Genomic DNA, 111,815 nt, shown 5'->3' with positions numbered 1-111,815 from the left:
CCTTCTCGATACGGGGCGACCTACACCGGGTCGTTGCGGGTCAGCAGCTCGTCAGGCAGGTGCACTATCCAGTCCTCCTGCTGCGGCGGCATCTGCAGGTGATAACCCTGGCCCTGCAGATTCGCCAGTACCGTGTGGATGTCCTCGCGGGCCAGCTTGCGCTCCTCGCTGAGCACCAGGTCCATCGCGTGCTCGGGCTTGCCGAACAGTTCCAGCAACGGTGCCGGCACTTCCGATACACCCTTCTCCCTTGGCACATAGAGATACATGCCGGGTTTGCGTGGGCTGCGAAAGATGGAACACAGCAGTTTCATGTACTTTCTCCCGTGGTGGAAAACCCGTTGGCCAGAGCGAGCATCTCCTCGCCCATCAGTTCCCGTCGCCATCCGGTCAATTCATCAGGCAAACGATAAGGCCCGCAGGGATAGCCGGTGCGGACCATGGCTTCAAGCACCTTCTTGCGCAGCATCAGCTCCGAGGCCATGCCCAGGCGTTCGGCGTGGCGCACACCGATCTTGCGCAGCGCCTTCAGCAAGCGGTTGGCGTCCGCCGGCAGCGGCTCGGGCAAGGGTTCCGGCCATTGTTCCTCGGGCATTTCCCGACCCTGGCGGATCAGCTCGAGTATGGTTTCGCCGTCCTGGCGCACGGTGCGAGGATGCAGGTCTTCCAGTCGCGACAGCTGGGACAGGGTTTCCGGCTGGCGCTGTACCAGGGGGCACAGCACCGCCTCGCGCAGCAGCCGGTTGCGGGCGACATCCCGCTGGCGGGAGGCCCGTTCGCGCCAGTCACACAGTTTCTGCAGTATGGCCAGCTCTGCGGGCGTCAGGCGCCAGGCCTGCTTGATCCGCCGATAGGCCTGCTCCGGCTCCGGCAGCTGGCGTGCATTGGCCACCAGCTCGGCGGTATCTTCAAGCAGCCACCCCGTGAGACCGGCCGCCTCGATACGCGGGGCCATCAATTCGTAGATCTGTGCCAGGTGCAGCGTGTCATCCACCGCGTATTGCAACTGCTGGGGCGTGAGCGGGCGCTGCAACCAGTCCGAACGGGTCTGCTCCTTGGGCAGATCGATCCCGAGCAGGCTGCTCACCAGCCGTGAATAGGACATGGAAAAGTCCATACCGAGATAGGCTGCAGCGATCTGGGTATCGAACAGCGGTGCGGGCAGCGCCCCACACAGGTGCTGGAACACTTCCAGATCCTCGCTGCAGGCGTGCAGGACCTTTACCACCGACGGTTCTTCCAGCACCTGCACCAGGGCGGACCAGTCGGTAATCTGCAGGGGGTCGATCAGGTACGCGTGCCGGCCATCGCCGACCTGAATCAGGCCGGCGATCGGAAAATAGGTTTCAGTACGAACGAACTCGGTATCAATGGCGACGTAGGGCAGCGTCAGCCACTGCTGGCAATGCGCTGCCAGCGCCGAATTGTCATTGATGATGTAAGGGACAGCCCCGGTTGACGTCATGAGTTATGGTTCCTTGACTGGGCCAGACAGCCCTGGCGCGCAGTATACCCGAGCAGCCCGCCCCGAGGACCGCTACTTGTTTCCAATGTGTAACGGTCCGCGCCTGTGCATCGATATATTCGATCCGGGGTCAAGATTGTCCCGGGTCAACCGATACAGGGACTGAGACCTTATAATCCGCGTTGCCGCAATACCCCGATCAGGAGTCCAAATGGATTTTTTTCAGCACCTGCAGCTCAGGTACAAGTTCTGGGCCGTCAACAGCGTTACCTTCATCAGCACCATGCTTCTGGTACTGGTCGCACTCTGGGTAGAACAGGATCGCATCCATCTGGAACGCCAGCAGATGGCGGAAGATCTGGTTCTGCTGGTCGGTGCCGACCGGGCGCCGATGGGCCTGCGCTGGCTGGATGGCAGTGGACGCCGGCTGGGTAGTACACCCACCTGGATCCCCGCAGCGGAGCTGGGGCAGCCGGCGGGAGCCGGGTTCCATGGCGCATGGGGCGTACAGCAGGATGGCGAGCCACGCCTGCTGGCAGTGGAGCGTCAGGATTATCTCGCGTTGCTGATCGAACGGGCCCCGCTCTACGCCCTTACCGTGTTCATACTGATGCTCGGTGTGCTGATGGTGTCGCAGATCCTGATCTCCTTCATCACCAGCAATATCCGTGCTCTGCGCGATGTGATGCTGACCGTGCAGGAGACCGGCGACCTGACCCTGCGGGCCGATGTCACCTCCCGCGACGAGGTCGGTGCCATGGCCCAGGCCTTCAATGCCATGCAGAGCGCACAGCAGGAGGTGGTCAGCGCCGTCAGGCAGGCAGCCGACCAGCTGGAACAGGGCACCGACGAAATGGCGCGACTGATGACCGGCGTCAAGGATGGCATGGTGACCCAGCAGGGCGAGACCGACATGGTCGCTGCGGCGGTCAACGAAATGAGCGCGACGGTGCAGGACATTGCCGGCAATACGGCCAGTACCCGCGACGAGTCCGCTCAGACCGACACACTGGCCCGCGAAGGCCGCGACCAGGTAGCCCGCGTCAGCCGTACCATCGCCGGGCTCGCCACCAGCATCGAGCGCTGCACCCTGCACATGCAGAAGCTGGAAGGGCACAGCCAGGAAATCAGCGGTGTGGTGCGAGTGATCCGCGACATCGCCGAACAGACCAACCTGCTGGCGCTCAACGCCGCCATCGAAGCTGCCCGCGCCGGCGAGTCCGGCAGGGGGTTCGCGGTAGTGGCCGATGAGGTAAGAGCACTCGCCCAGCGGGTCCAGAATTCGACGGACGAGATTCAGCGCATGATCGAGGCACTGCAGGGCGGCACCCACGCGGCAGTAACGGACATGCAGGACAGTTCGCGATTGACCCGGGAATCGGTTGAACAGGTCGAGCAGGCCGGTCATTCGCTGGCGGAAATCACCGCATCGGTAAGTCAGATAAGCAATGGCAACAGCGAGATCGCCTCGGCGGTAGAGCAGCAGAGCATTGCTGCCGAGTCCATCACCCAGAGCGTGATCCAGATTCGCGACGTCACCGAACAGACAGTCATGCAGACAGTGCAGAGTGCAGCCACCAGCGAGCAACTGGCCACCCTGGCACACCAGCTCAATGCGGCGGTCGGGCGGCTGCGCACCTGAGCACGACGCCCCTTCCCGCAGACACGGGAAGGGGCAGCAGGTTACTGCAGGGCGATGCGGGTACGGTTCTTTTCGATGGTCGCCGGGCCGATGCCCTTGACCATTTCCAGCTGCTCGACTGACTCGAACGCACCGTTCTCCTCACGGTAGCTGACGATTGCCTCGGCCTTGGCGAGGCCGATACCGCTCAGGGTCTCGGCAATCTCCGCTGCACTGGCATCATTGATGTTGACGCTCACCAGTGGTGCGGCATCGACTTCGGCATAACCGGGCAGTGCAAAGCACACCGACAGACACAGCATTACCACGGCAATGAATGATTTCATGGCTCTTCCTCAATGGGGGTTGGTATTGACCGCAACTGAGGGAGAAAACCTGAAGCGATCAATCGTCGTGAAACTGAGCTTCCCTGCGGCAGGCACACGCTAACCCCAACTGGCGTTATGCAGTAGTGTTACAGCCCGATTCTGTGAAATATATCGCACATCCCGTCGGGCTTTGCTGTCGGTGCTATGGCATATGCCGCGTCTTGATGTCATTATGCCGTCATCCAACCCCGTTCGAAGGAGCTTACGTGGCCACTGCGATTCCTCTGCTGATCTGTGACGATTCCAGCATGGCCCGCAAGCAGCTGATGCGCTCCCTGCCCGCTAACTGGCCGTTCCGGGTAAGCCAGGCCGACAACGGCCTCGACGGCCTGGACGCCATCCGCGCCGGCCGCGGCGAAATAGTACTCCTTGACCTGACCATGCCGCGGCTCGACGGCTTCGGTGTGTTGACGCGCATGCGCGAGGAGGGACTGCAGGCGGACGTCATCGTGGTGTCCGGCGATATCCAGCAGGAAGCGATCCGCCGCGCACTGGCGCTCGGTGCCCGCAGCTTCATTCGCAAGCCGGCCGACCCCGCTGACCTCGAAGCCGCGCTGTTGGCGCTGGGCAGGCCCTTGCCGACCGATGCCGCTGCCCTGCTCCGCTCCGACATGAGTCTGCCCGCCGTCGGCTTCCGCGATGCCTTCCGCGAAGTGGCCAACATCGCCATGGGCCGCGCCGCCGAACTGCTGGCGAGGGTGCTGGGCGTGTTCATCCGTCTGCCGGTCCCCAATGTGAACATACTCGAGGTCGGCGAACTGCACATGGCGTTGCTTGATGCCCAGGGCAGTCAGCAGGTATCGGCCATCTGTCAGGGCTACATCGGCAGCGGAATTGCCGGCGAGGCCCTGCTGATCTTCCACGACTCGGAGATTGATGATGTCGCGCGGCTGCTGAATCATCAGGCCAGCTCTTCTCCGCTGGAGCTGCAGCTGGATCTGGCGGCGATCGTCATCGGGGCCTGTCTCAACGGCCTATCCGAACAGCTGGGGATGCAGCTGTCATCCGGGCACCCATTGGTGCTTGGGCAACACTGCACCATCGGCGAGCTGATCCGGCTCAACCGGGGCCGCTGGAAGCGTACCCTGGCGGTGGAGATCAGCTACAGCCTGGAAGACCATGACATCAAGTTCGATCTGATGCTGCTGTTTACCGAAGATTCGGTGCCGGTACTGCAGAAGAAGATCGATTTTCTGATCAACTGAGCGCGCCGCGCACGATGAAGCAGCATGTCCAATCTACTTGATATCAGCGAGCTGCACTGGCTGCTGGATATTGTCCAGAGCATAGACGTTGGCGTTGTGGTGCTGGATCGCGATTACCGCATCCAGGTCTGGAACAGCTTCATGGAGAATCACTCCGGACAATCCGCCCGCCAGGTCAGCCAGCGATCCCTGCTCGACCTGTTCCCCGAAATCGACCGCACCTGGTTCACCCAGAAGATCGAAACCGCCGCCATGCTCGGCACCCGGGTGTTCACCATCTGGGAACAACGGCCCTACCTGGTCCGATTCAGAAGCTACCAGCCGATCACCGGGCTGGTCGATCACATGTACCAGAACGTCACCATCCTGCCGCTGCGTACGGTCAACGGCAGCACCGATCATGTGTGTCTGATCATCTACGATGTCACCAATGTCGCGATCAACAAGTTGCAGCTGGAAGCAGCCAATACCCAGCTGCAGGAGCTTGCCCTGCACGATGACCTTACCGGTCTGCTGAATCGGCGCCACTGGGAGAACTGCCTGGAGCACGAGTTCGCCAGGCACAACCGCTACAGCAGCGAGGCCAGTCTGGTGATCTTCGACATCGATCATTTCAAGCAGTTGAATGATACCTACGGCCACCAGGCCGGCGACGAGGTAATCCGCCAGGTGGCCGAGGTGACACAGGGCATGATCAGGGATACCGATTACGCCGGTCGCTACGGTGGCGAGGAGTTTGTGGTATTGCTGTCTGACACGCCGCTGGAGGGTGCTGTGCTGTTCGCCGAGCGGCTGTGCCAGGCCGTCGCCCAGCGCCGCATTCTTCATGGCGAGCAGCAACTGCAGTGTTCGGTAAGCATCGGCGTTGCCTGCATCCACCCCGGCATGGCCGACCACCGGATGCTGATCGAGGAAGCCGACAAGGCCCTTTACCAGGCCAAGTCGGGCGGCCGCAACCGGGTGGTGGCGGCCGGGCAGACATCCATCGGCTAGCCGCCGGCAGCGTCCAGCCCCCGCTGCAGGTCAGCGCGCAGGTCTTCCAGATCCTCAAGCCCCACCGCCAGCCTGATCAGTCCGTCGTGGATGCCCGCGGCTTCGCGGGTGTCGGCGGGCAGCCGACCATGGGTGGTCGTTGCCGGGTGGGTGATGGTGGTCTTCGCGTCGCCGAGGTTGGCAGTAATCGAGACCAGTCGCGTAGCATCAATGAAGCGCCAGGCAGCTTCCCGCCCGCCGTGTACCTCGAAGCTGACCACTGCTCCGAAGGCCGACTGCTGGGCCTTCGCCAGCGCATGCTGGGGATGGCTGGGCAAGCCTGCGTAATAGACCTTTGCCACCTCCGGCTGCTGTTCCAGCCAGCGGGCCAGCTCCAGCGCCGACGCGCAATGGGCGGTCATGCGCAGACGCAGGGTTTCCAGCCCCTTGAGAAATACCCAGGCATTGAACGGGCTCAGTGATGGCCCCGCCGTGCGCAGGAAGCCAACCACCTCCTGCATGTGCTCTCGTCGGCCGGCAACCACGCCGCCGAGGCAGCGGCCCTGGCCATCGATATACTTGGTGGCCGAGTGAATGACGATATGCGCACCCAGCTCCAGCGGCTTCTGCAGCGCCGGGGTGCAGAAACAGTTGTCCACTGCCAGCAGCGCGCCCTGCTCGTCCGCAACAGCCGCCAGCGCGCGGATGTCCACCAGCTCGGCCAGCGGATTGGAGGGGGGCTCGACAAAGAACATCCGGGTATTCGGCTTGCATGCCGCGCGCCAACCGTCGATGTCGGACAGGTCCACATAGTCGACCTGCACGCCGAAGCGGCTGAAATATTTGTCGAACAGACTGACCGTTGCGCCGAACACGCTGCGCGACACCAGGATGTGGTCACCCGCGCCGCACAGGCTCATTACCGTGGCCAGGATGGCGGCCATGCCGGAGGCCGTGGCGACCGCCTGCTCGGCGCCCTCGAGCGCCGCGATGCGCTCCTCGAAGTTGCGCACCGTCGGGTTCATGTAGCGTGAATAGACGTTGCCCTGCTGCTCGCCGGCAAAGCAGGCCGCTGCCTCGGCAGCGCTGCGAAAGACATAACTGGAGGTCAGGAACAGGGCCTCGCCGTGCTCGCCCTCCGGCCCGCGGCGTTGCCCGGCGCGTACCGCCAGGGTGTCGAAACCGGCTTCGTCCAGTTCGCTGTCCAGCCGCCCTGCGTCCCATTCGCTGTTCATCGGGCCTCCCCGGCATCGTTGTGCAGCCCCATTACCGCGTTATCCACGTCAACCACCCTGGCCGCGTCGTTGCGCGACTGCTCGATCCGTCCCAGATAGGACTCGTTGATATCACCGGTGACATACCTGCCATCGAATACCGAGCAGTCGAAGTCAGTGATCTGCGGATTGCCTTCGCGCACCGCGTCGACCAGATCCTCCAGATCCTGATAGACCAGCCAGTCTGCACCGATCAGTTCGGCCACCTCGTCGCAGCTGCGGTTGTGGGCGATCAGCTCCTGCGCAGACGGCATGTCGATGCCGTAGACGTTGGGATAGCGCACCTCGGGGGCAGCGGAACAGAAATACACCTTCCTGGCTCCGGCATCACGGGCCATCTGGATGATCTCCCGGCAGGTGGTACCGCGCACGATGGAGTCGTCCACCAGCAGGACGTTCTTGCCGCGGAACTCCAGCTCGATGGCGTTGAGCTTCTGGCGCACCGACTTCTTGCGGGCGGCCTGGCCGGGCATGATGAAGGTGCGGCCGATATAGCGATTCTTGACGAAGCCCTCGCGGAACTTCACCCCCAGCCGGTTCGCCAGTTCCACCGCCGAGGTGCGGCTGGTGTCCGGTATCGGGATCACCACGTCGATGCCGTGGTCGGGCCGCTCCCGGAGGATCTTTTCCGCCAGCTTCTCGCCCATGCGCAGCCGCGCCTTGTACACCAGGATACCGTCGATGATCGAATCCGGACGCGCCAGATAGACGTGCTCGAAGATGCACGGCGCATGGTGGGGGTTATCGGCACACTGACGCGTGAAGATCTCGCCCTCGACGGTGATGTAGATCGCTTCGCCCGGTGCGAGATCGCGCACCAGCTCGAAGCCCAGGGTATTCAGCGCCACGCTCTCGGACGCCACCATGTATTCGACTCCGTCCTCCGTCTCGCGCTTGCCGTAGACGATGGGACGGATACCATTGGGGTCGCGGAAACCGACCAGGCCGTAGCCGGTGACCATGGCCAGTGCAGCGTAACCGCCGCGGCAGCGCTGGTGCACGGCACGGACCGCCTGGAAGATGTCTTCCTCGGTGGGACGCAGCTTGCGGTCCCGGGCCAGCTCGTGGGCGAACACGTTCAGCAGCACTTCCGAATCCGAGCTGGTGTTCACATGGCGCAGGTCTGACTCGTACAGCTCCTTGGACAGCTGCTCGACGTTGGTCAGGTTACCGTTGTGCGCCAGGGTGATGCCGTATGGCGAGTTGACATAGAACGGCTGCGCCTCGGCGGAAGTCGACGAGCCGGCGGTGGGATAGCGCACGTGACCCAGACCCATGTTGCCGATCAGCCGCTGCATGTGCCGCTGGTGAAACACGTCCCGGACAAGGCCGTTTTCCTTGCGCAGGAACAGGCGGTCGTTATCACAGGTCACGATGCCGGCGGCGTCCTGGCCGCGGTGCTGCAGGACGGTCAGAGCGTCGTAGAGCGCCTGGTTGACGTTCGACTTGCCCACTATGCCAACAATGCCACACATGGCTAAATACCTTCTTTCGTTGAAATTGGACACTCTGCAGACATTGCACCACCTGCAGAATCAGCGACCGAAGAGCCCGAGAATAAAATTCTTTGACCAATCCGCCACAAGCAGAAAATGGGGAATGAGCGTCGATTCGCGCCACCAGGCATCCCCCTCGACCGGAGCCAGACTGAGCAGCCCCACCGCTACCACGACCAGTAACGCGCCCCGGGCGGCACCGAACACCATGCCCAGAAAACGGTCGGTTCCGGTCAGGCCGGTGACCAGCACCAGCTGACCGATCAGATAGTTGATCAGCCCACCGAGAATCAGCGTCAGTACGAAGAGAATACCGCAGGCAGTGATCACCCGGATCGAAGGCGTGGATATGTAATCGACCAGCAGATCCGCCAGCGCCCCGCCGAACAGCCAGGCAACCAGACCGGCGATGATCCAGGTCAGCAGGGATAACGCTTCCTTGACGAATCCGCGGGCCAGACTGATCAGGGCGGAGAGCACTATTACGGCCAGTATGGCCCAGTCAATGCCGACTAATGTCACGATCAGACACCCGAAAACGAAAAGCGCATTCTAGCAGAGCAGCTCCCTCGACCGAAACAGGCAATCTGCCCTGCCGTGCTGTCACCGGTGCGCCGTATCAGGGTGCGCGGGTGGCATCATCGTACGCCACGACCATGCCCTTGCTCTGGTGTCTTCTTTCCAGCTCGTCGCGCACGCGGGTGGCCGCTTCGCGGCTCGTCAGAGGCCCGACGTATACTCTGACGATGGTCTTGCCGTCCACCTCGGCTGATCGCACATAGGCGTTGTAACCCTGACCGGCGAGGGTCTGGCGGAAGTTATCGGCATTGGTCTGGCTGGAGAAGCTGGCTTGCTGGACTACCCAGCCGCCCTCGGCCGTCGGCGCCGGCTGGGTTGGCGCTGCGGTTTGCGCGGCAGCTTCGCCGCCTGGAGCGACCGGCTCGGCTGCAGGCTCGGTAGCGGACTGGGCCGGCGGGGGCTCGATGACCGCCAACTCCTGCACCGGCTCCGGTTCAGTGGCGGGCGTTTCGGCAGGAACCGGAATCTCGGGCACCGGTGTCGGCTCGGGCAGGGTCGGAGGCGGCGCCACCGCGATATCGCGGTCGTCCATCACCGGCGGCTCCGGCACATCCACTTCCACCCGCTCGGTTTCATCCTGCCCCGACAGCAGCATGGGAAGGAAGATGACCGCAGCTACCACCAATACCACAGCGCCGATGATGCGCTGCTTGAGCCCGGATTCCATCATGTAGCCTCGCAAGATTGTCTGTTCAGCCAGAGTATGGCTTCGGCAACGCAGAAAAACGACCCGAAGATGACAATTTTTGTGCCCGCAGGTGTATTATCCAGCTGCCCGGCAATGGCGGCACCGATGGAATCGAAGCCCGTAGCGATCTCTCCTGCCCGCTCCAGGCCGGCAACCAGCTCAGCCGGAGGGCGACTGCGCGGGGTCGGCAGCGGAGCGACTGCCCAGCTGGCAAAGCGGCCCCGCAGCGGCGCCAGGATGCCGTCGAGGTCCTTGTCCGACAGCAGACCGAATACCGCAACACAATTGCCGTCGCCGTTTCCGGCAAGATGACCGGCGAGATATTCCGCCGCCTGTGGGTTGTGCCCCACATCCAGCAGCAGCTGGCGCGTCTCGCCCCGCCAGTCGAGGGTGCGCAGATCGAGACGGCCGGGTACGCTGGTGCCGGCGAGCGCCATCACCAGGCGCTCGTCGGGCATATCCAGCCCGGCGGCCCAGAAGGCCTGCAGCGCGGTGCTCAGATTATCCCGCGGCAGGGTGACCGGCGGCAGGAGCAGGCTTGCTTCATTGCCATCACGCCCGGCACAGAGCTCCCATCGGCCATCGCCGGCCTCCTGCCAGCGGTACTCTTCGCCCCGCTGCCATACCTTGACCCTCAGCTTTTCCATCTGCTCGACAAAACGTGGCGGCAGATCGGTTTCGGAACACACCAGCCGACCGCCCTGCCGCAGGATGCCGGCCTTCTCGTAGCCCACCGAGTCGCGGGTATCGCCCAGATAATCCGGATGGTCCAGCCCGATGCTGGTCACCACTGCGATATCCGCGTCCACAATGTTCACCGCATCCAGGCGACCGCCCAGCCCTACTTCAAGCACCACGGCGTCCAGCCCGGCGCGCTGGAACAGCAACAGCGCGGCAAGGGTGCCGAATTCGAAATAGGTGAGGGAGATGTCGCCGCGTGCCTGCTCGATGTCGGCAAAGGCCTGGCAGAGGGAGGCATCATCGACCGGCTCGCCGTCGATGGTCACCCGCTCGTTGTAGCGCACCAGATGCGGTGAGGTATAACAGCCGCTGCGACGTCCCGAATGCCGCAGCAGACTGTCCAGCGCGGCGCAGGTCGAGCCCTTGCCATTGGTACCGGTCACCGTGAATACCAGGGGGGCGGGACGCTGCACGCCCAGCCGCGAGGCCACCTCTGCGACCCGCGCCAGGCCCATGTCGATTTCCGAGGGATGCAGACTTTCCAGCCGCCTGAGCCAGGCGGCCAGATCCGTCGGAGCCAGCTGGCTCATTCGGCAGGTGCCACCGGAGCCGCTTCTACCGGGCCGCTGGCAGCCGGCGACGGCTGGTTGGTAAGAATCGCCAGGATGCTGGCCAGACGGTCACGCATCTCGCTGCGGGCAATGATCATGTCCAGTGCACCATGCTCAAGCAGAAATTCGCTGCGCTGGAAGCCGGCCGGCAGCTTCTCGCGTACGGTCTGCTCGATCACCCGCGGACCGGCGAAGCCGATCAGCGCATTGGGCTCGGCCACGTTCAGATCACCAAGCATTGCCAGGCTCGCCGATACACCGCCATAGACAGGATCCGTCATCACCGAGATGAACGGGATACCCTCTTCCTTCAGCCTGGCCAGCACGGCACTGGTCTTGGCCATCTGCATCAGCGAGAACAGTGCCTCCTGCATGCGCGCGCCGCCGGAGGCGGGAAAGCATACATAAGGAATCCGTTCGGCCAGTGCGACCTCGGCGCCACGCACGAAGCGCGCGCCCACCACACTGCCCATCGAGCCGCCCATGAAATTGAACTCGAAGGCGCTGGCTACCAGTGGCATACCCTTCAGGTAACCCTGCATCACCACCAGCGCGTCCTTCTCGCCGGTCTCCTTCTGGGCAGCGGTCAGGCGGTCCTTGTATTTCTTCGAATCCCGGAACTTGAGCCGGTCCACCGGTTCCAGCTCGGCGGCAATCTCACTGCGCCCTTCGGCGTCGAGAAAGATGTCCAGTCGGCGGCGGGCATTGATGCGCAGGTGGTGGCTGCATTTCGGGCAGACATCCAGATTCTTTTCCAGCTCGGGGCGGTACAGGACGGCGTCACAGGACGGGCACTTGCGCCACAATCCTTCCGGCACGCTGCTCTTCTGTGCCTCGGAACGCACGATGGAGGGAATCAGTTTGTCCACCAGCCAGTTGCTCATTACCTATCCTTTCAATTGTCTGTATTGATCAGCGGCAGCCTCACGGATCGCTCAGCGATCCATGGCGGCCCGCATGTCGCGAATGATGGCAGTGATGGCGGCCCGGGCCTGCTCCGGCTCGCCGAGGTGCGCGGCAATCTGACTGACCAGCACCGAGCCCACCACCACACCATCAGCCACGCTGGCAACGGCGGCGGCGGAGGCGCCATCGCGGATGCCGAAACCGACACCGATCGGCAGATCGGTGACCGTGCGCAGCTGCTGAAGTTTTTCTGCTACCTCGGTGACGTTCAATGCAGCCGACCCGGTCACACCCTTGAGGGAAACATAATAGACATAACCGCTGGCATGCTGACAGATCCTGCGCGCCCGCTCCAGGGTGGTGGTGGGGGCGAGCAGGAAGATGCTGTCCACTCCATGCTCGCGGAACAGCGGTGCTACCGTCTCGGCTTCTTCCGGGGGCAGGTCCACCAGCAGCACACCGTCCACCCCGGCCTCTGCCGCTTCCCGGGCGAAGTTTTCATAGCCCATGTACTCGACCGGGTTGAGATAACCCATCAGTGCCACCGGTGTGGTCTGGTTGGTCTTGCGGAATTCGCGCACCATGCCCAGCACATCACGCAGCCCCACCTTGTGGGCCAGCGCGCGCTCCATGGCCAGCTGGATTACCGGACCATCGGCCATCGGGTCGGAAAACGGCACACCCAGCTCGATGACATCGACTCCGGCCTCGACCAGCTCGTGCATCAGCGGCAACATCATTGAAGGGTCGGGATCACCGGCGGTGATATAGGGAATCAGTGCCTTGCGGCCTTCGGCGCGCAGGGCTTCGAAACACTGCTTGATACGACTCATGTCTGGTCCTTTAAATGCTGATGCCGTCGATGCCGGCGACGGTATGGATATCCTTGTCGCCGCGACCTGACAGGTTGACCACGATGATCTGGTCCGGGCGCATGGTGGCCGCCAGCTTCATGGCGTAGGCCACGGCATGGCTGGACTCCAGGGCGGGCATGATGCCTTCTACCCGGGTCAGCTCGCGGAACGCGGCCAGTGCTTCCTGGTCCGTGGCATCCATGTAATGGACCCGTCCGATATCCTTCAGCCAGCTGTGCTCCGGCCCTACTCCGGGGTAGTCCAGACCCGCCGAGACAGAATGGGTCTCGATGATCTGGCCGTTCTCGTCGGCCATCAGATAGGTACGGTTACCATGCAGCACGCCCGGCTTGCCCCGATTCAGGGGAGCCGCATGCCGGCCGCTGTCCAGTCCGTCACCGGAGGCCTCGACGCCGTACATGGCCACCGACTCGTCACCGAGGAAGGGGTGGAACAGGCCGATGGCATTGGAGCCTCCGCCGACACAGGCCACCAGCGCATCGGGCAGGCGGCCGGCCTGCTTCAGGCATTGCTCGCGGGCCTCGCGCCCGATAACGCACTGGAAATCGCGGACCAGCTGCGGATAGGGATGCGGACCGGCCACCGTGCCGATGATGTAGAAGGTATCGTCGATGTTGGTCACCCAGTCGCGCATGGCCTCGTTCATGGCGTCCTTGAGGGTCTGCGATCCGGACGTCACCGAGATCACGTCGGCACCGAGCAGTTTCATCCGGTACACGTTCAGCGCCTGGCGCTTGACGTCCTCGGCGCCCATGTAGACCTGGCACTTCAGGCCCAGACGGGCAGCCACGGTAGCGGTGGCCACGCCGTGCTGGCCTGCCCCGGTCTCGGCAATGACCCGCGGTTTGCCCATGTGCTTGGCCAGCAGAGCCTGACCGATGGTGTTGTTAACCTTGTGCGCGCCCGTGTGATTCAGGTCCTCGCGCTTGAGCCAGATCTGCGCCCCGCCGATCTTCGCGGTCAGGCGCTCGGCGAAATACAGCGGCGAGGGGCGACCGACATAATGTGCCAGATCCCGATCGAATTCGGCCTGGAATTCGGGGTCCTTCCACAGGCGCTGATAGAGGGTATCCAGCTCGTCCAGCGCATCCATCAGCGTCTCGGATACGAAGCGACCACCGTAGGGGCCGAAATGACCGCGCTGATCAGGCACGTTTGCATAATCGATCGTATTTGATTCAGACACGCTTCACCTCTCGAATAAAAGCGTTGATTTTCGCGCCATCCTTTATGCCCCGGCTGGCTTCGACACCGCCGCTGACATCGACTGCCCAGGGAGCCGTCATTTCTATCGCCTGCCGCACATTATCCGCAGTCAGGCCGCCGGCCAGCACCAGTCGCCAGTCCCGCTCGGCGGGGATCACGCGCCAGTCGAAGGTCTCCCCGGTGCCCCCCGGAACGCCCGGCTTGTAGCTGTCCAGCAGAATCCCGGCAGCGCCCGGCCAGCGCGCAGCAAGTGCATCGAGATCATCGCCGGGGCGCACCCGCACGGCCTTGAGGTAAGGCCGGCCGAAACGCCGGCAGAACGCATCGGGTTCGTCGCCATGGAACTGCAGCAGGTCCAGCGGCACACTGCTCAGCACCTCGTTGATGCGCCGTTCATCGGCATCGACAAAGAGCCCGACACTGGTGATGAAAGGCGGCAGGGCACGGACGATGGCAGCGGCCCGGGCGGTATCGACTGCCCTGGGACTGGCGTCATGGAACACCAGCCCTATGGCATCCGCACCCGCTTGCGCGGCTGCCAGTGCATCCTCGATTCGGGTAATGCCGCAGATCTTGATACGTACCATGTGCTGACCGGGAGACTCCGAGGGGGAAAGCATTCGATAGTAGCAGATCCGCCGCCAGCCCGTCAGTCCAGCTCGTTGAGTGCGGACAGAAAGTGCGGACCGATATACCGCCTGGGCAACTCGAAGTGGTCAGCGTAGGTGACGTCCACCAGATACAGGCCGAACGCCGGCGCGGTCAGCCCGCCGGTATGGCGGTTGCGAGCCTGGAGAATCTCCCCGGCCCATTCGACCGGACGCTCCCCGCAGCCGATCTGCATCAGCACTCCGGCGATATTGCGCACCATATGGTGGAGGAAGGCGTTGGCCCGGATGTCCAGCACGATGAACTTGCCAAAGCGGATCAGTTCGAGATGGTGGATGGTCTTGATCGGAGACTTGGCCTGGCAGGCTGTTGCGCGGAACGAGGTGAAGTCGTGTTCGCCGATCAGTACCTGAGCCGCCTCCTGCATCCGCTCCACATCCAGCGGCCGATAGTTCCAGGTGACTTCACGCCCCAGCTGGGCCGGGCGCACCGGATCATTGTAGATCACGTAACGGTAGCGGCGGGCGATGGCGGAGAACCGCGCATGAAAATCCATGCCCACCGGCTTGGCCCAGACCAGACTGATGTCATGCGGCAGATTGGCGTTGGCCCCGTGGAACCAGTTTCCCGGATCGCGCCTGGCACTGCTGTCGAAGTGGATGATCTGGCAGGATGCATGGACGCCGGCATCGGTACGCCCGGCGCAGAACAGCTGGATCGGGTGGTTGGCCACCCGCGACAGGGCCTTCTCCACTTCTTCCTGGACGCTGCGCACCCCCGGCTGCTGGCGCTGCCAGCCACGGTAGCCGGTACCGCTGTATTCGACGCAGGCAGCGACCCTTGAAACAGCAGCGGCCGCCCCGGGGGCGGCCGCTTCTTCCTTTGAACTACTCATCTATCAGCCAAGTTGCTCCATCATCTCCCGAGCGTCCTGTTGCTGTTGATCATTCCCTTCTTCAACCACTTCGGCGAGGATATCCCGCGCGCCTTCCTCGTCGCCCATATCGATATAGGCGCGAGCCAGATCCAGCTTGGTAGCGCATTCGTCGGTATCCGAGAGGAAATCAAAGTCCTCATCCAGCCCTTCGCTCATCAGGTCTCCACTGCTGGCCTGATCTGTGGCCGCGCTGTCAATCCGCTGTTCCGTGACGGAGATGTCTTCCCCCGCCTCGCCCTGCATGGCCGACTGCAGCTGGGCTTCGAAACCGGCCAGTTCCTCGTCGGTCAGGCTGAAGCTGTCGTCACCGACATCATCCGTCTGACCGGTCGTTGCACTGCCACTGTCCAGCGCTTCGAACTCGGCGAGCAGGTTATCCGCCTGCAGCTCTTCGTCCAGGTTCAGATCGAAGTCATCAGCCGCAGGTTCGGCTACCGGCGATTCGAATTCGAACTCATCGGTCTGCAGCACGTCGATATCGGCAGCGACCGGTTGCGCCGAGGTAGAAGCGGCGGCGCTGTCGTCCAGGTCGAAATCCAGATCGAAGCCGATGTCCTCCTCCCCCGTGCTGGAAGCCAGCGACGAAGCGGCCTCCTCTTCCAGACCGAAATCGGCGAGATCGAACTCGGTGGTTTCAGCGTCCGGCAGCTCGGGCTCCAGCTCACGCTCGTCGTCCAGTATCGGCTGGGCCTGCAGCCCGGTGTCTGCATCCTCGACCAGCGAATCTGTCAGCTGAACATCCTCGTCTACCTGATACTCACCGAAATCCTGCTCATCGCTGAGGGCGACCGTCTGCGGCTGTTCTTCCACTTTCACGTGGTCAACCTGCTCCGGAACTTCCGCCTGGGCCACTGCAACGTTGAAATCATCTCCCTCGTCGGCTGCCATCGCAGCACTGGCGGCCGCACCGCCTGCCAGCAGCGGTCCGGAATTGTCCATCAGCTCCGCCTCACGACGGGCATTGCGACGGGCGATGGACATCAGGATCAGCAGCAGGACCAGCAGCGCGACGGCACCGGTGCCCAGCAACAGGGTCTGGTTCTGCATCAGCCGCTGCAGCATGGCCTCGGGGGCGGCGGCCTGACTCGGCGCGGGCGCCGCCGCAGGCTCGGGGGCCGGGGGCGTGGCGGCAGGCTTGCCACCGTTCGGGCCGGGGCCGGTTTCACTGGCTGGTGCTACCGCCGGGGTAAGGGCGAGCTGCTCGCCCTCTTCTTCCTTTTCGGGGTTGCCGCCCTCCTGCTGTTCTTCCTCAGCTGCGGGCTCGCCGGCCACTGGCGCCTCACCCGCCGGCGTGGCGGGCGGCTCCACCGGGGCCAGCGCATCCAGCTGCTCGAGGGCGGTCAGGTCAGTGGTCAGTTCTTCTTCGGGTACCGGCAGGATGTCCGGCGGGGAGTCCTCACCTGCCAGCTCCCGCTGCAGGGCGGCCAGCTGCGCGTCCTTCAGGGTCAGCAGACGCTGCAGTGTTTCCAGTTGGCCTTCGACATCAGCCAGGCGATCCGCCAGCTCGGCCTTGGCCTGCTCTGCGGAGTCCAGCTGCTCCCGGGTCTGGTCCAGCGTGTCACGCAGATCGCCGTTGCCACCGGAGGAAGAGGCCTGGTCTTCAGGAGTCTCAGCGGAGCCGGCCACCAGGCGAAGCGAGTCTTCGCCGCTGGTCTGGGAAGGTGCATCCGCCGCAACGGTACGCTCACGGGCGTCCAGCTGGCGCTGGGCAGGCTCGGCGGCGGGCTGGCGATTCTGCCAGGCAACCGTCTGCGCACCCACCTCGGCAATGGCCTCCGAGCGGCTGCGAACGGCGGCCTGCTCGGCGGTCGGCAGTGTCAGTGTCTGCCCTGCCTTGAGGTTGTTGATATTGTTACCGATGAAGGCGTTGGGGTTCAGGTCCTGGATCGCCAGCATGGTCTGATGGACACTGCTTCCCTCGGGCCTCACCTGCAGGGCGATCCCCCAGAGGGTATCGTCACGGGTGGTGCGGTGCGTGCCGTCACCACTTGCCGCCGCAGCTGCGGTACCGGGGCGTGCCGGGGCGCTGGACGCCGCACTGGCCGGGGTCTTGTCAGCCGGAGCCCGCACCGTGCCGGTACTGGAGGCGGCAGCAGGACTGACCGCAGCCGCCATGGAAACGGGGGTGGGATCATACAGCGGCGGATCAAGCAGCAGGGTGAACTCCCTCAGCACCCGACCCGAGGGCCAGCGCACCTCCATCAGGAAGTTCAGATAGGGCTCCCTTACCGGGCGCGACGAGGTGACCTTTATATAGGCCTTGCCATTGGGCTGGACAACCGGGGTAAAGGTCAGGTCGGTAAGAAAGAAGGACCGGTCGATGCCCGCCCGGCCAAAGTCGTCCGGCGACGCCAGGACAGAGCGGATTTCCGCGCTGCTCAGATCGCGGACCTGCAGCAGCTCAATTTCGGCGTCCAGCGGCTGATTCAGTGCCGACCGCAGGTTGATATCCCCTACTCCCAGCGCCTGCGCCATACCGGAAGACATCAGAGCACTAGCTGCGGCGACAGCCAAAACCAGTTTGCGAACCATAGCTAAGATCCTTTGCTTTTCTCGTTTTTACACGCGTCCATGAAAACCATCACCGCACCACCGGCCTGTCAAGCCGCACCGGCAACCGGCAACCTGAAATCACTTGAGCCGATAATCAGTGTTGTCAGGGCATGACCCGAACCGATTGTAACAAACCAGCAGCAAGTATCGATTACAAATAGTCTTTTATCAATAACTGTGCAACAGCAAGACTGTTAAGTGCGACACCTTTCCGGAGATTATCAGACACGACCCACATGCCGATACCGGACGGGTCCTGCTGATCCTGCCGCAGCCGTCCGACCCACACCTGATCACTGCCGGTAGCATCGGTGACCGGCGTCGGATATCCACCAGCGCTGGCGCGGTCCAGCAGCTTGATCCCGGCCGCCCTGCGCAGCAGCGTTGCCGCACGCCCGGCGGGCAGTACGCGCTCGGTGCGCAGCTGCATCACCTGGGCACTGCCAAAGAAGGTCGGCACCAGCACGCAGGTGGCCATCACCGGCAGGGTGGGCAGGTTCAGGATGCGTCTTACATCCGCCACCAGATGCTGCTCCAGCTGACTGTTGCCGGACTCGTCGAGCTCGCCGATCCGTGGTATGAGGTTGAAGGCAGCCTGCTTGTCGAACGCGCCTTTTTCCGGCGGCTGGCCATTGAGCAGCCGGCCGGTCTGCAGCGCCAGGGCCTCGACTTCCTCGCTGCCGACCGTAGACATGGACTGATAGGTGGCGATATTCAGCGACTGCAGCCCGCCTTCGGCCACCAGAGGATGAACGGCAAGCAGCGTCTGCACCACCTGGGCATCAGGACAGGACACGATGCGGCGAGCGCCCAGATCGGCGAGCGCCTCGGGGTTGATCTCGGCAACCACCAGCGGCACATCGGTCCGATGACGGAAGGCGCCACAGGCGTCGACCACGACACAACCCGCTGCGACCACCCTGTCAGCCCAATCGGATGCCAGCCAGGCATCCGCAAACAGCACCAGCGCCACCTGAGAGAAATCGAAGCGCTCCAGCACCTCCACCCGCTGGCTCTCGCCCTTGATCATGAGCCGCCCGCCGGCCTGCTCTTCGGTATCCAGCAGATGGAGTTCGAAATCGAAGTCGTGATCATCCAGCACATTGATCAGGGTCTCGCCGGTCAGGCCGCTTACGCCGACCAAGGCAACAGCACGGGTCTTGCTCATAGGGGGTATTTCCGGATTTTCGTTTCTACAAAAGAAAGGGCATCCCCGCCCGGCGGGAATGCCCCCATTACTCACAGCGGGATACGGCTCAGCCTTCGAGCAGAATCCGCAGCATGCGGCGCAGCGGCTCCGCAGCGCCCCACAGCAGCTGGTCGCCCACGGTAAAGGCGGACAGGTACTGCGAACCCATGTTCAGCTTGCGCAGACGGCCAACCGGCACCTTGAGCGTACCGGTAACGGCGGTGGGGGTCAGCTCGCGGACGGTCAGTTCGCGGTCATTGGGCACCACCTTGGCCCAGGGATTGTGCGCAGCCAGCATCGCCTCGATGTCGGCCAGCGGCACATCCTTGTTCAGCTTGATGGTCAGCGCCTGGCTGTGGCAACGCATGGCGCCGATGCGCACGCAGATGCCGTCCACCGGAATCGGTCGACCGCTGCGGCCGATGATCTTGTTGGTCTCGGCCTGAGCCTTCCACTCCTCCCGGCTCTGGCCGCTGGGCAGCTGCTTGTCGATCCAGGGGATCAGGCTGCCGGCCAGGGGCACACCGAAATTGTCCGCCGGGAAGGACTCGTCGCGCAGGGTCGCTGCCACCTGACGGTCAATGTCCAGAATGGCAGAAGCGGGATCCTTCAGCTGATCGGCCACGCTGGCGTGGATGGTGCCCATCTGGCTGATAAGCTCGCGCATGTTCTGCGCCCCGGCACCACTGGCCGCCTGGTAGGTCATGGCGCTCATCCACTCCACCAGGCCGTGTTCGAACAGGCCACCGAGGCCCATCAGCATCAGGCTCACGGTGCAGTTGCCGCCGACGAAGGTCTTCAGACCATCACGCAGGGCCTGGTCGATCGCCCGCCGGTTGACCGGGTCGAGCACGATGACCGACTCGTCTTCCATGCGCAGCGCGGAAGCCGCGTCGATCCAGAAACCTTTCCAGCCCTCGGCGCGCAGCTTCGGATAGACCTCGTTGGTATAGTCGCCACCCTGACAGGTGATGATGATATCCATTGGCTTGAGGGCTTCGAGGTCGTATGCGTCCTTCAGCGCGGGAATGTCCCTGCCGATATCGGGGCCAGCGCCGCCCACGTTCGAAGTGGTGAAGAACACCGGATCGATGGAAGCAAAGTCATTTTCTTCGCGCATGCGTTGCATGAGCACCGAGCCCACCATACCGCGCCAGCCAATCAAACCAACTAGTTTCATAACAGCAGAACCCCCATGGGGTGAAAATTCTCGACAACTGTACCCGGCGCTCGCCGGGTACAAATGGGAAACGCAACAGACTACAGGTTTTTCAGCGCCGCTACCACGGCATCACCCATTTCCGCGGTGCTGACCTTCTGGCATCCCGCAGCCATGATATCACCCGTACGCAGCCCCTGATCCAGCACCCGACTGACAGCCTGCTCGATGGCATCGGCCGCTGCGGCTTCGGAGAAGGTGTAGCGCAGCATCATCGATGCCGACAGGATGGTCGCCAGCGGGTTGGCGATGCCCTGCCCGGCGATATCGGGCGCACTGCCGTGGGAAGGCTCGTACATCCCCTGGTTGCGCTGGTTGAGCGATGCAGAGGGCAGCATGCCGATGGAGCCGGTCAGCATCGAGGCCTGATCCGAGAGGATATCGCCGAACATGTTGTCGGTGATGATCACGTCGAATTGCTTGGGCGCGCGGACCAGCTGCATGGCAGCGTTGTCGACATACATGTGCGACAGCTCCACGTCCGGGTAGTCCTTCGCCACTTCCTCGACCACTTCGCGCCACAGCTGACTGGAGGCCAGTACGTTGGCCTTGTCCACCGAGCAGACCTTGCGGTTGCGCAGGCGCGCCAGATCGAAGCCGACCACCGCAATGCGGCGGATCTCGCTCTCGCTGTAGGGCAGCGTGTCGTAGGCCTGACGCTCGCCATTGTCCAGAACCCGGCGCTCCCGCGGCTGGCCGAAATAGATGCCACCGGTCAGTTCGCGTACGATCAGGATATCCAGACCCGCAACCACCTCCGGCTTGAGGGTGGAAGCTTCAGCCAGCTGCGGATACAGCAGCGCCGGCCGCAGGTTGGCAAACAGCTCCAGCTGGGAGCGGATCTTCAGCAGGCCGCGCTCGGGGCGCAGCGCCGGATCGATGGTGTCCCATTTCGGGCCGCCGACCGCGCCCAGCAGCACGGCATCGGCCCTGCGCGCCCGCTCCAGGGTTTCGTCGGCGAGCGGCGTGCCATATTTGTCATAGGCGGCACCGCCCAGCTCGTCGTACTCCAGCTCGACCTTCAGATCATATTTCTCGCTGGCTGCCTGCAGTACCTTGACCGCTTCGGCGATGATTTCCGGACCGATACCATCGCCCGGGAGTACCAGAATCTGCTTGCTCATTTACCTTCCTCGGTAAGCATTACTTGATTGCGTCAAACAGCCAGGGCTGGGCCTGACGGTGCTTTTCTTCAAAGGCGCGGATCGCATCCGCATCCTGCAGGGTCAGGCCGATGTCATCCAGGCCGTTGAGCAGACAATGCTTGCGAAAGTCATCCACCTCAAAGCTGTAGCTCCTGCCGTCCGGACGGGTAACAGTCTGCGCCTGCAGATCAACGGTCAGCTGGCAACCTTCCTGCGCTTCGGTTTCGGCAAACAGCTCATCAATCTCTTCTTCTTTCAGAACAATGGGTAACAAGCCATTCTTGAAGCTGTTATTGAAGAAGATGTCTGCGAAGCTGGGCGCCAGCACAGCGCGGAAACCGTATTCGTCCAGGGCCCAGGGCGCGTGTTCACGGCTCGATCCACAACCGAAGTTCTCCCGCGCCAGCAACACGCTGGCGCCCTGGTAGCGCGGCTGGTTCAACACGAAATCGGGGTTGAGCGGACGCGCACTGTTGTCCTGCCCCGGATAGCCCTCATCCAGATAGCGCCACTCATCAAACAGGTTGGCACCGAAGCCGGTTCGCTTGATCGATTTCAGAAACTGCTTTGGAATGATCTGGTCGGTATCCACATTGGCGCGATCCAGCGGCGCCACCAGGCCGGTATGGGTAGTAAAGGCTTTCATGCGGTCGCCTCCTCGCTCAGCATTTCTCTTACATCAACAAAGTGGCCCGCTACTGCTGCGGCCGCGGCCATGGCCGGACTTACCAGATGGGTACGCCCGCCGTTGCCCTGACGGCCCTCGAAGTTGCGGTTCGAGGTAGAAGCGCAGTGCTCACCGGGCTGCAACCGGTCGGGGTTCATCGCCAGGCACATCGAGCAGCCCGGGTCACGCCATTCGAAACCGGCTGCCTTGAAGATCAGATCCAGACCCTCGCGCTCGGCCTGCTCCTTGACCAGGCCGGAACCCGGCACCACCATCGCCTGCTTGATGTTGGCCGCTACCTTGCGCCCCTTGGCCACGGCGGCGGCGGCACGCAGATCCTCGATCCGCGAGTTGGTGCAGGAACCGATGAATACCCGATCCAGCCTGATCGATGTAATCGGCTGGCTGGCCTGCAGCCCCATGTACTGCAGCGCGCGCTGATAGCCGCTGCGCTTGACCGGGTCCTGCTGCTGCGCAGGATCGGGCACCAGCTCATCGACTGCTACTACCATCTCCGGAGAGGTGCCCCAGGACACCTGCGGCCGAATACTGGCTGCATCCAGCTCGACGACGGTGTCAAAATGCGCGCCCTCGTCGGACACGAGGTCCTGCCAGGCCTCGACGGCGCGGTCCCAGTCCTCGCCGCGCGGCGCGTACGGCCGATCCTTTACGTAGGCGATGGTCTTCTCGTCGCAGGCGACCAGGCCGACCCGGGCCCCGGCCTCGATGGCCATGTTGCATACGGTCATGCGACCTTCCATGGACAGGCTGCGGATGGCCGAACCGGCAAACTCGATGGCATGGCCGTTGCCCCCTGCGGTGCCGATCTTGCCGATCACCGCCAGCACGATGTCCTTGGCGGTGACACCGAAGCCCAGCTGGCCCTCGACCCGGACCAGCATGTTCTTCATCTTCTTCGCCACCAGACACTGGGTGGCCAGCACATGCTCGACTTCCGAGGTACCGATACCATGGGCCAGCGCGGCGAAGGCGCCGTGAGTAGCGGTATGCGAGTCACCGCAGACGATGGTCATGCCCGGCAGCGTGGCACCCTGCTCCGGTCCGACTACATGCACGATGCCCTGACGGCGGTCGGTCATCTTGAACTCGAGAATACCGAAGTCATCGCAGTTCTCGTCCAGGGTAACCACCTGCAGCCGCGAAACCTCGTCCTCGATGCCAGCCACGCCGGCGGCGCGGTTGTCGGTCGGGACGTTGTGGTCCGGCGTCGCCAGGTTGGCGTCGATGCGCCAGGGTTTGCGTCCGGCCAGACGCAGCCCTTCAAAGGCCTGCGGCGAGGTCACTTCATGCAACAGGTGGCGGTCGATGTACAGCAGAGCCGACCCGTCGTCCCGTTGTTTGACCAGATGGGTATCCCAGAGCTTGTCATAAAGCGTCTTGGCGGACATGTCTGTCTCCTGAATCAGGCTGGTGGCAATTTGAATCACGAATCGATACTAAAAGCTGGATAACAATAAAACAAATTCATTATATTCATACATTGGATAACCATAAGGAATCCATAATGGATACAGCCAACCTTGAGGCCTTCCTCGCCGTGGCGGGCACCCGTTCGTTCTCCCGTGCGGCGGAACAGTTGCACCTGACCCAGCCGGCGGTCAGCAAGCGTATCGCCAGCCTGGAGCAGCAACTGAACGTGAGACTGTTCGATCGCATCGGCAAGCATGTGCATCTGACCGAGGCCGGCATGGCACTGAAGCCCAGGGCCGAACTCATCATCAATACGCTCAACGACACCGCGCGGGCGCTGGGTAACCTGGCCGGCACCGTTCGCGGTCGGCTGCGCCTGGCAACCAGCCACCACATCGGGCTGCACCGCCTGCCCGCCGTGCTGCGGCGCTTCATCAAGGCCTACCCGGGCGTGGTACTGGATATCCAGTTCCTCGACTCCGAAGTAGCCTATGAAAAAGTACTGCAGGGCGAGATCGAACTGGCCATCATTACGCTCGCACCCGACGTCAAGCCCCCGATCATTGCCACAGAACTGTGGCTGGACCCGCTGGAATTCGTGGTATCGCCCGAACACCCGCTGGCCAGCGCCGGCCAGCTGCGCTTGAGCCAGCTGGCGCCCCACCCGGCGGTCTTTCCGGGCCTCAACACCTTTACCCATCAGGTGGTCAGCAGGCTGTTCGAACAGCACGGGCTGAGGCCGCAGATAAGCATGAGCATCAATTACATGGAAACGATCAAGATGCTGGTCTCCATCGGCCTGGCCTGGAGCGTGCTGCCCACAACGATGATCGACTCCCAGGTGCGCGTGCTGCAGTTGCCCGGCGTACGGCTGCAACGCCAGCTGGGCTGCATCCACCACAGCGGCCGCACCCTGTCCAACGCCGGTCAGGCGTTGATGGGGCTGCTGAGGGAGTCCGCCAACCTGACGGTCGAACTAGAATGAAGTACCGTTGTCTGATGCTGCAACAATGGGGGTAACTCCCCTGCGTCATCATCAGATCGAGATCAGGGAATTCATATGAACAAGTCAATGTTGTCAGGTATCGTCATCGGCGCCGTAGTGGCCACTGCGGGTGGAGCCATTGCCGGTTACAACGCGCTATCGGACAAGACACCCACCCACGCCGACGTGCTCAATGTAGTGGAGCTCAAGGAAAACGAGCGGATTCCCCGTGAGGTCTGCAGGGATGTTACCGTGACCCGCCAGAAGCCGGTACAGGACCAGCACCAGGTTCTGGGCAGCGTGGCCGGTGCCGTGGTCGGCGGTGTAGTCGGCAATCAGGTGGGCGGCGGCACGGGCAAGAAGATTGCTACGGTAGCCGGGGCCGCAGCTGGCGGTTATGCCGGCAACAAGGCTCAGGAGCGGATGCAGCAGAACAACACCTATACCACTACCGAGCGCCGTTGCGACACACACTACGATGAGAAGGAAAAGGTAGTCGGCTATCAGGTCGAATACAGGATCGGCGACCGCACCGGCAGCGTGCGCATGGATCGTCATCCGGGCGAACGCATTCCCCTGCAGGACGGTGAACTGGTGCTTGCCGCCCAGTAACCCCCTCCTTCTTCTGGAGTCGCTGGCGCAAAGTACGGCGACTCTAGAGGGAGCCCCCCTCGCGTTCGACGCCTTCGTCATTCTCCCTGCACAACTCCAGCCACCTGCGCATCCCTGCGCTGATGAACTTGTTGCGGTGGCGCACGAAGTACAGACCGCGCTTGAAATCCCTGTGCGGCACCGGCAGCGGCACCAGCGTGCCACGGCGAAACGCATCGCCCAGGGTGATGGCCGACAGGCAGCCTACACCCAGTCCCGCTTCAACCGCGCGCTTGATGGCTTCGGTGTGCTGCAGTTCGAGCTTGATGTTGAGCTGCGGCAGCAGTCCGTGGAGCGCCCACTCAAAGTTCTGCCGGGTACCTGACCCCTGTTCCCGGACTATCCACTCCGCCTGCACCAGATCTCCATCGGTCAGCCAGGGCTTGCCGGCAAGCTCGTGATCCGGGGCGCAGAACACCACCAGCTCGTCTTCCCGCCAGTAAAGCATCTTCAGATCAGGGTGCAGGGTTTCCCCTTCGATCATCCCCAGATCAAGTTCGAAATTGAGCAGTTTGCGGACGATATTCGAAGTGTTACCGACTTCCAGCTCCACCCGGGCGCCCGGTTGCTCCAGCATGTACCGGGTCATGATGCCGACTGCAATATAGTTGCCCACACTCATGGTCGCCCCGACGCGCAGATGGCCGATCTCTTCGTCGCCGGCGAGGGCTGCCTCGAGCCCGCTCGCCTGCTCGAGCAGCGCCTGGGCCTTGGGTCGGATGCTGCGCCCCAGTTCGTTCAGCTGCAAACGCTTGCCGACCCGGTCAAACAGCTGCACGTCGAACTGGCCTTCCAGATCACGCAGGGCACTGCTGGCCGCCGACTGCGACATGGCCAGGCTCTCCGCGGCGCGGGTCAGGTTCTCATGGTGTGCCGTGGCGAGAAAAACCTCCAGCTGCCGCAGGGTATATCTCATTATCGGTTTTTCCGGATAGGCAAATTAAAATAAGTCATTTAAGCGGTAGATTAGCCTGCGGATACAATTGCCGCAACGAAACACAACCCAAACCATCCCAGCGGAGACTTACCTGGATGTCCAAGTTCAAAACCGAAACTGTCCTCAGCGTGCATCACTGGACCGACACCCTGTTCAGCTTCAAGACCACCCGTGATCCCGGGCTGCGGTTCAAGAACGGGCACTTCATCATGATCGGTCTGGAAGTGGAAGGTCGTCCGCTGATGCGTGCCTACAGTATCGCCAGCCCGAACTATGAAGACACCATGGAGTTCTACAGCATCAAGGTGCCGGATGGCCCGCTGACCTCGCGTCTGCAGCACATCAAGGAAGGCGACAACATCATCGTCAGCAGCAAGCCCACCGGCACGCTGGTGCTGGACAACGTGCTGTCCGGCCGCAACCTGTACCTGCTGAGCACCGGCACCGGTCTGGCACCCTTTATCAGTATCATCCAGGACCCGGAAACCTACGAGCGTTTCGACAGGGTCATCCTGACCCATGGCTGCCGCTGGGTGCGGGAACTGGCCTATCAGAAGCTGATCACCGAGGACCTGCCGAACCACGAATATTTCGGCGAGCAGGTGCGCGAGCAGCTGATCTACTACCCCACTGTTACCCGCGAGCCCTATCGCAACGAGGGCCGCCTGTCTGACCTGATGACCAGCGGCAAGCTGTTCGAGGACATCGGCCTGCCCAGGCCGAATCTGGAAGATGACCGCTTCATGCTGTGCGGCAGCCCGGCGATGCTCAAGGACCTGACCGCCATCCTTGATGGCTGGGGCTTCGAGGAATCCCGCCAGGGCATTCAGGCCCACTACGCCATCGAACGGGCCTTCGTCGAGAAGTGATCTGCAGCGGGTCGGCATTACGCCGACCCGCCCCCTCGTATTATTCCCGGTAGATCATCTGCCGGCTCATTCCCCCATCGGCGACCATGTTCTGGCCGGTGATGAAGCCCGCCGCCGGACTCAGCAGAAAGGCCACCAGCTCGCCTATGTCTTCCGGCTGCCCTACCCGACCGACCGCGTGCTGTTCATGGTCGACCTGCCGCAGCGGGTCACTGTCCTGAACTGCGTCCGGGCGCGTATCTATCCAGCCGGGGCTGACCGCATTGACCCGGATATTCGGACCGAGACTCACCGCCATGGCGTGGGTGAGCGCCACCAGGCCGCCCTTGCTGGCCGCGTAGGCCTCGGTGTTGACCTCCGACTGCAACGAGCGGGTCGAGGCGATGTTGACGATGGCGCCGCCTTCGCGCAGCAGTGGCAGGCACTGTCGGGACACCAGAAAGGCCCCGGTCAGATTCACTGCCAGCAGGCGGTTCCACCTCTCCAGACTCAGTTGCTCCAGCGGCCCGGTGTCCGGATCGGCAAGACCGGCGTTGTTCACCAGGCCATCAAGCCGGCCGAAATCCCCCTCCAGTTGCTCCACTGCAGCCTGCACGCTGGCCTCATCGGCCACATCCATCACCAGGAACTCCACCGTACCCAGCCGAGCCAGTTCCTGGGCTGCCTCCTGCCCTTCCAGCTCATCGATGTCCGTCAGCACCACCGTCCAGCCGGCGCGCAGCAGACTTGCCGCGACACCCTTGCCGATGCCGCGGGCCGCACCGGTGATCAGCGCCACTCTCTGTTCGTGAGCCGCTGTCATGCGCGTCTGGGCCCCTTGAACCACCAGAATGCCCAACCGAGCAATGGCAGCAGTGCGACAATCAGTACCCAGCGGGCTTTCTCGCCACGGGAAGCCCCGCTCTCGGCCACACTGGAAATCGCCGCCAGCGACATCAGCAGCAGGGCCAGCCCGCCCATGACAATAAAGAATCGGATATTCATGCTTTCTCCCTCCGTGCCTGCCCACTATAGTCCATCAGGCGATCAGCCCGGCAGTCGACGCCCCAGCAGCACAGCCGCCACGCCGGCAGCGATGCCCGCCAGCGTGAACGTCCAGCCTGCGCCCAGAGCAGCCCAGCTGTAACCAGCGTACAGTGCGCCCAGCGCCCCGCCGCAACCGGAAAGGGTGGCGTACATCGCCTGCCCCTGCCCCTGCAGCCGCTCGCTGAAATGACGCTGAACGAAATGCACCGCAGCCACGTGGAAGCAGCCGAACGTCGCGGCATGCATCAGTTGCGCCGGTATCAGCAGCCAGAGCTCCCCGGCGCCCCAGCCAAGCAGCAGCCAGCGCAGCGCCGCCAGCACAAAGCTGCCGATAAGCAGCTGCCTGAGGTCGAAACGTCGCAAAAGCCGACCCATGATCAGAAACAGCAGGATCTCCGCTATCACACCCAGTGCCCACATGGCGCCGATCAACCCGCGACCGTAGCCCAGCGCCTCGAGATGAAGAGTGAGAAAGGTGTAATAGGGTCCGTGTGACAGTTGCATGAGCGCTGCGCAGAGGAAGAACACCATCACCCCGGGCCGGCGCAGCTGCTGCACAAAGCCGGCGCTGGCAGCAGTATCGCCGCGAACCGCCACCGGTACCGGCGGCACCAGCAGGCTGCAGACGAAGATGCCCAGCATGATGCCGAGCATGGCTGCAGGATAGGTATCCAGCCCGCGCCGGTCGAGCAGCAGCCCGAGTCCCACCACCGCGACGATGAAGCCGACCGAGCCCCACAATCGGATCTGGCTGTAGCGGGCGGATCGCGCGCCCAGATGACTCAGAGTAATGGTTTCGAACTGCGGCAGGATCGCGTGCCAGAAGAAGCTGTGCAGCGCCATCACCAGTGCCAGCCACAGGTAATCCTGACGCCAGAGGATGGCGCTGAAGGTGATCGCAGTAAACAGCGCACCCAGGCGCACGATCAGCAGCCGCTGACCGCTGCGATCACCCAGCCAGCCCCACAGATTGGGTGCCACACAGCGCATCAGCATGGGGATGGCCACCAGCTCGCCGATACGTGCTGCAGAAAACCCGAGGTGGTGGAAATACAGCGAGAGGAAGGGTGCCACTCCGCCCAGCAGGGCGAAGTAGCAGAAATAGAAGCCGGACAGCCGCCAGTACGGAAGCATCTCAGCGGGCCCGCCGGATTGTCACCCGGGCCATCCCGCCCCTGGTCAGAGCTGGCCCAGTACCGGGGTCTGCACCTCAACGCCCGCGTTCTGCGCCCGGTGGCGCAGCAGGTGATCCATCAGCACCAGCGCCATCATCGCCTCGGCGATGGGCGTGGCGCGGATGCCGACGCAGGGGTCATGGCGACCCTTGGTCACCACCTCCACCGGCTTGCCATCCACATCGATCGAGCGCCCCGGAGTGGTGATGCTGGAGGTGGGCTTCAGCGCCAGGTGAGCGACGATGGGCTGGCCCGAGGAAATCCCGCCGAGCACGCCACCGGCATTGTTGCTCAGGAAGCCTTCCGGGGTAAGTTCGTCCCGATGCTCAGTGCCGCGCTGGGCCACCGAGGCAAAACCGGCACCGATCTCGACCCCCTTGACCGCGTTGATGCTCATCAGGGCATAGGCCAGCTCCGCGTCCAGACGGTCGAACACCGGCTCGCCAAGGCCCGGCGGCACCCCCTCGGCAATGACGGTAATCTTCGCACCCACCGAATCCTGATCCCGGCGCAGCTGGTCCATGTAGGCTTCCAGCTCCGGCACCTTGTCCGGATCGGGGCTGAAGAACGCATTTTCACTCACCGCATCCCAGCTCCTGAACGGGATGTCGATCGGCCCCAGCTGGCTCATGTAACCGCGCACGGTGATGCCCTGGCTCGCCAGATACTTGCGCGCGATGGCACCGGCCGCCACCCGCATGGCGGTCTCCCGGGCGGAGGAGCGCCCGCCGCCACGGTAATCGCGCAGGCCATACTTGTGGTGATAGCTGTAATCGGCATGGGCCGGACGGAACAGGTCCTTGATGGCTGAATAGTCCTTGGATTTCTGGTCGGTGTTGCGGATCAGCAGGCCGATCGGGCAGCCGGTGGTGCGACCTTCGAACACGCCGGAGAGGATCTCCACCTCATCCGGCTCCCGGCGCTGGGTGGTATGGCGGCTGGTGCCGGGCTTGCGGCGATCCAGGTCCACCTGCAGGTCGGCGGCGCTCAGCTCGAGCCCCGGCGGGCAGCCGTCAACAATGGCGACCAGTGCCGGCCCATGACTTTCGCCAGCGGTGGTGACGGTGAAGAGAGTGCCCAGGGTGTTTCCGGCCATGCGTGCCATCCATCTCGAATCAGTGAAACGCGAAGTATAGCGGCCCGGCCGCATCGGTGACAGCCCGGGCTGCGCCAACGCCGACAGGTCCTTTACAATGCCCCCGAACACTCCGGAGCTTCCGACCACCGATGTCCGCCCTGCTCGATCTGCTCATACCCGCTGGCATCTCGCCGCTGGCTACCTTGATGCTGGTAGCAATGTCTGCCGTGACATCAGCGATAACCGCATCGCTCGGCATCGGTGGCGGTGTGCTGTTGCTGGCGATCATGGCGGTCGTCATGCCACCAGCTGCGATCATTCCGGTCCATGGCATGGTGCAGCTGGGCTCCAATTTCAGCCGGGCGAGCATGACCCTGCGGCATATCAATCTGCGCCTTATTCTCTGGTTCGCCCCCGGCGCGCTGCTCGGTGCCTGGCTGGGCAGCCTGTTTCTGGTGGAGTTGCCGCTGGCGCTGATCCAGCTTTGCATCGCCCTGTTCATTCTGCTGCTGTGCTGGGGACCGCCGATCCCTGCGATCGCCACCGGCCCCGTCGGCACCCTGCTCGCCGCAGCGGCCACTACTTTCGTCAGCCTGTTTGTCGGTGCCACCGGCCCACTGGTGGCGGCTTTCGTCAAGCAGCAGCAACAGGGCGAGCGATTCTCGACGGTGGCCACCTTCGCCAGCGCCATGTGTCTGCAGCACGCCCCGAAGGCCATTATCTACGGCGCCGCCGGCTTCGTCTTCGCCGACTGGCTGGGACTGATCCTGGTGATGATCCTGGCCGGCGCGCTGGGCACCTGGCTTGGCCTGCACCTGCTGCGCAGGCTGAGCGACCGTCGCTTCACGCTGATATTCAATATATTGCTGACGCTGCTGGCAGTGCGGCTCATATGGCAGGCCGTCGCCGCCTATTGGGTGTAAGATTCAAGCATTGAATCCAGCTGCCGATAGAGGGATCTGGAGCACAGGATCGATGATCATGTCAGACGAACAACCCCACAGCCCTGAACAGCAGTCCGCCCCGCCGCGGGACCCCTTCGCCCGTGCGCGCCCGTCGGAGTATTACTGGATTCAATTGAAGCCGGTGTACAAGGGGCGGTTGATGCTGCATGGCGAGCGCCTGGCCCAGGTGGCGGTTACCCACGAACGGGTCGCCAGTCTGGAGCTGCTGCGGCTGGAACTGCGCGTTGATGATGAAAGCGTACCCGCGGGTACCAACTATCTGGAGCTGCTGGTCGACCACCACCACCAGCGGGTACGCTTCGGGCCGCTGCACGGGGTTCGTATCTTTCCGGCCCAGCGCGGCGTGGGCGGCTTTCTGCTGGCCCAGCTGATCGACTGGGCGCAGCGCAAGTTCGCCGATTATTCGGTCACACCCATCCCCCTGTCCGCCAGTGAGGTCGTCGGCGAAGAAGCTCGCCAGATCCGCGAGCGCCTGCTCCGGCGTGCGGGCTTTCATCAGACCTACAACGACGAGGGGCGCACCCAGGGCAAGGCCCAGGCCAATCGCGTCGGCGACCTCATCGCCAGCTGGAACACCGAGCGCGTGCAACGCCTGCATGTGGGCGAGATACTTCAGCAGCTGCGCGACCAGGAACAGCAGAACCGTCAGCAGCAGGCCCAGTTGACCACCCTTCAGGCGCGCCTGGAGGATTACCGGCGCAACGATCTCGGTCACCGCTTCGCCATCGGCTGCCTGATCGTGTTCTGCATCTTCCAGGCGCTGATGCTGTTATGGGTCGTGCTGCGCTGAGTACCGGCGAAGCTGTTAAACTGCCGCCCTGTCAAATCAGTTCAGAGCATTCCCGACATGATTCAGGATGACGATCCGGCGGACGATCTCGAGCTGTTCCGCCAGGCTACCCGCGGAGTCAGACCCATTCGCGTGGACCAGGCCGACACCGGCAGGCCGCGTATCGACAAAGCCGATTTCCGTCAGCGCCGGCAACGGGCCAGCGAGGGCGAGCAGCGCATCCGCGTGGACGGCCTGTCCGACCAGTTCGTCATCGATGTGCAGCCGGAAGAGGAGCTGGCCTGGGCCGGCAACGGCGTGCAGGACAGCCAGCTGCGCAGGCTCAAGGGCGGGCAGATTCCCTTTGACGGCAGTATCGACCTGCATGGCATGACCGTGGAAAAGGCCCGCGAGCTGCTGTGGGACTTCATCGACGAGGCGACCCGCATCGAGGTGCGCTGTATCCGCGTTACCCATGGCAAGGCGCGGCGCAAGGATGGCCGCCGGCCTATTCTCAAGAGCCACGTGAACACCTGGCTGCGCCAGCATCCGAAGGTACTGGCGTTCACCTCCTGCCTGCCGCGCCATGGCGGCGCCGGCTCGGTATATGTGTTGCTGCGTCGGGAGATGCTCGAGGGCCGCGAGGATTAGTGCCGGCCCTGTTCGAAGCGGTCCAGGGTGTCCCTGGCCACCATCCGGCCCAGCTCGATCAGCTCCGGCGCGCGCTGGAACTCGAAGAACCGGCACAGCCGCTTGGGCACCTCGAACACCACATCCGGTGGGTAGCCGGCAATCTTGTAGCGCGTCAGTGACGCCTGCATGGTCTCGAAGGACTGGTGCACCAGCTCCAGCATGCTCGCCGGCCCGATGTGCACATCGTTCTGCACCGGTTTCTTCTCGTCTTCATTGCGGCTGTGCACCGCCTCTGCCGGAGAGACTTCCTCGGCCAGGTACTCCAGCTTTGTCGGGCTGTCTTCCTCATCATCCGCTGTACTGCCACCGAACGGGCTGCGCAGGCGCAGGGCCTCCATCCAGCTTTCCAGTTGGGCGCGTATCGGCGCCGGGCGGGCGATCACCGGCAGGCTGTAGCCGTTGCTCACCCCGTTGAGGTTCACCGCCATGATCAGGTCGCAGTGGGAAGACACCACCGGGTTGATCGGCAGCGGATTGAGCAGGCCGCCGTCCACCAGCACCCGGTTACCCTGGCGCACCGGAGCGAACACGCTCGGAATGGCCGCCGAGGCGCGCATGGCCTGGTGCAGACACCCCTGCTGGAACCACACCTCCTGCTGGTTGGTGAGGTCCGTGGCCACTGCGGTGAAGGGGATCGGCAGGTTCTCGATGTTCACGTCACCGAGCAGCTCCAGGATCCGCCCGAAGATGCGCTCGCCACGGATGGCACCGAGGTGGCCGAAACCGAAGTCCAGCAGCCGCAGCACATCCAGATAATCCAGCCCTGACACCCAGTCGCGATAGGCATTCAGCCCCCCGGCTGCATAGACGCCGCCGATCACCGCTCCCATGGAGCAACCGGCCACGCACTCGATGGAATAGCCGCGCCGCTCGATTTCTTCGATGATGCCGATATGCGCGTAGCCCCTGGCACCGCCACTCCCCAGCACCAGTGCGACACTTTTCGCCATTTTGCTGCTTCCTTTGTGAATGTAGATTGACGGGGCAGGCGTCTCTCAGCATGATTTGCCGTCCCGTTGTCATTCTCTGCTACAAGGCCCATCGTGATCCAGCGTCGTACCCGATTTCTTCTCAAGATTGTTGCCGCCCTGTTCATCCTTGCCCTGGCCCTGACGGCACTCGGTCACTGGATCATGCACACCGCGGAGGCCCAGCGCAGCGGCTCGCTGCGGCTGAAGAACCTGCAGCAGGAAGTGCAGGTGTACTTCGACGCCTGGGGCGTGCCGCACATCGACGCGCAGAATGATCTCGATGCCTACCGCGCGCTGGGTTACCTCCACGCTCAGGACCGTCTGTTCCAGATGGACATCCTGCGCCGCGTCGGCGGCGGCCGGCTCGCCGAGCTGTTCGGTCAGGAAAGCTATGCCACCGACAAGTTCTTCCGCACCCTGGGCATCAGCCGTTATGCACGGCAATATGCCGAGCAGCTCAGAAACAACATCGACCAGCCCCACGTGCAACTGATCCGCGCCTATCAGGACGGCATCAACCAGTACATCGATCAGGGCCGGGTACCGGTTGAATACCGGATCCTGCTGACCCGCCCGGACTACTTCGCCTTCGAGGATATCGCCCACATCATGGGTTACATGTCCTATTCCTTTGCCGAGGCGTTCCGCACCGACGCGCTGGTGGACCACGTGCGCGGCACCCTGGGCGAGCGGCATGCGCTGGATCTGGTACCCGGTGCGCCGGAGGCCTCGCTGTCCCGCCGCGGCGCGCCGGTCGAGGGGCAGAGCACTGAACTGCTCAAGCCGCTGCTGGAACAACTGGATCGCATCCAGGCCCGGCTGCCAACCGGTCAGTTCCACGGCAGCAATGCCTGGGTGGTCGCCGGCGGGCGCAGCGCCAGTGGCAAGCCCCTGCTGGCCAACGACCCGCATATCGGCTTCGCCGTACCCGCGGTCTGGTACGAGGCGCACATCAGGACCCCCGAACATGAGGTGTACGGGCATTTCCTGGCCGGGATTCCCTTCCCCCTGCTGGGCCACACTCCGCATCACGCATGGGGGCTGACCATGCTGATGAACGACGAGATAGACTTCTACCGCGAACAGCTCAACCCGGCCAACCCGATGCAGGTACGTGTCGGCGAACGCTGGCAGGACCTGCAGGTACACGAGGAAGTGATCAAGGTCCGTAATCAGGAAGATCGTCTGATCCGCCTGCGCAACTCGCGCCACGGCCCCATCATCAATGATGACCTGGTGCTGGCCGAGCGCGCCGAAGGGGAGCCTCCTACCCCCCCCGGTAAGCCTGTTCTGGACCTTCCTTACCCCCGGCAGCGACTCCACGGAAGCCTTCTACCGCTACTCCCGTGCGACCAGCATGGCCGAGTTCGAAGCGGCGGCGGCGCTGCACTGGTCGCCCGGCCTCAATGTCATCTACGCCGACGTCAACGACAACATTGCCATGTGGGCCACCGGCAGACTCAAGCGCTGGCCCCACAGCAACAACAGCTTCACCCTGCTCGACGGTGCCAACCGTCAGCACGATTTTCTCGGTTACCAGCCGTTTGCGGCCAACCCGCGGGTGATCAATCCCCGGGAGGGCTACATCTTCAGCACCAACAACCCCTACCCGACCGGCAACCCTCGGCGCGCCCTGCCCGGCTACTACGCGCCCGCCGAGCGCGCCGAGCGGCTTGGCGCGCTGCTCGCCGAAGGGGATCAGTTCGACTTCGCCCGCTTCAAGGCCATGCAGCTTGACGATCTGCGGCCGCAGGCGCTGGCCATCACCGAAGATGCGCTGCCCCTGCTGACCCCCGACCTGCTGCCCCACCGGTATCAGGAAACGGCCCGCGCTGCCCGGGAGCTGCTCGCCGAATGGGATGGCAGGTTCCAGCCGGACAGCACCGGCGCGCTGATCTACCAGCGCTGGGAAGACAGATTGATGGAGGCTCTGTTCGCCGACGAGCTGGGTGAGCACTACGATCACTTCAGGGACACCTTCATGGCTCGCAAGTCCTTTGCCAGCCTTTACTGGAAGCCCGCTTCACCCTGGTGGGACAACCGCAGACAGCCGATCATGGATGGCCGTCAGGCGGCAATCGAGCATGCCTGGATCAACACCGTCGAGTCCCTTACCGAACAGTTGGGGCACAACCCGAGGCAGTGGACCTGGGGCAGGGTCGCCAGCCTTCAGCACAAGCATCCGCTGGCGGACCGCGTGCCCTTCGCCGGGCGCCTGAGCAGCGAGAAGGTGACCATCAGCGGCACTACCGGCAGCCTGAACAACATGGTGTTCAACCGTGGTGGGGAACATTACGAGGTGATCGCCGGGCCTTCCACCCGCCGACTGATCAATCTTGCCGATCCCGCCAGCTCCCTGGGCATCAGTCCCATGGGGCAATCCGGCAACCCGCTGGATCGCCACTACGATGATCAGGCCCAGCTTTTTGCCCGGGGCAGCTATCGTGCCCAGATCTTTGACTGGCTGGGTATCGAGGCCATGCCGGACAGGCTTACGCTCAGGCCGCGACGTAGCTCACAGCGGCCCCCCTGAGCGGCCCGCAGAAGCACGGGGCATCAGCGCTTTTCCAGGCGGATGCCGTTGTCCGGTTGCGGATCACCGATTTCCAGACGCTGACGATTGATGCCGCGTTCAACCAGCCCCTGAACAAACTCCGGGGCGCCGGCGCCGTCCACCTGGATCCGCAGGCGGTTGTCGGAGCGCAGCATCCGGGCCACCAGGTCCAGCCAGGCAGCGGCCTGCTCGCCGGTCTGTTCGGTCGTCGTCCCGGGCAACAACAACTCTTCCTCGGCACGCAGCATCTTGCCGAGGGTCGCGGCGGTCGGATACAGCACATCGGTCACCGGCTCGGTCGGTGTCAGCTGATCCATATGCAGATAGACCTGCCGGTTGCCCCGGGTAATGGCGTAGAGCGCGATGAAGCGCTGCGGCTCGGTATCCAGCCGCAGTGCCAGATACAACTGGTTGTCCTCGGGGCCATACAGCCGGGAGTTGTTCAGCACCTGGTTGGCCCACAGGCTGCTGCTGCCACACTCGCGCCCTTCGCAGAAGAACAGCGTGGTGTGGGGGTAGGTCTGCAGCTGCTCCATCGCATGGCTCAAGGCCTCCCGCGCGCCATGTCCGGCGGGTATGCGCCATGAGGTGCGGATCAGATCGCCGGCGGTCCTGACCTCGCGCTCGGCGCGTACCTGATTGTTGATACGGCGGATATCACCGATCACCACGCTGTGCTCGGTATTGTCCTGTACCCGCTCCCGGGCCACCTCGGCCCGCGGAAACGGCTCGATCACCCGCTGTTGCGCCAGCACCAGCGGTGCGAACGCCGCCAGCGCCAGGCCCAGTACCGCCGGTCGCACCAGGCGCCGGCGACTCCTCGTAGGCAAATGCATCAAATCTCCTCGAACTGGATCATCCTTCTGCTGCCCAGCCTTGCCCAGCTGACCCACCGGGTCAAGCAAGTGTGCGGAAAAAGCTGTCGATAATTGTTGCAACGTCGGGGGCGGCCTCTTCCAGATGCAGGTGGTGGCCTCCCTCCAGGTGATGGGTCTGGATGTGGGTAAAGCTGTCGATGCGCTCCAGCAGCAGCGCGCGTCTGGCCATTACCCCCTCGCTGGCCAGGATCAGACACGTCGGGGTGGCAATGGCTTCGGCGAAGGCCACGGCATGTGCAGCGGTCAGCCGCAGCGGTGACGGCAGCATCAGCTGCGGGTCGGTACGCCAGGTCCAGCCGCCCTGCTCCGGCATCAGTCCACGCTCGACCAGCGGGGCCGCCGCGCTGCGCGATATTCGCGAGGTTCCGCCGAGAACCCGGGCGCTGATGGCCTTGTCCAGGCTGTCATAGACGGGCCTGCGCTTGCGCCCCAGGGCCCGGCTGGCCTGGAAGAATCGCGCCATCTGCTCGGGGGCGTCGTGCGCTTCGCCGGTGACTGGCAGCAGGCCGTCGATCATGGCGGCGCCGATCACCCGTTGCGGCATGCTCCCTGACAGGATGCAACTGATGATGCCTCCCATGGAATGCCCCAGCAGGGCAAATCGCTCCCAGCCCAGCTCATCGGCCACCTGCAGCACCGTCCACGCCTGCTGCCACAGACTGTAGCCCCCCGCCGGCAGGTGACCCGACAGACCGTGCCCCGGCAGATCCAGCGCCACCAGATGCACGCCCTGCAGACGAGGGCCGATCAGGTCGAAGGAGGCGGCATTGTCCAGCCAGCCATGCAGACCGATGACGGGCAGCCCTCCTGGCTCACCCCAGACCTTCCCTGCCAGCTCGATAGTCGGCAGGGTGAGAGTTATTTCGTGACTTCCCATTGGGTTTCCGGCTGTTGTGATGAATTCAGCGCGACTTTAGGAAAGTCGCCCGCTTGCCGACAAGAGCCCGGGAGCACGTGAATGTCGAACCATCATTCCCATACGACGGTTCGACCGCTGACCAGCCAGTCGCCCAGACGGTCATGATAGCGGGCACAGAGTACCGCCCGGCGCAGCTGACGGGTGGCCGTGGTCAGGTCACTGTCCAGCTGCCAGGGGGCGCTGCTGACAACCAGACAGCCCAGCTGCTCGGGACGCGGCAGCGTGCCGTTGAGCTGATGCAACAGCGCGTCCAGCTCCCGCTCCACCTCGTGGGGCGGGAGCTGCCGCGCAGCATCGGTCAGCGAGATCAGCGCCAGCGGCTGTGGCAGCCCTTCTCCGGCAACGCAGGCATATTCCACCAGAGGATGGGTGAGCAACCCGTGCTCGATCGGCTGCGGTACGATCTGGCAGCCATCGGCACTGACGAACGGGTCAGTCATCCGGCCGCGGAGCCGCAGGTAGCCCTCGTGATCGATCTCGCCCCGGTCGCCGGTCTTCAGGAATCCATCTTCGTCCAGGGCCGCTTCGGTCTTCTGCGGATTCCGGAAATAGCCGAGCATGGTGGCGCGGCTGCGTACCAGAAGCTGTCCCTGATCATCCAGTCGGCACTCGACTCCCGGGTTCGGCAAGCCGCACCAGCCGGGGCGAAAGCGCCCCGGGCGCCCGACATGGGAGTAGCCGCAGTTCTCGGTCAGCCCGTAGATTTCGAACAACCGCACGCCGAGACGGTGGTACCAGGTCATGGTCTCGATGGGCGTGGTGTCACAGCACACCACGGCAAATCGCACCTGATCCAGCCCGGCCTGATCCAGCAGTTTCAGCGCAGCGCGCCTGCCCAGCAGCGGGATACGCAGGGCATGGCTGAGCATCCGTTGTCGCATCTGCAGCAGCACGCCCTGGCGGATCTGGTGCCAGGTCGCCGGCGTACCGAGGAAAAGGGTCGGCCGGGCGCGTCGGATATCCCGGACGAAGGTTTCCCGGCTGTGCGCGAAGTAGACGGTCATCCCCGTCAGCAATGACTGCATCTGGATGAACTGACGTTCGGCAATGTGGGACATCGGCAGCCAGGAGATGACCCTGTCCTGCTCGGTGGTGAGAAACAGCCGTACATAATTGCTTGCGGCAAAGTACATGCTGTCGAAGCTCAGCATGCAACCCCGGGGCAGCCCGGTGGCGCCGCTGGTGTACATGATGCTCGCCAGCCCGGATGGCTGGCGGGCAACCGGTTGCATCAGTGGCTCGCTGTCGCGCAGCAGCTCATCCCACGGCAGGATGCTCTCATCGACGTCTGCCAGCGGCAGCCCTACCCGGGGCAGCTGCGGCGGCAGGCCGGAGCGCAGGGTGTCCCAGTCGTCCAGCTTGCCGACCACAACCAGTCGCGCCTCTGAATGCTCCACCACCTGGCGCAGCGCCGCGGTACTCAGCGTCGGTTGCAGCGGCACCGAGACGTGGCCAGCCATCCAGATGCCGAGATCGGCGATGATCCAGTGGGCGCAGTTCTTCGAGAGTATGGCGATGTGGCTGCCGCCGGGCAGCCCCTGGGCACGCAGCCAGCCAGCAAAACGGCGCGCCTGGTCACCCACCTGGGCCCAGGTCAGCAACTGCTTGCCTGATGCCAGTGGCTGAACCAGATAGACGCTCTCGGGGCGCTCGCGCTCATGGCGGAGAAAGGCCTCGAGGATGGGGAGTACCGCTCCCCCGTTCTGACTCTCCATACTTACCCGTCCCGTATTATTATTTTCGGCCAGAACGTCAGACTGCTTCAGCTACTCATCCCTGTGCTCGGCCGGGCTGGTCAACGCCTGCAGCGCGGCAGTGCCGGCCGCAGGCAGGTCCATGTCCAGACAGGCCAGCCCGGCGGTCGGCATGGGATAATGCCCCTGGCGGTGGCCATCCACCGCCAGACTCAGCAACTGGCCCACCAGCGGCTGGTGGCTGACCAGCAGCACCCGCGCTTCGGAGCGCTCGGCCAGGTGATCCAGCGCCGCCAGTGGGTCGTCGTCGGGTGTGGCCCAGTCCACCGTTACTATCGCACGGCGCATCTGCAGGTGCTCGCGAACCAGCTCAGCGGTCTGCTGGGCCCGAACGTAGGGGCTGGCAAGGATGATATCCAGGGGCTCACCGACCAGGCGTTGAGCCATCAGCCGAACCTCCCGTCGCCCTTCCTCGGTCAGCCGGCGCTGTGCATCGGCGGCGGCCTGGGGCTCGGCCTGACCATGGCGAAGCACCCAGAGCCTCATGGCTTCGGCTCCCCGCCGGTTTCTCCCGGATCCCCTTCGTCCGGCACCGGTTGCACGATCGGCGGTTCGGGCTGGATCTCGTCATCCGTCGTGCGCAGTACCGGTGCGTCCGGCTCCACCATTGGCGGTTCGGATTGCGCGGCCTCCGCCACCGGCGGCACCGGGGCCGCAGCCGCGGTGCCGGTCGGGGTTCCCGCCGCAGCTGGCGCGCCCTGGGGGTCGACGGTGACCGGGCCCTGAGGCGGCCGCGGTTGCCACTCGGCATCCGCCGCAGGCCAGTCGTTGAACGGCCAGGGTTTCTGGTCACTGGCACCGGATACGTAGCGCCCCATCTGCCAGGCGTACTGGGACAGGCTGTTACCCAGCCCCGCCACCTGATCATGGGGCCGACCGGTAAACAGGCGAAACAGTATCTGCACCACCAGAATCACCGCCAGCAGCAGCTCGACCACCTGCCATGCCAGCGCAAACAGCAGGGTATAGAGCAGCCGCAGCCAGAAATCGGGATCGGTGACGTTGTCTCTGAAGGTATTCATTGCGGCTCCTTGTTGGTGACAGTGCAGGACATGAATGCGGAGAACTCGACATCGTGCTTCTGCTCCGCGCTCATCAACCTGCCAATGACCTCCTGCAGCGGCTGCCGTTCAAAAATGAGTGCATGCAGTCCGGCCACCAGTGGCATGTACACGCCTTCTGCCTGGGATTTGCTGTGCAGCACCCGCAGGGTATTGACCCCCTCGGCGACCTGGCCGAGCCGGGCCACGCTTTCCTCAAGAGACAGCCCCTGGCCCAGCGCATGACCGACCTGATAGTTGCGCGACAGCGGCGAGGTGCAGGTGACGATCAGATCACCGACACCGGCGAGTCCCAGAAAGGTCATCGGGTTGGCCCCCAGATGTACGGCAAAGCGGGTCATTTCCGCCAGCGAGCGGGTAATCAGCATGCTGCGGGTATTCTCGCCCACGCCCATGGCTGCCGCCATGCCGGAAATGATCGCGTAGACGTTCTTCAGTGCACCGCCCAGCTCGACACCATAACGATCCCGGCTGGCATATACCCGGAGGCTGGAACACCCGAGTACCGCCTGGACCTGGGCGTTGAGCTGATCATCCTCACTGGCGATGACGGTCGCGGTCAGGGCGCCGGCGGCGATTTCCCGGGCCAGGTTGGGGCCTGACAGCACGGCTACCCGTGCGCCGGGGACCTCCTGTTCGACGATCTGGCTCATCATCAGGAAGCCGGGCTGCTCGATGCCCTTGGTGGTGCTGATCAGCCCCTTGCCGGCAAGCGCGGGAGCCAGTTGCTTGAGCACACTGCGGAAGGCGCCGCTGGGTATGGCCAGAAACACCAGCTCGGCATCGGCCAGCGCGGCCTGCGCATCACTGGTGATGATCAGTCGGGGATCCAGCTGGACGCCCGGCAGATAACGGCTGTTTTCCCGTTTCCCGCGCATGGCGTCAGCCTGCTCTTCGTCCCGCAGCCAGAGCGTGGCGGGGACTCCATTGGTGGCCATCAGGTTGGCCAGCGTGGTACCAAAACTCCCCCCACCCAGAACAGTGACGGAGGCTTTCAGGTCACTCATGCAGATTCCTTGAGACTGTGTAGACAGCCGACAGTATATGTTCGTCAACGATAACAGCGAAGCGATGATGAAAAAACCGGCTCGGATCGTTACCATGCGCACACTGGAAAACGGACGCCCATATGTCAGGAATCTCCCTTCGCTCCTTTGTCGCCGGCTCAGCCCTGTGCATGACGGCCCTCGCTGCCCCGGCCCTGACACTGGCGCCTCCGGAACTGCCCACCGTGCTCAGCGCCACCAGGCTGAAGCAGGCCCCCGCAGAAGTGCCTGGCAGCATGACGGTGCTGGACCGCGAGCTGATCCGCGCCAGTGGTGCCCGCAGCATTCCGGAACTGCTGCGTCCGGTACCCGGCATGCACCTGGGTTATCGACGGGGCAACCAGGCCAACCTCAATTACCATGGCACCAATGTCACCGAAGCCCGGCGCCTTCAGGTACTGGTCGATGGCCGCTCGGTCTACCGCTCGGGTCTGGCCACGGTGGACTGGGCGGAGCTGGCCCTGGCCATCGAAGACATCGACCGCATCGAGGTATTCCGCGGCCCGAATACCGCGGCCTATGGGGCCAACGCGCTGATGGGCGTGATCAACATCGTCACCCGCCTGCCGCTCGACGATCACGGCACCACCCTGTCGTTCACCCGCGGCAACCGGGGCGTTCAGGACTGGTACGCCAGCCACAGCGCCGGTGACCTGACCCATAACTGGCGGCTGAGCCTCTCGCAGCAGCGGGACGATGGTTTCGACCACGACCAGGACGGCCGCGACTACCGTGATGGCCTGCGGACCACCCGCCTGAATCTGCGACATGTCTGGCAACTCACCGACACCCAGAGCCTGGACTGGCAGATCGCCGCCAGCGAAGCGAACCGCCAGAGCCCGTACGAGTTCGGCAACTACTTCAACCATGCCAAGGGCAACTCGCCGCTGGATGAGGCCATCGCCGGTCACAGCTCCAACGCCGACATCAGCGGCCGGGACTTCTCTGCCATGGGGCTGTGGAAGCTGGATATCAGCCCGGACCATCAGATTCAGCTGCAGGCTTACGCGCAGCATGCGGAACGGCTGCGGGACTGGCGCGTATGTGAGTCCCCGGTGGCCTTCTCGGCTGCGCTGCGGGAGCTCAACGGCCTCAGCGAGCTGGCAGCGCGCAGGGTACGCAGTTATCTGGAAGGGGATGGCAGGCAGGATCTGCCGGCCATCGACCGCGCACGGATGGATGCCTACATCGACCGCTACATGCGCAGGGAAGGTCAGGCTTACACGCCCCGACTGAGCGAACTGGCCAACGAGGTGGCCGCGCTGGTCCCGCTGTACCGCGACAACAAGCCGGTGTGCGGCAATGTCAACGAGAACATCCGCGAGAACCGCTACCACATCGAGCTGCAGAACTCGCTGCGCCTGACGTCGCGGCTGCGGCTGCTCAATGGCGTCAGTTATCGCTACGACCGGGTGCACTCGGACACCTGGTTCGGCGGCACCGTGGATAATCAGACCTCGCAGCTGTTCGGTACGCTGGAATATCGCGCACACCCGCGCTGGCTGTTCCAGGCCGGGGGCATGTATGAGTACTCGCAGCTGGTGGGCGACGCCTTTTCTCCCAGGCTGTCGACCCATTTCTTCCTCGCGCCGCTGCACAGCATTCGTCTGGTATACGCCGAAGCCGTGCGCTCGCCGGACATGTACGAAAACAACGCCAACTGGCGCTATGTGTTGCGCGATGTCAGCGGCCCGCTCGATGACCCCCGGATTCATTACGCCTGGGCCCGCGGGCCCGGTGATCTGGACCATGAGCGCATGCGCTCGAGGGAGATCGGTTACCACGGCCACTTTCACCGGACAGGACTGCACCTGGATATCCGCGCGTTCCAGGAGCGCATCACAGGCATGAACAGCCAACCGCTCAAGGTCGGGGACTTCCAGCCCGACAACGCCTCCTCCATCGAGTTCGAAGGCCTGGAAACCGAACTCGACTGGCACATCGGCACAGCGAACCGGATCCGCCTGGCCCATGCCTACATAGACTTTGAAGCCACCAGCAAGTACGACCAGCGGCTGACTGCCCGGCATTCGGGGAGCGCGACCTGGATGCGCGCCTGGCCAGCCGGCATCCGCACCAGCCTCACCTACTTCGGCGCCGACAGCCTCAATGAGCGGCGCTTCGAGCGAGTCGACTCACGGATCGAGAAGGACCTCGCATTCGCGCCCCGGTCACGCCTCAACCTGGCGCTGATCTGGCAATACCGGCTGGATGACGAAGCACTGACCTGGGATGAGAACCGATTTTCAAGCCGCAGCCATTATTACCTCACGGCTGAGTTAAACTTCTGAAGCAGATAGCGGACAGGGAATGTCGCCATGCTCACCATGATTACCCATCGGTTCAGGCCATGAAGCCATTGCGCCTGCTGTCACTGATCCTGACCTGGATGCTCTGCGCCGGCGTCGGAGCGGACTCGCTGCTGGTCGTCAAGCCCCGGGAGACTGAACTCACCCGCGCGTTTGTCGACGCCCTGCAGGACAACTATCCGAAGCGGGACGTGCAGGTAGCGCTGCTGGAACGGGATCCGTATCCCGGAGACGCCGCACTGGTTGTCACCATGGGCCTGGAAGCGTTGGAGTGGCGGCTGCGGCAGAACGCGCCGACACCCACCATCGCGGTATATGTGACGCGGGACCAGATGGCTGAGCAGGACCTGCTTTCCCACATACAGGTGCTGCTCGCCAGCCCCAGGCCGGAGCGCCAGCTTCTGCTGGCGCAATTACTGTTCCCTCGGCTGCAGGATGTCGGCATGCTGTACAGCCCGTCCCAGCGACGGCAGCTGGAGGACTGGCAGCGGGCCGCACGCCAGGCCGGCCTGACCCTGCATCCGGGTGAGGTGACACAGCCCCTGGCGTTGCTGCGCACCCTCAGCGACCTGCTCGACAGGAGCGACGTCCTGCTGGGCATGGACGACCCGGAAATATACAACGCCAGCACCCTGAAGCCCCTGCTGCTCGCCAGCTACAGCCGTAACCGGGTTCTGATAGGCCCTTCCGCACCCTTCATTGCTGCAGGCAGTCTGAGCACCACCTACAGTACACCCCGGGACATGGCAGACAGTGTCTACCTTGTGCAGCAGATGCAGTGGCAGCCGGGTGCAGTCCGCTACCCCCAGCGTTTCTCCGTACTGAGCAATGCGCAGGTGGCCCGCTCGCTCGGGCTGGCGATGCCGGAGGATGAACAACTGCAACAGACGATCCAGACGAGAGAGGGCAACGCGCCATGAATCCGTTCCGACGCGGCAGCATCCATCGCCGGCTGATCCTGATGGCACTGCTCCCCGCGGCTTTGCTCGGCACCCTGCTGATCAGTTATTTCACCCATGTGCGTCTGGAAGCACTTGATCTGGAAATGCAGTCTACCGGCCAGCTGATTGCAGACCAGCTGGCGCCGGCCACCGAGTATGCGGTGATCACCGGCAACCTGTCCTTGCTGCAGGGGCTGATCGCCGGCTCGCTGAACATTCCCCACGTGCACCGCGTCGAGGTGTTCGACAAGGAGGGCCGCTCGCTGGCCATGCTGCAGCGTGAAGGCACCGACCTGTCGCGCCTGCACACCTTCACTGCGGACATCCAGCGTCAACGCGTTCTGCTCAGCTACGACCTTTTCCTTCTCAATACCGAGGCTGATATCGCCGGCCACGCAGCGGTCGGCCAGGTGGAAGTGGGCCTGAGCTATCAGCACTTCATCGAGCGACAGCGGGCCATCCTGCTGCGCAGCCTGATGTTCGGCGTCATCACCCTGCTCGCTGCGCTGCTGCTGTCCACCCGGCTGGCCCGCGTGCTGGCCGGCCCGCTGGTGCGCATGCGCCGTGCCGTCCAGGCGCTGCAGGACGGCCGTCTGGACACCCGCATCAAGGTCACGGAACAGAGTCAGGTCGGCGACCTGATGAACAACATCAACAAGCTGGCCGCCACCCTGCAGCAGGCCGAAGCGCGACAGGCCGAAAGCATGGCTCAGCTGGTCACCGCCCGGGTCCAGGCCGAGCAGGCCAACCGCGCCAAGTCCGACTTCCTGGCCATGATGAGCCACGAGCTGCGCACCCCCATGAACGGCGTGATGGGTATGCTGCAGCTGCTCGAAACCACGGAGCTGAGCGACGAGCAGCGGGAATACATTCAGGTTGCCAGCGAGTCTACCGATCATCTGCTGAAGATCATCAACGACATCCTTGAGCTGTCGCGCATCGAGCACGACGCGCTGGAGCTGGAACACATTCCGTTCAACCTTCACTCATTGCTGCAGCGCACGGCGCACGCCTTCGAATATGCCGCATCGCAGAAAGGTCTGCAGATGATCATTGAACAGCAGGGCGAGCCGGCCACGCCGCAGGTGATGGGCGATCCGACCCGGCTGCGTCAGATCCTGGTCAATCTGCTGGGTAATGCGATCAAGTTCACCGAGCAGGGCAGCATCGGATTGCATGCCACCTGGGGAATCGACCGCGAGGGTGTGCTGCAGCTGCGCTGTGAAATCAGGGACAGTGGCGTCGGCATCGACAGTGCGCAACTGGAGGCCATGTTCGAAGCCTTCCAGCAGGGGGACAGCAGCACCTCCCGCCGCTACGGCGGAACCGGACTCGGGCTGTCGATCGCCCGCATGTTCGCGCACAAGATGGGTGGCTCGCTGCAGGCCAGCAGCGAGCCGGGCAGCGGCTCCAGCTTTGTGCTCAGCCTGCCGCTGGAACTGGCGCCGCCAGACGCGTCGAACAACGGTGCCCCCGCTGCCCCGGATCCCGCTCTGCCGGTGCTTCTGGTGGAGAGCAATCCGGTCAGCCAGATGGTGATGGAAGGCATGCTGCGCAATGCCGGCTACCTGGTCACGGTCGCCCGCAGCGGCGATCAGGCAGCGCAGTGCCTGTCCGATCCGGCGCAGGACTTCTCCATGATACTGCTCGATACCCGGCTGCCGGATATGGATGCATTTCAGCTGCATGCCCGCCACCTCGAGCATTGTCGGCAAACCGGAAGCGCCCCCCTGCCCTGCATCGCGGTCACCGCCAGCGGCACCGATGCGGACAGACTGCGTGCCCGGGAAGCAGGCATGCAGGGCGTACTGTCGCAGCCACTGACCCGCCGGGCCCTGATCCAGACCGTACAGCGCTGGGCCGGGGCGGCAACGCAGCATAAGGCGAATTGATCGGGCACCATTCTGACCGCTCCGCACCATGGATTTGCCTGCCTCATCCTGTGACACTGGCAGCCTGTCCTCACCGTTCGTGGAATATCCATAAATGAGCGTTTCAGTCAGTTATCCGATCACCCTGGAGTCTCCGTTCACCACCCTGCCGACATTGCTGGGCCTGCACGCCACGCACAGGCCAGACCATCCGGCCGTTATTCAGGATGGCCACAGCCTCAGCTACGCGCAGCTGAACCAGCAGGTCGACCGGGCTGCGGCTGCGCTGCAGCGCGACGGCCTGCAGCCCGGCGATGCGGTGGCCATCTGCGCCGCCAACTCGATTCCCTATGTCATCATGTTCCTCGGCGCCCTGCGTGCCGGAATGGTGGTTGCGCCCCTGGCGCCCTCCTCCACGCCAGAGGGCCTGCTGACCATGCTGCGCGACTCCGCAGCCAGGCTGTTCTTCGTCGACGGCGCAGTGGAGCAGGCGCTTGAGCCCGTGGCGGGGAAGATCGATATTCCGTTGCTCAGCCTGGATGACAGTCGTCCGGAGCAAGGCCTCAGCGGATGGCTGGCCGATGCCCGGCCGAGCCCGGTGCAGCTCGAAGCCGATACGCTGTTCAACGTCATCTACTCTTCCGGCACCACCGGCGAGCCCAAGGGCATCGTGCATGACCACCAGATGCGCTGGGCGCACATCCAGCGCGGAATCGCCTTCGGCTATGGTCCGGACAGCGTGACGCTGATGTCCACCCCGCTGTACTCCAATACCACCCTGGTCTCCTTCCTGCCGACCATCGGCCTGGGCGGTACCCTGGTGCTCATGGGCAAATTCGATGCGCAGAAGTATCTCGAGCTGGCCCAGGAATACCGCGCCACCCACACCATGCTGGTACCGGTGCAGTATCAGCGGATCATGGCCCGCGAGGATTTCGACCGTTACGACCTGTCCAGCTTCCAGATGAAGTTCAGCACCAGCGCGCCCTTCCACGGTGAGCTGAAGGCCGACATCCTGGCCCGCTGGCCGGGCGGCCTGGTGGAGTTCTACGGCATGACCGAGGGCGGCGGCTCCTGCATGCTGGTAGCGCACCAGCATCCGCACAAGCTGCACACTGTCGGCCACCCGCTGGATGGCCACGACATGCGGGTAATCGACGAGGACGGCAACGAACTGCCGCGCGGCGAGATCGGCGAAGTGGTCGGTCACTCGGTGGCGATGATGACCGGCTATCTCAACAAGCCGGAGAAGACCGCCGAAGCGGAGTGGTACGACAGCACCGGCAAGCGTTTCATCCGCACCGGCGATGTCGGGCGCTTCGATGAAGACGGCTTCCTTACCCTCATGGACCGGCGCAAGGACATGATCATCAGCGGCGGCTTCAATATCTACCCCAGCGACCTGGAAGCCGTACTGCGCCAGCACCCGGACCTGGACGATGTCACCGTGATCGGCGTGCCATCCACCAGCTGGGGCGAAACGCCGGTCGGCTACGCCGTACTCAAGCCCGCCGCCAGCGTGAGTGCCGAAGAGATACTCCAGTGGTTCAACGCCCAGGTCGGCAAGACCCAACGGCTGAACCGGGTCATCCTCACCGACGAACTGCCACGCAGCGCCATCGGCAAGGTACTCAAGCGTGAACTGCGCGACCGGTTTCAGGAGGAATTCGGGGTGCTGGCCTGAGACCCTGAGTGCATGGTTGTCCGGCCCTTTGTGCTGAGTGCTTGAGTGGCCGTGCTGGCCAGTGCGTTGGTACGCCCCTGCTACGACACGCCGTGAATACATCCATGTAGGCTCGTTGATGACATCCCTGTCATCAAACGGTCGTATCAGGGGCATACCAACGCACTGGCGGAAACGCCGAGTGGCTGAGGGCCTGCTTTCAGCCGCTACGGCGGTTATTGGCGTGCTGGGGTGCAGGGTTGGGCCGACCGTCGGTTGTCATGGATGACAACCGCGAGCTTACATGGACGTACTTGCAGCGTGTCGGCACGGCCCTGCACCCCAGCACGACCTTCCACGGAATCGCAGCAAGGGGGTATACCAACGCAACGGCTTGTACGGAACCAGCAATGGCTGTCGAACCTTTTTTTGTTCTGGACCCGCATCGCGGGTATCCTCAACGCCTTGTCCGGCGGGTGTGACTTTCACCGATACCGGGCAGTCTGAGCTAACGCTGGCGGATTTATCGTTCATCAACCCCCGCCATGCCGATACAATAGCGCCCCACCGAACGGGGAAGAGCAGGAGCCTCTAATGTCAAAACAGAATGCGTATAGCCGGGAAGAACTGCTGCAATGCAGTCGTGGCGAGTTGTTCGGCCCCGGTAACGCACAGTTGCCGGCCCCCAACATGCTGATGATCGACCGGATCACTCATATCAGCGAGACAGGCGGTCGCTTCGGCAAGGGCGAAATCGTCGCCGAACTGGATATCCATCCTGATCTGTGGTTCTTCGGCTGTCATTTTGAAGGTGACCCGGTAATGCCGGGCTGTCTGGGCCTCGACGCCATGTGGCAGCTGGTCGGTTTCCACCTTGGCTGGCTGGGCTATGAAGGCCGCGGCCGCGCCCTGGGCTCCGGCGAGGTGAAATTCTTCGGTCAGGTATTGCCCACTGCAAAGAAGGTCACCTATACCATCCATATCAAACGCACCATCAATCGCGCCCTGACACTGGGCATTGCCGACGGCAGCATGGCGGTTGACGGCCGCGAGATCTACACCGCTGAAGGTCTGCGCGTGGGTCTGTTCACTTCCACTGATAGTTTCTGAGGATCATCACTATGCGTCGCGTCGTGATTACCGGTATGGGCATCGTGTCCTGCCTCGGCCAGGACCTGGAAAGCGTTGCTGCCAGTCTGAAGGAAGGCAAGTCCGGCATTACCCATAACCCCGAGTACGCGGAGATGGGCCTTCGCAGCCATGTCTCCGGTAGCGTGAAGATTGACCTGGATGCGGCCATCGACCGCAAGGTCAAGCGCTTCATGGGGGATGCCGCCGCCTTTGCCTATCTGTCCATGCAACAGGCCATCGCCGACGCCGGCCTGAGCGAGGAGCAGGTCAGCAACGTCCGCACCGGCCTGATTGCCGGCAGTGGCGGCGCGTCCACCCTGAACCAGATGGAGTCCGTGGACATCCTGCGCGAGAAGGGCGTGAAGAAGATCGGGCCCTACCGCGTGCCGCGCACCATGGGCAGCACCGTATCCGCCTGTCTGGCCACCCCGTTCAAGATCAAGGGCATCAACTACTCGATCTCCTCCGCCTGCGCCACCAGTGCCCACTGCATCGGTAACGCCATGGAGCAGATCCAGCTGGGCAAGCAGGACGTGGTATTTGCCGGTGGTGGTGAAGAGGAGCACTGGAGCCAGTCCATGCTGTTCGACGCCATGGGCGCGCTGTCCACCCAGTACAACGACACCCCGGAAAAGGCCTCCCGTGCCTACGACGCCAAGCGTGACGGCTTCGTCATCGCCGGAGGCGGCGGCATGGTGGTGGTCGAGGAACTGGAGCACGCGCTGGCTCGTGGAGCGAAGATCTACGCTGAAGTGGTGGGCTACGGCGCCACCTCCGACGGCTACGACATGGTCGCCCCCAGCGGTGAAGGCGCGGTACGCTGCATGCAGCAGGCCATGGCCACCGTCGACGGGACCATCGACTACCTCAACACCCACGGCACTTCCACCCCGGTGGGCGACGTGGCCGAGCTCAAGGCCATCCGTGAAGTGTTCGGCGACAAGGCACCGAAGATCAGCTCGACCAAGAGCCTGTCGGGCCACTCGCTGGGCGCCGCCGGTGTGCAGGAAGCCATCTACTGCCTGCTGATGATGCGCGACAACTTCCTGGCCGCCTCGGCCAACATCGAGGAGCTGGACGAGAACGCAGCGGATCTGCCGATCCTGCGCGAGCGTCTGGATCAGGCGGTTGACCTGATCATGTCCAACAGCTTCGGTTTTGGTGGCACCAATGCCACGCTGGTAATGAAGCGCTGGACCGGGGTCTGATCCTTCCCCTCTCCCCCGGTCACCCGCTCTCCCGCAAGGGGAGAGGGGTGACCGGGCTGTAAGCATTCAGGTTTTCTGAAGGCTGGCTGATCAGATCAGCTCGCACAGCCCCCCTCTCCCCTTGCGGGAGAGGGTTGGGAGAGGGGGAAGGCTCACCCCATCACCGCCCCCCGCTCGACCCGCCGCGCCAGCAACGCCATCACCGCCGCCCCTGCCCCGCACAGTGCGATCATCATCGTCATCGGCAACGCCGTGCCATCGTGCAATGCGCCCACCGCCGCTGATACAAGCCCGGCTACGGCAAACTGCATGGTTCCCATCAAGGCCGAGGCCACCCCGGCCTGGTGCCCCTGGCCCGCCAGCGCGCAGGCGGAGGAGTTGGGTACCACCAGAGCCAGCAGCGCCATGCACAGGAACAGCGGCACCATCAGCGGCCACAGGGACGCGAACCCCGCCAGCGCGATCAGCGGCAACGCCAGGGTGCTGCACATGAAAAGCACAGTGGTGGTACGCAACAGCTGCAGCGGTGTGCGCTTGCGCAGGAGCCTGCCGTTGAGCTGGGCCGCAAGAATGAAGCCAGCGGAATTGATGCCGAACAGCCAGCCATAATGTTCTGCCGGCACTCCGTACAGCTGGATGAAGACGAAGGGCGAACCGGCAATGTAGGCAAACATGCCGGCCATGGCGGTACCGCCGGTCAGCGCATGGAACATGAATTCCGGCTCGCGCAGCAGTCGGCCATAGCGCCCCAGGGCGCTCGACAGCTGGCTGCGCGGCCCGTCCGCCGGCAGGGTTTCAGGCAGGCGCAGCCAGACCAGCACCCAGAAGGCGGCGGAGAACAGCATGAGAAAACCGAAAATGCTGCGCCAGCCACCGAGCAGCATCATCCAGCCACCGGCCAGCGGCGCCAGGATCGGGGCGACCCCCATGACCAGCATGAGCTTGGAAAATACCCGGGCCGATTCGATGGGTGAACACAGATCCCGCACCACCGCCCGGTTGACCACCATGCCGGCACAGCCACCCAACGCCTGAAAGAAGCGCGCCACAAGGAGCCATTCCAGGGTGGGCGCCAGCGCGCAGGCGAGCGAGGCCAGGGTGAACAGCCCGATGCCGAACATCAGCGGCTTGCGCCGTCCGAACCGGTCGGCAATCGGGCCGTAGAACACCTGACCCAGGGCCAGGCCCAGGAAATACACCGACAGGCTCAGCTGGATCCGGTCGGTGTCCGTGGCGAAACTGCCCGCCATGGCGGGGAAGGCGGGCAGATAGAGATCGATGGCCAGGGGGCCAAAGGCACTCAGTCCGCCCAGAATGAGCAGCAAACGAAGGGGCATCGGGTTTTCCAGAAACAGGACCGGCAGACAACGACTGCGCCGGCAAGCCACCCATCATGCCAGATTCGTGCAGCCGGGGCTCAGCACTTCCTCTTGATCAGTCCTCGTGCAGGCGCACGTTGAGTTCATCGACTACCGGCGCCCATTCCGCGTCCTGCTGGAACTGCTCCCTGAGAAAGGCCGCCTGCACCGGGGTCCAGAAAGGTGCATCCACCAGCCGCATGTTCTGCGGTAGCGAATGGTTGGCGAAGAAATGCTCGATATCCTCCTCGGAGGACGGCAGACCCAGTTGTTCGAAAAGCTCGGGAAGCCCTTTGTTGGGAAGCTCCATAATGCACCTCTCAGTTTGCGGATGACGGATTTGCACCATACTTGTAGCTGTGACCCCCGAACGCTGCGTCCCGTTCCGGCAATTCGGGATGGCCCGGGACATCCCCGGGGTGCACAATGTCTTCATCCGCTTTTTCGAGGTTTCAGGCATGGCCGATCTACCCCAACTTGACGACGAGACGCTGGCTTTTGCCGCCCGTGTATTCGATATGGCGCGCCACGGCGATACGCTCCAGCTGCAGCAGCTGCTGGAGCAGGGCCTGCCCGCCAACCTGTGCAACAGCAACGGCGACAGCCTGCTGATGCTGGCCGCCTACAACGGCCAGCGGGATACCGCGGCGCTGATCCTTGATCACGGGGGCGACCCCGAGCTGGCCAACCAGCGCTGCCAGACGCCCCTGGCTGGGGTAATCTTCAAGGGCGATCTGGAGATGGTCGAATTGCTGCTGGAGCGCGGCGCGGACGTCAACGGTTGCCCGCCGGGGGGCCGAACGCCGCTGATGTATGCAGCCATGTTTGATCGCACGGATATCCTGCAGCGTCTGCTGACAGCCGGGGCCGACCCACTGGCTGCCGATGCCGAAGGCAATACCGCGCTTAAGCTCGCAATGGCCATGGGCGCGGAGCGCGCGGCCGCCCTGTTGCAGACACCCTAGCCAGCCGCACGTCACGGTCGGTTGCATGCCCGCCATGCAAAGCGCAGCCTGAGCGCGTATGCTCCATGCGGAGGAGGAATGGCATGAGCACTTGTTGTGGCAGCGAACACCCGACCCTTCCGTCGGCAGCCCCGCCGCTGCCGGACGATGGCACGACATCGGTGAGCACCTATCGCATCGCCCAGATGGATTGTCCCACCGAGCAACGCCTGATCACCGACCGCCTGGGCCGTATGCCCGGCATCGGTCGGCTGGGTTTCAACCTGCTGGAGCGCACCCTCAGCATCGAGCACACCCCCGAGGCCCTGGCCCCCGCGCTGGAGGCGATCCGCAATCTGGGCTTCACCCCGGTGTCGGTCTCCGCCGGGAGCGACATACCCGCGCCCGGCCCGTCATTGGCAGAACGCTGGCGGCTGGCGATAGCAGGCGGCCTGGCGCTGGGCGCCGAAATACTGCATTTCTCCTCTGGTCCTGACTGGCTGGTGGCCGCGCTGGCCATTGCCGCCGTTGCGCTCTGTGGCCTGGGTACCTACGCCCGTGGCTGGGTGGCCCTGAAGAATCGCGATCTGAACATCAACGCCCTGATGAGCATTGCGGTGACCGGTGCGCTGCTGATCGGCCAGTGGCCCGAGGCTGCCATGGTGATGGTCCTGTTCACCCTGGCCGAACTCATCGAGACGCGCTCGCTGGAGCGGGCGCGCAATGCGATCCGCAGCCTGCTCGACCTTACCCCACCCAGCGCTACCGTGCTGCAGGCCGACGGCAGCTGGCAGAACCTCCCGCTCGCCAGCATAGGCGCGGGCGACCGGGTGCGGGTGCGTCCGGGGGAGCGCATCGCGCTGGACGGCGTGGTAGCGGCGGGCACATCCAGCGCCGACCAGTCACCGATTACCGGCGAGAGCTTGCCGGTGGAGAAGACCGTGGGCGACCCGCTGTTCGCCGGCACCATCAATCAGGCCGGAGAACTGGAGTACATCGCCAGCTCCCCTGCCACCGACTCCACCCTGGCGCGCATCATCCATGCGGTGGAACAGGCACAGAACAGCCGCGCACCGACCCAGCGCTTCGTTGATCAGTTCTCCCGTATCTACACCCCCCTGGTATTCGTGCTGGCTCTGGGCGTGGCGATGGTCCCCCCATTGCTGCTGGGCGGCGCCTGGCCGGACTGGATCTACCGCGCACTGGTACTGCTGGTAGTCGCCTGCCCCTGCGCGTTGGTGATCTCCACCCCGGTAAGCATTGTCAGCGGCCTGGCTGCGGCAGCGCGCCGGGGCATCCTGATCAAGGGCGGGCATTTTCTCGAACAGGGCCACCGGCTGACCCATCTGGCGCTGGACAAGACCGGCACCCTCACCCACGGTACACCACGACAGACCGATTACCTGCCGCTGGTGGAAGTGGCCGGGCTGCGCACTATCGCCGCCAGCCTCGCACAGCGCTCCGATCATCCGGTATCCCGAGCCATAGCCGAACAGGCCGCCACGGAAGGTGTTGCACTGCAGGAGGTGGCAAACTTCGCCGCCCTGCCCGGTCTCGGCAGCCGCGCAGAGGTCGACGGCGAGACCTATCATCTGGGCAACCACCGCCTGCTGGAGCAACTGCAGCTCTGCTCACCGGCGCTGGAGGCTCAACTTGAAGCGCTGGAACGTCAGGGCAAGACGGTCATCATCCTCAGCAATGCGCAGCAACCGCTGGCCCTGTTCGCGGTGGCCGACACGGTCAAACCGAGCAGCGTCGAGGCCGTTGCCCAGTTGCACGACCTGGGCCTTCGCATTCTCATGCTCAGCGGTGACAATCAGCACACCGCCGACACCATTGCCCGGCAGGTGGGCATCGACGAGGCCCGGGGCGAGCTGATGCCCGAGGACAAGCTCGAGCAGATTCGGCAACTGGCCGACCAGGGCATGCATATCGGCATGGTCGGCGACGGCATCAACGACGCCCCGGCATTGGCGCGGGCCGACATCGGCTTCGCCATGGGCGCCATCGGCACCGATACCGCCATCGAGGCCGCGGACGTGGCGATCATGGATGACGACCTGCGCCGGTTGCCGGACTTCATCCGGCTGTCCCGGCGTACCCGGCGCATCCTGGTGCAGAACATTACCCTGGCCCTGGGCATCAAGGCGGTGTTCCTGGTGCTCACCCTGACCGGGCATGCCACCATGTGGATGGCAGTCTTCGCGGACATGGGCGTCAGTCTGCTGGTGATCTTCAACGGACTGCGGCTGCTGCGCGGCTGACCTGCAGCCGGCGGCACGTTCGTCGCCGCTCTGTTGCACCGGCCGCCGCTGATGGCGACAATACTGTATGCCCAACCAGCCTGCACTTCCTCCCGTTCCGCAGCCCGCGCCGCTGTACTATCTGGACAATTTCCAGCAGGCGCTGGACTGGCTGCAGCAACGCTATGTCGACCTGCTGGATCGGCAGGAGCTGGATTTCATCCGTTGCTTTACTGCTCTGCCCGAGACCTCACGGGCGTTGCTTGTGCGACTGATCATGCGCAAGGGCCCGCATTTTCGCAGTGACCGGCTGCGCTACGGGGAAATCGGTGACATTCACGATGCCGCTGCACCGTTGCTCGAGCTGGGCTGGATCACCGAAGACCACCCGCTTGATGCTCTGGAGCTCGGCAAGTTGCTGCGCAGGGAGGAACTGCTCGCGCTGCTTCCTGCCGTTGCCGGGCTGCATACCCTGCGCAAACCCCAGCTGATCGAGCAGCTGCGCAGCCAGCGGCCCGGCCAGGGCAGCTTCTGCCAATGGTGTCCCGATCACCCGGCCCGCCTGTTTACCCTGCTGGTGGGCGACCTGTGCGAGGGACTGCGGCTGATGTTCTTCGGCAATCTCCGGCAGGGTTGGGAAGAGTTCGTCCTGACCCAGCTCGGGGTGTTCCGCTACGAGCAGGTGGCGCTTACGCCGGATTCCCGCGGCTTCCAGTGCCGGGAAGATATCAACGGCTACCGTCATCTGTATCGGTGCCATCAGGCGCTGGACGACGGTCTGCCGACCACAGACGTGGTTGCCCTGCTGGGGGATGAACCCCTGTCCAACCCCTGGCTGGGCAGCCGCCGGGCACGACTGGAGTTCACCCTGGCGCGGCAGCTGGAGCGTGAGGAGCAGCTGGACGCAGCGTTGGAGCTGTATCAGCGCAGCGGCTGGAGAGGCGCACGTCAGCGCCGGATCCGTATCCTGGAAAAGCGCCAGCAGCACCGGCAGGCCTACGATCTGGTGCAATCTGCACTGGCCGAGCCTGAGGACGACGCCGAGCTGCAGCTGGTGCTGCGTGCCCAGCGCCGGCTTGCACGCAAGCTGGGCCAGCCGGTGCTGCCGGTCACCGGCGGGGCGGACGCCGCACTGATCGAGCTGACCCTGCCGGGCCCCCACCCTCTGGGAGTGGAGCTGGCGGTGTGTGAGCACCTGAGCAGTGACGAAGCACCGGTACACTATGTGGAAAACGCCCTGATTCCGGGACTGTTCGGCCTGCTGTGCTGGGAGGCGATCTTCCATCCGCTGCCGGGTGCCTTCTTCCATCCGTTCCACAGTGCCCCGGCTGATCTGTACAGTCACGACTTCCACATCCGGCGACGGACGCAGTTCGAGCGCTGCCTGGCGCGGCTGGAGGACGCCAGCTATCACAGCCATATCCGCCGGCAATGGGAGCTCAAGCAGGGTATCCAGACACCCTTCATCCACTGGGGCCTGCTCACTGAGGAGCTGCTGGAGCAGGCACTGCACTGCCTGCCGGCCGCGCATCTGCGGCTGTGGTTCCGTCGCCTGCTCGCGGATCTGCGCTCACACCGGGCCGGCATGCCGGATCTGATCCAGTTCTACCCCCGAGAACAGCGCTACCGGATGATCGAGGTAAAGGGTCCCGGCGACCGGCTGCAGGACAATCAACGTCGCTGGCTGGCCTTCTGCGCCGAACACGGCATGCCGGTGGAGGTCTGTCACGTCAGATGGAGCAGCTGAGTTACCGCATTGCCGTACGCGCCCTGTGTGAGTTCACTGCCCGGGCGGGCGATCTCGATCTGCGCTTCACCCCGGCTCCCAGTGCGCAGGAAGGGATCGCCGGGCACCAGACCGTGGTCGCCCGCCGCGGACCGCATTACCTCAGCGAGCTGCCTCTGGCCGGCCAGTATCGGGAGTTGCTGGTGACTGGCCGTGCCGACGGGTACGACCCGCAGCTCAATCTGCTGGAGGAGATCAAGACCCACAGGGGCAAGGTGGAACGCATCGCCGACAATCAGCGGCAGCTGCACTGGGCCCAGGCCAGGGTGTACGGCTGGCTGTTGTGCGCTGAACAGGATCTGCCCGCCATCGACCTGGCGGTGGTTTACTACAACGTCCTCACCCAGAAGGAAACGGCCTACCGCGAAACCTTCAGCGCCGGGGAGCTGGAGGATTTCTTCGTGCTGCAGTGCCAGCGTTTTCTCGCCTGGGCGCAGCAGGAGACTGCCCACCGCCAGGCCCGGAACGCCAGTCTGGATCAATTGCAATTTCCCTGGCCGCAGTTTCGCACCGGCCAGCGCCAGCTGGCCACGGCGGTCTACCGCGCCGCACGGGATGGCCATACGCTGATGGCCCAGGCCACCACCGGCATCGGCAAGACCCTCGGCACCCTGTTCCCCCAGCTCAAGGCGTTCCCCGGCCAGCAGCTGGACCGGCTGTTCTTTCTCACTGCCCGCACACCCGGCCGCCGGCTCGCCCTGGATGCACTTGCCCTGTTGCACCGCCAGCAAGCCGACATGCCCCTGCGAGTACTGGAACATATTGCCCGGGACAAGGCCTGCGAATACCCGGACCGTGCCTGTCACGGCGAATCATGCCCGTTGGCGCGGGGCTTCTATGACCGGCTGCCCGCTGCCCGGCAGGCCGCAGTCGACCGGCGCTGGCTGGACCGGGAGGCGATCCGCGAGATCGCGCTGACCCATCAGGTCTGCCCCTATTACCTGAGCCAGGAACTGTGCCGCTGGGCCGACGTGGTGGTCGCCGACTACAACTACTACTTCGACATGAGCGCCCTGTTATATGCGTTGACCGTGGTCAACGACTGGCGGGTGACCCTGCTGGTGGACGAGGCTCACAACCTGATCGAGCGCGGACGCAGCATGTATACCGCCGAGCTGGACCAACAGCGCTTTCTTGCCTTGCGCCAGAGCGCACCCAGCGGTTTGAAGGGTGCGCTGGACCGGCTGCACCGTCACTGGAATCAGCTTGCCCGTGAGCAGCAGGAGGAATATCAGGTCCATCCTCTGCTGCCGGATCTGTTCATTCTCAGCCTGCAGAAGCTGGTCAGCGCCCTCACCGATCACCTGACCGACCAGCCCGAGGGCAATGACGCTGCGCTGCTGCGCTTCTATCTGGATGCTCTGCTGTTCTGTCGGCTCGCCGAGCACTTCGGCGACCACTCGCTGTTCGACATCAGCCTGCGTGGCCAGCCCGGCCGGCGGCGGCTATCCACCCTGTGTCTGCGCAACCTGCTTCCGGCGCCCTTTCTGCGCGGGCGTTTTGCCACGGCCCACAGCAGCACACTGTTCTCCGCCACCCTCGGCCCTGCCCGCTATCAACAGGACATGCTTGGTCTGCCCGAGGACAGCCAGTGGTTGAATGTCGCCTCGCCTTTCACTGCCGAACAGCTGCAGGTGCGTTATGTCAGCAACCTGTCGACCCGCTACCGGGACCGGGCGGACAGCCTGCTGCCCATCTGCGAAGTAATAGTGCACCAGTACCGGAAGCAACCGGGCAATTACCTGGCGTTCTTCAGCAGTTACAGCTACCTGCAGCAGGTACTGGAGGTGTTGCGGGCCAACTGGCCGGAGCTGCCCGTGCGCGCGCAGGCCCCCGCCATGGACGAGACCGCCCGCAGTGCCTTTATCGAGGGCTTCACCGATACCAGCCACTGCGTGGGATTTGCGGTACTGGGTGGGATATTCGGCGAAGGTATCGATCTGCCGGGGGAGCGGCTGGTGGGTGCCTTCATCGCCACCCTCGGCCTGCCCCAGCTGAACCCGATCACTGAACAGGTTCGCCAGCGGATGGAAGCGTTGTTCGGGCGCGGTTACGACTACGCCCACCTGTTCCCGGGCTTGCAGAAGGTGGTACAGGCGGCCGGCCGGGTGATCCGCAGCCCCGAGGACCGCGGCGTCGTCTGGCTGCTGGACGACCGCTTCGGCCAGCCCCGGGTGCGCCGCCTGTTCCCCGACTGGTGGCAGGTGCAGCGCCACAGGCTGCAACCGCTGCCACCGCCGGGGGTTACTCAGGAACTGTTCCCGGGGTAGGCCTGCGCGGCCCGCTGCAGCCAGGCTTCCAGCTCCCTGCGTCCGACCTTCTCGCGCTGGGCCCGAGCCAGCTGCTCCAGCATGTAATCGCGTTTGGCCTGATCCTCACCGGCCATGGACAGGGCCAGGTCCCGGTTGCTCCAGCGGCGGATGCGCACCATCAGCCACCAGTGGAAGTACAGGCCGCTGAGGGTGGCGACGGCGATGATGAAATATTCGAGATACATGCTGGAACGGGCTCCGGATTACGCATGAAAAGGGAATGAAGAGCTCGCAGGCGGGCAAATCTGCCGGAACTTCTGCCGCTGGGCAACGACAGAAATAGGGATTACCTGCGCCAGGGACGGCCGAAGCTCATCTGACGGGGGACCATCATGCCGTACTGGGATCTGTTTACCGACCGCGAACTCTGGATACAGCTGGGCATTCTGGCCGTGGTCACGCTGGGTGTCTATCTGTTGCTGGCGGTCGCCATGCGCGTGGTCAGCAGACAGCTCATGCAGCGCAACGAGAAATCCCACTCGCGGATTTTCTTCTTCGCCTCGGCGATGCTGGCGAAAACCAGCCGTCTGCTGCTTTTCGCCTTTGCCCTGATGATCGGCCTGAAGAGCGTTGAGCTGTCTCCCGGCTGGGAGTCGGCCATGTCCCATGGCTGGTTCATCGTGCTGGCCTTCCAGATTGCCTTCTGGGCCGATCATGCCGTGCAGCTGTGGACCACTACGCTGAACCGGGACGGCAAGACCCGCAACCCGGTCACCACCACCTTGCTGGGTATCATCATGCGCCTGGTCATCTGGGTAGTGATGCTGCTGTCGATCCTGGCCAACCTGGGGGTGGACATCACCGCCATGATCGCCAGCCTCGGGGTCGGCGGCATCGCCATCGCCCTTGCGGTGCAGACGCTGCTCAGTGACATGTTCGCCTCCATGTCGATCGGTATCGACAAGCCCTTCGAGATCGGCGACTTCGTGGTCTTCGGCGACATCGCAGGCACCATCGAACATATCGGCCTGAAGACCACCCGGATCCGCGCCCTGAGCGGCGAGCAGATCGTCATTTCCAACGCCGACCTGCTCAGCCAGACCGTGCACAACTACAAGCGCATGGATACCCGGCGGATCGTCTTCACCTTCGGCATCAGCCCGCAGACTCCGGTGGACAAGGTGCGCCAGGTCAGCGTGGAGGTAAAGCGCATCATCGACAGCATGGAGAACACCCAGTTCGACCGTGCCCATTTCTTCGCCTTCAACGAGAGCCAGCTGACCTTCGAGGTCGTGCATATCATGCAGACCCCGGGCTACAACGACTACATGGACACCCAGGAAGAGATCAACCTGCAGCTGCTGGAAACCCTGCGCCGGATGGAGGTAAGACTGGCCTTCCCGATTCGCAAGCTGGAATTCATCGGCGGCCACCTGCCGGAAGTGCAGGTAGCCGGTACCCCGCAGACCGCGTCCGCCAACGAGGCTCCCTTCGGCAACCGACCCGGCCACGGATGATCTCGACCTGCGCGCCGGAGTGAGGCAGGATAGCGGATCAGATTTTCTGGAGAAACCATGAGCAACTTCATTTCCGGGCGCCTGCTGCCGGCGTCCATGATCCTGGCCCTGGCACTTGCCGGCTGTGGCAGCACCCAGACCGTTTCCCTGTCCACCCTGACCCAGCACGACTGGTCACTGGCCGAGGCCACCGATGCCGACGGCCATCCGGACGCCAGCCTGCAGGGCGGCGACCGTGCGCCGATCCAGCTGAGCTTCCAGGCGGATCGCCTGGGCGTGAGCAACAGCTGCAACGGCATGGGTGGCGATTACCAGCTGAAGGAAGACCGGCTGGAAGTGGGCAACCTGATGCAGACCATGATGGCCTGCGAATCCGAGCTGATGGCCCGGGAAAGCGCAATAAAGGCGCGTCTGCAGCAACCGCTGAAGATCCAGTACGACCCGAAGAAAGTGCGCCTGACGCTGATCAACGACGCCGGCATCATGGTGTTCAAACCGTCAGGCGAGTAAGCCGCCCGGAGCAGGCCCAACCGCCTGCTCCGACCACTCATCAATACGCCTGAACTCCCTCCGCCTCGCCCGATCAACAGGACAGAACCCTTTCATTCTGACCATCAACAGCGAGGCGCTTCATGAACAAACCCCATCGCCCCAGCAGCCTGGCCATCTATCTGACCTTTCCCGGTAACTGCCGCGAAGCCCTGCAGTTCTATGCGACCGAACTGGGCGGCACACTCGGGCAGATCCATACCTATCAGGAAGCGCCGGACGGCACCGGTACCGCAGACACCTGGCTGGACAAGGTGCTGCACGGCGAGCTGCAGGTCGGCGATCAGGTGATCATGGGCTCCGATGCTCCACCCGGGTCGTACCAGCCGCCCCAGGGGATGTACGTGCAGATGTACTACGACGATCTGCTGGAAGCGGAGCAGATCTACAACCGCCTTTCGGACGGGGGCGAAACGCTGATGCCATTCGGCCCCAGTTTCTGGGCACAGGGCTTCGGCATGTTGACCGACCGCTTCGGCGTCAACTGGATCATCACCAGCTGCCATATCGAGCAGCCCGACTGGGAGTAGTGGTCAGACCCGCCGCACGGTAGCCAGCAGGCCCGCCGCGACGCCATACATCACGGCAAAGCTGCGGTTGACCTGCCGCTGGCGCCGCGGCGAGTCGAGCACCCGCATCGCCCGCGCGGCAAGCCCGGTATAGCCGGCCATGACCACCAGATCCACGATCACCATCGTCACCGCAAGAATCAGGTACTGCTCGACCAGCGGGCGGGCCGGATCGACAAACTGCGGCAGCACGGCGAGGATGAAAACGATTGCCTTGGGGTTGCTGGCGTTGATCACGAAACCGCGCAGAATCAGGCTCAGCGGCCGCCCGATGGGCCTGGCATCAGGCCGCAATTGCTGAACCGGTGCCTGCCACTGGCGCCAGGCCAGGTACAGCAGGTACACCACACCGAACCATTTGATCAGCGCAAAGCCCAGCGCCGAGGTGGCGATGATTGCGCCGACGCCCGCCGCCACCACCGCAATCTGCATCAGCAGCGCCAGCTGCAGGCCCAGGGCGTTCCAGTAGCCGCGGAAAAATCCGTAATTCAGTCCGCTGGCCATCGACGCCACCGCCCCCGCGCCGGGAGTCAGGCTTATGATCCAGCACGCCAGGAAGAACGCCATCCAGGTTTCAATGCTCATCGCGCCCCGCTTGGCTGAGTCGAGAAATGGACACGGATGATATCAAACAGCCGGAACTCCGTGTGGCCAACCTTGAACAGACACTGTATAGTCATCCAGCAACAATATCCACGCCAGAGGTAACAGATGGCCGTTGAAACAGTGTATCGAAGCAGCAGAGACCCGGAGCGCCTGTTCATGGATAAAGCCGAAGCCGACCGTCATGACAAGATGCTCGAGCTGGCCGAGCGGCTCAGCGAGGTATTGAGTCGGGCAGTGCCCTCGCTCAATGAAACCCAGGCCGAGGAAGCCGGAATTTTCATGGCCCGGCACCGCGACCTGTTTGCCAAGGCATTCCGCAACAACCCAGACGCGCTGTCGGAGCTGGACGAGCAGTGACCGGCGCAGGTAAATCCGGGTAAAGATGCCTTTACAAACACCCTTTCGTTGCCCCGCTGGCCTATTCTGGCTGCGCACCGGCCGGGGAATTACCTTGCTCCGGCCCGGTCAAACCTGACAGTAGAGAGGGCATCGCCATGAAATCACTTCGTCTGGCCATTGGCCTGTTCGCCGCCATGGCTCTGCTTGTCGGCACTGCTTCGGTCGCTGCCGCGCCCTACGCGGCGGGCAAGGGTTACGATCAGCGCCATTCCCATAAGCACCAGCATCGCCATCAGCAGCATCGCTATCCCCCGCAGCAGCACCGCAGCCAGCAGGGGCAGAGCCAATGGCTCTGGCAGAACCAGCGCGAGATGCACCGTTCACCGCCGCCCCGCGTCCACCAACACCCGCATGAGCACCGGCCTTCGCATCACCATCGGCCGCCCCATCATCGCGGTCCGCCGCACCGGGACCAGATGCGCCGGGATATAAACCGCAGCAGTCATTACCTGCGCCCCGGCCCACCACTGCCGCGCCACATGCATCTGGTGGTGGGTCGACCATTGCCCCACGGCTGGCACCATCGCGTACCGCCGGGTCAGCTGAAACATCTGCCCCAGTATCCCGGTTACGAATGGCACAGTGCCGGACGGGATCTGGTGCTGGTCGCCGTCACTACCGGGCTGGTCTACACCATTCTGGACAACGTGCTGAACTGAGCCGCGCCCGGGTGGCCTGCAGCGGGTCTGCGCGTTAGCATGGAGGTGTCTTCCGTTACGGCGCTGCCCGATGAGCAATCCTGCAAAACGACCGGCCTTTCTGCTGTTCTTCCCGCTGGCTGCACTACTGGCCAGCCTCGCAGTGCCATTCTCGATATGGGCGGTACTTTCCGGCACCGGCTGGCCCGCAGGGCTGGTCGGCCCCGGCCACGGCTTCGAACTGATCTTCGGCTTCGCTCTGGCGCTCATCGCCGGTTACACGCTCGGCTCCCAGCCTGCCCGCATCCTCTATCCGCTGCTCGGCCTGTGGCTTGCCGCCCGGCTGCTGCGCATTCCCTGCCCTGACCAGTTGCTGCCCACTGCGTTGAGCGTCAGCTTCGCACTGCTGCTCGCCTGGCATGTGGTGCCGCGATTCAGCACCGCCAGGCAATGGCGCAACCGCATTACCGCGCCGCTCATTCTCACGCTCTGCCTGTTGCCGTTGCTGGCAGCCTTGCTGGCACTCACATGGAAACTGATGCCGGCACTGGCGGCGCACATCCGCCTCGATCCGGGCCGGCTTCTGCATGTGGGCGTGATCTGTCTGCTGTTGCTCATGAGTTTCATCGGCGGGCGCGTCATCGCACCGGCTGCGGCCCATACGCTGGAGCAGCGCGGCATCGAGCTTCGGGCCCGTCTGCAGCCCCGCCTGGAGGGCGCGCTGATCATTCTTCTCGGGGCGTCCATTATCGTGCTGCTGATACCGGGTCTGCCGGCAGAGACCAGCTACCCCCTCGCCGGTGTGCTGCTTGTCGGGGCGAGCCTGGTGCTGGCGGTACGCAGCCTGCGCTGGCAGTTGTGGAAATGCGCTTCCAGGCCGGATGTGCTGGCGTTCGGGGTCGGTTATCTCTGGTTGGAGCTGGGCAGTCTGGCCAGCGGCATCGCCTTCGTGGCCGGCCGTTCGCCCACGGCAGCGCTCCACCTGATAACCGTCGGCGGGCTCGGCACCCTGTCGACCAGCATCATGCTGCGCCTGTATTTCCAGCGCACCAGCCGGACGCCGCCGCCCACGGGCTGGGTGCTCTGCATCACCGGATTGATCGCCCTCGCCAGCCTGGCACGCTACCTGAGTGGCGACATGCCCTTTGCCCACCCCTTGCTGTTGAGCATCTCGGCGGCGAGCTGGTCCGCGGCCTACCTGCTGCTGACCGTGCTCATGCTGAAGCTGGCGCGACAGCTGTAGTTGCTCTTACTCCGCCGCCTGCTCGACCCGCGTCCAGGTAGAGGTGCGGCCGAACATGGGCGCGCCCACAAACCCGCGCAGCTTCAGCACATCCGGCTTCTCAAGGGTAATGCGGCCCTGGTAGGTCTTGCCGCTCTCGGGGTCGTAGACCCGGCCGTCCTTCCAGGTCCGACCGTCACCGCTGGGCTGCATGTCCCAGAGAATGCGCAGCCCCTCAAGGGGCCGGTCGCGCAGCGACTCGTCCGGGTTTCTGGCGTCGCGTCTGGGTCGGCCCTGCTGGTCCAGTGCATCCTCCAGCCACACCAGGTTGCCGCACAGGCTGCTTCCGCACTGGCTGATTTCCACCCGCCCCTGATTGTCCTCGGTACTCCACAGCCCCCGGGCGTCGGCCTGTACCGAGGCGGCGGCCAGCATCGACAGGCCGACCATTGCTGACTTCCACTTCATGCGCACTTCCTTCTTGATGAGTGGCTTGCGATATTACGGCAAATCGTACCTCACTGTTCTGCCGAACGGGCGTCGCCCCCGGGTCTGACCACCCATTCCGGGTCCTCGAACTCACCCAGCGGCCGAATCTCGCAGAACGGTGCCGCACTCCGGATGATGGCAGCCACGTCCGGATTGTGCTGACCTTCCATGGCATCGCGCTGCTCCTTGCTGTCCCAGCTGGCAATGGCGATGAGCGTCATCGGATCACCGATCTTGCGATGCAGCTCGGTGCCCCGGGCCCCCGGTGCGCGCTGAATGATCTCGCTGGCCCTTACCCAGGCGTCCGCATACTGTTCGGCGGTGTGCCCCTCTTTTATGCGCACCTCGAAGATGAATTTCATGTACCCCTCCAGAACCTCGGCCGATATTCATACTCAGTATAGGAACCGCCCTGCGGGCGAATGTTTGGGTTATCTGCTTTACTCACAACTGACATCAACGAAGCGAGAGGTACGGAAATGGGTTGGATAGTTTCCCTGATCATCGGTGGCATCGTCGGCTGGCTCGCCAGCATCATCATGAAAACGAACGCCCAGATGGGCATCATCGCCAACGTGCTGGTCGGCATCGTCGGGTCCTGGCTGGGTTTCTGGATTGCAGGCATGCTCGGTCTTGACGGCGGTACGATCGTTCGCTTCCTGATAGCTGTAGGCGGAGCGGTGTTGCTGATATTCATCCTCCGGGCGCTGGGCGTCTTCAAGAAGGCCTGAGCAGGGCCACCCCGGTTAATCCGGGGTGGCTGTTCTACTTCCTGCAGGCTCCCGGCAGCAGCAGAGCGTCGATATCCGTTCTGTTCTCGCCGACGGCCTCCATCCCGGGTACCGGCTCATCATAGCCGCACAGCCAGGCAATAGGGCTGGTCGGGCTGCCGGTAACCACCGCCGGACGATAGGTCAGTGTCTTGCCCTGCAAGGGTGCAGAGGCCTTGTTGCCCATGGTCACATGTACGGCCCCCTGCTCCAGAACCACCCCGGTGACTCGATTCCCGATCAGGAACCGGGGCTCCGGCACACCGGCCGCTGCATTGTCCGCCGGGAACGTCAACCGTTCCGCATACTGGCTGGCAACCGTGTCACGTATCGGGCTGCTTATGCTCATCGCCTCCGTCACTTCGCTGCGCTGTATGTACTGCTGATAACTGGGCAGCGCAATCGATGCGAGAACCCCGATGATGGCGACAACTACCATGAGTTCGATGAGCGTAAATCCTTCCGGTTTCATATGACCTCTCCCAGGATGAAAACAGGCGCGTAGGCGCTGACGAGAAACAACGCAACGGACAGCAGCACAATCAAGGCCACGGCGCAGGACATGACTTTCAGCTGCCTTTCACAGCACCTGACCAACTCCCGCATTTCAACGTGCAGCAACTCCCGAACTTCGATGGCCATGTCCATCCCCGCTGACCGGGCCCTGCTCAACTGGTCCATTACCGCATCCCGTGAACTCCCGGTCCCGAGTTCAACGGGAAAGCGCAGCACGCTCTGCACCCGCCTGTAAACAGGTTTTATCCCCGGTCCGAGCAGCAACCGTCCTGATGGTTTTTTCTCCACGTCATCCCGGAAGCGAAAGAGCCGCCTTACTTCCAGCACCGAGAGCATGCATAGCAGCAGCAACAGGCTCATCAATGCGGTCTGAGTCATCCAGTACTCCTGAAAGTACACAAGCCGCGTGGGCAGCCGCACACCTTCAAACGTGCCCAGAACCTCGGTAAAGGCGGGAATGACGCGCAACGCATACACCGCTCCTACCGCATGGAAGACCAATACCACGAGGCCGAGATAGGCGACGATGCGCTTGAACTGCAAAGGCTCATCCAGCCGGTCTGCAATGCCCGGTTGGCCATATATGCGCAGCGCGCTGATTATATTTTCGCGGTTTGATGAGGCCTTCATCCGGTCAAGCAGGGTACGAGGCAGGGAGCCAGCCGCGGGTCGTTTCCCATACAACTCCGAGCCCGCGTCCGATTCGGCCCTGAGCAGGCTTTCCCTGATGGGCAGTCCGCCTTCGATATCAACTAACGCCTTGCGGCAGATATAGCTGAAGCGTGTCCATGTCATGCAACGAAACTCCTTTTCGGAAGGTCCGGTTCAGCCAGGCTGAAATCCAGTCCGGATGATACGTAATGCCGCGACGGCCCACATCAGCGCAGATGACCCGGGAATGCCAAGCAGGTATCATTACGGGCTTTCACCCGTTTATTCATCAGAAGCCGAGTGCCCATGTCCAGCAATAATCCGCAACGTCAGATCCTCGTTACCAGCGCCCTGCCCTATGCCAACGGTTCGATCCATCTGGGGCACATGCTGGAATACATTCAGACCGACATCTGGGTACGCTTCCAGAAGCTGCGTGGGCACCAGTGCATCTACGTCTGCGCCGATGACGCCCATGGTTCGGCGATCATGCTGCGGGCGGAGAAGGAGGGCATCACCCCCGAACAACTGATCGATGCGGTCAAGGCCGAGCACACCGCCGACTTTGCCGACTTTCTGGTGGATTTCGACAACTACCATTCCACCCACTCGGAAGAGAACCGGGTACTGTCCGAACTGATCTACGAGAAGCTCAAGGCCAACGGCCACATCAGCACCCGCTCGGTAACCCAGTATTTCGACCCGGAAAAGGGCATGTTCCTGGCTGACCGCTTCATCAAGGGAACCTGCCCCAAGTGCGCAGCGGAGGACCAGTACGGTGACAACTGCGAAAAATGCGGCGCCACCTACGAGCCCACCGAACTGAAGGACCCGCGCTCGGCCATCTCCGGTGCGACCCCGGTGCTGCGCGACTCCAAGCATTTCTTCTTCACGCTGCCCGACTTCCAGGACATGCTCAAGCAGTGGACCCGCAGCGGCGCACTGCAGGATGCGGTTGCCAACAAGATCGCCGAATGGCTGGATGCCGGCCTGCAGGAATGGGACATCAGCCGTGACGCGCCCTATTTCGGCTTCGAGATCCCCGGCGAGCCGGGCAAGTATTTCTATGTATGGCTGGACGCGCCGGTCGGTTACATGGCCAGTTTCCAGAACCTCTGCGCCCGTCGTCCGGAGCTCGACTTCGACGCCTTCTGGGGCAAGGACTCTACCGCCGAGCTGTACCATTTCATCGGCAAGGACATCATCAACTTCCATACCCTGTTCTGGCCCGCCATGCTGGAGGGTGCCGGCTACCGCAAGCCTACCGGCGTCAACGTGCATGGCTACCTGACGGTGAACGGGCAGAAGATGTCCAAGTCCCGTGGTACCTTCATCAAGGCGCGCACCTATCTGGACCACCTGTCACCCGAGTACCTTCGCTACTACTACGCCTGCAAGCTCGGCCGGGGCGTGGATGACATGGACCTGAACCTGGAAGACTTCATCCAGAAGGTCAACTCCGACCTGGTGGGCAAGGTGGTGAACATCGCCAGCCGCTGCGCCGGGTTCATTCACAAGGGCAATGGTGGCCTGATGACCGACGCCAACCCGGAGCCGGAGCTGACCGCCGCCTTCAGCGCCGCCTTCCCATCGATTGCCGAGGCCTACGAGAAACGCGATTTCTCCCGCGCCATGCGCGAGATCATGGCGCTGGCAGACAGGGCCAATGCCTGGATCGCCGACAAGGCACCCTGGGCACTGAACAAGCAGGAAGGCAGGCAGGACGAGGTGCAGGCCATCTGCTCGCTTGGCATCAACCTGTTCCGTCAGCTGATCATCCTGCTCAAGCCGGTGCTGCCCAACCTGGCCGCAGACGCCGAAGCCTTCCTCAACCTGCCACCGCAGCGCTGGGAAGATCTCGACAGCCTGCTCGGTGCACACCAGCTCAACGCGTTCAAGCCGCTGCTGACCCGTATCGAGCCAGCCCGGGTGGAAGCCATGGTGGAAGCCTCCAGGGAAGATCTGGAAGCCACCGTCACCGGGGCGCCGCAAGGCAACGGCGAACTGGCAAAGGAACCTCTGGCGCCGGAAATCGACTTCAAGGCGTTCTCCGCTGTGGATCTGCGCATCGCCCTGATCGAGAAGGCCGAATTTGTTGAAGGCGCGGACAAGCTGCTGCGGCTGACGCTGAATATCGGCGACGCCACGCGCAACGTGTTCTCCGGGATCAAGAGTGCCTATCCGGATCCGAGCAGCCTTGAAGGTCGGCTGACGCTGTATGTCGCCAACCTGGCGCCGCGCAAGATGAAGTTCGGCGTATCCGAAGGGATGGTGCTGGCGGCCGGACCCGGCGGCGAGGAAATCTATCTGCTGAGCCCGGATGAGGGAGCCAGGCCGGGGCAGCGGGTGATGTAACGGAGACTCCCCCTCTCCCCCGACCCCTCTCCCGCCAGGGGAGAGGGGTAACGCTGCACCATCTCGTGAGCCTCCCTGATCTTTGATGCATCAGACACAAGCAACAGTAACAGCGAGCACCGTCTGCCCCCTCTCCCCTGGCGGGAGAGAGCTGGGGAGAGCGGGAGGCCAGAGAAGCCAATGATGACTGAATTCATCCTTATCCTGCTCAGCACCATCCTGGTGAACAACTTCGTGTTGGTTCAGTTCCTCGGCCTGTGCCCGTTCATGGGCGTCTCGGGGAAGCTGGAAACCGCCATGGGCATGTCCATGGCAACCACCTTCGTGCTGACCCTGGCCTCGATCCTCAGCTATCTGACCTATCAGTACATCCTGGTGCCCTTCGAGCTGGAGTTCCTGCGCACCATTTCCTTCATCCTTGTGATCGCCGTGGTGGTCCAGTTCACCGAGATGGTGGTGCACAAGACCAGTCCGTTGCTGTACCGGGTGCTGGGGATATTCCTCCCGCTGATCACCACCAACTGCGCCGTGCTCGGGGTCGCCCTGCTGATCACCAACCGCAGCGAGCAGACCTTCCTCAGCGCCGCAACCTACGGTTTCGGCGCGGCACTGGGTTTCTCGCTGGTGCTGGTTCTGTTTGCCGGGTTGCGCGAGCGCATCGCCATCGCCGACGTGCCCATGCCGTTCCGCGGTGCGGCCATCGGCATGATCACCGCCGGGCTGATGTCGCTGGCGTTCATGGGTTTCACCGGTCTGATCAGGCTCTGACATGTCCATCGTGCTGACTGCCATTCTCGTTCTGCTGGTCCTCTCGCTGATCTTCGGTGCGGTGCTGGGCTACGCGGCGGTACGCTTTCGCGTGGAAGGCGATCCCATTGTCGATCAGATCAACGCCCTGCTGCCGCAGACCCAGTGTGGTCAGTGTGGCCACCCCGGTTGCAGGCCCTACGCCGAGGCGATCGCCAATGGCGAGCCGATCAACAAGTGCCCGCCCGGTGGCGAGGCGACCATCCAGGCGCTGGCGGATCTGCTGGATGTCGAGCCGCTACCCCTGGACGACGAGCACGGCGAAGCCAAGCCGCCCATGGTGGCCTATATCCGTGAAGACGAATGTATCGGCTGCACCAAGTGCATTCAGGCATGCCCGGTGGACGCCATTCTCGGTGCGGCGAAACAGATGCACACGGTGATCATCGACGAATGTACAGGTTGCGACCTGTGCGTGGAGCCCTGCCCGGTGGACTGCATCGACATGCTGCCGCTGCCGGTCACCACCCAGAACTGGCGCTGGAACGCGCCACCGCCACCGACACTGGCGGCTGACCAGCCAGGAGTCGCCTGATGTCCGCCCAACCGCGTATCTGGGATATTCCCGGCGGCATTCACCCGCCCGAGAACAAGGCTCAGTCGACTGCCCGCGAGCTGGAAAACCCACCGCTGCCCGCGCGCCTGATCCTCCCCCTGCTACAGCATATCGGCAGTCGTACCAAGCCGGTGGTGAGCGCCGGCGACCGGGTACTCAAGGGGCAATTGCTGGCCGTTACCGATGGCAAATTCAGCTGCTCGCTGCATGCGCCTACATCCGGGATCATCAGCGCCATCGAGAACGCGCCCTATCCCCACGCATCCGGCCTGCACGAGCCGGCGATCATTCTCGAGAGCGACGGCGAGGACCGCTGGGCAGAGCTGCAGCCGACCCCCGACTGGCGCAGCCTGGAACCGGTCGCCCTGCTGGAGCTGATCGACTCCGCCGGCATCAGCGGCCTGGGCGGCGCCGGCTTTCCGACGGCAGCCAAGCTGCTGTCGCGCCCCGACCACCGCATCGACACGCTGGTGATCAACGCTGCGGAGTGCGAGCCCTACATTACCGCCGACGACATGTGCATGCGCCATTATGCAGCGCAGATCATCACCGGCATTCAGATACTTCGGCACATTCTCAGCCCCGAACAGGTACTGGTCGGCATCGAGGACAACAAGCCCGAGGCGATCGCCGCGATGCGCGCTGCTGCCGAGGGCGAACCGGTCAGCATTATCGAGATACCCACCAAATACCCGTCGGGGGGCGAGAAGCAACTGATCCAGATCCTGACCGGCCGTGAGGTACCCAGCGGCGGGCTCCCGGCGGACATCGGCGTGCTCTGCCAGAACGTGGGCACCGCGCTGGCGGTGCACGATGCCGTCGTGCTGGGCCGGCCGTTGATCCATCGCGTCGTCACCCTGACCGGCGCCGCGCTCGAGCGGCCGACCAACGTAATGGCGCTGATCGGCACACCGATCCATGAACTGCTGGCATTTGCCGGCTTGCAACCCGAGCGGCTGCATCGGCTGGTCATGGGCGGCCCGATGATGGGTTTCACTGTCGACAGCGCGGCGCCCGTGATCAAGACCAGCAACTGCCTGCTGGCTGGCACCATTGATGAGCTGCCGCCCCCCCCGCCGCCGCTGCCATGCATCCGCTGCGGCCTGTGCGCCGAAGCCTGCCCGGCCGAGCTGCTGCCTCAGCAATTGCACTGGTTCGCGCTGGGCAAGGATTACCCGCAGCTCGAGCGCTACAACCTGTTCGACTGCATCGAGTGCGGGGCCTGCGCCTATGTATGCCCCAGCCATATTCCGCTGGTGCATCAGTACCGCGCAGCCAAGTCGGAAATCCGCTCCATCGAGCTGCAGCACAGCCGTGCCGATCATTCCCGTCGGCGATTTGAAGAGCGACAGGCGCGGCTCGAGCGCGAAGCCGAGCAGCGTGAACGTGATCGACAGGCCCGCGCGGAAAGGGCCGCCCGCGCCAAGGCAGCACGGGAAGCCAAGGCGGCCAGCGAAAAGGACACCCCAGCGCCCGTTGCGGTTGCCCCCGACCTCGCCCGGATTCAGGCGAAAAACAGCACCCTGACCCCGGAACAGAAGCAGCTCAAGGTGGCCGCTTCCACCGCGCGCATGGCGCTGCAGCGGGCAAGGAAACAGCTCGCAGCCAACCCGGACAATCTCGACCTGCAGGCTCAGATACCGCCGCTGGAGCAGGCCTACGCCGACGCCCAGCGCGCCTTTGAACAGGCAACCAGCCAGGAGGGCTCCTGATGGCCATCACCCCTGTCAGCTCTCCCCACGCCATGGGCAGCAACCGTACCCGCACCATCATGCTGCAGGTACTGGCCGCAACCGTGCCCGGTCTCTTGTTGCTGACCTGGTTCTTCGGCTGGGGCACCCTGGTCAATCTGTTGCTGGCCTGCGGTTTCGCAGTGCTGGTGGAGGCCGGCATTCTGCGCCTGCGCAAGCGCCCGGTCCGCTTTTTCCTGAACGACGGCAGCGCACTGGTCACTGGCTGGTTGCTGGCCCTGGCCCTGCCCCCCTACGCGCCCTGGTGGCTGGTGCTGGTAGCCGCCGGGTTTGCCATGATCTTCGGCAAGCACCTGTACGGCGGCCTGGGCCAGAACCCGTTCAATCCCGCCATGCTCGGCTATGCGGTGGTGCTGGTGTCCTTTCCCGTGGAGATGACCAGTTGGCCGGTCTGGCGCGGCGCGGAACAGCTGCAGCCGGCCCTGACGCCCACCCTTGGCCTGCTCGAAGGTATTCAGCGGGTGTTCGCCCCCGGCAGCCTGCCGGCCGACGGCTGGGCCACCGCCACGGCGCTGGATGTCATCAAGAACAACAACTCCCTGACCCTGGCCGAGCTGCGCAGTGCCGAACCCGCGCTGGGCAGTTTCGCCAGCCGCGGATGGGAATGGGTAGCCCTGGCCTGGCTGGCCGGAGGCCTGTTCCTGATCAGGCGCAAGGTCATCAGCTGGCACGCGCCAGCGGGCATGCTCGGTGCCCTGGGCCTGATGAGCCTGCTGTTCTGGGGCGGTTCCGGCTCGGCCAGCAATGGCTCGCCGCTGTTTCACCTGCTCGGCGGCGCTACCATGCTCGGTGCCTTCTTCATCATTACCGATCCGGTAACCTGTGCCACCAGCGCCCGGGGCCGGCTGATCTTCGGTGCCGGGGTCGGTGTTCTGGTATACGTTATCCGGGTGTGGGGCAACTACCCTGACGCCGTCGCCTTCGCGGTGCTGCTGATGAATCTCTGCGCTCCTACCATCGATTACTACACGCCGCCGCGCACCTATGGCCACGCAAAGGCCAAACGCGGTCTGGGCAAGGTGGACTGACATGCAAAGCCCTCTGACGCCTGCCCGTTCAATCCTGCGCAACAGCCTGATTCTCGGCGCCTTCGCCATCTTCACTGCCGGGGTCATCGCCTTCATCCAGCAGGCGACCAGCGAGCGTATCGCCACGGAGCGCCAGCGCATGCAGATGCGCGCACTAAATGACATCGTGCCCGATGAACAGCACGACAACGACCTGCTGCAGGACAGCTTCCAGATTGCCGACCGAAGCCTGCTGCGCCTGCCTGCGCCCGCCACTGCCTGGCGCGCCCGGCAGGATGGCCGCGTCAGCGCTGTGATCCTGCCGGTGGTCACCATGGACGGTTACAGCGGCCGCATCGATCTGCTGGTGGGCATCCTCGCCAACGGCGAGCTGGCCGGCGTGCGGGTAGTGGATCACCGGGAAACACCGGGCCTGGGCGATAAGGTCGAAACCGCCAAAGGCGACTGGATCTTCAGCTTCGATGGCAAGAGTCTCAGGGTACCGGCGCCGGAGCACTGGGCGGTGCGCAAGGACGGCGGCGAGTTCGACCAGTTCGTCGGCGCTACCATCACCCCACGGGCCGTGGTGCAGGCGGTGCGCGATGCCCTGCAGTATTTCGAGCAGCACCGCGCCGAGCTGCTGCAGCTGACCGAATCGGAGGCCGACCATGGCTGACAAGCGCTACGCCGAACTTACCGCAGACGGTCTGTGGCATAACAACCCGGGACTGGTGCAGTTGCTCGGCCTCTGTCCCCTGCTGGGGGTAAGCAGCAGCACCGTGAACGCCCTGGGGCTGGGCATCGCCACCATTCTGGTGCTGGTCAGTTCCAACGTATCGGTATCGCTGATCCGCAGCGCCGTCACCCCCGCAGTCCGTCTGCCGGCCTTCGTCATGATCATCGCCTCGGTCACCACCTGCATCGAGCTGCTGATGCAGGCCTACACCTACGAACTGTTTCTCATACTCGGCATCTTCATCCCGCTGATCGTGACCAACTGCGCCATCCTGGGTCGCGCCGACGCCTTTGCCGCGAAGAATCCGCTGCTGCCGTCGGCCGTCGACGGGTTCATGATGGGGCTGGGGTTTGCGCTGGTACTGCTGGTGCTGGGCATGCTCCGCGAACTGGTCGGCCAGGGCACCCTGTTTGCCAACATGCATCTGCTGCTGGGCCCGGTCGCCAAGGGCTGGACCTGGGTGCTGTTCCCCGATTACAAGGAAGTACTGTTCGTCATCCTTCCGCCGGGTGCCTTTCTGTTCATGGGCCTGCTGATTGCCCTGAAGAACCTCATCGACAGTCACATCAAGGCCCGCCAGGCCGCCCACGAACCCGCGCCCGCTGCCGCCGGCAGCAAGCGCGTACGCGTTACCGGAACCATCAACTGACAATGAACAAAGCCAAGCGCCATGAAATCTTTCGCCGGTTCAGGGAGGACAATCCCAAGCCGGTCACCGAACTGAACTACAGCAACCCTTTCGAACTGCTGATTGCCGTGATCCTCTCGGCCCAGGCCACCGACGTCGGCGTCAACAAGGCCACCGACAGGCTGTTTCCCGTGGCCAACACCCCGGAGGCAATCCATGCTCTGGGCGTCGAAGGCCTGAGTGAATACATCAAGACCATCGGGCTGTACAACAGCAAGGCGAAGAATGTCATCGAGACCTGCCGCATCCTGATCGAGCAGCACAACAGCCAGGTGCCGGAAACGCGGGAGGAGCTGGAAGCGCTGCCCGGAGTCGGCCGCAAGACCGCCAATGTGGTGCTCAATACCGCCTTCGGTCATCCGGTGATGGCAGTGGACACCCACATCTTCCGGGTCAGCAACCGCACCGGCATCGCACCGGGCAAGACGGTGCTGGAGGTGGAGAAGAAACTCATGCGGCATGTGCCGAAGGAATTTCTGCTGGATGCACATCACTGGCTGATTCTGCATGGACGCTATGTATGCCGCGCGCGCACCCCGCAGTGCGGCAGTTGTCGCATCGAGGACCTCTGCGAATACAAGCACAAGACGTCAGATTGACACTTATAGAGAAAATCACGATTTTCATATAAAAAAACTATTTCATCTTCCGCCGCGCTCTCGCTATAAGGTGCGCAAACGCCAACCTTCAATAACGGAGTGGTGATATGGCCAAGGCGAAAGCTGAAATTGAACTGGATGACGACGATTTCCTTGAAGAAGAGGAAACCCCCGAAACCGAAGCCCTGAATACCAAATCCAGCCTCACCCGGCGTCGTCAGATCGACGACTATCTGGAAGAACGCCGCCTGCAGAAGCAACTGGCGGACTACGACTTCGACCTCGATTGAGGGCGTGCATCGCCCTCATTGATTCAAACTGCTTTGCTCTTTCATCGGCGCACCCGAGAATGGCTCCATTCGGGAATGATTCTCAACAAGAGTTGATCGGGTGCCCCATGACCAAGACCTTTACCTTTGCAGTAATGCATTTTTCCATCGCTTTCGGCGTCGTCTACGCGATGACCGGAAGTCTGCTGCTGGGCGGTGCCGTGGCATTGATCGAGCCGGTGCTGAACACGGTCGCCTTCTATTTCCATGAGAAGTTCTGGAACCGCTGGGAGCACCGACGGGCCCGTCCCACCGGTCTGGAGCCCCCCGTTTTCCGGGCCTGAAGCCGTCGCTGTCGTATCGCGACAGCGGGCCCGGCAAGGAACTATCCGGATTATTTCGGGTATAGTTCATGAAGCCATACGGAAATGATCATGACCCGATACCTGCGATTGCTGTGCCTCTGCCTCGCGCCCCTGGTGGCATTGGCAACCCACGCCGATGACGCCCCCGGCTACCCCATAACCAACCCCTTCCTCGCCACGATAGTGGGCACACCGCCGGAACTGGTCTGGCCGGTGCCGGAGGAAACAGCGGTCCGTCAGACCGACCTCGCCGTGCGGGTACTCCCCGAGCGCGAACTGCCGCCGGCACTGTCCCGCTATCAGGATCTGCACTACCGTCTGGCCTGGCATGACGAGCCTGCTCCGCTGGTCTTCATCATTGCCGGCACCGGCACCGGTTATGACAGTCCGCGGCTGGACTACCTCAAGCGCCTGTTCTGGGATGCGGGGATGCATGTGATAGTGCTTTCCTCCCCGACCAATCATGACTTCATCGCCGCCGCTTCCCGCAATGGCCTGCCGGGACTGGCGGAAAGCGATGCACGCGATCTGCACAGCGCCATGACCCTGGCCGCCGAGCATGCCCGCGATACGAAGAATGTGGAAATCAGCGAGTACCGGATGGTGGGTTTCAGTCTGGGAGCGCTGAACGCCGCCTTCGTCGCCCATCTGGACGAAACACTGCAGCAGTTCAGGTTCACCCGCACCCTGCTGCTCAACCCGCCGGTCGACCTCTATGCCTCGATCAGACGGCTTGACGCCCTGGCGCGCACCCAGGTGGACGGCGTCAGCAGCGGCGACAGCTTCTACGAGCATATCTTCCAGAAGCTCACGCGCTACTTCGAGGAAAGCGGCAGCGCGGATATCGAATCAGGCCTTTTCGCCGGTATCCAGGGATCGGACAATGCCCTGACCGAAGCGGAAATGGCCATGCTGATCGGCGCAGTCTTCCGCTTTTCCGCCGCCGACCTGAACTTCATGGCCGACCTGATCAACGGCGGAGGACGCTATATTCCCGCCGGCAAGCAGCTCAAGGTCAGCACCTCCATTACCCCTTACCTGCGCGAGGCGCTGTTCTGTGATTTCGGCTGCTACCTCCAGACTCAGCTGTGGCCGGCCTGGAGCAGTCTCAACGAAGGCAAGACCATCGAAGACATGGCCTGGCAGACCAGCCTGTACAGCATCGAATCATATTTGCGTGATAACCGCGACATGGCCGTCATAACCAATGCGGATGACTTCATCCTCACCGAGGACAATTACTACTTTCTCGCCGAGACCTTCGGTGATCGCGCCTTTCTGCATCCGCATGGCGGGCATGGCGGCAACCTGCAGCACCTCGATACGGTCGGGCAGATGCTGACGTTCATGGAGGGTGACAAGCATGAGTAAGGGAATACTGCACCTCGCGGCAGCCGTGGGTCTGGCGTTTGGCAGCTCGGTCGTTCACGGCATCGACGGCGTCCCCGAATACCGGGACCCGCTCGCCGACCTGATCCTGGACACCGAGGGCACCAACTATCAGTTCGAGCGCTCCAGCCTGGAAGCACTCAAGATCCATGATCCGATCGAGGGGCTCAACCGGCGGGTGTACCGCTTCAACGGCCAGTTCGACGAATATGTCTACCTGCCGGTAGTGAATGCCTACGAGAAGGTGACGCCGCGCTTCGTCCGCACCGGCGTGTCCAACGTGTTCGCCAACCTGGCGGATGTGCCGAACCTGGCCAACAGTCTGGCCCAGGGCAAGCTGCAGAAGAGTGGCCGTACGACCGCCCGGTTGCTGCTCAACACCACCCTGGGCGTGGTCGGGTTGTTCGATGTGGCCAAGGCCATGGGCCTGCCCCAGGAGCCGGAGGACTTCGGCCAGACTCTGGGCTACTACGGCGTCCCGACCGGCCCGTATCTGGTCCTGCCGCTGCTCGGCCCGTCCACCCTGCGCGATACCGCCGGCAAGGCCGTCGACTGGTCAATCGAAGACGCCGCTGCCTATCTCGACAACCGCAGCCACATGAATGACAACCCCTGGTCCTATGGTCTGTACGCGATCAACCTGCGTTACATCAACGGCTTCCGCTACGGCACCCTGGACAGCCCCTTCGAGTATGACCAGGTGCGCTACCTGTTCATCAAGCTGAGGGAGCTGCAGATTTCCCAGTGATGGCGAGGGATGACAATCCAGCGCCCCTGTGGGCCACCACGCGCGTGGTAGTCGCCCTCTGCTCACGTGCCCAGGCGTGCTCTGCACGCCAATCGCGGCGAGGTCGCCGCTCCTACCCTTTGAGGGGATCTACCGTTGAGGGGATCGAGTTTTCTGTAGGGACTCCGCCGGGTTTGTTGTGGGAGCCCCGCCCCCGGGGCGATGTTTGTTATGGGAGCCCCGACCCAAGGGCGATGTTTGTTGTGGGAGCCCCCCCAAGGCGATGCTTATTGAACTGCCCCCCGAAAAGCTGGATTGGGTGCCCAACTTTTGGGGGCAGTTCATGTTGTGGGAGCCCCGACCCCGGGGCGATTGGCGTGCAAAGCACGCCCGCCCACGCCACTTACACTCGGAATATGATGTGCTCTTCCCAGTCCTCATCCGCCACGCTGCCCTCGGCGACCATCCTGCCCGCCTGGGATATCCCTGTCCTGTGCACGGCCTGCGGGTCACCGCAGACCAGATGATGCCACGGCGGCAGGTCCTCCCCTTCCGCCACCAGCCGGTAGGCACAGGTGGGTGGCAGCCAGCCGAACTCGCTTGCGGTCGCCGGGGTCAGCTGCACACAGTCCGGCACATGCCGACGCCTGTTCGGATAATCGCCACAGCGGCAGGTATTCAGATCCAGCAGCTTGCACGCCACGCGCGTGTAATAGATGGATTGCGGGTCATCCTCGTCTTCCAGCTTCTGCAGGCAGCACAGCCCGCAGCCGTCGCACAATGATTCCCACTCCTGCTGGTCCATCTGCTCCAGTGTCTTGCGCTTCCAGAACGCGGTGACTATCTGCGCCATGTCAGGCCCCCTCCCCCAGGGCATCGCCCAGCCAGTCCATCAGTTGCCCGAGATCGAAGGGCCAGTCGAGTTCGGCCCCCGTGTCGTCCCGGCGCAGCACCGGCACCCGCAACTGGTACCGCTCCAGCAGCGCAGGGTCGTCGACGATATCCACCTGCCGCACCGCCACGCCATTGCCCTCCAGCGGACGGGTCAACAGCAGGCACTCGTCGCACAGGTGGCAGGCAGTGGTACCGAACAGGGTCAGCGAAATACTCATGACAATTCCAGAACAGGCAGAAAAGGTCGCCATTCTACCGTGTAAGCCCGGGGGGCCACACCCTTGGCAGCCCGACGGCGTTGCCACATACTCGGGTCTCATGATTGGGAGGAAAAAATGGACTGGAAAACACTGCTCTGCCGCGAGCGCCTCGGCAAACCCGTGGCCAGCACCGAGGAACTCGGCCGCACACCCTTTCACAAGGACCATGACCGCGTCATATTCTCCGGCGCCTTCCGCCGCCTCGGCAAGAAGACCCAGGTGCATCCGGTATCCAGCAACGACCACATCCACACCCGCCTGACCCACAGCCTGGAGGTCAGTTGTGTCGGCCGATCGCTGGGCATGCGCGTGGGTGAAATGTTGCGCGGCGAGCTGCCCGACTGGTGTGCCCCGGCAGATCTGGGGGTCATCATCCAGGCCGCCTGTCTGGCCCACGATATCGGCAACCCGCCCTATGGCCACTCCGGCGAAGACGCCATCCGCCACTGGTTCCACAAGGCAGATGATCAAGGCTGGCTGCGGGACATGAGCGCCGCCCAGCGGCTGGACTTTCTCAATTTCGAGGGCAACGCCCAGGGCTTTCGAGTGCTCACCCAGTTGGAATACCATCAGTTCGACGGTGGCATGCGCCTGACCTATGCCACCCTCGGGGCCTACCTCAAATACCCCTGGACTTCCGGCCACGCCGACGCAGCCGGCTACAAGAAGCACAAGTTCGGCTGTTACCAGGGCGAATACCCGTTGCTGCAACAGATCACCGACAAGCTCGGTCTGCCCCAGCTGAGCGAGGGATACTGGGCACGCAGCCCGCTGGTGTATCTCGTCGAGGCAGCGGATGACATCTGCTACGCGCTGATCGACCTGGAAGACGGCCTGGAGATGGAGCTGCTGCGTTACGAGGAAGTGGAAAGCCTGCTACTGGACCTGGTTGGCGACGACCTGCCGGAAACCTACCGCCTGCTCGGGCCGAAGGACTCCACGCGGCGCAAACTGGCCATCCTGCGCGGCAAGGCCATCGAGCATCTGGTCAATGCCGCAGCGGAAACCTTCATCGCCCAGCAGCAACCGCTGCTGGCCGGCACCCTGAGCGGCGACCTGGTCAGCCACATGCCCAACGCCGCCCGGCGCTGCGTGCAGGACGCCAAGCGCATCGCCCGGGAGCGCATCTTCCAGGACAAGCGCAAGACACTGCATGAAATCGGTGCCTACAGCACGCTGGAAACGTTGCTCGAAGCCTTCTGCGGTGCGGTCAATGAGCAGCAGTCAGGCCACAGCCTGAGTTTCAAGCACCGGCGGATTCTGGACCTGCTGGGCAACAACGCACCCAGGGCGGAATGGGACAGGTACTCCAGTTACATGCGGGTGATCGATTTCATCGCCGGCATGACGGACCTGTACGCCGCAGACATGGCTACGCGGATTCGGGGAATCAATCCGGCCTGACCCGGCTGGCCTGGCGGCCAGCGATCGCCCCGAGGTCGGGGCTCCCACAGAACAGTCTGCTGCCCCTTTCTCAAGAGGGAAGCGAGCCCCGCATCGGCGGCTCCGTGCGCCGGGCCGCCACCCTTAATACCGAACAGTCCTCCGTACTGTAGGGCAACGCCGAATTGCCGGCTTCCCTTGCGGCCGGACCTCCCCCGCGCTGTAGGAGCGGCGACCTCGCCGCGATTGGGCGCGCAAGGCGCGCCCCGCCGCTGGCCGCAGGCGCCGCCACAACCACTCCGAAATCAGAGCCCTGCAGGGCCGGGATCAATCCCCCCGGCTGGGCGACAGCAACTCGATCTTGTACCCGTCCGGATCCTCGACGAAGGCCAGGATGCTCGAGCCATGCTTCATCGGCCCGGCTTCACGCACCACCTTGCCGCCGGCAGCCTTGATCTGCTCGCAGGCCTTGTACACGTCATTCACCTCGATGGCGATATGGCCGTAGCCATTACCCAGGTCATAGCTCGGGGTATCCCAGTTGTGGGTCAGCTCCAGCACGGAGTTTTCCGCCTCGTTACCGTAACCGACGAACGCCAGGGTAAAGCGTCCTTCGGGGTAGTCCTTGCGGCGCAGCAGGGTCATGCCCAGCACATCGGTGTAAAAGCCGATGGACTTGTCCAGATCACCCACACGCAACATCGTATGCAGAAGACGCATATCAGCCCTCCTCAGGGAAATCACAGGATGAATATTGACTGTAGTACGGACCGGTGTCCGTCTGTATGAAAGCTGGCGACAATCCGTTGATGCACACTGGATCACGGATTGCCGCAACGCCTGGTTCGGCTGCCCCGAAGGGCAGCCAGCTGATCAGATCAGCTTGCGCCCCTTGTTCGCGGCAATGCGCAGGCGCAGCGCGTTCAGCTTGATGAAGCCCGCCGCATCGGCCTGGTCGTAGGCACCGGCGTCGTCTTCGAAGGTGGCGATGTTCTGGTCGAACAGCGAGTCATCGGACTTGCGGCCCACCACGATGACGTTACCCTTGTACAGCTTCAGGCGCACCACACCGTTCACGTTCAGCTGGGACGCGTCGATCATTTCCTGCAGCATCACGCGCTCCGGGCTCCACCAGAAGCCGTTATAGATCAGCTCGGCGTACTTGGGCATCAGGCTGTCCTTCAGGTGGGCAACCTCACGGTCCAGGGTGATGGACTCGATGGCGCGGTGGCCCTTGAGCATGATGGTGCCGCCGGGGGTCTCGTAGCAGCCGCGGGACTTCATACCGACAAAGCGGTTCTCGACAATGTCGGTACGACCGATGCCGTTCTCGCCGCCGACCCTGTTCAGATAGGTCAGCACTTCGGCGGGGGTCATTTCCTTGCCGTCGATAGCAACGATGTCACCCTTGCGGTAGCTCAGCTCGATGTAGGTGGGCACATCCGGCGCCGCCTCGGGCGACCTGGTCCAGCGCCACATGTCTTCTTCGTGCTCGGTCCAGGTGTCTTCCAGTACACCACCCTCGTAGGAGATGTGCAGCAGGTTGGCATCCATGGAATACGGCGACTTCTTCTTGCCGTGGCGCTCGATCGGGATGCCGTGCTTTTCGGCGTAGTCCATCAGCTTCTCGCGGGACAGCAGGTCCCACTCACGCCACGGGGCGATCACCTTCACGCCCGGCTTCAGCGCATAGGCGCCCAACTCGAAGCGGACCTGGTCGTTGCCCTTGCCGGTGGCACCGTGGGAGATGGCATCGGCGCCGGTCTCGTTGGCGATCTCGATCAGACGCTTGGCGATCAGCGGGCGGGCGATGGAGGTACCCAGCAGGTACTCGCCTTCGTAGACGGTGTTGGCGCGGAACATCGGGAACACGAAATCGCGGACGAACTCTTCACGCAGGTCGTCGATGTAGATCTCCTTCACGCCCATGGCCTGCGCCTTGGCACGCGCCGGCTCGACCTCCTCGCCCTGCCCCAGATCCGCAGTGAAGGTAACCACCTCACAGCCGTAGGTGTCCTCCAGCCACTTGAGGATTACTGAAGTATCCAGACCGCCGGAATAGGCCAGGACGACTTTCTTTACATCAGTCATTACGCGCTCCCTAGATGAATGTTACCGGCGCAGCGAGAAGGCACCAGCCAAAGGCGGACATTCTACCGCTGCAGCCCCGGAAATTACAGGGGTCCCCTGCCCGCCGGCACCACCCTTTGCTATAATCGCCCCGCTATCAGGAGGACGACCTCCCCCACACCGGGCTTTATCACCAGGACGACCTGGCTCTCCTCCGGAGGTCGCCATGTCCTGGCTCTATCTCATCGTTGCCGGTGTCCTGGAAATCATCTGGGCCTACACCATGAAGCAGTCCTACGGCTTCACCCGACTCGCCCCATCCGTTATCACCCTTGTCGCCATGGTTGCCAGTTTCTGGCTGCTGTCGCTGGCCATGCGCAGCATTCCGCTGGGAACGGCCTACGTCATCTGGACCGGCATCGGCGCCGTCGGTGCGTTTGTCGTCGGTATCACCTTGCTGGGCGAGCCGGTGAACACGCTGCGAATGCTCGCCGCCGTGCTGATCGTCTCGGGTCTGGTGCTGATGAAGATCAGCAGCGTCTGAGCCGGACCGCTGACGGCCGATTCGATTTACCACTCCCTGAATGATATACAGGGTCCGCCGCCCGCCTGCGGCGGCGCTCTTTCAATCACTTTGTCTGGCACACAGGAGACGATCATGACAACCGACCGCTTTCAGAAAGGCATGGACAAGCTCAAGGAACTGACCATCCCCAACGAACAGAGCCCGACCGGCCACATGGAAGTGGGTGAGAGCTTCAAGGACGTTGCCCCGGACCTGACCCGGCTGGTGGTGGAGTTTGCCTTCGGTGACATCTACGCCCGCCCCGGCATCGACAACAAACAGAAGGTGCTGACCACCATCTCCGCCCTCGTAGCCCAGGGCACACCGCAGATCGGCATGCATGTGGTTACCGGCTTGAACGTCGGACTGACCCCCGACGAGATTGTCGGCTGCATCATGCACCTGATTCCCTACGTGGGCTTTCCCCGCGCGCTCAACGCGCTCAAGGTGGCGCAGGAGGTGTTTGCCGAGCAGGGTGTGTCCATATCAACGAAAACTTCCCAGCCGTAAACGAAGGCTATGCAGGGAGAAACTTTGCAAAACATTCCCACAGGGACTACTCTGTCAGCATAAATGAGGGCTGCATATATGCTGGCAAACGAAGAACTCTTCCGGGAGAAAGACCCAAGGCTGGTTACCAATACAGCGATGAATGTCTTCTTCCGCATCACCAGCGCCTGGGGCCTCAAGCCCCAGGAGCAGAAGGTGCTGCTTGGCGACCCGCCCAACTCCACGTTCTACAAATGGCGAAACGGCGAGGGGCCGGTGCTGTCCCGGGACACGCTGGAGCGGGTGTCATACGTCATGGGCATCTACAAGGCACTGCGGGTGCTCTTCCCTACCGAGGAACAGGCCAATGCCTGGCCTAGAAAGCCCAACAGCGATTTTGCCGATCAGAGCGCGCTGACCGTCATGCTCGGCGGCAGCATCACCAACCTGGCGGATGTCCGGCGCTATCTGGACGGGATGCGGGGTTGAAGACCGAGTACCCCACCCTGCTGCCGGACTGGCCACATCTGCATCGTCTGGTGCCCAGCCATTTTCCACCGATCGATCTGTTCGAGTCCGTGGCCGACCCGGATGAGCTGGAAATTGTCTACGCGATAGAAGCCCTGACCAATGATCGGTTGCGGGAGGAAGCCGGCGAGCTGTGGCGGGTGCCCCCTGCCGAGCGCGTCAGTGGGCCAGGCTCCTCTCCGGTGATGGCCGCCTTCACCCATATCGGCATACCCAGCCGCTTCACCGACGGCACCTACGGGGTGTATTACGGCGCCCGTGACCTTGGAACCGCCATTGCGGAAACGGTCTTTCACCGGGAGCGGTTTCTCGCCGCCACCCGCGAGCCGGACACCGAGCTGAACATGCGTCAGTACGTCAACCGCGTCGCACTGCCCATGCATGACGTGCGGGACAATCCGGCGCTGCATGACCCGGACTCCTACCGCTTCCCGCAGCAGGAAGCCAGGCGCCTGCGCAAACAGGGCAGCCACGGCCTGCTCTACCGCAGCGTGCGTGATCCCGGTGGCGAATGCATCGCCGCCCTGCGCCCTACCGCCGTCACCGTCCCGATTCAGGCGGGACATTTCAAGTATGTCTGGAACGGGCACCAGCAGCGGATCATCAGTGTGCTGAAGGTGGAAGAGTTCAGGGCGTGACAGAAATGAAAAAGCCCCCGCATCTCTCGATACAGGGGCTTTCGATATGGCGCAGCGGACGGGACTCGAACCCGCGACCCCCGGCGTGACAGGCCGGTATTCTAACCAACTGAACTACCGCTGCGCATCTGTCCGATGAACTTGTCATCGAAGCAGGCGCGCATTGTATACGTTCGTCCGGGCAAGTCAAGCCGGTCCGTTCAACTGCAGAGTGGATTATTCGCCATCGCGGCAGAGTTGAGCCATTCTTGCCAGTGAAGCTCATGTCTGGGGAGAAACATCATGTCTACCATCGGCTGGATTTTCGTTCTGGTGATCATCGCCACCGTCATCGGCGGCCTGTACATGCTGCGCAAGACCGCCAACAAAATGCCCATCGGTGAGGAGCAGATGAAGAAGATCAAGCAGCGGCAGGCGGAACTGGAGGCTCAGGAGCGCGGGCGCGACCGCTGAGGCGGCATGCCTGCCGCCGAGGTTGTCCCTGTCACCCCGGAACCCCTAGAATGCGCTCTCACTTTCCCGCTGTCACAGGTAGCTCGAACGCATGATCAATTCACTGCAAGCCCAGTTGCTCAAGGCTGGTCTGGTCGATGAAAAGAAAATCAAACAGGCCCAGCGCGCCAAGAAGAAGGCGGCTAAAAATGCGCCTGAGAAGGTGCATGACACCGCCGCAGCGGTGGAGAAGGCCCGCGCCGAGAAGGCCGAGCGTGATCGCCAGCTGAACCTGCAGCGTCAGGAAGAGGCGGCGCGCAAGGAGCGTGAGGCCCAGGCCAGGCAGATCATCGAGCAGGCGGTGCTGGACCGCAGCAGCGGCGAGACCGCTTACCAGTTCGTGGTGAAGAACAAGATCAAGAAGATCCATGTCACCGACGAGCAGTTCGACAGGCTCAGCCGCGGCAAACTGGCCATCGTCCGCCTGTCCGGCAAGTTTCAGGTCATCCCCCTTGACGCAGCCGAGAAGGTCATGGAGCGCGCGCCCCACTGGCCGGTGATCATCGCCAGGGTCGAGGCGGAACAGCCGGACGAGGATGATCCCTACGCAGCCTACAAGATTCCCGACGACCTGATGTGGTGACAGGCCGACTCTCGTGAAGGCTCCTGCCCGACCGGTCGCCGATCACAGTCCCTGGTCGGTTTTTCTCATCTTTCTCCGGCTCGGCCTGACCTCCTTTGGTGGGCCCATCGCCCACCTCGGCTATTTCCGTGACGAGTTCGTGGTCCGCCGCCAGTGGCTGTCGGAGCGCGGTTATGCGGACCTGGTCGCCCTCTGCCAGTTCCTGCCCGGACCCAGCAGCAGCCAGGTCGGCATCGCGCTGGGGCTGACCCGTGCCGGCTACGCGGGTGCGCTGGCGGCCTGGCTCGGTTTCACCCTGCCCTCGGCCATTGCCCTCATTCTGTTCGCCGGCCTGCTGATCTCCCAGGGCAGCCCTGCACCCGGAGTGCTCCAGGGATTGAAGATTGTCGCGGTGGCGGTCGTGGCCCAGGCCATCTGGGGTATGGCCCGCAGTCTGTGCCCGGATCGGCAGCGTGTGACCATCATGGCCGCTGCGACGATAGCGGTGCTGATGCTGACCGGCATCTGGAGCCAGTTGCTGGTGCTGGTGGCCGGCGGTCTGGTCGGACTCATGCTGTTCAGACCTGTGGCGGACCCGCAGCCTGACCGATTCTCAGTGCCGGTCAGCCGCCGCACAGGCACCTTCGCCCTGCTCCTTTTCACCGCCCTGCTGGCGGGTCTTCCCATGCTGGCGGTCCTGTTTCCCGGCGGGCTGGTTGCCCTGACCGACAGCTTCTACCGGGTGGGGGCGCTGGTGTTCGGCGGTGGCCATGTGGTACTGCCGCTGCTGCAGGCGGAGACGGTCGACGCCGGATGGATGGATGTGGATACCTTCCTCGCCGGTTACGGCGCTACCCAGGCGGTACCGGGGCCGCTGTTCACCTTTGCCGCCTTTCTCGGCGCGGCGATGGATACCGGGCTTCCCGGCTGGCTCAACGGATTGCTGTGCCTGGTGGTGATCTTTCTGCCTTCATTCCTGCTGGTGATCGGGGTACTGCCTTTCTGGGAGCGCTTGCGGCATGAGCTGCGGGTTCAGGCGGCGCTGGCCGGGGTGAATGCGGCAGTGGTGGGGTTGCTGCTGGCGGCGTTGTATCAGCCGATGTGGGTCACGGCCATCCGCGGGCCCGGCGATTTTGCCCTGGCGCTGGCGGCACTGGTGGCGCTGATGTTCTGGAAGCTGCCGCCGTGGCTGGTGGTGACGGCCACGGCGGCGGCAGGGTGGTTGCTGGCGTAGACCTTACTCGCCGCCCTCCTGCTCGTCATCTTCTTCCTCCGGCTCGGACGCCTCATCCATCCGGCTGTCGTCCACCAGGGTGGCGTCCTGCTGCATCTGCTGCTGTCGGCTGCGCTCCTCGTCACTGGCCTGCTCCGGGCATTCCAGCGGCAGCAGGAAGGTACTGGATACGTCGATCAGCCCGATATGCTCGATGGTACGGCGCCCCAGCAGAACCGGATAGGTCATGTCGCTGCGGTCACGCAGGGAGAACTGCTCCTCGTAGACACGGTTGCCGATGCACAGGCGCATCTTGACCACCGGGCGGTGATCCTCGCCACCGGCGCCCCGCACCGTGATCTGACGATACAGCGGGCGCTCGAACTTCATCGTCACGTTCTCGCCGGTATCGGCATCCTTGACGTCAACGTCATAACGCACCCAGCGCTTGCCGTCACGCTTGAAGCGCTCCAGGTTGGTGGCGTGCATGGACGAGGTCAAGGCGCCGGAATCGACCTTGACCTTCACGGCAGTCTGCTCCGGCAGGATCAGCGCCTTCTCGATCCAGCCGACGATCACCTTCCCTTCGACATCTTCGGTCAATACCGCATCGGCAGGCGGCTCGGCGGGTTCCGGGGTCCCGGCCAGGGCGACCAGGGGCGTGGCGGACAGCCCCAGCAGGGCAGCAAGGGAAAGGCTTTTGAAAGATAACTGCATAAAAAATATCCCGTTTGAAACAGACAGATAGACCGGACCATCCGCGGAAAGTGCCCTGTGGCGCCGCGCGGCGGCAATGTAGCACGCCCTTCGGGCAGGCGAAAGGCGCAAAAAAGGCTTCAGTATGGGCGTTTGCTGCCGATAAGGCTGCAGGTAGATCGTCAGTAGCCGATCGCAGTTATCAAGAAGAAAAAGTGGAGACGAAAATGGATTTCCTGCGCCGAATGCGGATTACCCAGCGCCTGTGGCTGATTCTGGTGGTAGCCCTTGCCAGTTTGCTGATACTGACTTTCCTGTCCCTCAACCATCTCCGCAAGGAAGTCCACACGGCGGAGATCACCAAGGCCACCCACCTTGCGGAGACCGCCCGCAGCCTGATGGCCGCTTACCATGCCAGGGAACTCAGCGGCGAACTCACTCCCGAGGAAGCCCGCAGTCAGGCCCTGGCCATGCTGCGTCAGCTGCGTTACGACGGCAACGAGTACTTCTGGGTCAATGACATGAACTACGTCATGCTCATGCACCCCTTTGCTCCCGAGACCGAAGGAAAGGATCTGAGCACGCTGCACAGGCCCGGCACGGTGAATCTGATCAAGGAAATGGTCGATATGGCACGCCTCCAGGACACCGGTCACTTCCAGTACGCCTGGGTCAAGCCTGGTGGAGAGATCGGTGTCGACGAACCCGTGCAGCGCCTGGCGGCCTTTACCCATTTCAAGCCGTGGGATTACATGATCGGTACCGGCACCTATCTCACCGAGATGGAAGAGCGCTTCCACAGCCAGATGATCAGCGCCCTTGCCACGGTAGCCATCATTGTGCTGGCCATGCTGGCGCTCATCTATGTCATCGGCCGCAGCATCACCCAGCCGCTGAACACGGTGGTCCAGGCAATGGGCGACATTGCCAATGGCGAGGGTGACCTGACCCGCACACTGGACGGCAATGGCCGGGACGAGCTGTCCCTGCTGGCGCAGCACTTCAATACCTTCACCGACACCCTTCGCAAGCTGGTTGGCCAGCTCGGGGATGGCGCCAATCAGATGATCAGCGCCAGCCATCAGCTGGACCAGATCAGCAACGCCTCACTGGCTGGCATGACCCGGCAGTCCGAGCGCATGGAGCTGATGGCCACTGCCGTCAACGAGATCACCTACGGGGTGCAGGACGTTGCCCAGAATGCCAACGCGGCAGCCCAGGAGGTGGAAAGCGCCAATGAAGGCGCCGAGTACGGCCGCCTGCAGGTGGACAAAACCATAGAACAGATCAACCGCCTCTCCGCCAGCGTAAGCACCGCCGTCGGCCATATGCAGACGCTCTCCTCCGACGCGGATGAGATCGCCACCGTACTGGACGTGATACGCGCCATCGCCGAGCAGACCAACCTGCTGGCGCTCAACGCCGCCATTGAAGCCGCCCGTGCAGGCGAGATGGGACGGGGCTTCGCAGTGGTGGCGGATGAGGTACGCAACCTGGCCCAGCGCACCCAGAAGTCCACCGAGGAAATTCACGACATGATCACCCGCCTGCAGAACAACACCCAGTCGGCGGTGCAGGTGATCCATGAGAGCAGCCGCTATTCGGAGCAGAGCGTGGAGCAGGTCAATGCGGCCGGCCAGGCCCTTGAGCAGATTGCCCAGTCGATGCAGCAGCTGGTGGCGCTCAACGCCTCGATCGCAAGTGCTACCACCCAGCAGTCCACCGTGGTGGAGGATGTGAACCGCAACGTGACCGAAGCGGCGGAGCTGGCACGGGAGACCACCGACGGCGCCCGGGAAACAGCCCAGGCCAGTCAGCATCTGGCACGGATCGGCGAGCAGATCAGCACCCTGCTCGCACGCTTCAGGGTCTGAGGCGACCTACATCGATGTCCACCAGCAACAGGTGCCGACCGTCGTCAATGAACAGACCCGACGTCATGCACTGGCGGTTGCTGCTGGCATCCCGGTAGCGGTTGGAGAGAATCACCCTGTCCTCTCCGGACGCAGCCAGGATCCGGTAGAAATAGGGGCGCCACGACCAGTTGTGATCCAGATACCGCGGGTCCTGCTGCCACCACTCGCCGGTCCATTCGTAGTTCGGTGAAATCTGCGTGCCGTAGGCGTCGCACAGGAAGAAGCGCAGCAGCCAGGGATACTGTGCCGGCGCACGCAGCTGTTCGGGCTTGCCGCCGCGGTCCAGCCACTCGCGCAGTTCACGGAACAGGCCCGACAACGACAGGCGCAACTCGCGCAGTCGACCGCGCTCGGCCAGCTTGCTCTGCACGTACTGATCGCGCAGGTGGGAGAACAGCGGCTGGAAGGTATCTTCCGGCACAAAGCTCTCCTGGGCTGCACCAAAGAGGTAACCCTGGACGTAGCGTGCGCCGCAATCCAGTGCGAAATGCAGGTGTTCTTCGGTCTCCACACCCTCGGCGATGATCCAGCAACCGCTCTTTTCCGCGACCAGCGCCAGGGACTTGACGAAGTCGGAGCTGTTGCGGCTGCCGCCGGTCGCGCTGTGCAACAACTGGATATCCAGCTTGAGAAAGTCCGGTTCCAGGGCGATGACCTGGTCGAGCATGGAATAACCGGTACCGAAGTCGTCCACCGCTACCCGGATACCCGCCTCGTGATAGCGCGCCACTACCTCCTTCAAACGATCCGGGTCCCCTTCCAGGCCGGCGATCTCGAAAACCACCTGCTCGGCAGGCAGACCGACTTCTTCCAGCAGGCTGAGGCTGGGCAACGGCGCCTCCAGACTGACCTGCGCCAGCCATTTCGGCGAGATGTTCAGGCTGAGAAAACCGGCCGGCGTGGCCTGGAAGTGCTCCAGCGCAAGGCGCCTTACGGTGCGATCAAGCTGCAACAGCTCGTGCTGCTCGACGTCGGTACTGTTGAACAGCGGGCCGGCACTGACCACCTCGCCATTGTCCCGGCGCAGTCGCGCGAACGCTTCGTAACCGGCAATGCGCCCCGTCGCGGTATCGATCAGGGGTTGGTAGTGGGGTAGCGGCTGTCCTTCGATCACATCAATATCTCCAGGGTTGGAATCAGCTGATTATGCAAGATTGTCGCCGGAAAGATACCGGCAACGGTCAGTTTGCCAGTTGCGAATGGATCGTTATTGCCCGCTCGGGTATCCTTGCAGCCGATTTTTTCAGAGGAAGCATCCATGAATGCAGTGGTCGTTGCAGTTGCAGTAATGCTTGTTCTCAGCCTGTGCCGTGTGCACGTGGTGGTGGCGCTGATCATTGGCGCGGTGACCGGAGGGCTGCTCGGCGGCCTGACCCTGGATGCCACCCTGCAGGCCTTCCAGGACGGTCTGGGCAAGGGCGCCACCGTTGCCCTGAGTTATGCCCTGCTCGGCGCCTTCGCCGTGGCCATCGCCAAGTCGGGCACCGCTCATGCCCTGACGGATCGCGCCCTGCGCATGATCGACAGCGGTGGCAACGGCAATACCGGCAGATTGCGTCTGGTGCTGCTCGGCATGCTGCTGGTGGCGGCCATGGCATCACAGAATATCCTTCCGATCCACATCGCCTTCATTCCGCTGCTGATCCCACCGTTGCTGTTCGTCATGAACAGGCTGCAACTGGATCGCCGGCTGGCTGCCTGCATCCTGACCTTCGGCCTGATCACCCCGTATATGTTCCTGCCGGTGGGTTTCGGAGCGATCTTTCTCAATGACATCCTGCTGGCGAACGTGCGCGACGGCGGCCTCGACACCACCGGTATCAGCGTCATGCAGGCCATGGCGCTGCCGGCCCTGGGCATGCTGTGCGGCCTGATCGTGGCATTCTTCAGTTACCGCAGAGGCCGCAATTACGCTCCGGCCAAGGCCGCCCCTGATCGCGAAGCCTCCGAGAAGGTCAGGTACACGCCCAGGACATTGCTGGTAGCGCTGGTGGCAATTGTGGCTGCCTTCACCATTCAGCTGTGGTTGAACTCGATGATCATGGGCGCCCTGGCCGGTTTCATCGTATTTTCCCTTTCCGGGGTGGTGCGCTGGCGCGAGGCGGACGACCTGTTCACCGAGGGCATGAAGATGATGGCGATGATAGGTTTCATCATGATTGCCGCCAACGGCTTCGCCTCGGTCATGCAGGCCACCGGGCACATCGAAAGCATGGTTCAGACTTCGGCCGAATACATAGGCCACAACAAGGCGCTGGCGGCCCTGCTGATGCTGGTCGTCGGCCTGGTGATCACCCTGGGCATCGGCTCCTCCTTCTCGACAGTGCCGATCATCGCTGCCATCTATGTGCCGCTGGCCATGCAGCTGGGTTTCAGTCCGCTGGCCATCGTCTCGCTGGTAGGCACCGCTGCCGCGCTGGGCGATGCCGGCTCGCCTGCTTCCGACTCGACACTGGGCCCGACCGCCGGTCTGAACGTTGACGGTCAGCACAACCACATCTGGGACACCGTGGTGCCGACTTTTCTGCACTACAACCTGCCATTGATCGCCTTTGGCTGGGTCGCGGCAATGGTCCTCTGATCCCGGCCTGGGCAGGGCGCTGCCGCGCCCTGCTCCGCCCAGACATCAGTCTATCGGTTGCCGGCGTGCCACCGGCAGCGTCACCTGCACCGCCAACCCACCCAGGTCGCTCTCCAGCAGCTCCAGGCTCCCTCCATAGACGTCCACCAGATCACCGACAATTGCCAGCCCCAGGCCATGGCCGGCCACGCTTTCATCCAGCCGTGTACCGCGCCCGAGTACCTGCTGGCGGTCCTGCTCGCTGATCCCCGGCCCGTCATCCTCGACGCGCAGCTGCAGTGCGTCTGGCAACAAGACCCAGTCCAGGCGCACCCGGCCTGCAGCCCACTTGCAGGCGTTGTCGAGCAGATTACCCAGCAGCTCGAGCATATCCTCACGCTCGAAAGGCCACGGTCGGCCCATCGCCAGCGGCGGATGGAGGATTTCCACCTCTGCACCATGTATCTGTTGCAGTGAGCCGAGCAGCCAGGGCAGATCCTCCGCCGGGTCGAAACGCTGGATACTGTGGCTTTCCGGCGCCAGGCGCGAGCGCTGCAACGCCCGCTCCAGTTGCCGGCGGATATCCTGCAACTGGCGCTGGAGCTGCACCCGGTCTTCCGCCGTCAGGCTGTCCCGGTTCAGCAGGCTCTCGGCTACCGCCAGCGGTGTCTTCAGCGCGTGGCTGAAGTCGCCCAGCCCCTTGCGCGAACGCTGGATGATCTGCTCCACCTGGGCGCCGAGATGGTTGATCTCCCGCACCAGCGGCGACAGTTCCAGCGGGACATTGTCACTGAGCTCCAGACGCTTGCCGGCGTGCCACTCGGCCAGCTCGGTACGCACCGCACGCAGCGGTCGAAGCCCTCGGCGCAGCAACGCATGTTGCAGCAGCAGGCTGACCAGCACGGCAATACCACCCAGCCCCCACAACCAGTTGCGCGCACGCTGGAATGCCAGCAGCAATGGTTGATAGTCCAGCGCCACGGTGATGGTCACCGGCTGGCTCGCCCGACGAAAATGTTGCGAGCGCATCAGCAGTTGCTGGCCGGCTGGGCCCGGCACCAGCTGATTGTTGTGCTGCTCCACATTCACCGCCGGCAGGCGCTCGTCCCACAGGGAGCGGGAGCGCCAGCGCTGGTGGTGGCTTTCGATAATGAAATAGCGGCCGGAGAACGGCCGCAGATAGTCAGGGCCGATCCGCGTCGTGTCCAGCATCAGCCCGCCGGGAGTGGGAGTCATGGCCACCAGAAGGGCATCGCTCTCGCGCTGCAGGTCGCTGCCCAGGTAATCGCGCAGTGCCCGATCAAAAAGCCAGACGGCCCCCTGCCCGACCAGCAGCACCGTGATCAGCATCACCAGCAGCAGACCGCTGCCCAGCTGGCGGCTGATGGACCTCATTCAGGCAGCCCGACCAGCACGTAGCCCTGGCCCCGGCGGGTTTCAATGGCCTGCCTGCCCAGCTTGCGTCGCAGATGATTGATCTGTACCTCGATGACGTTGGAGTCGCGCTCGGCTTCGTTGTCGTACAGGTGCTCAGCCAGCCGGGCCTTGGAAACCAGCTGACCGGCATGCAGCATGAAGCAGCGCAGCATGCGGAACTCGCTGGCGGACAGTTGCACGTTATCCAGTCCGGGGCCGGACACCTGCTGGCTGGCTTCATCCAGCGTCAGGCCGGCGGCACGCAGCAACCGCTGCGGTTCCCGCCCATGACTGCGGCGCAACAGGCCCTGAATGCGCAACAGAAGCTCTTCGGTACTGAAGGGCTTGCCTAGATAATCATCGGCACCGGCACGCAGACCCTCCACCCGCTCCGCCCAGCTGCTGCGGGCAGAGAGAACCAGTACCGGCATGCTCAACCCCTGCTCGCGCCAGGCATGCAATATCTGCAGGCCCCCACGCCCCGGCAGGCCGAGGTCAAGAACACACAGGTCATAGGGCTCCTGCTCGCCAAGCAACTGTGCATCCCGGCCATCGGCGCGCCAGTCCACCACGTATCCCGCCTGGCGCAGGTCCCGCATCAGGCTGTCAGCCAGCGAAACATTGTCCTCGGCAAGCAGCAGCCGCATCAATCATCCTCGTCTATGTCCACATCCAGCAACGCACCGGTTGCTGCATCATATTCCAGTTCAATGACTCGCCGATCCCTGGTGACGATTTCCAGCTCGTAGATGTAACTGCCGTCGTCCCGCTCCAGCTCCGCTTCGAGAAAGCGGCCGGGGTAGCGTTTCAGCGCATCGGCAATCAGCGATTGCAGGGGCAGTATCGCCCCCCGCTCGGTCAGCGCCAGGGCTTCGTCCTGGTCAATTTCATCGGCGCTGGCGAGCGATGCGCCGAGGCCCGTCAGGCCGATACAAAACCAGCCGCACAAGGCGGCTGGCTTCAGGAGACGCTGAAGATCAGTCATCCTGCTCGGTCTTGATGACTTCGCCGGTGGCCGCATTCAGCTTGACTTCCCACTTGGTGCCGTCGTCAGCATCGATATCCAGCTTGTACTCGTAACGGCCGTCCTCGCGCTCCAGATCGCGGTCGGTAATGGTACCCGGCTTGATCGACAGCGCCTTTTCTTCCAGGCTCTCGATGGACTGGATGGTACCCTGCTCGACCAGCTTGGCTGCTTCTTCACGGCCTACATCATCGTCGGCGAAGGCCGCAGTCGATCCCATACCCAGAAGTGCAACACAAGACAGCGCAATAAGTTTTTTCATATCATGAAGCTCCGTTGTTTGAAGACACTTGCAATGCTAGATGGGCAAGCTGAATTCAGGCTTAAAACAAGCTGAACCCAAACTTGAGACAACGGATTTGCCGTTTTGCTCTGGAAAATACATGGTCGCCATACACATCGCTGAACCCGCACTCACCTTACGCGCCGGGAGCCGCGCGTTCGAGCACATTCGTCAGGGCGGGCTGCAGCCCGCCGACATCCACCTCATTCCCGGTGCCGCCGGCGGGCCGAAGGCGCTGGGCATCCAGGGTCTGGACATGGCAGTCTTCGGCCACTGGCTGCCGCAGGCACCGCAGCCGCGCAGCCTGGTGGGCGCATCCATCGGCAGCTGGCGGTTTGCCAGCGTCTGCACCGAGGACCCGGTTGCCGGCCTGCAACGCCTCGGCGAACTGTATACCCGCCAGCGCTTCCCCAAGGGGATCAGCGTGGCGGACATCAGCTTGCGCTGTTCGCGGATGCTGGACGATCTGCTGGACGGCCAGGACGAGCATATTCTCAGCAACCCGCTCTATCGCCTGAACATCATGGTGGTGAAATCCCTGCGCCTGCTGCAGCACGACCGACCGCGCCAGCTCGGGCTGGGGCTGGGCGGGGTCATCGGTTCCAACCTGCTCGGACGCCGTCATCTCAAGCGCTGGTTCGAGCGCGTCATCATCCATGATCAGCGCCTGCCTCCGCCGCTGGAGGAGCTGCAGGACTTCGTTACTACCCATGTCCCCCTGTCACCGGAAAACCTGCGCCCGGCCTTACTGGCTTCAGGCTCCATACCCATGGTGATGGAAGCGGTGCGGGATATCCCCGGCGCGTCCCAGGGCGTGTACCGTGACGGCGGACTGCTGGACTATCACCTCGACCTGCCCTGGCGGGCGCCGGGGGTGGTGCTCTATCCGCATTTCCTCGACCGGGTGGTGCCGGGCTGGTTTGACAAGGCGCTGCCCTGGCGCAAGGCCAATGCGGGACAGATCGGCGATGTGCTGCTGGTGGCGCCATCGCCCGCGTACCTGGCCCGCCTGCCCTACGGCAAGCTGCCGGATCGGCGCGACTACCGTCGCTTCCTCAATGACGATGCGGGGCGCGAGTCATATTGGCGCCGGGCAATGGACGAGAGCAAACGGCTGGGGGACGAGTTCCTCGAACTGGTCAGCAATGGTGGCCTGCAGGACCGCGTCCAGCCGATCTGAGAAAAGCCGGCCGGCCGCTCAGTGATCCAGCACCCGGCGGGCGCTCTGGAAGCTGCGCTGCCAGTAGCTGGCCTGAAGATCATCGATGCGCACGCGCCCGCCGCTGCTCGGCGCATGCAGAAAGCGCCCGTCACCGACATAGATGCCGGCATGGTCCACCCGCTTGCCGCGGGTGGAGAACAGCACCAGGTCGCCGGGCAGCAAGGCGTTGGTCGGCGCCGTGTTGGGCAGCCGGTTGAGCTCGGCGGTAGTGCGCGGCAGGCTCAGCCCCGCGGTTTCACGGAACACGTAATTGATCAGCCCGCTGCAATCGAAGCCGGTCTCCGGCGAGCTGCCGCCCCAGCGGTAGGGGGTGCCGACCAGACTGAAGGCATGGAACAGCAGTTCGTCATGGGATGCTGTCGCCGGTACAGGGCTTTGCGGTACCGGGGCAGGTGCAACCGAGGCTGTCCGAGGCGCTCCGGCACAACCGACCAGCATTGCCAGCCCCAGGATACACAGCGGAAGAAGAAATGGACGCATGCCCCAACCCTGACGAAAAGACCCGAATACCTTGCACGGTCAACAGGTTGAGGTCAAGTCCTGAACGGACGCAGCAGGAATCTGGCGTAACTCAATGATTCACGGTAAAGGCCAGCATGGCTGACAGCTGACCCAAGGTCCTGCCGCTCTGGTCTGCCAGGGTATTGAAGGCCTGCTGCACCGTGGCCAGATCCCGCTGGCTGGTTGCAACCGGTCGGTCCAGCACCCCCATGCCCACCAGCGCGGCCAGTACATCTGCCGTGGTGACGAAGGTATCCCTGCCGACCATCCGCAGAAAGCGCGGCACCGAGAGACCGCCAAGCTGATTGCCCCGTTTTGCCAGCATCCGCCACAGGCCGACAATGTCCTGCGCCGGCCAGTCCGCTATCAGGTTGCCCATGCTGCCGAACTCCTGTCGCAGGTCCAGCACCATCTGCGCGTTACGCGGTACGCTGCGCAGCTTGGCCAGATGGCGTATCAGCCGTCGGTCCTGCATCAGCCGCTCGATATGTTCGGCACTCATCAGCACCACCTTGTCGGGATCGAAGCCGAAGAACACTTCTTCGAATGCCGGCCAGCGGGCATCCACCACGCTGTGCTTCAGGCCGGCGCGAAATACCCGCAGCGCGAGCATCGACAGATAGCGGTCGTCCCCCAATGCCCGCAGCTCGTCGGCGGAACGTGCTACAGGCAGACGCGCCTCGAGTGCCTGGCGCGAGCCGAAGCGGTTAAGGCAGTACTCTTCCAGCCAACGATAATCGCGCATGTGTCGTCCCGGCAGCTCTTCTCAGAGATTCATCACGTTGACGAAGCGAGGCGTTGCATCATCATCCACCTTCAGCCCGGCGAAATCGAACAGCTTCGGGTCCGCCAGCTGGGACGGCTGAACGTTGCGCAACGAGCGGAAGATGTTCTCGATCCGGCCCGGCGCCTCCTTTTCCCACGCCTGGAGCATACCCTTGACAACCTGGCGCTGCAGGTTTTCCTGGGAGCCACAGAGGTTGCACGGGATGATCGGAAATCCGCGCATCTGCGAATAGGCTTCGATGTCCCTTTCGCTGCAGTACGCCAGCGGACGGATGACCACGTTGCGCCCATCATCGGCACGCAGTTTGGGCGGCATCGCCTTGAGATTGCCGCCATGGAACATGTTCAGGAAGAAGGTCTCGACGATGTCGTCCCGGTGATGACCCAGCGCCATCTTGGTCGCGCCTATCTCGTCGGCGAAGGTATAGAGATTGCCGCGCCGCAGCCGCGAGCACAGCGAACAGGTGGTCTTGCCCTCCGGCACCTTCTCCCTGACGATGGAGTAGGTGTCCCGCTCGAGGATGTGGTAATCGATGCCCAGCTCGCTCAGGTAGGCCGGCAGCACATGCTCGGGGAAGCCCGGCTGCTTCTGGTCCATGTTCACTGCCACCAGCTCGAAGCGGATCGGCGCCACTTTCTGCAGATGCATGAGCATGTCGAGCATGGTGTAGCTGTCCTTGCCACCGGACAGGCAGACCATGACGCGATCTCCGTCCTCGATCATGTTGTAATCGGTGACGGCTTCGGCGGTCAGTCGACGCAGACGTTTCTGAAGCTTGTTCTGATTGACACTGAAGCTGGACATGGCGGGAACCCGGGCTGCGCAAAACGCCGCATTCTACCGGTAATCACCGCGCAGAAGAATATGCACTCGTCTTCGCGTGCCGTCCCTGGCCCGCGTCGACTGGTTCAGCGCATGTAGATGGGGCCGATGCCCAGCCCCCAGAAGATTACTGCGGTGGCCATCATGCCGACCAGCACCACCAGCCCCACCGCCAATATCGAGCTGGAGAACAGGAAGCCCTCCTCAGTGGGGATGTTCATGAAGATGGGAATACCCTGATAGAGCAGGTAGGTCGTGTAGCAGATGGCCGCGGTACCGGCGAACATGGCCAGCCACAGATTGGGGTAGAGCGCGGCCAGCCCGGCAATGAACAGCGGCGTCGCGGTATACGCGGCGAAAACCATGCACTCGCTGAGGGTCGGATTGGAATCATAGGTGCGGGACATCCAGTGGATGAAGGCACCCATCACGGCAACACCAGCAAGCATGGCGAGCCAGGTCAGGACGGTCATCTGCAGTGCGCTGGCCTGGGTCAGCCTCACCGACTCCAGCGTCCCTATGGTCCAGCCGACTTGGGTAGTGCCTATGTAGGCCGATACCGCGGGAATGGCCGCCAGCACCAGCACGTGCGCGAGATAGACGGGCCCGAGGGTCGTCTCCCCTGCCCTGATGGTACGCCATGCGCGGTCAGGGTTGGTAAATAGCCCTACAACATTCTGGATCATGGTCTGACCTCCTGATTGTTATTATCCGGCAGCCGGCCCCTCTGCGACATCCTGCCGCACCACCTGACCTTGACTATAGTCAATTTAATGTAAATTTAATCCAGACTTGTTAGAGTGTTTCGCGTTTTGCCTGCCCGGGGTGATAGCGAACAGGTATTAACACAGGAAGTGAGGCGCGCGGCGCCGTAAGCGGTACCGCCACGCTCCATCCGATAGATCAGACTTGTCGTTCAGACCTTCGAGGACCGATCCTCTGCAGGTGCGACTGGCCCGCCTGTGGCCAGCTGCACTTGCTCGGCGTCCGTTTCGGCAAACTCCTCGTCCGGCTTCTGCTCGTCCAGCGCCATTTCCAGCACCTCCGGCGAGGTCTGAACCATCGGGATCTGGTGCGCCGGCTCCTCGACGATGCGCTGGCGGGTGATGCGCCAGTGGTAGAGACTGTATGCCACGCACAGCGCAAACATGGCGGCGAAGTACAGCGGCAGTGACAAGGCCGAGGTGACCCCCATCAGCCAGCCCGCGATGGCTGGGCCGATGGCCGAGCCTATCCCCTGCAGCAGGAGGATCCCGGCGCTGCCGGCAAGCACATCTTCCTTGCGCAGATGGTCGATCAGGTGTGCCACCACGGTGGGATAGACGGCGAAGGAACCCGCGCCGAAGATCAGCGCACCGATCAGCAATCCGCTGGCGGTAGAGGCCAGTACCACCATCAGCACGCCACCGAAGGCGGCCAGGCCGGACACCAGGGCCAGCGCCAGCCGCCGATCGATCCGGTCGGAGATCATGCCGATGGGCCACTGGAATACCGCCCCGCCCACAATGACCAGCGACATGAAGGTGGCGATCTGGCCGGTATTCATGCCCATGCGCGCGGCGTAGATCGCAGCCAGACCCCAGAACGCCCCCATGGCCAGACCGACCAGTACCGCACCGACGCAGGCCACCGGTGCCGCTGCCCACAGCAGCTTGAGGGACAGGCCCGGTGTATCGGTAATTTCCGGCTGCGGCAGTCGGGTCGCCACCACCGGCATCACGGCAATGATCACGAAGAACGCGGCAACGCCGAACATCAGGTTGGTCAGCGGGTTGCTGAATTGCAGCAGCTGCTGGGCCAGGGCCAGGGCGCCCAGGTTCACCAGCATGTAGACGGAAAACACCCGCCCCCGCCGCTCCTTGGGCGCACCGGAGTTCAGCCAGCTCTCGATGGAGGTATACACCCCGACCAGCACCAGACCGGTGGCCAGCCGTAGCAGCATCCAGAAGAGCATGTTGACGAACATTACATGCAGGATGATGCAGGCGGCAGTGCCGGCGGCAAAGAAGGCGAAGGCGCGGATATGCCCCATCCGCCGTATCAGGCGCGGGCAGACCCAGGTGCCGAGCATGAAGCCGGCAAAGTAGGCCGAGCCGAAGAGCCCCAGTACCTGATCGGAGAATCCTTCGGCATCACCCCGCAGGGGTACCAGTGTGTTGAGAAGTCCCGTGCCCATCAGCAACAGCGCAATGCCCGTCAGCAAGGCACTGATGGTGGTAACAATCCGCAGCATGCAAGGCCCCTGAAACAGCAAGTGGTACCAGAACAAGCTATATCAGGATCGCCGATCTCGCCATTTCCGGACACAAACCCTTACACTGGCCAGCCCCCTTTCCAGAGGAGTGTCTTCATGTCTGCACGACAGCTGTTACTGGTCGCCCATGCCCCTTCGGATAATACCGCCAGGCTCAGGGATGCCGTACTGCGTGGTGCCAGCGCATCCACCATCGAGAACGTAAAGGTGCGCTGGGTCGCCCCGCTGGAAGCGACGCCTGATGACGTACTTCAGGCCGATGCCATCATTCTGGGCACCACCGAGAACCTGGGCTACATGAGCGGTGCGCTCAAGGACTTCTTCGACCGCTGCTACTATCCGGTGCTGGAGCGCAAACAGGGCATGCCCTGCGCGCTGTATATCCGCGCCGGCCATGACGGCACAGGCACCCGCCGGGCCATCGAATCCATCGTCACCGGGTTGCGCTGGAGCTGGGCCCAGGACCCGCTGGTACTGCGTGGAGACTGGCAGCCGGGTTTTCTCGACCAGGCCGAGGAGCTGGGATTGTACATGGCCGCCGGGCTGGACAGCGGCATTTTCTGATCGCTCGCCTGCCGGCACTCCCCGTCTGGCTGGCAGCCCCGTATAATGCCGCCCATGGATCAGATCATGTATCGCCTCGAGCAGTGTTACCGGCTCGCCGAGCAGCACTTCAACCGTTCGTTCGAACGTCCCCAGGTGCGTCTGGATCTGCGCGGGCAGAAGGCGGGCGTGGCCTACCTTCAGCGCAACCTGCTGCGCTTCAATGCCCAGCTCTACCGCGAAAATCGAGAGGATTTTCTGCAGCAGACCGTGCCGCATGAGGTTGCGCACCTGCTGGCCGAAGCGCTGTATGGCGGCCGTATCCGCCCACACGGGCGCGAATGGCAGGGTCTGATGACGGGCCTGTTCGGCCTGCCAGCCAATCGATGTCATGACTATGCGGTGCCGCAGAAACGCGGCACCCGTTATCTGTACCGCTGTGGTTGCCCCGAGGGCATCCCCTTCACGCCCCAGCGTCATGCACTGGTGCGCCGGGGCAGACGCTACAGCTGCCGGCGTTGCGGTGACCCGCTGCACTTCACCGGACAGCGGCAGGTCGTCGGCTAGCCGATATCGTGGCGGGACAGTACGTCGGCGGCACGGTGCAGATTCGTGATGTAGGGCTCCAGCGAATAGCCCAGCCGCGGCTGCAACCCGACGGCCCAGGCCTGCATGGCCGGTTTGTCCAGCGGCAGCGGCGGCTCGCCGACCGCAGGCACGAACAACAGTATGTTGCCCTCCTCCACCTGAACCTGGAGGAACTGGTCACCGAACAGGTCGGCCAGCATGGCCGCCGCATAGGGCAGCCCGGTTTCGCCCATCTGCCACTGGTTTATCACGAGCACACCACCGGGCCGCAGCGCCTGCTGGCACTTGCGGAAGAACTCCGCCTGCAGCTGCAGGCGTGAAAGCCCGCCTTCGAGATAGAGGTCGACCAGCAGCAGGTCACAGCTGGCTGGCGCATTACCGATGTACTTCTCGGCGCACCCTATGTGAACCTGCAGCCGCGGGTCGTCGCTCAGCCCAAGCCACTCCCGCGCCAGCGCCAGCACCTCTTCACGCAGCTCCACTATCTGCACCCGGGAGGGCTCGAAATGCCGGACCAATGCGTTGGCCAGCGCGCCGCCGCCGAGCCCCAGCAGCGTCATGTCCGGATGGGGGCGCGCCCACCAGGTGCCCAGCAGCATGGCCCGGGTATAGTCGTACTCCAGCCAGGCCGGGTCGGCAACATGGACACAGCTCTGCTCGGTGAGCTCACCGAAATAGAGAAAGCGGTACCCCTCGCCGTTCTCGGTAATGCGCAGCGCTCCGTAGTCGTCCCTGCGTCGTTCGAGCAGGGTTTCGCGTCCACCCATCAACTTTCTCCACCAAACCAGCAACCTGGACATGATCACCTCTCATCGGTGCTGCCATTGTGGGCCAATTCCCGCCGCACGTCATATATCCGCTGCTCCTTCGCTTGAGCAGGGTGCAAGCCAGCGCGCATAATAGCGGGCCTTCGCTGTTGCCATAGGCTGCCCCCATGTTCCGCTGGTTCGAACGTCGTCTTGATCCCTTCCCTGCCGAAGAGCCCACCCAGCCACCGAAGAAGCTGCTGGCGTTCTGCGTGCATTACACGCGGGGGTCCTGGCCCTACCTCACCGCCGCCGCGCTGCTGATGGCCGGCATTGCCATCACCGAGGTCTGGCTGTTCAGCTTCCTCGGCAATATCGTCGACTGGCTGTCCAATCAGGACCGCAGCACCTTCATCCAGAACGAAGGCTGGAAGCTCACCGGCATGTTCCTGGTGGTGATGGGCCTGCTGCCGCTGCTGATTCTGGTCAACTCGCTGTTCAGCTACCAGACGCTGATGGGCAATTACCCCATGCGCATCCGCTGGCTGATACACCGTTACCTGCTGCGCCAGTCGATGACCTACTATCAGGACGAGTTCGCCGGGCGCATCTCCACCAAGCTGATGCAGACCGCGCTGGCGGTACGCGAATGCGTGATCAAGCTGATCGACGTGCTGAACTACGTGGCGGTGTACTTTCTCGGTACCCTGCTGGTGGTCGGGCTGGCCGACTGGCGCCTGATCCTGCCCCTGCTGGGCTGGGCTGTCGGCTACGGGCTGATGATGTGGCACTTCATTCCGCGGCTCGGCAAGGTCGCCGAAGAACAGGCCGATGCCCGTTCGATCATGACTGGCAGCATCGTCGACAGTTATACCAATATCCAGACCGTCAAGCTGTTCTCCCACTCCCAGCGCGAAGCCGCCCACGCACGGGCAGGCATGACCGGCTTCATGGACACCGTGTACCGGCAGATGCGGCTGGTGACGCTGGTCAACGTCTCGCTTTATCTGCTCAACGGAGTGCTGCTGGCCAGTGTCACCGGCCTGGCCCTGTGGCTGTGGCTGCAGGAAAGCATTGGCGTGGGCGCCGTGGCAGTGGCCGTGGGTCTGGTGCTTCGGTTGTGGGGGATGTCCCAATGGATCATGTGGGAGATCTCTGCGCTGTTCGAGAATATCGGTACCGTGCAGGATGGCATCAACTCGATCTCCCGCCCGCAGCTGGTCGTGGACCGACCGGACGCCAGCGAGCTGAAGGTCGATCGCGGCGAGATCCGCCTGGAGCAGGTCAGCTTCCATTATGGCAAGGGCCACGGGGTCATCGAGGACATGAACCTGCATATCCGTCCGGGTGAGAAGATCGGTCTGGTCGGTCGCTCCGGCGCCGGCAAGTCCACCCTGGTGAACCTGCTGCTGCGCTTCTATGACGTGGAGAGCGGGCGCATCCTCATCGACGGGCAGGACATTTCGGAGGTGACCCAGGACTCCCTGCGCCAGCATATCGGCATGGTCACCCAGGACACCTCGCTGCTCCATCGCTCGGTACGGGACAATATCCTCTACGGTCGCCCTGATGCCACCGAGGAAATGATGCTGGCGGCGGCGCGCAGCGCCCATGCCGACAGCTTCATTCCCGAGCTGAGCGACGCCAGGGGACGGCGCGGATACGACGCCCATGTGGGCGAGCGCGGCGTCAAGCTGTCCGGTGGTCAGCGCCAGCGTATCGCCATCGCCCGGGTGATGCTCAAGGACGCGCCCATCCTGATCCTCGATGAGGCGACCTCCGCGCTGGATTCGGAGGTCGAGGCGGCCATCCAGGAAAACCTCTATCAGCTCATGGAAGGCAAGACGGTGATCGCCATTGCCCACCGGCTGTCCACCATCGCCGAGATGGATCGGCTTATCGTCATGGACGAAGGGCGGATCGCCGAGGACGGCAGCCACGATGAGCTGATAAGGCACGGCGGCCTGTACGCGCAGCTGTGGACGAGGCAGTCGGGGGGCTTTCTCGGGGAGTAATGCACAGCCCGGCGGCAGCTACTATCCTGATGGGTGGTTTCCCAATTCGACCCCAAGGAGTGCTGCATGTTGACCCTGCTATGGTTGCTGGGCCTGATCCTGATTATTGCCGTACTGGCGTGGAAGCGCGTCGGACTGATGAATGCCAGCGTGGTGGTCGGCGGCTATCTGCTGGCGATGACCCTGCTTGGACCTGTGCACTGGTTCATCGACCTGCTGCTCTGGGCACTGTTTCTGGGGGTCGCCATCCCGCTGAACATGACCGACTGGCGCCGTCGCAGCATCACCACGCCCCTGTTCCACTGGTTCCGCAAGGTATTGCCGCCCATCTCCGACACCGAACGCGAGGCGCTTGAGGCCGGCACGGTCTGGTGGGACGGCGAGATATTCACCGGCCGGCCTGACTGGAACCGGCTGCACAGTTATCCGCAGCCGGTACTGACCGAAGAGGAGCAGGCCTTTCTTGACGGACCAGTGGAAGAACTGTGCCGGATGACCAACGAATGGCAGATCACCACCGAGCTGCAGGATTTGCCCGAAGAAGTCTGGCAGTTCATCAAGGACAATGGCTTCTTCGGCCTGATCATCCCGAAGGAGTATGGCGGCAAGGGTTTTTCCGCCTTTGCCCATTCCCAGGTTGCGATGAAACTGGCCAGCCGCAGCGGTGACCTCGGCTCGACAGTGATGGTACCCAACTCACTTGGCCCCGCCGAGCTGCTGCTGCATTACGGCACCGATGAACAGAAGAATCATTACCTGCCCCGCCTGGCTGCTGGCCAGGAGGCGCCCTGCTTTGCCCTCACCTCCCCCGAAGCGGGATCCGATGCCGGTGCCATGCCGGACCGGGGCATCGTCTGCCGCGGCGAGTGGGAAGGTCAGGAGGTACTGGGCCTGCGGGTGACATGGGAGAAACGTTACATCACCCTCGGCCCGGTCGCCACGCTGCTCGGGCTGGCCTTCAAGGTGTACGACCCCGACGGCCTGCTCGGCGAGCGGGAGGAACTGGGCATCAGCCTGGCACTCATCCCTACCAACACGCCGGGTATCGAGATCGGCCGCCGGCACTTCCCCCTCAATGCGGCCTTCATGAACGGCCCGAATTCCGGTACCGATGTGTTCATCCCCATGGATTATCTCATCGGCGGTCAGGAGATGATCGGCCATGGCTGGAAGATGCTGATGAACTGTCTGGCGGTCGGCCGCTCTATCTCCCTGCCCGCCGGCGGCACCGGCGCAGCCAAGATGGCCAGCATGACCACCGGCGCCTATGCCCGCATCCGCCGGCAGTTCAACATGCCCATCGGCGAGTTCGAGGGCGTGGAGGAGGCCCTGGCGAGGATCGGCGGCAACACCTATGTGATGGACGCGGCGCGGCGCATGACGGCGGGCGCGGTGGACCTGGGTGAAAAGCCCGCGGTGCTGTCCGGGGTGGTCAAATACCACATCACCGAACGCATGCGACAGTGCATGAACGACGCCATGGACGTGCATGGCGGCAAGGGAATCTGCATGGGCCCGAAGAATTACCTGGGCCGCGGTTACCAGTCGGTGCCCATCTCGATCACTGTCGAGGGGGCCAATATCCTCACCCGCAGCATGATGATCTTTGGTCAGGGCGCCATCCGCAGCCATCCTTTTGTCCTGCAGGAGATGCTCGCCACCCAGGATCCCGACGAACAGCAGGCCATTGCACGCTTCGATGCGCTGCTGTATGAGCACATCGGCCACGCGCTGGGCAATGCAGCAGGCAGTCTGCTGCTGGGTCTGACCGCCGGCTGGCTGGCACCGTTGCCGGACCATCTGGACCATGGCCCCCGACGCCGGAACCTGCGACGAAGTGGCAACGACAGCCCGCGCAAGACGCCCGATTACCGCCACAGCGCCCATGCCGGGGATGCCGATATCCGCCGCTACTATCGGCAGCTCAGCCGGCTGTCTGCCGCCTTCGCCACGCTTACCGACACCAGCATGCTGATGCTCGGTGGCGAACTGAAGCGCCGGGAGCGGCTGTCCGCCCGACTCGGGGATGTGCTCAGCTACATCTATCTGGCCAGTGCCTGCCTCAAGCACTATCACGATCAGGGCGACCCCGTGGAAGACCTGCCGCTGCTGCGCTGGGGTGTGGAAGACCTGCTGGCGAAGATTGAACAGGCGATGCATGAGATCCTGCTGAATTTCCCCGACCGCGCCGTGGGCATTGCACTCCGGGTGATCATCTTCCCCCTCGGCCGGCGCCTCAAACCGCCGAGCGATCTCACCTGCCACAGGGTCGCCCGCCTGCTGATGACACCCGGCCCGATGCGGGACCGGCTGCTGGATGGATGCTATGTGAGTGAAGATCCGACGGATGTGACGGGCCTGCTTAACCACAGTCTGGGACAGATTATCCTGGCCGACCCGATCGAACAGCGTCTGGCCAAGGCCCGCCGTTCCGGCGAGCTGGACCACGACAGCGATGCCGACGAACTCGCCGTCGCCGCAGAAAGCGGCGTGATCAGCCCAGAGGAAGCCAAGCTGGTGAGAGAAGCCAGGGAAGCCCGGCGGGCAGTGATCGAAGTGGACGACTTCTCACAGGAGGAAATGCGCCCGCGGCAGGCGGGGTAAAGGCGGTACGAAGCGTGCCCACCGGGCACCGGGGCTGCTGGCGCAGCCCCCATCGCCCCGAGGTCGGGGCTCCTACGGAGTGTGCCCAGGGCCACCCAAACCGAGCCTGCCTCCATCCGGTAGGAGCGGCGACCTCGCCGCGATTGGCGCGCGCAGCGCGCCCGGCCTCACATGCCCCGATCGATCTGCAATACCACAGCCCCGTCCTGCTCTCCTACCTTCACCTCGGCGGCCTCGGACTGATGTCCGGCGTTGCGCACGTCACTGTCGGTGGAGATGCGCGCGCTGATCTGCAGGGCCTGGCCTGGCTCCAGACTGCGGCCGGGCATCAGCGCGTGGCTGCTGTTCAGGGCGACTTCTACCGGCAACTCGCTCTTGTTCAGGCGCAATGCCAGCAGCGGCATCGGCGGGCCCTGGGGCTGACGGGCGGAGACAAAGACAACCGCATCATCCGGATACTGCTCTGCCAGTTCGGCAGCCAGCTCGATGCGCACTGCTATCTGCGGGCCCTCAGCTGCGCTGTCCGCCGGCTCTCCCATCCGCTCCCGGGCACGGTCGATACCGCCCTGGATCGCGGTGAAACCCTCACTGCCCGGCGGCATGCCGGCCTGCAGGCGCTCCCAGTAGGAAATGGCCCCGGCATAATCACCGGCTTCGAAGGCGTTGATGCCGAGCAGGCCCAGCGCGGTGGGCTCGTTCGGGTTCATTTCCAGAGCGCGGCTCAATGCATCGGCGGCTTCGCTGTCGAGCTTGTTGTCGTTGGCGAAGAAACGCGCCTGGGCATACTGGGCGAGCACCTCCGGATGCACACCCATCAGGTCCATGCTGTTACCGAAGGCATTGGCGGCATCCGCCGGCCTTTGCTGCGCCAGGTAGGCCCTGCCGAGCATGTACCAGACCTCACCATTCTGCGGCTGCACTTCGGTGATGCGCTCCATCCGGTCGATATAGGCCACCAGGTCTGCCGGCATGGGGTCGTTCTGCATTTCGCGCAACAACTGCAGGCCGGCCGGATTGCCCCAGCTCAGGTAAAGACCGACGACCACCAGCGGCAGCGCTGCGGCCGCTACGAGGAGCGCAATCGGACTGCCGCGATGGGTCGGGCGGCGAGCCTCGTCCGCCTTCGCGGTGTCTTCGAGCAGCAGCTTGCCGGCCTCCTCCAGCGCAATGTCATGCAGCTCGGCGGAGATCTCGCCTGCCTCCCGCTGAGCGCCTAACTCTGCCACGCGCTCTTCGTAGAGCGCCACGTTCAGCGCGGTGCGGTCCACGGTGTTGCGCTGACGGCGGGCCTTCCATACCGGCCATACCAGAAAAAGCACGCCCGCTAGTATCAGCAGCGCGCCATACAACCACAAATCAGTCATCAGCTGTCTTCTTCTCTTTCCAGCAGGGATTGCAGACGTTGTTGCTCGTCCTTGCTAAGGGGATGGGCCGCCGCCTCACGCAGCGCCCGCTGACGGCGGCGCAGCATCACGATCAGGATGATGAAGCCACCCAGCAGCATCGCCGCCGGGCCGAACCAGAGCACCACTGTCGCTGGGCTGAGGGCCGGTTTGTAGCGGACGAAGTCACCATAACGCTCGACCATGAAATCGATGATCTCGCGATTGTCCTTGCCTTCCATGAGCATGCGGTGCACTTCACGCCGCAGGTCGGTGGCGATGGGCGCATCGGAATCAGCAATGTTCTGGTTCTGGCACTTCGGGCAGCGCAGCTCGCCGCTTACCTGATAAAAGCGCTGGCGCTGTTCCTCGGTCTCGAACTCGTAGGTATCGATAGCCGCAAGCGCCACCGGCGCCAGCAGCAGCATCAGCAGCAACCAGCCCCTGTGCATCAAGGCAGTCGTCATTGTGCCTCCTGATCGATCAGCGCCTGGTAGCGCGGGCCGAGCTCGTTGTTCCAGACCCGATCATCCACCGCGCCGATGTATTTGTAATGGATCACACCCTCGGCATCGATCAGAAAGGTTTCCGGTGCGCCGTACACCCCCAGATTGATGCCCAGACTGCCCTGGGGGTCTTCGATATTCAGGCGATAGGGGTTGCCCAGTTCCGCCAGCCAGCGGCGGGCTGCCTCACTCTCGTCCTTGTAGTTCACGCCGTAGATGGTCACGCCCCGCTCGACCAGCTTGTTGAAATACGCATGTTCCGCGCGGCAGGTCGGGCACCAGGTGGCCCAGACGTTGATCAGCGCCACCTCGCCCTTGAGATCATCGGGACTGATCAGTTGCTCCGGATCATCCAGCGAGGGCAGCTCGAAGAAGGGCACCGGCTTGCCGATCAGCGCCGAGGGCAGCGCACTGGGGTCCACCGCCAGGTCCTGCTGGGTCTTCTTGTCGCTGAGGGTCTTCAGGAACAGTGCCGTCAACCCCAGAAACAACAGCAGGGGTATCACTACCCAGGATCTACGCATCAGACAGCCTCCCTCGGTACGGCCTGGGCCGCGGTACGACGCTGACGGGCCTTGAGCCGGTAACGCTTGTCACTGGCAGCGAGCAGACCACCGATGGTCATCAACAGGCCACCACCCCAGATCCAGCGCACGAAGGGCTTGATATGCACGCGGATGGCCCAGGCGCGATTCTCCTCGTCAAGCGGCTCACCCATGGCAACGAACAGGTCGCGGGTCAGACCGGGATGGATACCGGCTTCGGTCATCGGCATGTTCTGCACCGTGTACAGGCGCTTCTCCGGACGCAGCGTGGTGATCCGGCGGTCATTGCGGTACACGTCAATGATGCCCTGATCGGAGATCCAGTTCGGGCCCTCCCGGTGGGTGGAGCCCTTGAACACGAAGCTGTAACCACCCAGTTCCAGACTGTCGCCCGGCTCCATGCGCAGGTCACGCTGGCTGTCGAACAGACTGGCACCGACCACACCGACCGCACATACCGCGATGCCGATATGGGCCATCACCATGCCCCAGTAACTGCGAGGCAGCGCGCGGATGCCGCGCATCAGACCCTTGTTGCGGGTCTTGTCGAGGATGTCGCGTACCGCACTGCCGACCACCCACAGCACCAGGAACAACATGCTGCCGACCGCCAGGAAGTGGTCACCTACCCAGACGGCGCCGATCACCGCCCCGATCGCTGCCAGCACCAGCACCCACTTGAGCATGCTGACCAGCCACTTGACCGGTGTGTCCTTCCAGCGGCTGATGGCGCCGACGCCCAGCGCCAGCATCAGAATCATCATCAACGGCACGAACAGCGCATTGAAATACGGCGGGCCCACCGACACCAGATTGCCGGTGAGGGCATCCAGCGCCATCGGATAGAGCGTGCCGAGCAGCACCATCAGCGTGGCGACCACCAGGATCACGTTATTGACCAGCAGGAAGGTCTCCCGCGACCACAGGGCGAAGCCGATCTTGCTCTTGACCACCGGCGCACGCAGGGCATACAGCGTCAGCGAGCCGCCGACCACCACCAGCAGGAAGGCAAGGATGAACACGCCGCGCTCCGGGTCGGTGGCGAAGGCGTGAACCGAGGTCAGTACGCCAGAGCGCACCAGGAAGGTACCCAGCAGGCTCAGGGAGAAGGCGGCAATGGCCAGCAGCACAGTCCAGCTCTTGAACACGCCGCGCTTTTCCGTCACCGCCAGGGAGTGGATCAGCGCGGTGCCGACCAGCCAGGGCATGAAGGAGGCGTTTTCCACCGGGTCCCAGAACCACCAGCCACCCCAGCCCAGTTCGTAATAGGCCCACCAGGAGCCGAGGACGATACCCAGCCCGAGAAAGGCCCAGGCGACGATGGTCCAGGGCCGCGACCAGCGCGCCCAGGCAGCATCCAGCCGACCGCCGAGCAGCGCAG

113 protein-coding genes, 1 tRNA gene and 1 pseudogene (1 of these 115 only partly in view) are annotated in these 111,815 nt (G+C 63.4%); 55 read left to right on the top strand and 60 right to left on the bottom strand.

The features are described from left to right. Positions 1–20: 20 nt before the first annotated feature. On the bottom strand, positions 21–314 hold the full coding sequence (locus tag IEW63_RS04595; protein ID WP_188635376.1) for a YcgL domain-containing protein: 294 nt from the start codon (positions 312–314) through the stop codon (positions 21–23). After that, positions 311–1,465 (bottom strand): ribonuclease D, encoded by a 1,155-nt coding sequence (rnd, locus tag IEW63_RS04590; RefSeq protein WP_188635375.1) that lies wholly within the window; start codon positions 1,463–1,465, stop codon positions 311–313. The genes IEW63_RS04595 and rnd overlap by 4 nt, the downstream gene beginning before the upstream one ends. 211 nt (positions 1,466–1,676) lie before the next feature. On the opposite strand from rnd, the gene IEW63_RS04585 reads away from it, so the two are divergent. Continuing rightward, positions 1,677–3,107 (top strand): methyl-accepting chemotaxis protein, encoded by a 1,431-nt coding sequence (locus IEW63_RS04585; protein ID WP_188635374.1) that lies wholly within the window; start codon positions 1,677–1,679, stop codon positions 3,105–3,107. A 41-nt stretch (positions 3,108–3,148) separates the two neighbouring features. Here IEW63_RS04585 and IEW63_RS04580 read toward each other — a convergent pair whose 3' ends face one another. Then, complete coding sequence (locus tag IEW63_RS04580; protein WP_188635373.1) at positions 3,149–3,433, bottom strand: ComEA family DNA-binding protein; 285 nt, start codon at positions 3,431–3,433, stop codon at positions 3,149–3,151. A 206-nt stretch (positions 3,434–3,639) separates the two neighbouring features. Here IEW63_RS04580 and IEW63_RS04575 point away from each other — a divergent pair, with 206 nt between their 5' ends. Then, complete coding sequence (locus IEW63_RS04575) at positions 3,640–4,680, top strand: response regulator (protein WP_188635372.1); 1,041 nt, start codon at positions 3,640–3,642, stop codon at positions 4,678–4,680. A 24-nt stretch (positions 4,681–4,704) separates the two neighbouring features. Beyond that, positions 4,705–5,673 carry a sensor domain-containing diguanylate cyclase gene (locus tag IEW63_RS04570; RefSeq protein WP_188635371.1) on the top strand — a complete coding sequence of 323 codons (969 nt, stop codon included), beginning with the start codon at positions 4,705–4,707 and terminating at the stop codon, positions 5,671–5,673. Here IEW63_RS04570 and IEW63_RS04565 read toward each other — a convergent pair. The 16 genes from IEW63_RS04565 to leuC form a co-directional block, all read right to left on the bottom strand. Further along, complete coding sequence (locus IEW63_RS04565) at positions 5,670–6,887, bottom strand: O-succinylhomoserine sulfhydrylase (RefSeq protein WP_188635370.1); 1,218 nt, start codon at positions 6,885–6,887, stop codon at positions 5,670–5,672. The two genes, IEW63_RS04570 and IEW63_RS04565, sit on opposite strands and share 4 nt — an antisense overlap. After that, a complete protein-coding gene (gene purF / locus IEW63_RS04560) occupies positions 6,884–8,401 on the bottom strand; it encodes an amidophosphoribosyltransferase (RefSeq protein ID WP_188635369.1) in 1,518 nt (505 codons plus the stop codon). Before purF ends, IEW63_RS04565 begins: the two co-directional genes overlap by 4 nt. Before the next feature lie 60 nt (positions 8,402–8,461). Further along, the gene (locus tag IEW63_RS04555) at positions 8,462–8,944 is read right to left on the bottom strand and encodes a CvpA family protein (RefSeq protein WP_188635368.1); all 483 of its coding nucleotides are present in this window, start codon (positions 8,942–8,944) and stop codon (positions 8,462–8,464) included. A 97-nt stretch (positions 8,945–9,041) separates the two neighbouring features. Continuing rightward, on the bottom strand, positions 9,042–9,671 hold the full coding sequence (locus tag IEW63_RS04550; protein WP_188635367.1) for an SPOR domain-containing protein: 630 nt from the start codon (positions 9,669–9,671) through the stop codon (positions 9,042–9,044). Continuing rightward, positions 9,668–10,951 (bottom strand): bifunctional tetrahydrofolate synthase/dihydrofolate synthase, encoded by a 1,284-nt coding sequence (folC, locus tag IEW63_RS04545; RefSeq protein ID WP_373288210.1) that lies wholly within the window; start codon positions 10,949–10,951, stop codon positions 9,668–9,670. The genes IEW63_RS04550 and folC overlap by 4 nt, the downstream gene beginning before the upstream one ends. Positions 10,952–10,956: 5 nt before the next feature. Then, positions 10,957–11,865, bottom strand: a complete 909-nt coding sequence (gene accD, locus IEW63_RS04540) for an acetyl-CoA carboxylase, carboxyltransferase subunit beta (RefSeq protein WP_188635365.1) — start codon at positions 11,863–11,865, stop codon at positions 10,957–10,959. 51 nt (positions 11,866–11,916) lie between these two features. Beyond that, positions 11,917–12,720: a tryptophan synthase subunit alpha gene (gene trpA / locus IEW63_RS04535; protein ID WP_188635364.1), complete on the bottom strand. Its 804-nt coding sequence runs from the start codon at positions 12,718–12,720 to the stop codon at positions 11,917–11,919. A 10-nt stretch (positions 12,721–12,730) separates the two neighbouring features. After that, positions 12,731–13,948: a tryptophan synthase subunit beta gene (gene trpB / locus IEW63_RS04530; RefSeq protein WP_188635363.1), complete on the bottom strand. Its 1,218-nt coding sequence runs from the start codon at positions 13,946–13,948 to the stop codon at positions 12,731–12,733. Further along, positions 13,941–14,555: a phosphoribosylanthranilate isomerase gene (locus IEW63_RS04525; RefSeq protein WP_188635362.1), complete on the bottom strand. Its 615-nt coding sequence runs from the start codon at positions 14,553–14,555 to the stop codon at positions 13,941–13,943. The genes trpB and IEW63_RS04525 overlap by 8 nt, the downstream gene beginning before the upstream one ends. A 62-nt stretch (positions 14,556–14,617) precedes the next feature. Next, a complete protein-coding gene (gene truA / locus IEW63_RS04520; protein ID WP_188635361.1) occupies positions 14,618–15,472 on the bottom strand; it encodes a tRNA pseudouridine(38-40) synthase TruA in 855 nt (284 codons plus the stop codon). A 3-nt stretch (positions 15,473–15,475) separates the two neighbouring features. Next, entirely contained in the window at positions 15,476–18,046 is a 2,571-nt protein-coding gene (locus IEW63_RS04515) for a motility hub landmark protein FimV (RefSeq protein WP_188635360.1), read from the bottom strand. A 172-nt stretch (positions 18,047–18,218) separates the two neighbouring features. Then, entirely contained in the window at positions 18,219–19,235 is a 1,017-nt protein-coding gene (locus IEW63_RS04510) for an aspartate-semialdehyde dehydrogenase (RefSeq protein WP_188635359.1), read from the bottom strand. Positions 19,236–19,323: 88 nt separating this feature from the next. Continuing rightward, positions 19,324–20,436: an aspartate-semialdehyde dehydrogenase gene (asd, locus tag IEW63_RS04505; RefSeq protein WP_188635358.1), complete on the bottom strand. Its 1,113-nt coding sequence runs from the start codon at positions 20,434–20,436 to the stop codon at positions 19,324–19,326. 80 nt (positions 20,437–20,516) lie between these two features. Further along, positions 20,517–21,599 (bottom strand): 3-isopropylmalate dehydrogenase, encoded by a 1,083-nt coding sequence (leuB, locus tag IEW63_RS04500; RefSeq protein ID WP_188635357.1) that lies wholly within the window; start codon positions 21,597–21,599, stop codon positions 20,517–20,519. Positions 21,600–21,618: 19 nt separating this feature from the next. Continuing rightward, the gene (gene leuD, locus IEW63_RS04495) at positions 21,619–22,266 is read right to left on the bottom strand and encodes a 3-isopropylmalate dehydratase small subunit (RefSeq protein WP_188635356.1); all 648 of its coding nucleotides are present in this window, start codon (positions 22,264–22,266) and stop codon (positions 21,619–21,621) included. Continuing rightward, entirely contained in the window at positions 22,263–23,696 is a 1,434-nt protein-coding gene (gene leuC / locus IEW63_RS04490) for a 3-isopropylmalate dehydratase large subunit (protein ID WP_188635355.1), read from the bottom strand. The genes leuD and leuC overlap by 4 nt, the downstream gene beginning before the upstream one ends. Positions 23,697–23,812: 116 nt before the next feature. Between leuC and IEW63_RS04485 the strand changes: the two genes are divergently transcribed. Further along, positions 23,813–24,703 (top strand): LysR family transcriptional regulator, encoded by an 891-nt coding sequence (locus IEW63_RS04485; protein WP_188635354.1) that lies wholly within the window; start codon positions 23,813–23,815, stop codon positions 24,701–24,703. Between the two features lie 75 nt (positions 24,704–24,778). Next, the gene (locus IEW63_RS04480; RefSeq protein ID WP_188635353.1) at positions 24,779–25,315 is read left to right on the top strand and encodes a glycine zipper 2TM domain-containing protein; all 537 of its coding nucleotides are present in this window, start codon (positions 24,779–24,781) and stop codon (positions 25,313–25,315) included. Positions 25,316–25,358: 43 nt separating this feature from the next. Here the strand turns inward: IEW63_RS04480 and IEW63_RS04475 are convergent, their stop codons facing one another. Next, positions 25,359–26,270, bottom strand: a complete 912-nt coding sequence (locus IEW63_RS04475) for a LysR family transcriptional regulator (RefSeq protein WP_188635352.1) — start codon at positions 26,268–26,270, stop codon at positions 25,359–25,361. A gap of 116 nt (positions 26,271–26,386) precedes the next feature. On the opposite strand from IEW63_RS04475, the gene IEW63_RS04470 reads away from it, so the two are divergent. Further along, positions 26,387–27,160: a ferredoxin--NADP reductase gene (locus IEW63_RS04470; protein WP_188635351.1), complete on the top strand. Its 774-nt coding sequence runs from the start codon at positions 26,387–26,389 to the stop codon at positions 27,158–27,160. Between the two features lie 40 nt (positions 27,161–27,200). On the opposite strand, the gene IEW63_RS04465 is transcribed toward IEW63_RS04470, so the two are convergent. Genes IEW63_RS04465 through aroC form a run of 4 tightly spaced genes read right to left on the bottom strand, consistent with a single transcriptional unit; the run spans position 27,201 to position 30,457 of the window. Then, a complete protein-coding gene (locus IEW63_RS04465) occupies positions 27,201–27,962 on the bottom strand; it encodes an SDR family oxidoreductase (RefSeq protein ID WP_188635350.1) in 762 nt (253 codons plus the stop codon). After that, the gene (locus IEW63_RS04460; protein WP_229710311.1) at positions 27,959–28,144 is read right to left on the bottom strand and encodes a PLDc N-terminal domain-containing protein; all 186 of its coding nucleotides are present in this window, start codon (positions 28,142–28,144) and stop codon (positions 27,959–27,961) included. Before IEW63_RS04460 ends, IEW63_RS04465 begins: the two co-directional genes overlap by 4 nt. A gap of 42 nt (positions 28,145–28,186) precedes the next feature. Next, positions 28,187–29,320 carry an MFS transporter gene (locus tag IEW63_RS04455; RefSeq protein ID WP_188635349.1) on the bottom strand — a complete coding sequence of 378 codons (1,134 nt, stop codon included), beginning with the start codon at positions 29,318–29,320 and terminating at the stop codon, positions 28,187–28,189. Positions 29,321–29,365: 45 nt separating this feature from the next. Further along, on the bottom strand, positions 29,366–30,457 hold the full coding sequence (aroC, locus tag IEW63_RS04450; protein WP_188635348.1) for a chorismate synthase: 1,092 nt from the start codon (positions 30,455–30,457) through the stop codon (positions 29,366–29,368). 131 nt (positions 30,458–30,588) lie between these two features. Between aroC and IEW63_RS04445 the strand changes: the two genes are divergently transcribed. The 3 genes from IEW63_RS04445 to IEW63_RS04435 are packed head-to-tail and all read left to right on the top strand — an operon-like array spanning position 30,589 to position 32,824. Next, on the top strand, positions 30,589–31,362 hold the full coding sequence (locus tag IEW63_RS04445) for a sulfite exporter TauE/SafE family protein (protein WP_188635347.1): 774 nt from the start codon (positions 30,589–30,591) through the stop codon (positions 31,360–31,362). Between the two features lie 58 nt (positions 31,363–31,420). Next, on the top strand, positions 31,421–32,194 hold the full coding sequence (locus tag IEW63_RS04440; protein WP_188635346.1) for a hypothetical protein: 774 nt from the start codon (positions 31,421–31,423) through the stop codon (positions 32,192–32,194). A gap of 57 nt (positions 32,195–32,251) precedes the next feature. Beyond that, positions 32,252–32,824, top strand: coding sequence for a Smr/MutS family protein (locus IEW63_RS04435; protein ID WP_188635345.1), 573 nt, complete (start codon positions 32,252–32,254; stop codon positions 32,822–32,824). Here IEW63_RS04435 and IEW63_RS04430 read toward each other — a convergent pair. Continuing rightward, complete coding sequence (locus IEW63_RS04430) at positions 32,821–33,816, bottom strand: patatin-like phospholipase family protein (RefSeq protein WP_188635344.1); 996 nt, start codon at positions 33,814–33,816, stop codon at positions 32,821–32,823. The two genes, IEW63_RS04435 and IEW63_RS04430, sit on opposite strands and share 4 nt — an antisense overlap. A gap of 183 nt (positions 33,817–33,999) precedes the next feature. Here IEW63_RS04430 and IEW63_RS14760 point away from each other — a divergent pair. Both IEW63_RS14760 and IEW63_RS04420 read left to right on the top strand, forming a co-directional pair. Then, positions 34,000–35,007: pseudogene (locus tag IEW63_RS14760) on the top strand (penicillin acylase family protein); the annotation flags it as partial. Between the two features lie 55 nt (positions 35,008–35,062). After that, positions 35,063–36,370, top strand: coding sequence for a penicillin acylase family protein (locus IEW63_RS04420; RefSeq protein ID WP_188635343.1), 1,308 nt, complete (start codon positions 35,063–35,065; stop codon positions 36,368–36,370). 23 nt (positions 36,371–36,393) lie between these two features. Here IEW63_RS04420 and IEW63_RS04415 read toward each other — a convergent pair whose 3' ends face one another. From IEW63_RS04415 to IEW63_RS04390, 6 genes are all read right to left on the bottom strand, one after another. Continuing rightward, entirely contained in the window at positions 36,394–37,227 is an 834-nt protein-coding gene (locus IEW63_RS04415) for a DUF4892 domain-containing protein (RefSeq protein WP_188635342.1), read from the bottom strand. Positions 37,228–37,288: 61 nt separating this feature from the next. After that, the gene (locus tag IEW63_RS04410) at positions 37,289–38,146 is read right to left on the bottom strand and encodes an alpha/beta fold hydrolase (protein WP_188635341.1); all 858 of its coding nucleotides are present in this window, start codon (positions 38,144–38,146) and stop codon (positions 37,289–37,291) included. A 92-nt stretch (positions 38,147–38,238) separates the two neighbouring features. Then, the gene (locus tag IEW63_RS04405) at positions 38,239–39,903 is read right to left on the bottom strand and encodes an AMP-binding protein (protein ID WP_188635340.1); all 1,665 of its coding nucleotides are present in this window, start codon (positions 39,901–39,903) and stop codon (positions 38,239–38,241) included. A gap of 51 nt (positions 39,904–39,954) precedes the next feature. Further along, positions 39,955–40,428 carry a phosphohistidine phosphatase SixA gene (gene sixA / locus IEW63_RS04400; RefSeq protein ID WP_188635339.1) on the bottom strand — a complete coding sequence of 158 codons (474 nt, stop codon included), beginning with the start codon at positions 40,426–40,428 and terminating at the stop codon, positions 39,955–39,957. Next, entirely contained in the window at positions 40,425–40,964 is a 540-nt protein-coding gene (locus IEW63_RS04395; protein ID WP_188635338.1) for a DUF4389 domain-containing protein, read from the bottom strand. Before IEW63_RS04395 ends, sixA begins: the two co-directional genes overlap by 4 nt. Next, complete coding sequence (locus IEW63_RS04390; RefSeq protein WP_188635337.1) at positions 40,961–42,010, bottom strand: NAD(P)H-dependent glycerol-3-phosphate dehydrogenase; 1,050 nt, start codon at positions 42,008–42,010, stop codon at positions 40,961–40,963. Before IEW63_RS04390 ends, IEW63_RS04395 begins: the two co-directional genes overlap by 4 nt. A 122-nt stretch (positions 42,011–42,132) precedes the next feature. Here IEW63_RS04390 and IEW63_RS04385 point away from each other — a divergent pair, with 122 nt between their 5' ends. From IEW63_RS04385 to fabB, 6 genes are all read left to right on the top strand, one after another. Next, positions 42,133–44,340 carry a TonB-dependent receptor plug domain-containing protein gene (locus IEW63_RS04385; RefSeq protein ID WP_188635336.1) on the top strand — a complete coding sequence of 736 codons (2,208 nt, stop codon included), beginning with the start codon at positions 42,133–42,135 and terminating at the stop codon, positions 44,338–44,340. Between the two features lie 59 nt (positions 44,341–44,399). Continuing rightward, positions 44,400–45,278: a hypothetical protein gene (locus IEW63_RS04380; protein ID WP_188635335.1), complete on the top strand. Its 879-nt coding sequence runs from the start codon at positions 44,400–44,402 to the stop codon at positions 45,276–45,278. Beyond that, a complete protein-coding gene (locus tag IEW63_RS04375) occupies positions 45,275–47,191 on the top strand; it encodes an ATP-binding protein (protein WP_188635334.1) in 1,917 nt (638 codons plus the stop codon). The genes IEW63_RS04380 and IEW63_RS04375 overlap by 4 nt, the downstream gene beginning before the upstream one ends. Before the next feature lie 94 nt (positions 47,192–47,285). Next, positions 47,286–48,854, top strand: coding sequence for a class I adenylate-forming enzyme family protein (locus tag IEW63_RS04370; RefSeq protein WP_188635333.1), 1,569 nt, complete (start codon positions 47,286–47,288; stop codon positions 48,852–48,854). Between the two features lie 573 nt (positions 48,855–49,427). After that, complete coding sequence (gene fabA / locus IEW63_RS04365; protein WP_188635332.1) at positions 49,428–49,943, top strand: 3-hydroxyacyl-[acyl-carrier-protein] dehydratase FabA; 516 nt, start codon at positions 49,428–49,430, stop codon at positions 49,941–49,943. Positions 49,944–49,954: 11 nt separating this feature from the next. Beyond that, a complete protein-coding gene (fabB, locus tag IEW63_RS04360) occupies positions 49,955–51,172 on the top strand; it encodes a beta-ketoacyl-ACP synthase I (protein WP_188635331.1) in 1,218 nt (405 codons plus the stop codon). A 152-nt stretch (positions 51,173–51,324) separates the two neighbouring features. On the opposite strand, the gene IEW63_RS04355 is transcribed toward fabB, so the two are convergent. Both IEW63_RS04355 and IEW63_RS04350 read right to left on the bottom strand, forming a co-directional pair. Beyond that, entirely contained in the window at positions 51,325–52,509 is a 1,185-nt protein-coding gene (locus IEW63_RS04355) for a multidrug effflux MFS transporter (protein WP_188635330.1), read from the bottom strand. Positions 52,510–52,606: 97 nt separating this feature from the next. Further along, a complete protein-coding gene (locus tag IEW63_RS04350; RefSeq protein WP_188635329.1) occupies positions 52,607–52,840 on the bottom strand; it encodes a DUF2789 domain-containing protein in 234 nt (77 codons plus the stop codon). 148 nt (positions 52,841–52,988) lie between these two features. Here IEW63_RS04350 and IEW63_RS04345 point away from each other — a divergent pair, with 148 nt between their 5' ends. From IEW63_RS04345 to IEW63_RS04330, 4 genes are all read left to right on the top strand, one after another. After that, entirely contained in the window at positions 52,989–53,495 is a 507-nt protein-coding gene (locus IEW63_RS04345; protein ID WP_188635328.1) for an ankyrin repeat domain-containing protein, read from the top strand. Positions 53,496–53,578: 83 nt separating this feature from the next. Next, complete coding sequence (locus IEW63_RS04340) at positions 53,579–55,738, top strand: heavy metal translocating P-type ATPase (RefSeq protein ID WP_373288204.1); 2,160 nt, start codon at positions 53,579–53,581, stop codon at positions 55,736–55,738. A 67-nt stretch (positions 55,739–55,805) separates the two neighbouring features. Further along, positions 55,806–57,464: a VRR-NUC domain-containing protein gene (locus tag IEW63_RS04335; RefSeq protein ID WP_188635327.1), complete on the top strand. Its 1,659-nt coding sequence runs from the start codon at positions 55,806–55,808 to the stop codon at positions 57,462–57,464. Further along, complete coding sequence (locus IEW63_RS04330) at positions 57,461–59,773, top strand: ATP-dependent DNA helicase (protein ID WP_188635564.1); 2,313 nt, start codon at positions 57,461–57,463, stop codon at positions 59,771–59,773. The genes IEW63_RS04335 and IEW63_RS04330 overlap by 4 nt, the downstream gene beginning before the upstream one ends. Here the strand turns inward: IEW63_RS04330 and IEW63_RS04325 are convergent. After that, a complete protein-coding gene (locus IEW63_RS04325) occupies positions 59,752–60,000 on the bottom strand; it encodes a hypothetical protein (protein ID WP_188635326.1) in 249 nt (82 codons plus the stop codon). The two genes, IEW63_RS04330 and IEW63_RS04325, sit on opposite strands and share 22 nt — an antisense overlap. 147 nt (positions 60,001–60,147) lie before the next feature. Between IEW63_RS04325 and IEW63_RS04320 the strand changes: the two genes are divergently transcribed. The 3 genes from IEW63_RS04320 (at position 60,148) to IEW63_RS04310 (ending at position 62,351) form a co-directional block, all read left to right on the top strand. After that, positions 60,148–61,272 (top strand): mechanosensitive ion channel family protein, encoded by a 1,125-nt coding sequence (locus IEW63_RS04320; RefSeq protein WP_188635325.1) that lies wholly within the window; start codon positions 60,148–60,150, stop codon positions 61,270–61,272. A 57-nt stretch (positions 61,273–61,329) separates the two neighbouring features. Continuing rightward, on the top strand, positions 61,330–61,782 hold the full coding sequence (locus tag IEW63_RS04315; protein ID WP_188635324.1) for an META domain-containing protein: 453 nt from the start codon (positions 61,330–61,332) through the stop codon (positions 61,780–61,782). Positions 61,783–61,904: 122 nt separating this feature from the next. Then, positions 61,905–62,351, top strand: coding sequence for a VOC family protein (locus IEW63_RS04310; protein WP_188635323.1), 447 nt, complete (start codon positions 61,905–61,907; stop codon positions 62,349–62,351). A gap of 3 nt (positions 62,352–62,354) precedes the next feature. Here IEW63_RS04310 and IEW63_RS04305 read toward each other — a convergent pair whose 3' ends face one another. Beyond that, a complete protein-coding gene (locus tag IEW63_RS04305) occupies positions 62,355–62,975 on the bottom strand; it encodes a LysE family transporter (RefSeq protein ID WP_188635322.1) in 621 nt (206 codons plus the stop codon). Between the two features lie 126 nt (positions 62,976–63,101). Here IEW63_RS04305 and IEW63_RS04300 point away from each other — a divergent pair, with 126 nt between their 5' ends. The 3 genes from IEW63_RS04300 (at position 63,102) to IEW63_RS04290 (ending at position 65,276) form a co-directional block, all read left to right on the top strand. Then, the gene (locus IEW63_RS04300; protein ID WP_188635321.1) at positions 63,102–63,353 is read left to right on the top strand and encodes a YebG family protein; all 252 of its coding nucleotides are present in this window, start codon (positions 63,102–63,104) and stop codon (positions 63,351–63,353) included. Between the two features lie 137 nt (positions 63,354–63,490). Continuing rightward, positions 63,491–64,054, top strand: coding sequence for an RcnB family protein (locus IEW63_RS14610; protein ID WP_229710309.1), 564 nt, complete (start codon positions 63,491–63,493; stop codon positions 64,052–64,054). Between the two features lie 70 nt (positions 64,055–64,124). Further along, entirely contained in the window at positions 64,125–65,276 is a 1,152-nt protein-coding gene (locus tag IEW63_RS04290; RefSeq protein ID WP_188635320.1) for an NnrS family protein, read from the top strand. 6 nt (positions 65,277–65,282) lie between these two features. On the opposite strand, the gene IEW63_RS04285 is transcribed toward IEW63_RS04290, so the two are convergent. Together IEW63_RS04285 and IEW63_RS04280 are read right to left on the bottom strand one after the other, a co-directional pair. Then, a complete protein-coding gene (locus IEW63_RS04285; protein WP_188635319.1) occupies positions 65,283–65,723 on the bottom strand; it encodes a DUF2147 domain-containing protein in 441 nt (146 codons plus the stop codon). Positions 65,724–65,773: 50 nt separating this feature from the next. Beyond that, positions 65,774–66,106 (bottom strand): antibiotic biosynthesis monooxygenase family protein, encoded by a 333-nt coding sequence (locus IEW63_RS04280; RefSeq protein WP_188635318.1) that lies wholly within the window; start codon positions 66,104–66,106, stop codon positions 65,774–65,776. 117 nt (positions 66,107–66,223) lie between these two features. On the opposite strand from IEW63_RS04280, the gene IEW63_RS04275 reads away from it, so the two are divergent. After that, positions 66,224–66,475 carry a GlsB/YeaQ/YmgE family stress response membrane protein gene (locus IEW63_RS04275; RefSeq protein WP_188635317.1) on the top strand — a complete coding sequence of 84 codons (252 nt, stop codon included), beginning with the start codon at positions 66,224–66,226 and terminating at the stop codon, positions 66,473–66,475. A 34-nt stretch (positions 66,476–66,509) separates the two neighbouring features. Here IEW63_RS04275 and IEW63_RS04270 read toward each other — a convergent pair whose 3' ends face one another. Then, positions 66,510–66,986: a pilin gene (locus IEW63_RS04270; RefSeq protein WP_188635316.1), complete on the bottom strand. Its 477-nt coding sequence runs from the start codon at positions 66,984–66,986 to the stop codon at positions 66,510–66,512. Then, positions 66,983–67,825, bottom strand: coding sequence for a hypothetical protein (locus IEW63_RS04265; protein ID WP_188635315.1), 843 nt, complete (start codon positions 67,823–67,825; stop codon positions 66,983–66,985). The genes IEW63_RS04270 and IEW63_RS04265 overlap by 4 nt, the downstream gene beginning before the upstream one ends. A 162-nt stretch (positions 67,826–67,987) precedes the next feature. On the opposite strand from IEW63_RS04265, the gene metG reads away from it, so the two are divergent. The 12 genes from metG (at position 67,988) to IEW63_RS04205 (ending at position 78,951) form a co-directional block, all read left to right on the top strand. Next, positions 67,988–70,036, top strand: a complete 2,049-nt coding sequence (metG, locus tag IEW63_RS04260; RefSeq protein ID WP_188635314.1) for a methionine--tRNA ligase — start codon at positions 67,988–67,990, stop codon at positions 70,034–70,036. A 183-nt stretch (positions 70,037–70,219) separates the two neighbouring features. Beyond that, complete coding sequence (gene rsxA, locus IEW63_RS04255; protein ID WP_188635313.1) at positions 70,220–70,804, top strand: electron transport complex subunit RsxA; 585 nt, start codon at positions 70,220–70,222, stop codon at positions 70,802–70,804. Position 70,805: 1 nt separating this feature from the next. Further along, positions 70,806–71,378, top strand: a complete 573-nt coding sequence (gene rsxB / locus IEW63_RS04250; RefSeq protein ID WP_188635312.1) for an electron transport complex subunit RsxB — start codon at positions 70,806–70,808, stop codon at positions 71,376–71,378. Further along, on the top strand, positions 71,378–73,111 hold the full coding sequence (rsxC, locus tag IEW63_RS04245; protein ID WP_188635311.1) for an electron transport complex subunit RsxC: 1,734 nt from the start codon (positions 71,378–71,380) through the stop codon (positions 73,109–73,111). Before rsxB ends, rsxC begins: the two co-directional genes overlap by 1 nt. Further along, positions 73,111–74,178, top strand: a complete 1,068-nt coding sequence (gene rsxD / locus IEW63_RS04240; RefSeq protein ID WP_188635310.1) for an electron transport complex subunit RsxD — start codon at positions 73,111–73,113, stop codon at positions 74,176–74,178. Before rsxC ends, rsxD begins: the two co-directional genes overlap by 1 nt. Before the next feature lies 1 nt (position 74,179). Beyond that, positions 74,180–74,833 (top strand): electron transport complex subunit RsxG, encoded by a 654-nt coding sequence (rsxG, locus tag IEW63_RS04235; protein ID WP_188635309.1) that lies wholly within the window; start codon positions 74,180–74,182, stop codon positions 74,831–74,833. Continuing rightward, entirely contained in the window at positions 74,826–75,542 is a 717-nt protein-coding gene (locus IEW63_RS04230; protein WP_188635308.1) for an electron transport complex subunit E, read from the top strand. Before rsxG ends, IEW63_RS04230 begins: the two co-directional genes overlap by 8 nt. A gap of 2 nt (positions 75,543–75,544) precedes the next feature. After that, positions 75,545–76,180, top strand: a complete 636-nt coding sequence (gene nth, locus IEW63_RS04225; protein ID WP_188635307.1) for an endonuclease III — start codon at positions 75,545–75,547, stop codon at positions 76,178–76,180. Positions 76,181–76,287: 107 nt separating this feature from the next. Then, the gene (locus IEW63_RS04220) at positions 76,288–76,470 is read left to right on the top strand and encodes a PA3496 family putative envelope integrity protein (protein ID WP_188635306.1); all 183 of its coding nucleotides are present in this window, start codon (positions 76,288–76,290) and stop codon (positions 76,468–76,470) included. A gap of 59 nt (positions 76,471–76,529) precedes the next feature. Continuing rightward, complete coding sequence (locus tag IEW63_RS04215) at positions 76,530–76,793, top strand: DUF2061 domain-containing protein (RefSeq protein ID WP_373288203.1); 264 nt, start codon at positions 76,530–76,532, stop codon at positions 76,791–76,793. A gap of 90 nt (positions 76,794–76,883) precedes the next feature. Further along, positions 76,884–78,185 (top strand): serine/threonine protein kinase, encoded by a 1,302-nt coding sequence (locus tag IEW63_RS04210; protein ID WP_188635304.1) that lies wholly within the window; start codon positions 76,884–76,886, stop codon positions 78,183–78,185. Beyond that, a complete protein-coding gene (locus IEW63_RS04205; RefSeq protein WP_188635303.1) occupies positions 78,178–78,951 on the top strand; it encodes an MlaA family lipoprotein in 774 nt (257 codons plus the stop codon). The genes IEW63_RS04210 and IEW63_RS04205 overlap by 8 nt, the downstream gene beginning before the upstream one ends. Before the next feature lie 382 nt (positions 78,952–79,333). On the opposite strand, the gene IEW63_RS04200 is transcribed toward IEW63_RS04205, so the two are convergent. Beyond that, a complete protein-coding gene (locus tag IEW63_RS04200; RefSeq protein WP_188635302.1) occupies positions 79,334–79,783 on the bottom strand; it encodes a YcgN family cysteine cluster protein in 450 nt (149 codons plus the stop codon). A gap of 1 nt (position 79,784) precedes the next feature. Continuing rightward, entirely contained in the window at positions 79,785–80,042 is a 258-nt protein-coding gene (locus tag IEW63_RS04195; protein ID WP_188635301.1) for a glutaredoxin family protein, read from the bottom strand. A 117-nt stretch (positions 80,043–80,159) separates the two neighbouring features. On the opposite strand from IEW63_RS04195, the gene IEW63_RS04190 reads away from it, so the two are divergent. Next, positions 80,160–81,488, top strand: coding sequence for a deoxyguanosinetriphosphate triphosphohydrolase (locus tag IEW63_RS04190; protein WP_188635300.1), 1,329 nt, complete (start codon positions 80,160–80,162; stop codon positions 81,486–81,488). Positions 81,489–81,794: 306 nt separating this feature from the next. Here IEW63_RS04190 and gloA read toward each other — a convergent pair whose 3' ends face one another. Continuing rightward, entirely contained in the window at positions 81,795–82,187 is a 393-nt protein-coding gene (gene gloA, locus IEW63_RS04185; RefSeq protein WP_188635299.1) for a lactoylglutathione lyase, read from the bottom strand. A 153-nt stretch (positions 82,188–82,340) separates the two neighbouring features. Then, the gene (locus IEW63_RS04180; protein ID WP_188635298.1) at positions 82,341–83,558 is read right to left on the bottom strand and encodes an argininosuccinate synthase; all 1,218 of its coding nucleotides are present in this window, start codon (positions 83,556–83,558) and stop codon (positions 82,341–82,343) included. A gap of 205 nt (positions 83,559–83,763) precedes the next feature. On the opposite strand from IEW63_RS04180, the gene IEW63_RS04175 reads away from it, so the two are divergent. The 4 genes from IEW63_RS04175 (at position 83,764) to IEW63_RS04160 (ending at position 85,757) form a co-directional block, all read left to right on the top strand. Then, on the top strand, positions 83,764–84,081 hold the full coding sequence (locus IEW63_RS04175) for a DMT family transporter (protein WP_188635297.1): 318 nt from the start codon (positions 83,764–83,766) through the stop codon (positions 84,079–84,081). A 114-nt stretch (positions 84,082–84,195) separates the two neighbouring features. Further along, positions 84,196–84,612 (top strand): carboxymuconolactone decarboxylase family protein, encoded by a 417-nt coding sequence (locus IEW63_RS04170; RefSeq protein ID WP_188635296.1) that lies wholly within the window; start codon positions 84,196–84,198, stop codon positions 84,610–84,612. Between the two features lie 78 nt (positions 84,613–84,690). Next, complete coding sequence (locus tag IEW63_RS04165; RefSeq protein ID WP_188635295.1) at positions 84,691–85,080, top strand: MbcA/ParS/Xre antitoxin family protein; 390 nt, start codon at positions 84,691–84,693, stop codon at positions 85,078–85,080. Next, entirely contained in the window at positions 85,077–85,757 is a 681-nt protein-coding gene (locus IEW63_RS04160) for an RES family NAD+ phosphorylase (protein WP_188635294.1), read from the top strand. Before IEW63_RS04165 ends, IEW63_RS04160 begins: the two co-directional genes overlap by 4 nt. 47 nt (positions 85,758–85,804) lie before the next feature. Here the strand turns inward: IEW63_RS04160 and IEW63_RS04155 are convergent. Beyond that, positions 85,805–85,881: transfer RNA gene (locus tag IEW63_RS04155), tRNA-Asp, on the bottom strand. A 158-nt stretch (positions 85,882–86,039) separates the two neighbouring features. Here IEW63_RS04155 and IEW63_RS04150 point away from each other — a divergent pair. The 3 genes from IEW63_RS04150 to chrA all read left to right on the top strand — a co-directional run bounded on the left by IEW63_RS04150 (position 86,040) and on the right by chrA (position 88,045). Continuing rightward, positions 86,040–86,210 (top strand): DUF2897 family protein, encoded by a 171-nt coding sequence (locus IEW63_RS04150; RefSeq protein WP_188635293.1) that lies wholly within the window; start codon positions 86,040–86,042, stop codon positions 86,208–86,210. 91 nt (positions 86,211–86,301) lie between these two features. Beyond that, on the top strand, positions 86,302–86,832 hold the full coding sequence (locus IEW63_RS04145; RefSeq protein ID WP_188635292.1) for a DUF2058 domain-containing protein: 531 nt from the start codon (positions 86,302–86,304) through the stop codon (positions 86,830–86,832). Between the two features lie 13 nt (positions 86,833–86,845). Beyond that, positions 86,846–88,045, top strand: a complete 1,200-nt coding sequence (chrA, locus tag IEW63_RS04140; protein ID WP_188635291.1) for a chromate efflux transporter — start codon at positions 86,846–86,848, stop codon at positions 88,043–88,045. A gap of 3 nt (positions 88,046–88,048) precedes the next feature. Here the strand turns inward: chrA and rloA3 are convergent, their stop codons facing one another. After that, the gene (gene rloA3, locus IEW63_RS04135) at positions 88,049–88,741 is read right to left on the bottom strand and encodes a retropepsin-like aspartic peptidase RloA3 (protein WP_188635290.1); all 693 of its coding nucleotides are present in this window, start codon (positions 88,739–88,741) and stop codon (positions 88,049–88,051) included. Between the two features lie 206 nt (positions 88,742–88,947). Between rloA3 and IEW63_RS04130 the strand changes: the two genes are divergently transcribed. Further along, the gene (locus IEW63_RS04130; protein WP_188635289.1) at positions 88,948–90,594 is read left to right on the top strand and encodes a methyl-accepting chemotaxis protein; all 1,647 of its coding nucleotides are present in this window, start codon (positions 88,948–88,950) and stop codon (positions 90,592–90,594) included. Here IEW63_RS04130 and IEW63_RS04125 read toward each other — a convergent pair. Next, the gene (locus tag IEW63_RS04125) at positions 90,584–91,750 is read right to left on the bottom strand and encodes an EAL domain-containing protein (RefSeq protein WP_188635288.1); all 1,167 of its coding nucleotides are present in this window, start codon (positions 91,748–91,750) and stop codon (positions 90,584–90,586) included. The two genes, IEW63_RS04130 and IEW63_RS04125, sit on opposite strands and share 11 nt — an antisense overlap. A 144-nt stretch (positions 91,751–91,894) precedes the next feature. On the opposite strand from IEW63_RS04125, the gene IEW63_RS04120 reads away from it, so the two are divergent. Beyond that, positions 91,895–93,217 carry a Na+/H+ antiporter family protein gene (locus tag IEW63_RS04120; protein ID WP_188635287.1) on the top strand — a complete coding sequence of 441 codons (1,323 nt, stop codon included), beginning with the start codon at positions 91,895–91,897 and terminating at the stop codon, positions 93,215–93,217. Between the two features lie 45 nt (positions 93,218–93,262). On the opposite strand, the gene IEW63_RS04115 is transcribed toward IEW63_RS04120, so the two are convergent. From IEW63_RS04115 to IEW63_RS04100, 4 genes are read right to left on the bottom strand one after another with little or no spacing between them, the layout of a single operon-like run. Beyond that, positions 93,263–94,591, bottom strand: coding sequence for a sensor histidine kinase (locus IEW63_RS04115; protein WP_188635286.1), 1,329 nt, complete (start codon positions 94,589–94,591; stop codon positions 93,263–93,265). Continuing rightward, entirely contained in the window at positions 94,588–95,259 is a 672-nt protein-coding gene (locus IEW63_RS04110; protein ID WP_188635285.1) for a response regulator transcription factor, read from the bottom strand. Before IEW63_RS04110 ends, IEW63_RS04115 begins: the two co-directional genes overlap by 4 nt. Beyond that, positions 95,259–95,597 (bottom strand): PepSY domain-containing protein, encoded by a 339-nt coding sequence (locus tag IEW63_RS04105; protein WP_188635284.1) that lies wholly within the window; start codon positions 95,595–95,597, stop codon positions 95,259–95,261. Before IEW63_RS04105 ends, IEW63_RS04110 begins: the two co-directional genes overlap by 1 nt. Next, the gene (locus tag IEW63_RS04100) at positions 95,590–95,898 is read right to left on the bottom strand and encodes a PepSY domain-containing protein (RefSeq protein ID WP_188635283.1); all 309 of its coding nucleotides are present in this window, start codon (positions 95,896–95,898) and stop codon (positions 95,590–95,592) included. Before IEW63_RS04100 ends, IEW63_RS04105 begins: the two co-directional genes overlap by 8 nt. Before the next feature lie 121 nt (positions 95,899–96,019). On the opposite strand from IEW63_RS04100, the gene IEW63_RS04095 reads away from it, so the two are divergent. Beyond that, positions 96,020–97,099 (top strand): patatin-like phospholipase domain-containing protein, encoded by a 1,080-nt coding sequence (locus tag IEW63_RS04095; RefSeq protein ID WP_188635282.1) that lies wholly within the window; start codon positions 96,020–96,022, stop codon positions 97,097–97,099. 18 nt (positions 97,100–97,117) lie between these two features. On the opposite strand, the gene IEW63_RS04090 is transcribed toward IEW63_RS04095, so the two are convergent. The 5 genes from IEW63_RS04090 to IEW63_RS04070 all read right to left on the bottom strand — a co-directional run bounded on the left by IEW63_RS04090 (position 97,118) and on the right by IEW63_RS04070 (position 101,484). After that, complete coding sequence (locus IEW63_RS04090) at positions 97,118–97,621, bottom strand: C40 family peptidase (RefSeq protein ID WP_188635281.1); 504 nt, start codon at positions 97,619–97,621, stop codon at positions 97,118–97,120. 91 nt (positions 97,622–97,712) lie between these two features. Beyond that, a complete protein-coding gene (locus IEW63_RS04085) occupies positions 97,713–98,387 on the bottom strand; it encodes a DNA-3-methyladenine glycosylase I (RefSeq protein WP_188635280.1) in 675 nt (224 codons plus the stop codon). 21 nt (positions 98,388–98,408) lie between these two features. Further along, on the bottom strand, positions 98,409–99,233 hold the full coding sequence (gene ttcA, locus IEW63_RS04080) for a tRNA 2-thiocytidine(32) synthetase TtcA (protein ID WP_188635279.1): 825 nt from the start codon (positions 99,231–99,233) through the stop codon (positions 98,409–98,411). Between the two features lie 104 nt (positions 99,234–99,337). Continuing rightward, on the bottom strand, positions 99,338–99,937 hold the full coding sequence (locus IEW63_RS04075; RefSeq protein WP_188635278.1) for a Yip1 family protein: 600 nt from the start codon (positions 99,935–99,937) through the stop codon (positions 99,338–99,340). A 230-nt stretch (positions 99,938–100,167) separates the two neighbouring features. After that, complete coding sequence (locus IEW63_RS04070) at positions 100,168–101,484, bottom strand: MFS transporter (protein ID WP_188635277.1); 1,317 nt, start codon at positions 101,482–101,484, stop codon at positions 100,168–100,170. 117 nt (positions 101,485–101,601) lie between these two features. On the opposite strand from IEW63_RS04070, the gene IEW63_RS04065 reads away from it, so the two are divergent. Further along, complete coding sequence (locus IEW63_RS04065) at positions 101,602–102,069, top strand: flavodoxin family protein (RefSeq protein ID WP_188635276.1); 468 nt, start codon at positions 101,602–101,604, stop codon at positions 102,067–102,069. A gap of 66 nt (positions 102,070–102,135) precedes the next feature. Beyond that, positions 102,136–102,615: a SprT family zinc-dependent metalloprotease gene (locus IEW63_RS04060; protein WP_373288202.1), complete on the top strand. Its 480-nt coding sequence runs from the start codon at positions 102,136–102,138 to the stop codon at positions 102,613–102,615. On the opposite strand, the gene IEW63_RS04055 is transcribed toward IEW63_RS04060, so the two are convergent. Further along, entirely contained in the window at positions 102,612–103,403 is a 792-nt protein-coding gene (locus tag IEW63_RS04055) for a spermine/spermidine synthase domain-containing protein (RefSeq protein WP_188635274.1), read from the bottom strand. The two genes, IEW63_RS04060 and IEW63_RS04055, sit on opposite strands and share 4 nt — an antisense overlap. 167 nt (positions 103,404–103,570) lie before the next feature. Between IEW63_RS04055 and IEW63_RS04050 the strand changes: the two genes are divergently transcribed. Continuing rightward, entirely contained in the window at positions 103,571–105,397 is a 1,827-nt protein-coding gene (locus IEW63_RS04050) for an ABC transporter ATP-binding protein (protein WP_188635273.1), read from the top strand. A gap of 69 nt (positions 105,398–105,466) precedes the next feature. Next, positions 105,467–108,001, top strand: a complete 2,535-nt coding sequence (locus IEW63_RS04045; RefSeq protein ID WP_188635562.1) for an acyl-CoA dehydrogenase — start codon at positions 105,467–105,469, stop codon at positions 107,999–108,001. A gap of 167 nt (positions 108,002–108,168) precedes the next feature. Here IEW63_RS04045 and ccmI read toward each other — a convergent pair whose 3' ends face one another. The 4 genes in view from ccmI to IEW63_RS04025 are tightly spaced (each overlapping or abutting the next) and all read right to left on the bottom strand, a layout consistent with a single transcriptional unit that may run on beyond the window. After that, complete coding sequence (gene ccmI / locus IEW63_RS04040; RefSeq protein WP_188635272.1) at positions 108,169–109,365, bottom strand: c-type cytochrome biogenesis protein CcmI; 1,197 nt, start codon at positions 109,363–109,365, stop codon at positions 108,169–108,171. Then, positions 109,365–109,850, bottom strand: a complete 486-nt coding sequence (locus tag IEW63_RS04035; RefSeq protein WP_272872569.1) for a cytochrome c-type biogenesis protein — start codon at positions 109,848–109,850, stop codon at positions 109,365–109,367. The genes ccmI and IEW63_RS04035 overlap by 1 nt, the downstream gene beginning before the upstream one ends. Beyond that, complete coding sequence (locus IEW63_RS04030) at positions 109,847–110,413, bottom strand: DsbE family thiol:disulfide interchange protein (RefSeq protein WP_188635271.1); 567 nt, start codon at positions 110,411–110,413, stop codon at positions 109,847–109,849. Before IEW63_RS04030 ends, IEW63_RS04035 begins: the two co-directional genes overlap by 4 nt. Then, a protein-coding gene (locus tag IEW63_RS04025) for a heme lyase CcmF/NrfE family subunit (RefSeq protein ID WP_188635270.1) crosses the window boundary here: on the bottom strand, positions 110,413–111,815 show its 3' portion. The gene runs 577 nt beyond the window's last position; 1,403 of the gene's 1,980 nt are visible here — the last part of the coding sequence; its start codon lies off the right edge, out of view; the stop codon is at positions 110,413–110,415. The genes IEW63_RS04030 and IEW63_RS04025 overlap by 1 nt, the downstream gene beginning before the upstream one ends.

This window comes from Halopseudomonas pertucinogena, from assembly GCF_014646575.1.
Taxonomy (GTDB): domain Bacteria; phylum Pseudomonadota; class Gammaproteobacteria; order Pseudomonadales; family Pseudomonadaceae; genus Halopseudomonas; species Halopseudomonas pertucinogena.
The sequence above is the reverse complement of the archived record's forward strand: the minus strand, read 5'-3'. Positions and strand labels throughout refer to the sequence as shown.

Coding starts and splice junctions, on each gene's coding strand:
- nth (WP_188635307.1), top strand. CDS start 75,545: ATGAACAAAGCCAAGCGCCATGAAATCTTTCGCCGGTTCAGGGAGGAC.
- IEW63_RS04085 (WP_188635280.1), bottom strand. CDS start 98,387: ATGCGCGATTATCGTTGGCTGGAAGAGTACTGCCTTAACCGCTTCGGC.
- IEW63_RS04420 (WP_188635343.1), top strand. CDS start 35,063: ATGATGACCTGGTGCTGGCCGAGCGCGCCGAAGGGGAGCCTCCTACCC.
- IEW63_RS04355 (WP_188635330.1), bottom strand. CDS start 52,509: ATGCCCCTTCGTTTGCTGCTCATTCTGGGCGGACTGAGTGCCTTTGGC.
- IEW63_RS04195 (WP_188635301.1), bottom strand. CDS start 80,042: ATGAGTATTTCGCTGACCCTGTTCGGTACCACTGCCTGCCACCTGTGC.
- rsxD (WP_188635310.1), top strand. CDS start 73,111: ATGGCCATCACCCCTGTCAGCTCTCCCCACGCCATGGGCAGCAACCGT.
- IEW63_RS04510 (WP_188635359.1), bottom strand. CDS start 19,235: ATGAGCAAGACCCGTGCTGTTGCCTTGGTCGGCGTAAGCGGCCTGACC.
- trpA (WP_188635364.1), bottom strand. CDS start 12,720: ATGAGTCGTATCAAGCAGTGTTTCGAAGCCCTGCGCGCCGAAGGCCGC.
- accD (WP_188635365.1), bottom strand. CDS start 11,865: ATGAGCAACTGGCTGGTGGACAAACTGATTCCCTCCATCGTGCGTTCC.
- IEW63_RS04315 (WP_188635324.1), top strand. CDS start 61,330: ATGAGCAACTTCATTTCCGGGCGCCTGCTGCCGGCGTCCATGATCCTG.
- rsxC (WP_188635311.1), top strand. CDS start 71,378: ATGTCCGCCCAACCGCGTATCTGGGATATTCCCGGCGGCATTCACCCG.
- purF (WP_188635369.1), bottom strand. CDS start 8,401: ATGTGTGGCATTGTTGGCATAGTGGGCAAGTCGAACGTCAACCAGGCG.
- IEW63_RS04030 (WP_188635271.1), bottom strand. CDS start 110,413: ATGCGTAGATCCTGGGTAGTGATACCCCTGCTGTTGTTTCTGGGGTTG.
- IEW63_RS04060 (WP_373288202.1), top strand. CDS start 102,136: ATGTATCGCCTCGAGCAGTGTTACCGGCTCGCCGAGCAGCACTTCAAC.
- IEW63_RS04310 (WP_188635323.1), top strand. CDS start 61,905: ATGAACAAACCCCATCGCCCCAGCAGCCTGGCCATCTATCTGACCTTT.
- IEW63_RS04415 (WP_188635342.1), bottom strand. CDS start 37,227: ATGCATTTGCCTACGAGGAGTCGCCGGCGCCTGGTGCGACCGGCGGTA.
- rloA3 (WP_188635290.1), bottom strand. CDS start 88,741: ATGCAGTTATCTTTCAAAAGCCTTTCCCTTGCTGCCCTGCTGGGGCTG.
- IEW63_RS04350 (WP_188635329.1), bottom strand. CDS start 52,840: ATGGAGCTTCCCAACAAAGGGCTTCCCGAGCTTTTCGAACAACTGGGT.
- IEW63_RS04325 (WP_188635326.1), bottom strand. CDS start 60,000: ATGTATCTCGAATATTTCATCATCGCCGTCGCCACCCTCAGCGGCCTG.
- IEW63_RS04340 (WP_373288204.1), top strand. CDS start 53,579: ATGAGCACTTGTTGTGGCAGCGAACACCCGACCCTTCCGTCGGCAGCC.
- IEW63_RS04205 (WP_188635303.1), top strand. CDS start 78,178: ATGAGTAAGGGAATACTGCACCTCGCGGCAGCCGTGGGTCTGGCGTTT.
- IEW63_RS04130 (WP_188635289.1), top strand. CDS start 88,948: ATGGATTTCCTGCGCCGAATGCGGATTACCCAGCGCCTGTGGCTGATT.
- rsxA (WP_188635313.1), top strand. CDS start 70,220: ATGACTGAATTCATCCTTATCCTGCTCAGCACCATCCTGGTGAACAAC.
- IEW63_RS04395 (WP_188635338.1), bottom strand. CDS start 40,964: ATGAATACCTTCAGAGACAACGTCACCGATCCCGATTTCTGGCTGCGG.
- IEW63_RS04470 (WP_188635351.1), top strand. CDS start 26,387: ATGTCCAAGTTCAAAACCGAAACTGTCCTCAGCGTGCATCACTGGACC.
- aroC (WP_188635348.1), bottom strand. CDS start 30,457: ATGGCCGGAAACACCCTGGGCACTCTCTTCACCGTCACCACCGCTGGC.
- rsxG (WP_188635309.1), top strand. CDS start 74,180: ATGCAAAGCCCTCTGACGCCTGCCCGTTCAATCCTGCGCAACAGCCTG.
- IEW63_RS04300 (WP_188635321.1), top strand. CDS start 63,102: ATGGCCGTTGAAACAGTGTATCGAAGCAGCAGAGACCCGGAGCGCCTG.
- IEW63_RS04265 (WP_188635315.1), bottom strand. CDS start 67,825: ATGACATGGACACGCTTCAGCTATATCTGCCGCAAGGCGTTAGTTGAT.
- IEW63_RS04465 (WP_188635350.1), bottom strand. CDS start 27,962: ATGACAGCGGCTCACGAACAGAGAGTGGCGCTGATCACCGGTGCGGCC.
- IEW63_RS04320 (WP_188635325.1), top strand. CDS start 60,148: ATGCCGTACTGGGATCTGTTTACCGACCGCGAACTCTGGATACAGCTG.
- IEW63_RS04485 (WP_188635354.1), top strand. CDS start 23,813: ATGGATACAGCCAACCTTGAGGCCTTCCTCGCCGTGGCGGGCACCCGT.
- IEW63_RS04100 (WP_188635283.1), bottom strand. CDS start 95,898: ATGAAAAAACTTATTGCGCTGTCTTGTGTTGCACTTCTGGGTATGGGA.
- IEW63_RS04345 (WP_188635328.1), top strand. CDS start 52,989: ATGGCCGATCTACCCCAACTTGACGACGAGACGCTGGCTTTTGCCGCC.
- rnd (WP_188635375.1), bottom strand. CDS start 1,465: ATGACGTCAACCGGGGCTGTCCCTTACATCATCAATGACAATTCGGCG.
- IEW63_RS04165 (WP_188635295.1), top strand. CDS start 84,691: ATGCTGGCAAACGAAGAACTCTTCCGGGAGAAAGACCCAAGGCTGGTT.
- IEW63_RS04460 (WP_229710311.1), bottom strand. CDS start 28,144: ATGAATATCCGATTCTTTATTGTCATGGGCGGGCTGGCCCTGCTGCTG.
- asd (WP_188635358.1), bottom strand. CDS start 20,436: ATGAAACTAGTTGGTTTGATTGGCTGGCGCGGTATGGTGGGCTCGGTG.
- fabB (WP_188635331.1), top strand. CDS start 49,955: ATGCGTCGCGTCGTGATTACCGGTATGGGCATCGTGTCCTGCCTCGGC.
- IEW63_RS04170 (WP_188635296.1), top strand. CDS start 84,196: ATGACAACCGACCGCTTTCAGAAAGGCATGGACAAGCTCAAGGAACTG.
- ttcA (WP_188635279.1), bottom strand. CDS start 99,233: ATGTCCAGCTTCAGTGTCAATCAGAACAAGCTTCAGAAACGTCTGCGT.
- IEW63_RS04570 (WP_188635371.1), top strand. CDS start 4,705: ATGTCCAATCTACTTGATATCAGCGAGCTGCACTGGCTGCTGGATATT.
- IEW63_RS04580 (WP_188635373.1), bottom strand. CDS start 3,433: ATGAAATCATTCATTGCCGTGGTAATGCTGTGTCTGTCGGTGTGCTTT.
- IEW63_RS04335 (WP_188635327.1), top strand. CDS start 55,806: ATGCCCAACCAGCCTGCACTTCCTCCCGTTCCGCAGCCCGCGCCGCTG.
- IEW63_RS04550 (WP_188635367.1), bottom strand. CDS start 9,671: ATGATGGAATCCGGGCTCAAGCAGCGCATCATCGGCGCTGTGGTATTG.
- IEW63_RS14610 (WP_229710309.1), top strand. CDS start 63,491: ATGAAATCACTTCGTCTGGCCATTGGCCTGTTCGCCGCCATGGCTCTG.
- IEW63_RS04075 (WP_188635278.1), bottom strand. CDS start 99,937: ATGATCCAGAATGTTGTAGGGCTATTTACCAACCCTGACCGCGCATGG.
- leuB (WP_188635357.1), bottom strand. CDS start 21,599: ATGAGCAAGCAGATTCTGGTACTCCCGGGCGATGGTATCGGTCCGGAA.
- IEW63_RS04445 (WP_188635347.1), top strand. CDS start 30,589: ATGTCCGCCCTGCTCGATCTGCTCATACCCGCTGGCATCTCGCCGCTG.
- IEW63_RS04515 (WP_188635360.1), bottom strand. CDS start 18,046: ATGGTTCGCAAACTGGTTTTGGCTGTCGCCGCAGCTAGTGCTCTGATG.
- IEW63_RS04230 (WP_188635308.1), top strand. CDS start 74,826: ATGGCTGACAAGCGCTACGCCGAACTTACCGCAGACGGTCTGTGGCAT.
- IEW63_RS04120 (WP_188635287.1), top strand. CDS start 91,895: ATGAATGCAGTGGTCGTTGCAGTTGCAGTAATGCTTGTTCTCAGCCTG.
- IEW63_RS04095 (WP_188635282.1), top strand. CDS start 96,020: ATGGTCGCCATACACATCGCTGAACCCGCACTCACCTTACGCGCCGGG.
- IEW63_RS04035 (WP_272872569.1), bottom strand. CDS start 109,850: ATGACGACTGCCTTGATGCACAGGGGCTGGTTGCTGCTGATGCTGCTG.
- IEW63_RS04090 (WP_188635281.1), bottom strand. CDS start 97,621: ATGCGTCCATTTCTTCTTCCGCTGTGTATCCTGGGGCTGGCAATGCTG.
- IEW63_RS04285 (WP_188635319.1), bottom strand. CDS start 65,723: ATGAAGTGGAAGTCAGCAATGGTCGGCCTGTCGATGCTGGCCGCCGCC.
- rsxB (WP_188635312.1), top strand. CDS start 70,806: ATGTCCATCGTGCTGACTGCCATTCTCGTTCTGCTGGTCCTCTCGCTG.
- IEW63_RS04435 (WP_188635345.1), top strand. CDS start 32,252: ATGATTCAGGATGACGATCCGGCGGACGATCTCGAGCTGTTCCGCCAG.
- IEW63_RS04190 (WP_188635300.1), top strand. CDS start 80,160: ATGGACTGGAAAACACTGCTCTGCCGCGAGCGCCTCGGCAAACCCGTG.
- IEW63_RS04475 (WP_188635352.1), bottom strand. CDS start 26,270: ATGAGATATACCCTGCGGCAGCTGGAGGTTTTTCTCGCCACGGCACAC.
- IEW63_RS04290 (WP_188635320.1), top strand. CDS start 64,125: ATGAGCAATCCTGCAAAACGACCGGCCTTTCTGCTGTTCTTCCCGCTG.
- IEW63_RS04480 (WP_188635353.1), top strand. CDS start 24,779: ATGAACAAGTCAATGTTGTCAGGTATCGTCATCGGCGCCGTAGTGGCC.
- fabA (WP_188635332.1), top strand. CDS start 49,428: ATGTCAAAACAGAATGCGTATAGCCGGGAAGAACTGCTGCAATGCAGT.
- IEW63_RS04210 (WP_188635304.1), top strand. CDS start 76,884: ATGACCCGATACCTGCGATTGCTGTGCCTCTGCCTCGCGCCCCTGGTG.
- IEW63_RS04115 (WP_188635286.1), bottom strand. CDS start 94,591: ATGAGGTCCATCAGCCGCCAGCTGGGCAGCGGTCTGCTGCTGGTGATG.
- IEW63_RS04275 (WP_188635317.1), top strand. CDS start 66,224: ATGGGTTGGATAGTTTCCCTGATCATCGGTGGCATCGTCGGCTGGCTC.
- IEW63_RS04070 (WP_188635277.1), bottom strand. CDS start 101,484: ATGCTGCGGATTGTTACCACCATCAGTGCCTTGCTGACGGGCATTGCG.
- leuC (WP_188635355.1), bottom strand. CDS start 23,696: ATGTCCGCCAAGACGCTTTATGACAAGCTCTGGGATACCCATCTGGTC.
- IEW63_RS04455 (WP_188635349.1), bottom strand. CDS start 29,320: ATGCTTCCGTACTGGCGGCTGTCCGGCTTCTATTTCTGCTACTTCGCC.
- IEW63_RS04565 (WP_188635370.1), bottom strand. CDS start 6,887: ATGAACAGCGAATGGGACGCAGGGCGGCTGGACAGCGAACTGGACGAA.
- IEW63_RS04150 (WP_188635293.1), top strand. CDS start 86,040: ATGTCTACCATCGGCTGGATTTTCGTTCTGGTGATCATCGCCACCGTC.
- IEW63_RS04370 (WP_188635333.1), top strand. CDS start 47,286: ATGAGCGTTTCAGTCAGTTATCCGATCACCCTGGAGTCTCCGTTCACC.
- IEW63_RS04410 (WP_188635341.1), bottom strand. CDS start 38,146: ATGGGAAGTCACGAAATAACTCTCACCCTGCCGACTATCGAGCTGGCA.
- IEW63_RS04280 (WP_188635318.1), bottom strand. CDS start 66,106: ATGAAATTCATCTTCGAGGTGCGCATAAAAGAGGGGCACACCGCCGAA.
- IEW63_RS04055 (WP_188635274.1), bottom strand. CDS start 103,403: ATGGGTGGACGCGAAACCCTGCTCGAACGACGCAGGGACGACTACGGA.
- leuD (WP_188635356.1), bottom strand. CDS start 22,266: ATGAAAGCCTTTACTACCCATACCGGCCTGGTGGCGCCGCTGGATCGC.
- IEW63_RS04585 (WP_188635374.1), top strand. CDS start 1,677: ATGGATTTTTTTCAGCACCTGCAGCTCAGGTACAAGTTCTGGGCCGTC.
- IEW63_RS04050 (WP_188635273.1), top strand. CDS start 103,571: ATGTTCCGCTGGTTCGAACGTCGTCTTGATCCCTTCCCTGCCGAAGAG.
- IEW63_RS04440 (WP_188635346.1), top strand. CDS start 31,421: ATGTCAGACGAACAACCCCACAGCCCTGAACAGCAGTCCGCCCCGCCG.
- truA (WP_188635361.1), bottom strand. CDS start 15,472: ATGAGTAGTTCAAAGGAAGAAGCGGCCGCCCCCGGGGCGGCCGCTGCT.
- IEW63_RS04145 (WP_188635292.1), top strand. CDS start 86,302: ATGATCAATTCACTGCAAGCCCAGTTGCTCAAGGCTGGTCTGGTCGAT.
- ccmI (WP_188635272.1), bottom strand. CDS start 109,365: ATGACTGATTTGTGGTTGTATGGCGCGCTGCTGATACTAGCGGGCGTG.
- IEW63_RS04390 (WP_188635337.1), bottom strand. CDS start 42,010: ATGAGTGACCTGAAAGCCTCCGTCACTGTTCTGGGTGGGGGGAGTTTT.
- IEW63_RS04595 (WP_188635376.1), bottom strand. CDS start 314: ATGAAACTGCTGTGTTCCATCTTTCGCAGCCCACGCAAACCCGGCATG.
- IEW63_RS04180 (WP_188635298.1), bottom strand. CDS start 83,558: ATGACTGATGTAAAGAAAGTCGTCCTGGCCTATTCCGGCGGTCTGGAT.
- IEW63_RS04305 (WP_188635322.1), bottom strand. CDS start 62,975: ATGAGCATTGAAACCTGGATGGCGTTCTTCCTGGCGTGCTGGATCATA.
- metG (WP_188635314.1), top strand. CDS start 67,988: ATGTCCAGCAATAATCCGCAACGTCAGATCCTCGTTACCAGCGCCCTG.
- sixA (WP_188635339.1), bottom strand. CDS start 40,428: ATGAGGCTCTGGGTGCTTCGCCATGGTCAGGCCGAGCCCCAGGCCGCC.
- IEW63_RS04375 (WP_188635334.1), top strand. CDS start 45,275: ATGAATCCGTTCCGACGCGGCAGCATCCATCGCCGGCTGATCCTGATG.
- IEW63_RS04385 (WP_188635336.1), top strand. CDS start 42,133: ATGTCAGGAATCTCCCTTCGCTCCTTTGTCGCCGGCTCAGCCCTGTGC.
- IEW63_RS04430 (WP_188635344.1), bottom strand. CDS start 33,816: ATGGCGAAAAGTGTCGCACTGGTGCTGGGGAGTGGCGGTGCCAGGGGC.
- IEW63_RS04525 (WP_188635362.1), bottom strand. CDS start 14,555: ATGGTACGTATCAAGATCTGCGGCATTACCCGAATCGAGGATGCACTG.
- IEW63_RS04200 (WP_188635302.1), bottom strand. CDS start 79,783: ATGGCGCAGATAGTCACCGCGTTCTGGAAGCGCAAGACACTGGAGCAG.
- IEW63_RS04065 (WP_188635276.1), top strand. CDS start 101,602: ATGTCTGCACGACAGCTGTTACTGGTCGCCCATGCCCCTTCGGATAAT.
- IEW63_RS04105 (WP_188635284.1), bottom strand. CDS start 95,597: ATGACTGATCTTCAGCGTCTCCTGAAGCCAGCCGCCTTGTGCGGCTGG.
- IEW63_RS04405 (WP_188635340.1), bottom strand. CDS start 39,903: ATGGAGAGTCAGAACGGGGGAGCGGTACTCCCCATCCTCGAGGCCTTT.
- IEW63_RS04220 (WP_188635306.1), top strand. CDS start 76,288: ATGGCCAAGGCGAAAGCTGAAATTGAACTGGATGACGACGATTTCCTT.
- gloA (WP_188635299.1), bottom strand. CDS start 82,187: ATGCGTCTTCTGCATACGATGTTGCGTGTGGGTGATCTGGACAAGTCC.
- IEW63_RS04575 (WP_188635372.1), top strand. CDS start 3,640: ATGTCATTATGCCGTCATCCAACCCCGTTCGAAGGAGCTTACGTGGCC.
- IEW63_RS04110 (WP_188635285.1), bottom strand. CDS start 95,259: ATGCGGCTGCTGCTTGCCGAGGACAATGTTTCGCTGGCTGACAGCCTG.
- IEW63_RS04175 (WP_188635297.1), top strand. CDS start 83,764: ATGTCCTGGCTCTATCTCATCGTTGCCGGTGTCCTGGAAATCATCTGG.
- IEW63_RS04270 (WP_188635316.1), bottom strand. CDS start 66,986: ATGAAACCGGAAGGATTTACGCTCATCGAACTCATGGTAGTTGTCGCC.
- IEW63_RS04380 (WP_188635335.1), top strand. CDS start 44,400: ATGAAGCCATTGCGCCTGCTGTCACTGATCCTGACCTGGATGCTCTGC.
- IEW63_RS04215 (WP_373288203.1), top strand. CDS start 76,530: ATGGCTCCATTCGGGAATGATTCTCAACAAGAGTTGATCGGGTGCCCC.